This is a genomic window from Luteibacter sp. KNZ12-1A, assembly GCF_056755675.1.
Genome location: NZ_JBPGXU010000007.1, coordinates 1 through 86,464, shown reverse-complemented (window position 1 = coordinate 86,464; position 86,464 = coordinate 1). Strand labels below are relative to the sequence as shown.

The 86,464-nt window shown below is 66.5% G+C and carries 85 protein-coding genes and 1 tRNA gene; 63 read left to right on the top strand and 23 right to left on the bottom strand.

Annotation, left to right across the window (positions count from 1 at the left end; genetic code table 11):
- Positions 1-22: 22 nt before the first annotated feature.
- The 6 genes from ACR9ZJ_RS03405 to rpsB form a co-directional block, all read right to left on the bottom strand.
- On the bottom strand, positions 23-841 hold the full coding sequence (locus ACR9ZJ_RS03405; protein ID WP_481281211.1) for a phosphatidate cytidylyltransferase: 819 nt from the start codon (positions 839-841) through the stop codon (positions 23-25).
- Positions 842-853: 12 nt separating this feature from the next.
- A complete protein-coding gene (gene uppS / locus ACR9ZJ_RS03400) occupies positions 854-1,591 on the bottom strand; it encodes a polyprenyl diphosphate synthase (RefSeq protein WP_481286877.1) in 738 nt (245 codons plus the stop codon).
- Positions 1,592-1,611: 20 nt separating this feature from the next.
- The gene (gene frr / locus ACR9ZJ_RS03395) at positions 1,612-2,169 is read right to left on the bottom strand and encodes a ribosome recycling factor (RefSeq protein WP_426287010.1); all 558 of its coding nucleotides are present in this window, start codon (positions 2,167-2,169) and stop codon (positions 1,612-1,614) included.
- A gap of 100 nt (positions 2,170-2,269) precedes the next feature.
- Complete coding sequence (gene pyrH / locus ACR9ZJ_RS03390) at positions 2,270-2,992, bottom strand: UMP kinase (RefSeq protein ID WP_426287011.1); 723 nt, start codon at positions 2,990-2,992, stop codon at positions 2,270-2,272.
- Between the two features lie 340 nt (positions 2,993-3,332).
- A complete protein-coding gene (gene tsf, locus ACR9ZJ_RS03385; RefSeq protein ID WP_481281209.1) occupies positions 3,333-4,211 on the bottom strand; it encodes a translation elongation factor Ts in 879 nt (292 codons plus the stop codon).
- 87 nt (positions 4,212-4,298) lie between these two features.
- On the bottom strand, positions 4,299-5,147 hold the full coding sequence (gene rpsB, locus ACR9ZJ_RS03380) for a 30S ribosomal protein S2 (protein ID WP_426287013.1): 849 nt from the start codon (positions 5,145-5,147) through the stop codon (positions 4,299-4,301).
- A 375-nt stretch (positions 5,148-5,522) separates the two neighbouring features.
- Between rpsB and map the strand changes: the two genes are divergently transcribed.
- The 6 genes from map (at position 5,523) to ACR9ZJ_RS03350 (ending at position 12,945) form a co-directional block, all read left to right on the top strand.
- On the top strand, positions 5,523-6,290 hold the full coding sequence (gene map / locus ACR9ZJ_RS03375; protein ID WP_481281207.1) for a type I methionyl aminopeptidase: 768 nt from the start codon (positions 5,523-5,525) through the stop codon (positions 6,288-6,290).
- 69 nt (positions 6,291-6,359) lie between these two features.
- Complete coding sequence (glnD, locus tag ACR9ZJ_RS03370) at positions 6,360-9,017, top strand: [protein-PII] uridylyltransferase (protein ID WP_481286876.1); 2,658 nt, start codon at positions 6,360-6,362, stop codon at positions 9,015-9,017.
- Complete coding sequence (dapD, locus tag ACR9ZJ_RS03365) at positions 8,911-9,831, top strand: 2,3,4,5-tetrahydropyridine-2,6-dicarboxylate N-succinyltransferase (protein WP_481281205.1); 921 nt, start codon at positions 8,911-8,913, stop codon at positions 9,829-9,831. Before glnD ends, dapD begins: the two co-directional genes overlap by 107 nt.
- Positions 9,832-9,833: 2 nt before the next feature.
- Entirely contained in the window at positions 9,834-10,187 is a 354-nt protein-coding gene (locus tag ACR9ZJ_RS03360; protein ID WP_481286875.1) for an arsenate reductase, read from the top strand.
- Between the two features lie 5 nt (positions 10,188-10,192).
- The gene (gene dapE, locus ACR9ZJ_RS03355; RefSeq protein ID WP_481286874.1) at positions 10,193-11,323 is read left to right on the top strand and encodes a succinyl-diaminopimelate desuccinylase; all 1,131 of its coding nucleotides are present in this window, start codon (positions 10,193-10,195) and stop codon (positions 11,321-11,323) included.
- 95 nt (positions 11,324-11,418) lie between these two features.
- Entirely contained in the window at positions 11,419-12,945 is a 1,527-nt protein-coding gene (locus ACR9ZJ_RS03350; RefSeq protein WP_481286873.1) for a hypothetical protein, read from the top strand.
- A 6-nt stretch (positions 12,946-12,951) separates the two neighbouring features.
- Here ACR9ZJ_RS03350 and ACR9ZJ_RS03345 read toward each other — a convergent pair whose 3' ends face one another.
- Entirely contained in the window at positions 12,952-13,764 is an 813-nt protein-coding gene (locus ACR9ZJ_RS03345; RefSeq protein WP_481281202.1) for a phosphodiester glycosidase family protein, read from the bottom strand.
- A gap of 103 nt (positions 13,765-13,867) precedes the next feature.
- On the opposite strand from ACR9ZJ_RS03345, the gene ACR9ZJ_RS03340 reads away from it, so the two are divergent.
- On the top strand, positions 13,868-14,356 hold the full coding sequence (locus tag ACR9ZJ_RS03340; protein ID WP_481281201.1) for an NUDIX hydrolase: 489 nt from the start codon (positions 13,868-13,870) through the stop codon (positions 14,354-14,356).
- A gap of 105 nt (positions 14,357-14,461) precedes the next feature.
- Here ACR9ZJ_RS03340 and parC read toward each other — a convergent pair whose 3' ends face one another.
- Together parC and ACR9ZJ_RS03330 are read right to left on the bottom strand one after the other, a co-directional pair.
- Positions 14,462-16,702 carry a DNA topoisomerase IV subunit A gene (gene parC / locus ACR9ZJ_RS03335; RefSeq protein ID WP_481281200.1) on the bottom strand — a complete coding sequence of 747 codons (2,241 nt, stop codon included), beginning with the start codon at positions 16,700-16,702 and terminating at the stop codon, positions 14,462-14,464.
- A gap of 97 nt (positions 16,703-16,799) precedes the next feature.
- Positions 16,800-17,837, bottom strand: a complete 1,038-nt coding sequence (locus ACR9ZJ_RS03330) for a proline iminopeptidase-family hydrolase (RefSeq protein ID WP_481281199.1) — start codon at positions 17,835-17,837, stop codon at positions 16,800-16,802.
- A gap of 165 nt (positions 17,838-18,002) precedes the next feature.
- Between ACR9ZJ_RS03330 and ACR9ZJ_RS03325 the strand changes: the two genes are divergently transcribed.
- Both ACR9ZJ_RS03325 and ACR9ZJ_RS03320 read left to right on the top strand, forming a co-directional pair.
- The gene (locus tag ACR9ZJ_RS03325; RefSeq protein WP_481286872.1) at positions 18,003-19,250 is read left to right on the top strand and encodes an acyltransferase family protein; all 1,248 of its coding nucleotides are present in this window, start codon (positions 18,003-18,005) and stop codon (positions 19,248-19,250) included.
- Positions 19,251-19,319: 69 nt separating this feature from the next.
- Positions 19,320-19,811 (top strand): nuclear transport factor 2 family protein, encoded by a 492-nt coding sequence (locus ACR9ZJ_RS03320; protein WP_481286871.1) that lies wholly within the window; start codon positions 19,320-19,322, stop codon positions 19,809-19,811.
- Between the two features lie 9 nt (positions 19,812-19,820).
- On the opposite strand, the gene ACR9ZJ_RS03315 is transcribed toward ACR9ZJ_RS03320, so the two are convergent.
- On the bottom strand, positions 19,821-20,651 hold the full coding sequence (locus ACR9ZJ_RS03315) for an endonuclease/exonuclease/phosphatase family protein (protein WP_481286870.1): 831 nt from the start codon (positions 20,649-20,651) through the stop codon (positions 19,821-19,823).
- A gap of 125 nt (positions 20,652-20,776) precedes the next feature.
- Here ACR9ZJ_RS03315 and ACR9ZJ_RS03310 point away from each other — a divergent pair, with 125 nt between their 5' ends.
- Complete coding sequence (locus ACR9ZJ_RS03310; RefSeq protein WP_481286869.1) at positions 20,777-21,259, top strand: hypothetical protein; 483 nt, start codon at positions 20,777-20,779, stop codon at positions 21,257-21,259.
- A 17-nt stretch (positions 21,260-21,276) separates the two neighbouring features.
- Here ACR9ZJ_RS03310 and ACR9ZJ_RS03305 read toward each other — a convergent pair.
- The 5 genes from ACR9ZJ_RS03305 to ftsY all read right to left on the bottom strand — a co-directional run bounded on the left by ACR9ZJ_RS03305 (position 21,277) and on the right by ftsY (position 24,970).
- A tRNA-Phe gene (locus tag ACR9ZJ_RS03305) sits at positions 21,277-21,352 on the bottom strand.
- Positions 21,353-21,418: 66 nt separating this feature from the next.
- Positions 21,419-21,697: an oxidative damage protection protein gene (locus ACR9ZJ_RS03300; RefSeq protein ID WP_481286868.1), complete on the bottom strand. Its 279-nt coding sequence runs from the start codon at positions 21,695-21,697 to the stop codon at positions 21,419-21,421.
- Positions 21,694-22,740: an A/G-specific adenine glycosylase gene (gene mutY, locus ACR9ZJ_RS03295; protein WP_481286867.1), complete on the bottom strand. Its 1,047-nt coding sequence runs from the start codon at positions 22,738-22,740 to the stop codon at positions 21,694-21,696. Before mutY ends, ACR9ZJ_RS03300 begins: the two co-directional genes overlap by 4 nt.
- Complete coding sequence (locus ACR9ZJ_RS03290) at positions 22,737-23,789, bottom strand: AsmA family protein (RefSeq protein WP_481286866.1); 1,053 nt, start codon at positions 23,787-23,789, stop codon at positions 22,737-22,739. The genes mutY and ACR9ZJ_RS03290 overlap by 4 nt, the downstream gene beginning before the upstream one ends.
- 29 nt (positions 23,790-23,818) lie before the next feature.
- On the bottom strand, positions 23,819-24,970 hold the full coding sequence (gene ftsY, locus ACR9ZJ_RS03285; RefSeq protein WP_481286865.1) for a signal recognition particle-docking protein FtsY: 1,152 nt from the start codon (positions 24,968-24,970) through the stop codon (positions 23,819-23,821).
- Positions 24,971-25,034: 64 nt separating this feature from the next.
- Here ftsY and rsmD point away from each other — a divergent pair, with 64 nt between their 5' ends.
- The 7 genes from rsmD to ACR9ZJ_RS03250 all read left to right on the top strand — a co-directional run bounded on the left by rsmD (position 25,035) and on the right by ACR9ZJ_RS03250 (position 31,009).
- Positions 25,035-25,604, top strand: a complete 570-nt coding sequence (gene rsmD, locus ACR9ZJ_RS03280; RefSeq protein ID WP_481286864.1) for a 16S rRNA (guanine(966)-N(2))-methyltransferase RsmD — start codon at positions 25,035-25,037, stop codon at positions 25,602-25,604.
- A gap of 27 nt (positions 25,605-25,631) precedes the next feature.
- Entirely contained in the window at positions 25,632-26,135 is a 504-nt protein-coding gene (gene coaD / locus ACR9ZJ_RS03275; protein WP_306851747.1) for a pantetheine-phosphate adenylyltransferase, read from the top strand.
- A gap of 17 nt (positions 26,136-26,152) precedes the next feature.
- Positions 26,153-26,656, top strand: a complete 504-nt coding sequence (locus ACR9ZJ_RS03270) for a hypothetical protein (protein WP_429197731.1) — start codon at positions 26,153-26,155, stop codon at positions 26,654-26,656.
- A 374-nt stretch (positions 26,657-27,030) separates the two neighbouring features.
- Positions 27,031-27,288, top strand: coding sequence for a YfhL family 4Fe-4S dicluster ferredoxin (locus tag ACR9ZJ_RS03265; RefSeq protein ID WP_448096789.1), 258 nt, complete (start codon positions 27,031-27,033; stop codon positions 27,286-27,288).
- A 64-nt stretch (positions 27,289-27,352) separates the two neighbouring features.
- Positions 27,353-29,068: a gamma-glutamyltransferase gene (gene ggt, locus ACR9ZJ_RS03260; protein ID WP_481281189.1), complete on the top strand. Its 1,716-nt coding sequence runs from the start codon at positions 27,353-27,355 to the stop codon at positions 29,066-29,068.
- On the top strand, positions 29,065-29,916 hold the full coding sequence (locus ACR9ZJ_RS03255) for an MBL fold metallo-hydrolase (RefSeq protein ID WP_481281188.1): 852 nt from the start codon (positions 29,065-29,067) through the stop codon (positions 29,914-29,916). The genes ggt and ACR9ZJ_RS03255 overlap by 4 nt, the downstream gene beginning before the upstream one ends.
- Positions 29,917-29,938: 22 nt before the next feature.
- The gene (locus ACR9ZJ_RS03250; RefSeq protein ID WP_481281187.1) at positions 29,939-31,009 is read left to right on the top strand and encodes a TMEM43 family protein; all 1,071 of its coding nucleotides are present in this window, start codon (positions 29,939-29,941) and stop codon (positions 31,007-31,009) included.
- On the opposite strand, the gene ACR9ZJ_RS03245 is transcribed toward ACR9ZJ_RS03250, so the two are convergent.
- The 5 genes from ACR9ZJ_RS03245 to ACR9ZJ_RS03225 form a co-directional block, all read right to left on the bottom strand.
- Positions 30,964-32,244, bottom strand: a complete 1,281-nt coding sequence (locus ACR9ZJ_RS03245) for an EAL and HDOD domain-containing protein (protein ID WP_481281186.1) — start codon at positions 32,242-32,244, stop codon at positions 30,964-30,966. The genes ACR9ZJ_RS03250 and ACR9ZJ_RS03245 overlap by 46 nt on opposite strands.
- Positions 32,245-32,298: 54 nt before the next feature.
- Positions 32,299-32,742 carry a flagella synthesis protein FlgN gene (locus tag ACR9ZJ_RS03240; RefSeq protein ID WP_371022175.1) on the bottom strand — a complete coding sequence of 148 codons (444 nt, stop codon included), beginning with the start codon at positions 32,740-32,742 and terminating at the stop codon, positions 32,299-32,301.
- Positions 32,739-33,047 (bottom strand): flagellar biosynthesis anti-sigma factor FlgM, encoded by a 309-nt coding sequence (gene flgM / locus ACR9ZJ_RS03235; RefSeq protein ID WP_481286863.1) that lies wholly within the window; start codon positions 33,045-33,047, stop codon positions 32,739-32,741. Before flgM ends, ACR9ZJ_RS03240 begins: the two co-directional genes overlap by 4 nt.
- Before the next feature lie 105 nt (positions 33,048-33,152).
- Positions 33,153-33,854, bottom strand: coding sequence for a flagellar basal body P-ring formation chaperone FlgA (gene flgA, locus ACR9ZJ_RS03230; protein ID WP_481281183.1), 702 nt, complete (start codon positions 33,852-33,854; stop codon positions 33,153-33,155).
- The gene (locus tag ACR9ZJ_RS03225) at positions 33,851-35,158 is read right to left on the bottom strand and encodes a methyl-accepting chemotaxis protein (RefSeq protein ID WP_481286862.1); all 1,308 of its coding nucleotides are present in this window, start codon (positions 35,156-35,158) and stop codon (positions 33,851-33,853) included. The genes flgA and ACR9ZJ_RS03225 overlap by 4 nt, the downstream gene beginning before the upstream one ends.
- A 156-nt stretch (positions 35,159-35,314) precedes the next feature.
- Between ACR9ZJ_RS03225 and ACR9ZJ_RS03220 the strand changes: the two genes are divergently transcribed.
- The 46 genes from ACR9ZJ_RS03220 (at position 35,315) to ACR9ZJ_RS02995 (ending at position 77,839) form a co-directional block, all read left to right on the top strand.
- The gene (locus ACR9ZJ_RS03220) at positions 35,315-36,232 is read left to right on the top strand and encodes a chemotaxis protein (protein ID WP_481281181.1); all 918 of its coding nucleotides are present in this window, start codon (positions 35,315-35,317) and stop codon (positions 36,230-36,232) included.
- A 182-nt stretch (positions 36,233-36,414) separates the two neighbouring features.
- A complete protein-coding gene (gene flgB / locus ACR9ZJ_RS03215; RefSeq protein WP_481281180.1) occupies positions 36,415-36,834 on the top strand; it encodes a flagellar basal body rod protein FlgB in 420 nt (139 codons plus the stop codon).
- On the top strand, positions 36,831-37,244 hold the full coding sequence (gene flgC / locus ACR9ZJ_RS03210) for a flagellar basal body rod protein FlgC (protein ID WP_306851719.1): 414 nt from the start codon (positions 36,831-36,833) through the stop codon (positions 37,242-37,244). Before flgB ends, flgC begins: the two co-directional genes overlap by 4 nt.
- Before the next feature lie 8 nt (positions 37,245-37,252).
- Complete coding sequence (locus ACR9ZJ_RS03205; RefSeq protein ID WP_481281179.1) at positions 37,253-37,903, top strand: flagellar hook assembly protein FlgD; 651 nt, start codon at positions 37,253-37,255, stop codon at positions 37,901-37,903.
- A gap of 20 nt (positions 37,904-37,923) precedes the next feature.
- Entirely contained in the window at positions 37,924-39,150 is a 1,227-nt protein-coding gene (flgE, locus tag ACR9ZJ_RS03200) for a flagellar hook protein FlgE (protein ID WP_481281178.1), read from the top strand.
- Positions 39,151-39,184: 34 nt separating this feature from the next.
- Positions 39,185-39,925: a flagellar basal-body rod protein FlgF gene (gene flgF, locus ACR9ZJ_RS03195; RefSeq protein WP_481286861.1), complete on the top strand. Its 741-nt coding sequence runs from the start codon at positions 39,185-39,187 to the stop codon at positions 39,923-39,925.
- A 62-nt stretch (positions 39,926-39,987) separates the two neighbouring features.
- The gene (gene flgG / locus ACR9ZJ_RS03190; protein ID WP_481281176.1) at positions 39,988-40,773 is read left to right on the top strand and encodes a flagellar basal-body rod protein FlgG; all 786 of its coding nucleotides are present in this window, start codon (positions 39,988-39,990) and stop codon (positions 40,771-40,773) included.
- An 8-nt stretch (positions 40,774-40,781) separates the two neighbouring features.
- Positions 40,782-41,462: a flagellar basal body L-ring protein FlgH gene (flgH, locus tag ACR9ZJ_RS03185; protein WP_481281175.1), complete on the top strand. Its 681-nt coding sequence runs from the start codon at positions 40,782-40,784 to the stop codon at positions 41,460-41,462.
- A 23-nt stretch (positions 41,463-41,485) separates the two neighbouring features.
- Positions 41,486-42,586, top strand: a complete 1,101-nt coding sequence (locus tag ACR9ZJ_RS03180) for a flagellar basal body P-ring protein FlgI (protein ID WP_481286878.1) — start codon at positions 41,486-41,488, stop codon at positions 42,584-42,586.
- Positions 42,586-43,587: a flagellar assembly peptidoglycan hydrolase FlgJ gene (flgJ, locus tag ACR9ZJ_RS03175; protein WP_481286860.1), complete on the top strand. Its 1,002-nt coding sequence runs from the start codon at positions 42,586-42,588 to the stop codon at positions 43,585-43,587. The genes ACR9ZJ_RS03180 and flgJ overlap by 1 nt, the downstream gene beginning before the upstream one ends.
- A gap of 37 nt (positions 43,588-43,624) precedes the next feature.
- The gene (flgK, locus tag ACR9ZJ_RS03170) at positions 43,625-45,499 is read left to right on the top strand and encodes a flagellar hook-associated protein FlgK (protein ID WP_481286859.1); all 1,875 of its coding nucleotides are present in this window, start codon (positions 43,625-43,627) and stop codon (positions 45,497-45,499) included.
- A gap of 5 nt (positions 45,500-45,504) precedes the next feature.
- Positions 45,505-46,701 (top strand): flagellar hook-associated protein FlgL, encoded by a 1,197-nt coding sequence (flgL, locus tag ACR9ZJ_RS03165; protein WP_481281172.1) that lies wholly within the window; start codon positions 45,505-45,507, stop codon positions 46,699-46,701.
- A 295-nt stretch (positions 46,702-46,996) separates the two neighbouring features.
- Positions 46,997-48,439: a flagellin N-terminal helical domain-containing protein gene (locus ACR9ZJ_RS03160; RefSeq protein ID WP_481286858.1), complete on the top strand. Its 1,443-nt coding sequence runs from the start codon at positions 46,997-46,999 to the stop codon at positions 48,437-48,439.
- A gap of 139 nt (positions 48,440-48,578) precedes the next feature.
- Positions 48,579-49,937, top strand: coding sequence for a flagellar filament capping protein FliD (fliD, locus tag ACR9ZJ_RS03155; RefSeq protein ID WP_481286857.1), 1,359 nt, complete (start codon positions 48,579-48,581; stop codon positions 49,935-49,937).
- 22 nt (positions 49,938-49,959) lie between these two features.
- Complete coding sequence (gene fliS, locus ACR9ZJ_RS03150; RefSeq protein WP_481281169.1) at positions 49,960-50,376, top strand: flagellar export chaperone FliS; 417 nt, start codon at positions 49,960-49,962, stop codon at positions 50,374-50,376.
- Positions 50,373-50,669, top strand: a complete 297-nt coding sequence (gene fliT / locus ACR9ZJ_RS03145; RefSeq protein WP_481281168.1) for a flagellar protein FliT — start codon at positions 50,373-50,375, stop codon at positions 50,667-50,669. Before fliS ends, fliT begins: the two co-directional genes overlap by 4 nt.
- A gap of 29 nt (positions 50,670-50,698) precedes the next feature.
- A complete protein-coding gene (locus ACR9ZJ_RS03140) occupies positions 50,699-51,280 on the top strand; it encodes a PilZ domain-containing protein (RefSeq protein ID WP_481286856.1) in 582 nt (193 codons plus the stop codon).
- A gap of 285 nt (positions 51,281-51,565) precedes the next feature.
- A complete protein-coding gene (locus tag ACR9ZJ_RS03135; RefSeq protein ID WP_481281166.1) occupies positions 51,566-52,984 on the top strand; it encodes a sigma-54 dependent transcriptional regulator in 1,419 nt (472 codons plus the stop codon).
- A gap of 67 nt (positions 52,985-53,051) precedes the next feature.
- A complete protein-coding gene (gene fliE, locus ACR9ZJ_RS03130) occupies positions 53,052-53,381 on the top strand; it encodes a flagellar hook-basal body complex protein FliE (protein WP_371022155.1) in 330 nt (109 codons plus the stop codon).
- Positions 53,382-53,418: 37 nt separating this feature from the next.
- The gene (gene fliF, locus ACR9ZJ_RS03125) at positions 53,419-55,128 is read left to right on the top strand and encodes a flagellar basal-body MS-ring/collar protein FliF (RefSeq protein WP_481286855.1); all 1,710 of its coding nucleotides are present in this window, start codon (positions 53,419-53,421) and stop codon (positions 55,126-55,128) included.
- Between the two features lie 13 nt (positions 55,129-55,141).
- On the top strand, positions 55,142-56,131 hold the full coding sequence (fliG, locus tag ACR9ZJ_RS03120; protein WP_306852171.1) for a flagellar motor switch protein FliG: 990 nt from the start codon (positions 55,142-55,144) through the stop codon (positions 56,129-56,131).
- Complete coding sequence (locus ACR9ZJ_RS03115) at positions 56,131-56,796, top strand: flagellar assembly protein FliH (protein ID WP_481286854.1); 666 nt, start codon at positions 56,131-56,133, stop codon at positions 56,794-56,796. Before fliG ends, ACR9ZJ_RS03115 begins: the two co-directional genes overlap by 1 nt.
- Positions 56,793-58,154, top strand: a complete 1,362-nt coding sequence (fliI, locus tag ACR9ZJ_RS03110) for a flagellar protein export ATPase FliI (protein WP_481286853.1) — start codon at positions 56,793-56,795, stop codon at positions 58,152-58,154. Before ACR9ZJ_RS03115 ends, fliI begins: the two co-directional genes overlap by 4 nt.
- Positions 58,154-58,606, top strand: coding sequence for a flagellar export protein FliJ (fliJ, locus tag ACR9ZJ_RS03105; RefSeq protein WP_481286852.1), 453 nt, complete (start codon positions 58,154-58,156; stop codon positions 58,604-58,606). The genes fliI and fliJ overlap by 1 nt, the downstream gene beginning before the upstream one ends.
- A 5-nt stretch (positions 58,607-58,611) precedes the next feature.
- Complete coding sequence (locus ACR9ZJ_RS03100; protein WP_481286851.1) at positions 58,612-59,709, top strand: flagellar hook-length control protein FliK; 1,098 nt, start codon at positions 58,612-58,614, stop codon at positions 59,707-59,709.
- A gap of 203 nt (positions 59,710-59,912) precedes the next feature.
- Positions 59,913-60,404, top strand: a complete 492-nt coding sequence (locus tag ACR9ZJ_RS03095; protein WP_481281160.1) for a flagellar basal body-associated FliL family protein — start codon at positions 59,913-59,915, stop codon at positions 60,402-60,404.
- Positions 60,405-60,420: 16 nt separating this feature from the next.
- Positions 60,421-61,437 (top strand): flagellar motor switch protein FliM, encoded by a 1,017-nt coding sequence (gene fliM, locus ACR9ZJ_RS03090; RefSeq protein WP_481281159.1) that lies wholly within the window; start codon positions 60,421-60,423, stop codon positions 61,435-61,437.
- Between the two features lie 268 nt (positions 61,438-61,705).
- The gene (gene fliN, locus ACR9ZJ_RS03085; protein WP_306851677.1) at positions 61,706-62,038 is read left to right on the top strand and encodes a flagellar motor switch protein FliN; all 333 of its coding nucleotides are present in this window, start codon (positions 61,706-61,708) and stop codon (positions 62,036-62,038) included.
- 5 nt (positions 62,039-62,043) lie between these two features.
- Positions 62,044-62,457 (top strand): flagellar biosynthetic protein FliO, encoded by a 414-nt coding sequence (fliO, locus tag ACR9ZJ_RS03080; protein WP_481286850.1) that lies wholly within the window; start codon positions 62,044-62,046, stop codon positions 62,455-62,457.
- A complete protein-coding gene (fliP, locus tag ACR9ZJ_RS03075; RefSeq protein ID WP_481281157.1) occupies positions 62,454-63,290 on the top strand; it encodes a flagellar type III secretion system pore protein FliP in 837 nt (278 codons plus the stop codon). Before fliO ends, fliP begins: the two co-directional genes overlap by 4 nt.
- Positions 63,287-63,556, top strand: a complete 270-nt coding sequence (gene fliQ / locus ACR9ZJ_RS03070) for a flagellar biosynthesis protein FliQ (protein ID WP_306851675.1) — start codon at positions 63,287-63,289, stop codon at positions 63,554-63,556. The genes fliP and fliQ overlap by 4 nt, the downstream gene beginning before the upstream one ends.
- A complete protein-coding gene (gene fliR / locus ACR9ZJ_RS03065) occupies positions 63,556-64,323 on the top strand; it encodes a flagellar biosynthetic protein FliR (protein WP_481281156.1) in 768 nt (255 codons plus the stop codon). Before fliQ ends, fliR begins: the two co-directional genes overlap by 1 nt.
- Before the next feature lie 7 nt (positions 64,324-64,330).
- Positions 64,331-65,473 (top strand): flagellar biosynthesis protein FlhB, encoded by a 1,143-nt coding sequence (gene flhB / locus ACR9ZJ_RS03060; RefSeq protein ID WP_481281155.1) that lies wholly within the window; start codon positions 64,331-64,333, stop codon positions 65,471-65,473.
- Positions 65,474-65,475: 2 nt separating this feature from the next.
- Positions 65,476-67,581, top strand: coding sequence for a flagellar biosynthesis protein FlhA (gene flhA, locus ACR9ZJ_RS03055; protein ID WP_481286849.1), 2,106 nt, complete (start codon positions 65,476-65,478; stop codon positions 67,579-67,581).
- A gap of 62 nt (positions 67,582-67,643) precedes the next feature.
- Positions 67,644-68,975 (top strand): flagellar biosynthesis GTPase FlhF, encoded by a 1,332-nt coding sequence (gene flhF, locus ACR9ZJ_RS03050; protein ID WP_481286848.1) that lies wholly within the window; start codon positions 67,644-67,646, stop codon positions 68,973-68,975.
- 54 nt (positions 68,976-69,029) lie between these two features.
- A complete protein-coding gene (locus tag ACR9ZJ_RS03045; RefSeq protein ID WP_481286847.1) occupies positions 69,030-69,905 on the top strand; it encodes a MinD/ParA family ATP-binding protein in 876 nt (291 codons plus the stop codon).
- Positions 69,902-70,633 carry an RNA polymerase sigma factor FliA gene (locus ACR9ZJ_RS03040; protein ID WP_371022139.1) on the top strand — a complete coding sequence of 244 codons (732 nt, stop codon included), beginning with the start codon at positions 69,902-69,904 and terminating at the stop codon, positions 70,631-70,633. Before ACR9ZJ_RS03045 ends, ACR9ZJ_RS03040 begins: the two co-directional genes overlap by 4 nt.
- A 31-nt stretch (positions 70,634-70,664) precedes the next feature.
- Complete coding sequence (gene cheY, locus ACR9ZJ_RS03035) at positions 70,665-71,066, top strand: chemotaxis response regulator CheY (RefSeq protein ID WP_306851668.1); 402 nt, start codon at positions 70,665-70,667, stop codon at positions 71,064-71,066.
- Between the two features lie 9 nt (positions 71,067-71,075).
- Complete coding sequence (locus ACR9ZJ_RS03030; RefSeq protein WP_481281152.1) at positions 71,076-71,717, top strand: protein phosphatase CheZ; 642 nt, start codon at positions 71,076-71,078, stop codon at positions 71,715-71,717.
- A gap of 7 nt (positions 71,718-71,724) precedes the next feature.
- On the top strand, positions 71,725-73,821 hold the full coding sequence (locus ACR9ZJ_RS03025; RefSeq protein WP_481286846.1) for a chemotaxis protein CheA: 2,097 nt from the start codon (positions 71,725-71,727) through the stop codon (positions 73,819-73,821).
- 1 nt (position 73,822) lies between these two features.
- Positions 73,823-74,563 carry a flagellar motor protein gene (locus ACR9ZJ_RS03020; RefSeq protein WP_306851662.1) on the top strand — a complete coding sequence of 247 codons (741 nt, stop codon included), beginning with the start codon at positions 73,823-73,825 and terminating at the stop codon, positions 74,561-74,563.
- Positions 74,560-75,471 (top strand): flagellar motor protein MotD, encoded by a 912-nt coding sequence (motD, locus tag ACR9ZJ_RS03015; RefSeq protein WP_481281150.1) that lies wholly within the window; start codon positions 74,560-74,562, stop codon positions 75,469-75,471. The genes ACR9ZJ_RS03020 and motD overlap by 4 nt, the downstream gene beginning before the upstream one ends.
- Positions 75,468-76,259 (top strand): ParA family protein, encoded by a 792-nt coding sequence (locus tag ACR9ZJ_RS03010; protein ID WP_481286845.1) that lies wholly within the window; start codon positions 75,468-75,470, stop codon positions 76,257-76,259. The genes motD and ACR9ZJ_RS03010 overlap by 4 nt, the downstream gene beginning before the upstream one ends.
- Positions 76,256-76,834: a hypothetical protein gene (locus tag ACR9ZJ_RS03005; protein WP_481286844.1), complete on the top strand. Its 579-nt coding sequence runs from the start codon at positions 76,256-76,258 to the stop codon at positions 76,832-76,834. Before ACR9ZJ_RS03010 ends, ACR9ZJ_RS03005 begins: the two co-directional genes overlap by 4 nt.
- Positions 76,831-77,280 (top strand): chemotaxis protein CheW, encoded by a 450-nt coding sequence (locus ACR9ZJ_RS03000; protein WP_481286843.1) that lies wholly within the window; start codon positions 76,831-76,833, stop codon positions 77,278-77,280. The genes ACR9ZJ_RS03005 and ACR9ZJ_RS03000 overlap by 4 nt, the downstream gene beginning before the upstream one ends.
- A 142-nt stretch (positions 77,281-77,422) precedes the next feature.
- Positions 77,423-77,839, top strand: a complete 417-nt coding sequence (locus ACR9ZJ_RS02995; protein WP_481286842.1) for a DUF2802 domain-containing protein — start codon at positions 77,423-77,425, stop codon at positions 77,837-77,839.
- Between the two features lie 77 nt (positions 77,840-77,916).
- Here the strand turns inward: ACR9ZJ_RS02995 and ACR9ZJ_RS02990 are convergent, their stop codons facing one another.
- The 3 genes from ACR9ZJ_RS02990 to ACR9ZJ_RS02980 all read right to left on the bottom strand — a co-directional run bounded on the left by ACR9ZJ_RS02990 (position 77,917) and on the right by ACR9ZJ_RS02980 (position 86,189).
- On the bottom strand, positions 77,917-81,666 hold the full coding sequence (locus tag ACR9ZJ_RS02990; RefSeq protein ID WP_481286841.1) for a translocation/assembly module TamB domain-containing protein: 3,750 nt from the start codon (positions 81,664-81,666) through the stop codon (positions 77,917-77,919).
- An 11-nt stretch (positions 81,667-81,677) separates the two neighbouring features.
- Complete coding sequence (locus tag ACR9ZJ_RS02985; RefSeq protein ID WP_481281144.1) at positions 81,678-83,444, bottom strand: autotransporter assembly complex protein TamA; 1,767 nt, start codon at positions 83,442-83,444, stop codon at positions 81,678-81,680.
- A 144-nt stretch (positions 83,445-83,588) separates the two neighbouring features.
- Positions 83,589-86,189, bottom strand: coding sequence for a glycosyltransferase (locus tag ACR9ZJ_RS02980; RefSeq protein WP_481281143.1), 2,601 nt, complete (start codon positions 86,187-86,189; stop codon positions 83,589-83,591).
- Between the last annotated feature and the right edge of the window lie 275 nt (positions 86,190-86,464).

Sequence of the window (86,464 nt, the reverse complement as noted above, 5' to 3'; positions counted from 1 at the left end):
AGATGTGTATAAGAGACAGGGCTCAGAGCCCCAGCAACAGCTTGCCGGCGGCGAACACCGGCAGCGCGGCGAAGACGCTGTCGAGGCGATCCAGGAGTCCGCCGTGGCCCGGGAACAGGTCGCCTGAATCCTTCACCTCGGCGTGGCGCTTCATGAGGCTTTCGAAGAGGTCGCCGACCACCGCGATCGCCACGGTGACCACGCCCAATACCGCGAGGCCGGCCAGTTGCCAGCCTTCGCGCACCCCCAGCAGGAATCCGCCAAGCAACGTGACGAGGCCGCCGGCCACGATGGCGCCGTAGACGCCGGCCCAGGTCTTTCCCGGGCTGATCCGCGGGGCGAGCTTGCGCCGGCCGAAATGGCGGCCGCTGAAATAGGCGCCGGTATCGGCGAACCAGACGATCACGAGGGAAAGCAGGGTCCACCAGTTGCCGCGTTCGCCGCTGTGCATGAGGATCGCGGCGGCCAGGGTCGGCACGATCACGAAGGCGCCCACGCCCAGCTTGAGCATGCGGTTCTCGGCGTTAGGCGCGGCGGCGAAGCTGAAGTGGCGCAGCCAGAAGCAACAGCCGATCCACCAGGCCACGCCTGCCAGCGTCACCACGGTGAGCAGGCCCGGCGTGCGCACGACCAGCAAGGCGACGAACATCGCGGCGGCGACGCCGGCGACGATGCCGCGGCCGACCGGGGTGCGGCAGCCGGCCAGCAGGCTCCATTCCCACGCGGCGCCGACGAAGACGATGGCGACCAGCGCGGCGAAGAAGCCGGTGGGCGGCAGCAGGATCAGGGCCAGGACCAACGGGATGAGGATCGCGGCGGTGGTGATGCGTTGTTTCAGCATGGGGTTCCGGCGTCAGCCTTTGGCGACCTGTTCGCCGGTGCGCCCGTAACGGCGCTCGCGGCGGGCATAGTCGTCGAGGGCCTCGTCGAGGCAGGCCTGGTCGACGTCGGGCCACAGGGTGTCGGTGAAATAAAGCTCGGCATAGGCGATCTGCCAGAGCAGGAAGTTGCTTACCCGGCGCTCGCCGCCGGTACGGATGAAGAGATCGAGCGGCGGTTGGTCGGCGAGGCAGGTGTAGCCGTGCAGGCGTGTTTCGTCGATGTCTTCGGCGTTGAACTCGCCACGGGCGACGGCTTCCGCCGCGAGCCGGGCCGCTCGCGCGATGTCCCAGCGCCCGCCGTAGTTCACCGCCACGTTCATGTTGAGCGCGGTGTTGGCGGCGGTCCGCTCCATCGCGGCGCGCATGCGTGCGCTCAGCTCGGGCGCGAAGGCGTCGAGGTCACCCACGAAGCGGATGCGCACGCCATTGCCGTGGAGCTCGTCCACTTCCTTGTCGAGCGCCTTCAGGAAGAGCTCCATCAAGGCCGAGACCTCGGTGGGCGGGCGCCGCCAGTTCTCGCTGGAGAAGGCGAACAGGGTCAGCGAGGCGATGCCGCGACGGAGGCAGAACTCCACCGCTTCCCTCACCGCCTTCTGCCCGGCGTGGTGGCCGAACGTGCGGGGGCGCAGGCGCTGCCTGGCCCAGCGGCCGTTGCCATCCATCACGATGGCGAGGTGGCGTGGCACCCCGGCTTCGGGCCTCGCTGCCATGGGTAGGGTCCGATGGCGCGTCAGAGCGCCATCAGCTCCTTTTCCTTTTCCTTCACCACGTCGTCCACTTCCTTGACGAACTTGTCGGTGAGCTTCTGGATATCGTCGTCCGCGCGCTTCTGGTCGTCCTCGGTGATTTCCTTGTCCTTGAAGAGCTTGGCCACGTGTTGCACGGCGTCGCGGCGCACGTTGCGGATGGCCACCTTGGCGGCCTCGCCTTCCTTCGCCACGCTCTTGGCGAGCTCCTTGCGGCGCTCCTCGGTCGGCGGCGGGAAGTTCAGGCGGATGTCCATGCCCATGGTGGTCGGGGTGATGCCGAGGTCGGAAGCCATGATGGCCTTCTCGATCGGGCCGACCATGCTCTTGTCGAAGGGCTTGACCGACAGCGAGCGCGCGTCCGGCGTGGTCACGTTGGCGACCTGGGACAGCGGGGTGGGCGTGCCGTAGTAGGGCACGACGATGTTGTCGAGGATCGAAGGGTTGGCGCGGCCCGTGCGGATGGTCTTCAGGTCGTGCTTGAGCGATTCGATACTCTTGCCCATGCGGGTCTGGGCATCGTTCTTGATGTCGTTGATCATGGACGTAATTCCGGTCGAACAGGTCAGCAAGCGAGTATAGCAGCGCGGGCGGCGCGGCCGTGCCGCACCGCGCCAAGGAGATGCCGGTGACGGCCGGGCGTCAGCCCGCGTCGACGAGGGTGCCGACCGGCTCGCCCCGCATGATCCTCATGAGATTGCCCGGCTGGGTCATGTCGTAGATGCGCAGCGGCAGCTTGTTCTCGCGGCACAGGGCGATGGCGGCGGTGTCCATCACTTCCAGGCGGCGCTCGATCACCTGGTTGTAGGTGAGGTGGTCGTAACGCTGGGCCGTGGGATCGCGCTTGGGATCGGCTGAATAGATGCCGTCGACCTTGGTCGCCTTCAGCAGCAGGTCGGCGCCGACTTCCACGGCGCGCAGGGCGGCGGCGGAGTCGGTGGTGAAGAAGGGGTTGCCGATGCCGGCGGCGAACAGGGCCACGCGGCCTTTCTCGAGGTGGCGGATCGCGCGGCGGCGGATGAAGTCCTCGCACACCTCGTTGATCTTGATCGCGCTCATGGTGCGGGCTTCGCCGCCGAGCTTCTCGATGGCGTCCTGCATGGCCAGCGCATTCATGACGGTGGCGAGCATGCCCATGTGGTCGCCGGTGACACGGTCCATGCCCGAGGCGGCCAGGCCGGCCCCGCGGAAGATGTTGCCGCCGCCGATGACGACGCCGACCTGTACCCCGGCGTCCCGAACTTCGAGGATTTCCTTCGCGAGCCGGCCGATCACCTTGGGATCGATCCCGTAATCCTCGCTACCCATGAGGGCTTCACCGGAGAGCTTGAGCAGGATACGGCGGTGGTTCAGCGGATTGCTCATGGGGATCTCCAGATTGTGTGGGGCAAAACGCTGGCAGTTTAGCGCGCCGGGAGTCATGACAGGAATGTGAAAAACTGTCGCGCATCGCGTTTTTGGGAAGCGGCGGGAAGGTAGGGGTGCGGTGAGGGCGCGGTTGAGTGCCCTGGTGGGAGCCGACCCTGTCGGCGATGGGTGCTTGCCTCGACCTGGCCCGCTGCCGCGGGATCGCCGACAGGGTCGGCTCCCACCAAAGCCGGCTCCTACCGGCTGGCTTCCATCCGGGTCACCAAGTCTTCCAACGGGCCCAAAAAAAAGGCCGCGATCGCTCGCGGCCTTTTTCTTCCATCAGGCGGGGGAGGGCTTACGCCAGGCCGGCCTGCTTCATCACTTCGGCCGCGAAGTCGTCTACGACCTTCTCGATGCCTTCGCCTACGGCGAGGCGCTGCACCGTGATGATCTCGGCGCCGGCCTTCTTCAGGGCCTCGGCGACGGTGATATCACCGTCCAGCACGTACGGCTGGCCGACCAGCGTGGCTTCGGCGAGGATCTTGTTGATCTTGCCGGTCACGATCTTGTCGAGGATGTCGGCCGGCTTGGCCTTTTCCTTCTCCGACATCTGGCTCAGCGCGATTTCCTTTTCCTTCTCGACGTAGTCGGCCGGGACGTCTTCCACCTTGATGAACTTGGGGTTCATCGCGGCGACGTGCATGGCGATGCCCTTGGCCAGCTCTTCCGAGCCGCCCTTGAGGGTCACCAGCACGCCGATGCGGCCGCTGTGCGAGTACGCGCCGATCGGGCCGTCGTTTTCGACCTTCGCCATGCGGCGCACGTCGAACTTCTCGCCGATCACGAGGGTGAGCGCCTTGGCGCCGTCCTCGACCGTGTTGTCACCGAGCTTGGTGGCCTTCAACGCATCGATATCGGCAGCGCCGGACTCGAGGGCGACGTTGGCGACGTCCTTGGTGAACTGGATGAACTGTTCGTTGCGCGAGGAGAAGTCGGTTTCGCTGTTGACTTCGACCAGGACGGCCTTGCCGGCCTTCTGGGCGACGGCGATCAGGCCTTCGGCGGCGACGCGGTCGGCCTTCTTGTCCGCCTTGGCGAGGCCGTTCTTGCGCAGCCATTCCATCGCCGCTTCGATGTCGCCGTTGTTTTCGACGAGTGCCTTCTTGCACTCCATCATGCCTACGCCGGAACGCTCACGCAGTTCCTTGACGAGGCCCGCGGTGATCTCAGCCATGGTAATTCCTCAATGATTTGATGGGCGCCGCGGCGGTGGTGCCGCGGCGCCGGATGAAACGGAAGAGCGTGCTACGGGGTGGGGCGCTTACGCGCGGCCACGACCACCGTCACGGCCGCCTTCGCGACGCGGCGCACCCTTCTTGGCCGGGGCGCCACGACGCTCGCCACGCGGGGCTTCGTCCTTGGCGACCGGGTTGCCTTCCTCGTCCAGCTCGACGAACTCGTTCGCGTCGCCACGGGCGGCGTTCGGCGAAGCGGCCTTGCCTTCCAGGATGGAGTCGGCGGCGGCGCGGGCGTACAGCTGGATGGCGCGGATGGCGTCGTCGTTACCCGGGATGGCGTAGTCGACGAGGGCCGGGTCGTAGTTGGTATCGACGACGGCGACGACCGGGATGCCGAGCTTGCGGGCTTCCTGGACGGCGATGTCTTCGTGGCCGATGTCCACGATGAAGAGGGCGTCCGGCAGGCGATTCATGTCCTTGATGCCGCCCAGCGAGTTCTGCAGCTTGTCGCGCTCGCGACGGCGGGCCAGCACTTCGTGCTTGACCAGGCGCTCGAACGAACCGTCGGTTTCAGCGGCCTCGAGTTCCTTCAGGCGGGCGACCGACTGCTTGACCGTGCGGAAGTTGGTCAGCATGCCGCCGAGCCAGCGGGCGGTGACGAACGGCTGGCCGGCGCGTGCGGCTTCCTCGGCGAGGGCCTCGCGGGCCGAACGCTTGGTGCCGACGAACAGGATGGTGCCGCCCTTCTGGGCCAGGCCCGAGAGGAAGTTCATCGCGTCGGTGAAGAGCGGGAGCGTCTTCTCGAGGTTGATGATGTGGATCTTGCCGCGGGCGCCGAAGATGTACGGAGCCATCTTGGGGTTCCAGTAGCGGGTCTGGTGACCGAAATGGACGCCGGCTTCCAGCATCTCGCGCATGGTGACTTGTGCCATGGAATTACTCCTGGGCGAACCGCTCGGGCGGTTCTATGGGGGTTGGGACCTCCACGCATCCCCGGCTTCGACCCGATCCTGCCGCGGCGCCTTTCGCGACGACGGAGGAGCAGGCACCCCGAAGGCGGTGCCGATGCGTGTGTGGCGTTAAAAGCGACTGCCTTGCGCCGGGCCAAGAATGGCGCCGTGCGGTTACAATCGCGCTTCGATTCGCCGCCGCGGTCACCTGAGAGTGACTTCGCCGGACAGCAAAACTCGCTAATTGTAGCCCCTGGACCCACCCGGCCGCAAGCCAAGGTGGATTTCCGACAGGGTCGCCGCCACCTCGGGTGGCAGGCCCAATACCCTGAGGGCAAAGGAAAAAGAGAACCCATCATGGCAGTCGTACCGAAGACCCCCGAAGAGATCCAGGCCATGCGCGAGGCCGGCCGCCTGGCCGCCGAAGTGCTGGCCATGCTCGTGCCGCACGTGAAGCCCGGTGTCACCACCGAGGAACTGGACCAGATCGCCCACGACCATATCGTGAACGTACAGAAGGCCATCCCGGCCAACGTCGGTTACCGGGGCTATCCGAAGACCACCTGCACGTCGGTCAACCACGTGATCTGCCACGGGATTCCCAGCCCGACCAAGGTCCTGAAGGACGGGGACATCGTCAATATCGACGTCACCGTCATCAAGGACGGCTGGCACGGCGACACCAGCCGCATGTACTTCGTGGGCACGCCCAGCGTCCTGGCGAAGCGCCTGGTCGATACCACCTTCGAGGCGATGATGAAGGGTATCGAGGCGGTCAAGCCGGGCGCGACGCTGGGCGACGTCGGCGCCGCGATCCAGAAGCACGCCGAGGCGGCTGGCTTCTCGGTGGTCCGCGAGTACTGCGGCCACGGCATCGGCAAGGTCTACCACGACGAGCCCCAGGTGCTGCACTACGGGCGCGCCGGCACGGGGCTGGAGCTGAAGCCGGGCATGACCTTCACCATCGAGCCGATGGTCAACGCGGGCAAGCCGCAGACGAAGTCGCTGCCGGACGGCTGGACCGTGGTCACCAAGGATCATTCGCTCTCGGCGCAATGGGAGCACACCATCGCGGTCACCGAGGACGGTTTCGAAATCCTCACGCCCTGGCCGGACGTCGCCTGATGCGCTTTCGACGAAGGGGCGCCTGACCTTCGTCCGGTTCCATTCCCACCACCATCGAGGGCTCCCGACGTGACGCTGCCATCGCTTCCACGCCTGCCCGCCGTGGTGCCCCGCTCGGGCGTGTCGCCCGAAGCGCGGCGTTCGCTCAGGCAGTTGCTGGGCGACGTCGATCGTGCGCTCACCGTCGCCTTCCACGACGGTGAGGATGCATCCGCGCTGGCCCGGCGCCGGGCCGAGATCGTCGAGCGCATCGTCGTCCACACCTGGGGCGCCTGCCTGGGCGACATCGCTGCCGCGGCGTTGTTCGCCGTGGGTGGCTTCGGTCGCGGCATGCTTTTCCCCCGGTCGGACGTGGACCTCCTCGCACTGGTGGGCGAAAGCTCGCCGGCGCTCTACCGCGCGCTGGAAAACTTCTTCGCCTGCCTGTGGGACATCGGCCTGAAGCCGGGGCATGCCGTGCGCACCACGGAGCAATGCCGTGAGCTGGCGGCACGGGACCTGAGCGTCTTCACCAGCCTGCTCGATGCCCGGCGACTGGTCGGCTGGCCCATCCTGGGCAATGAACTCCGAGGCATCCTCGACGATCCCGAGGTGTGGCCGCCACGGGCCTACCTTGCCGCGCGCCTCGCCGAACGCGATGCGCGGCATGCGCGTTACGACGACACCGCGCAGAACTTGGAGCCCAACCTCAAGGACGGCCCGGGTGGACTACGCACGCTCGATGCCATCCGCTGGCTGGGACGGCGCCTGGCCAATGCGCCGGATTTCGACGCGATGGTGGCCGAGGGACTCCTGGAGCCGGTGGAGGCGTCCCGGCTGACCCACGCGGAAGAGACCCTGCGTCGTTACCGTTATGCCTTGCACCTGGAGGCGGGACGCGCCGAGGAGCGCCTGCTGTTCGATTACCAGCGGGCGCTGGCCGCGCGGCTCGGTTTCGAGGACGAGCACGCGAAGAACCTGGGCGTCGAGCAGTTCATGCAGGGCTACTACCGCGCCGCCACCCAGATCGAGCGTTCGGGCACGCAACTGGTCGAGCGTTTCGAGGAGATGCTCGACCCCGTGACGGAGCCATCGCCGGTCGGCAGCGATTACGTACGTTTTGGCGCGCGTATCGCGTTGCGCAATCCGCACCTGTTCATACGCCGTCCTTCGGCGCTCGTCGAAATCTTCATCGCCCGCCTCGACGAACCGGGCATCGCCGGCTTCACCGCCGAGACGATGCGGCGCATCCAGCATGCGGTGTCGGCACACGGCGAGTCGCTCGCCGACGATCCGCAGGTGTTGAGCGCCTTCCTCACGCTGCTTCGCCGCGGGGCACCCGCCGTGGAAGCCTTGTGGCGGATGAACCGGCATGGCCTGCTCGCGGCGGTGCTGCCCGCGTTCGGCAAGGTCGTGGGGCGCATGCAGTACGACCTGTTCCACGTCTACACCGTCGACGAGCACACGTTGCGGGTGCTGCGCAACGTCGCCCGTTTCGCCGAGCCCGCCGCCCGGCGCGATTTCCCCATCGCATGCGAGATCTGGCCGCATGTCGAAAGGCCCGAGCTGTTGCTGTTGGCCGCGCTGTTCCACGACATCGCCAAGGGTCGCGGCGGCGATCATTCCATGTTGGGCGAGGAGGACGCCCGCGCCTTCTGCACGCGGCTGGGACTTCCGGACGAACAAGTGGAGCTGGTCGCCTGGCTGGTCCGCCATCACCTGCTGATGAGCACCACGGCGCAGCGCCAGGACATCACCGATCCCGACGTCGTGCATCGCTTCGCCGCCGTGGTGGAGGACTGGGAGCACCTGGATCATCTCTACCTGCTGACCATCGCCGACATCATCGGCACGAGCCCCAAGCTGTGGAACGCATGGAAGGATCGCCTCCTGGCCGACCTCTATACCGCCACGCGCTTCGCCCTGCGCAGCGACCTCACGCCGCCCGATCATTCGGGCATGCGCGTGCGCGAGTGCCGCGACCGGGCCCTCGGCATGCTGGTGGCCGAGCACATCGCCGCCGACGACATCGCGAAGGTGTGGGCCGAATTTCCCGATACGAGCTTCCTGCGCCACCGGCCTGAGCAGATCGCCTGGCAGACCGCCGCCATCCTGCGCGCGCACGGCGCCACGCCGCTGGTCGAGGTGCATCCCTTCTCGGTGAGGGGAAGCACGGAACTCTTCATCTATACCCCCGACCGCGACGGCTTGTTCGCCACGGTGACGGCGGTGCTCGACCGCTTGCGTTTCTCGGTGGTGGAAGCGCGAATCCTCGTTTCCAGCACGGGCAAGGCGCTCGACACGTTCCTCTTGCTGGAATCGGATTCGCAGGCCCCCGCGTCGCTGCAGCGGTCCGAGGAATTGCGCACGCGCATGCTGCGCGCGCTCGATCAGCCGGCGGGGCAGGGGCCGCCTAAACGCAGCCTGTCGCGCCACCTGCGTCACTTCCAGATGGCGCCGCGCATCGAGTTCGTCGACGCGGGCGAACGCACGCAGCTCGCGCTGGTGTGCACCGACCGCCCCGGCCTGCTCGCGGCCGTGGCCCAGGCGCTGGCCGAAGCCGAAGTGCGCGTGCATGATGCGCGCATCGCCACGTTCGGCGAGCGTGTCGAAGATTTCTTCCAACTCACCGATCGCAGCAATGCGCCGTTGTCGCCCGAACGCCGGGAGATCCTGCGGGCATGCCTGCTGCGCCATATCGGTTCCGAAAATCCCAGGACTCCGCACCATGCAGATGCAAACGCTTGAATCCCTGATCGACAGCGCCTTCGAGCGCCGCGCCGAACTGACCCAGAACGAGATCGAGGGCGACCTGCGCGAGGCCGTCGAGCAAGTGCTCAACCTGCTCGAGTCCGGCGAGCGCCGCGTGGCCGAGCCCGATGGCAACGGCGGGTGGAAGGTCAACCAATGGCTGAAGAAGGCCGTCCTCCTTTATTTCCGCATGAACGGCAACCAGGTCGTCGACGGCGGCCCGTCGAGCGCGTTCGACAAGGTGCCGCTGCGCTTTACCGACGGCGATGCCGCCGAATACGCGGCGCTCGGCGCGCGTGTCGTGCCGGGCGCGCTGGTGCGACGTGGCGCGCATATCGCCAGGGACGTGGTGTTGATGCCGAGCTACACGAACATCGGTGCCCATGTCGGCGCGGGGACGATGGTCGACACCTGGGCCACGGTCGGCTCCTGCGCACAGATCGGCGCGAACGTGCACCTGTCCGGTGGCGTCGGCATCGGCGGCGTGCTCGAACCGTTGCAGGCCAATCCGACCATCATCGAGGACAACTGTTTCATCGGCGCCCGTTCCGAGGTGGTCGAGGGCGTGGTGGTGGAAAAGGGTTCGGTGATCGGCATGGGCGTGTTCCTGGGCCAGTCCACCCGTATCTACAACCGGGCCACGGGCGAGATCAGCTACGGGCGCGTGCCCGCGGGCAGCGTCGTCGTCTCCGGCAGCCTTCCGGCGAAGGACGGAAGCCACAGCCTCTATGCGGCGGTCATCGTGAAACAGGTGGACGAGAAGACCCGCTCGAAGACCGGCATCAACGAACTCCTGCGCAGCGGCGACTGACCATGTCCATCACCCTATACGGCCTGCCCAACTGCGATACCTGCAAGAAAGCGCGCAACTGGCTCACCCGCTTCGACGTGGCGCACGACTTCGTCGACTATCGCGCGAACCCCGTGCCCGCCGCCACGCTGAAGGCGTGGGCCGGGAAGCTCGGCGGTTGGGAGAAACTGGTCAACAAGGCATCGACGACCTGGCGCGCCCTGTTGCCACAGCGCAAGGACCCGCGCACCGATCCGGAATGGACCCTCTTGTTGAAGGAGTACCCGGCGCTGATCAAGCGCCCGGTGGTGGTCGAGGGCGACGAGGTGACGGTCGGCTTCAGCGACAACGCGTTCAAGAAGCGCTTCGGGAAATAACGCCCATGTCCGCCGTACTCGAACTCACCCGCGACCTGATTCGCCGCCGATCCGTGACGCCCGAGGACGCAGGCTGCCTGCCGCTGATCGCGGAGCGGCTGGCCGCGCTGGGCTTCCACATCGAGCATTTGCGCTTCGGCGACGTCGACAACCTTTGGGCCACCCATGGGAGCGACGGTCCCGTGCTGGCCTTCCTCGGACATACGGATGTCGTTCCGACCGGGCCGGAAAGCGCATGGGCCTCGCCGCCGTTCGAGCCGGACGAGCGCGGGGGGCTTCTTTATGGCCGCGGTGCCGCCGACATGAAGGGTTCGGTGGCGGCCATGGTCGTCGCGCTGGAACGCTTCGTCACGGCACATCCGGATCATCCCGGCACCGTCGGCCTGTTGCTTACCAGCGATGAAGAGGGAGTGGCCTTGCACGGCGTGCGCGAGGTCGTCGAGCATTTCGCGAAGACGGGACAGCGTATCGATGCCTGTGTCGTCGGCGAACCCTCCGCGAAGGCGAAGCTTGGCGACCTCATACGCGTGGGTCGTCGTGGTTCGCTCTCGGGCACCTTGACCGTGCACGGCATCCAGGGTCACGTGGCATACCCGGAGAAGGCGCGAAATCCGATCCATGCTTTCGCTCCCGCGCTGGCAGCGTTGGCTGTGGAACGCTGGGACGAGGGCAATGCGGACTTTCCGCCCACATCGTTCCAGGTGTCGAATATCAATGCGGGGACGGGTGCGAACAATGTCATCCCCGGCGAACTCGTGGCACTGATCAATTTCCGCTACTCCACGGCGAGCGCGGCCGATGTCTTGCGCGAACGCACCGAAGCGATTCTCCGCGGGCACGGCGTGGATTTTTCGATCGACTGGCAGCTCTCCGGACATCCGTTCCTGGCTACGCCGGATGGGCGCCTTCGAGAGGTCGTCGTCGACGTCTGCCGCGACCTGTGTGGCATCGATCCGGAACAAAGCACGGGCGGAGGCACGTCCGACGGTCGTTTCATCGCCGCGATGGGTGCCGAAGTGATAGAGCTGGGGCCGGTGAACGCGACGATCCACAAGCTGGACGAGTGCGTATCGATCGCCGACCTGGAAAAACTCCCCGACGTGTACGAGGCCATCTGCGAGCGCATGCTGCGCTGATCGCCGACGTCCGGACGGCGCATTTCCCGATAGGCTCTTAATGGGGTAGACGCGAACATCTCGCGGCTCGCTAGGAGCGGACGCAGGGATATGCCATGGGAGCATTCGCACGCAACGCCATCGCGACGCTGATCGCCGTTGGCGCATGCCAGGAGGCGCCGGCCCTGATCCGGGACGACGTCAGCGTGAATGGTGTCGTGTTGATCACGCTGGGCGACGAGGAAGACGTCGCCGAGGTCCGGCGGCAGATCGGGGAGTGGTTGAACGAGGGAGTACGGCTCGCCCTGACCGGACCCGGCCCGATACTCGAACAAGTCAAGCCCGATAGTGTCTACGCGTGGCCGTCGACGAATACGGTCATGCTCGATCCTGGCGACGGCCTTGGCATCTTCGGTATCGACGCCAGCGATGCCACGCAGCGCCTTGCCATCCTGGGGGGATGGCCATGGTCGGGTACGGAGGCCACCGCACCACCGGTGCGCAGGAGCCGCGCTACCGGCGATCAGGGTCGAAAAGTCGGCGTGACCTTCGACTTCCTGGCGACATCGCCCTCCTCGGCGTGCCGGGAGGTTCGGCGGAAGATGGCCTCCGCGCTTTTCAACGAACGGCGTCCTTCCCGGGACGAGCAAAGGGCCTTCGTGAGCGAAATGAGGCGCTGGTGCCAATATGGCAATCTTTCCGTGCATCTGGCTGCGCCATCCCGGTTCACCATCGAGCCCTTCCGCACCACGGACGAGCCCCGGCTCAGTCTTGTGACCGAGTGGGCGATGCTGCGCAACGAGGATCCGGCTCAGCCGGCGGCGACAAGCTATCTTTTCTGGGTCAAGACGGTGAGCGAAGGTGCCGGTAGCGGATTCGCGCGGCGAGAAGGCACCGAGGCTTACTTCGACGTTCGGGGCGGCGGTTTGCACCGTTTGCTCGATGCGTCCATCCACAGTGGGTGGGGACCCGTCGCCCACGACGAACTGCTGACAGCATGGCCACTGAATTCGACGTTTCCCGATACGGGCAATACCCATGTCTTCGTCTGTGACGGCCCCGGTGACGCGGAACTTCCCAGCTGCCCCCGGCAGGTACGATTGCGCACGTTGTATCCCGCCGATTCCACCGACGGCGTGGTGACGGTATCGCTGGCCGAGCGGTTCATCGTCGGGGGCAATGCGCAGGCGGGCGCATCCATCGATACGACGGGCAAGATCACACCGAGTATCAACTTCAACCTCAATGTCGTACGAGCGAAGACGGACACGGCCCAATCGCAGATGCGACTGGTGCAGACTCGCACCAATGCCGATACGGTGTTCTATCGGACCACCCGTTGGACACCCGATGTGCCCGCGATCTACCGTTGGATCAATGCGCGTGGTCACGAGGGTAGCCTTGCCCAGGCCACGCCGCTGGCTTCCACATTGAATCCAAGCTACGAGATCATCTGGGAGTTGCCTCTAAGCGAAAACGCGGGGCGCAAACTTCCCTATCACGTGATTTACGAAGCCGGATGGAACACGTGCTTCAATGGGCCCAACTGCGCGAATCACCTGCGACCGCCGGACCGTTCCTTGTCGGCGAAGGCCCGGGTCGGCTGGAAAGACCGTCTGGCATTGATGATTCCCTACAATTGACGCCACCTAACGTCGTTTCGGAAACACCGCGATCATGCCCGCGTAGGGCTTGGTCATGAACGCAGGCGCGCCCACGTAGCCGTCGTCGGGCGTGTACGCCTGGGAAATCGTCCCGTCCAGAAAGAGCGCATCGCGGCACCCGATCTCGTCGCGGAACAGGCGGGCGAAGCTGTGGAAATTCACGGGCGCCCGGCTGACCACGAAGACGACGTCATGCGAGGTCTTGGCACAGACGCCGCTGCGCCATTTCATGCTGTCCGAACCATTGTCGAACTGCGTGTTGATCTCGCCGTCGATCACCAGCATCGGCCCCGACTGGGTCGCCCAGCGAGGTTTCCGGCCGGCGCCACGGAAGGCCTCGCTCGTGCGCACTTCCGCGCTGCCATCCTCGTACACGGCGAAGACGCCATTGGGCAGCAGCGAGAAATTTCCCGAGCGCGGATTTCCGTGGACGAGGTTGAGCGGGACGATAGTCTTCCCATCCTCGACGTAGAGGCCGAGCGGCTTGAACTCGCGATCGTAGATGCCGGCGTTGGTGGCGAACGCCAGGCGGCGCCCCTTGGCTTCGGTCCAGGTCTTCAGCGTCTCCAGGGTGTTGAAGGGCTGGCCGTTGTCCGGGTTGCGCCAATGGAGCTCGATATCCTCGTCGCGCGTGTCCACGGTGACCACGAAATAGGACTGGCTGTCGAACACGACGTCGCGGCCATCGACGGCATCGGCCGGGTCCGCACAGCCCATGGCCAGCCCCGTGAGGGCGGCTAGGGCGAGGATGCGAAGGCCGACATGGTGGAGCATTCGGGGGAAGGAAGGATGAAGCATTCGTCGATGTTCGCCGGGGCGGAGGGGCAGTGCAAGGGCCGAAGGCGCCACTCGCGCGTGGACGGCGTAAACTTCGGCGTTTTACCCCGATTCCACCACCGCCATGCCTTATACGCCTATCGTTGCCACCCTCGGCTATGTGTTGTCGCCGGACGGCAAGCGCGTCCTCATGATCCACCGCAACGCCCGCAAGGACGACCACCACCTGGGCAAGTACAACGGCCTTGGCGGAAAGATGGAGCCGGGCGAGGACATCGCCGCGTGCATGCGCCGGGAGATCAGGGAAGAGGCGGGCATCGAATGCCTGGAGATGCGCCTGCGCGGCACCCTGAACTGGCCCGGCTTCGGCAAGCATGGCGAAGACTGGCTGGGTTTCATCTTCGTCGTGACCCGCTTCGAGGGGACGCCGCTGGAATCGAACCACGAGGGCGCGCTGGAATGGGTGGCGCTGGAAAGCCTGCACGATCTTCCCATGTGGGAAGGCGACCGGCATTTCCTGCCACTGGTGTTCGATGCCGACCCACGGCCGTTCCATGGCGTGATGCCGTACAAGGACGGGCGGATGGTGTCGTGGGATTTCACCCGGTTGTAGAAGCGTCGCCGCTGAAGCGGCTCCCACACAAGGCGCACGCATGCCTGGGTCGCCAGTGTGGGAGCCGCTTCAGCGGCGATGGCCCCCGGGCAGGGGCCCACGGCCTCAGCCCGTCGTCTCGATCCGCTCCACGCGCCGCAGGCCGCGCGGCAGGACGCCGCCACGGGTGGCGCGGTTGCCGCCGTACTCGACGAGATCGGCCCAGCGAAGGGTGAGCTTGCGCTGGCCCGCGTAGAGGGTGACCTCGCCCTTGCCTTCGGCGACCACGGCGACGCCGACCACGCGCTCTTCGCCCGAGGCCAGCTTGGCCTTGGGCACCTCGATGAGCTTGTTGCCCTTGCCCTTGTCCAGTTCCGGTAGCTCGGCCACCGAGAACATCAGCAGGTGGCCTTCGCTGGTGACGACGACGATACGGTCGCGCGAAGGATCGGCGGTGATCGCCGGCGCCAGCACGCGGGCGCCATCGCTGAGCGAGATGATCTGCTTGCCTGCCTTCTGGCGGCCCGTGAGCGCCTCGAAACGGGTGACGAAGCCATAGCCGAAATCGGTGGACAGGATGACGCGGGTATCGTTGTCCGCGGCGACCACAGCATCGAAGCGCGCGCCCGCCGGCGGGCTGAACCGGCCGGTGAGCGGTTCGCCGTTACCGCGTGCGGAAGGCAGCGTATGCGCGGGCGTGGCGTAGGCGCGGCCGGTGGAGTCGATGAAGGCCACCTGTTGAGTGGTGCGCGCGCGCGCCACCGCCAGCAGGCTGTCGCCATCGCGGTAGGAGAGCGCCTCGCCGTCGATGTCGTGACCCTTGCCGGCGCGCACCCACCCCTTCTGCGAGAGCACCACGGTGACCGGCTCGGACACGACCAGGGCGCTTTCGTCCAGTGCCTGCGCGGCGCTGCGCTCGATCAGCGGGGAGCGGCGCTCGTCGCCGTACTTCTCGGCGTCGCTGCGCAATTCGTCCTTGATGAGGCCCTTGAGCTTGGCCGGCGATTTCAGGAACACGTTGATGCGGGCGCGCTCTTCCTCGAGCTTGTCGCGTTCCTCGTTGATCTTGAACTCCTCGAGGCGCGCCAGCTGGCGCAGCTTCGTCTCGAGGATGTAGTCGGCCTGTTCGTCGTCCAGCTTGAAGCGCGCCATCAGGATCGGCTTCGGCTCGTCCTCGGTACGGACGATGCGGATCACCTCGTCGATGTTGAGGTAGGCGATGCGCAGCGCTTCCAGCAGGTGGAGGCGCCGTTCCACGCGGCCCAGGCGATGGTTCAGGCGGCGGGTGACCGTGTCGGTGCGGAAACGCAGCCATTCGCTGAGGATGACCTTCAGGTCCTTCACCTGCGGGCGGCCATCCAGGCCGATCATGTTCAGGTTGACGCGGAAGCTCTTCTCCAGGTCGGTCGTGGCGAAGAGGTGTTGCATCATCTCCTCCACGTCCACGCGGTTCGAACGCGGCACGAGCACGAGGCGGATCGGGTTCTCGTGGTCGGACTCGTCGCGGAGGTCCTCGATCATCGGCAGTTTCTTCGCGCGCATCTGCGCGGCGATCTGCTCGAGGATCTTCGAGGGGGAGACCTGGTGCGGAAGGGCGGTGATGACGATATTGCCGTCATCGCGCTCGTACACGGCGCGGGCGCGGATCGAGCCGGTGCCGTTCTGGTACATCGCGAGGATCTCGCGGCGCGGCGTGATGATCTCGGCCGTGGTCGGGTAGTCCGGCCCGTGCACGTGCTCGCAGAGGTCGGTGATCGTCGCGTCCGGGTCGTCGAGCAGGCGGATGCAGGCGCTGGCGACCTCGCGCAGGTTATGAGGCGGAATATCGGTGGCCATGCCCACCGCGATGCCCATGGAGCCGTTCAGCAGCACGTGCGGTACGCGCGCCGGCAGCCAGGAGGGTTCCTCGAGCGTGCCGTCGAAGTTCGGCACCCAGTCGGTCGTGCCATGGCCGAGCTCGGACAGGAGCACTTCCGCGATCGGCGTGAGGCGCGACTCGGTGTAGCGCATGGCCGCGAAGCTCTTCGGATCGTCCGGCGAGCCGAAGTTGCCGTGGCCATCCACCAACGGGTAGCGGTAGGAGAAGGGCTGGGCCATGAGGACCATGGCCTCGTAGCAGGCCGAATCGCCATGCGGATGGAACTTGCCGATGACGTCGCCGATGGTGCGCGCCGACTTCTTCGGTTTGGCCGTGGCGGCGAGGCTGAGCTCGCTCATGGCATAGATGATGCGGCGCTGCACCGGCTTCAGCCCGTCGCCCACGAAGGGCAGGGCGCGGTCCAGCACCACGTACATGGAGTAATCGAGATAGGCCCGCTCGGCGTAGTCCTTGAGCGGGATCTGTTCGTAATTGGCTTGCAAATTCATGGGCTTGAGCATCCGGCTGGCGCGCCACGGCGCGTCGTTAACCGGACGATGGTGCCAGAAAGGCGTCTCAGGAGCGAAGACCGGGTGCGAGCGTCCATCAGTTCAACGGCTTGCCGGCGTCCACGTCCTTCAGGAACTTGACCAGGCCCGCGAAGTACGTCTTCTGGTCGTCGTACATCGCCATGTGCGAGCCCTGCGGGCAAAGCAGGAAGCGGGCGTCGGGCATCTTCTTCGCCATGGCTTCCATGTAGGCGGGGTCCATGGTGTCGTAGCGGGCGCCGATCACCAGGGTGGGCACCTTGATGGTCTTCAAGGCCTGGCTGCGGTCCCAGTGCAGCAGCTTGCCGCTGGCGCCCAGCTCGCTGGGGCCCTGCATGGCCACGTAGATCTGCTGGTTGAGGCGCGAGAACGCCCGCTCCACCGGGTCGGGCCACTGCGCGGCCGGCATGCGCAGGACATGCTGCTCGTAGTGCATGGGCATGAGCAGGGCCATGTACGCCGGGTCGTCGGTCTTGTGCTCCGCTTCCAGGCGCTTCACCTCGGCGAGCTTCTTCTGGTCCATCGCCGGCATCAGCACCTTGCTGGCGTAGGCGTTGTACGCAGGGATGCTGTCCATCATGTTGGAGATGATCAGCCCCTTGAGGTGCTGCGGGTACTTCAACGCGTACTCGATGGCCAGCACGCCGCCCCAGGAATGACCGAGGAGGTAGAAGTTGTCCTTGTCCAGGTGCAAGGCCGTGCGCACCTGCTCCACTTCCTCGACGAAGCGGGGGATCTCCCACAGCGATTCGTCCTTGGGATTGTCGCTGAAGGCCGAGCCGAGCTGGTCGTAGTAGTAATACTCGATGCCTTCACCGGGGAAATAGCTGTCGAAGGCCTCGAAATATTCATGCGTGGCGCCCGGGCCGCCGTGCAGCAGGAGCACCTTGATGCGGGGATTGTTGCCGACGCGCTTGGTCCACACCCTGAACTTGCCCTTGGGCGTGTCGATGACGATCGTCTTGACGCCGCCGGAGAGGACGTCGTCGCGACCGGTATTGTCGAAATACGAAGACGCCGTGGCGGGAGGCGCCGTGCCCGCGTGCGCGCACAGCGCGACAAGGCAGACCATGAGGGCGGCAAGTAGTCGTCGCATTGAAATACCCCTTCAAGAGTGATGATCGTCGTCGGCACATGGCGATGGCCTCCCCGGCCCTCACGCCACGCTCACCTTCCCGAAGCGTACCCGAACGAAATATCCTGCGTTCACCCGTGAGCCAAGGCCGGCTTGTTCCCATGGTCGTTTTCGACGGGAAGGGCGATGGTCAAGGACCTCTCGGCGGACGGCCTGCGTGGGCTCGCCGCGGCGAACGTATTGTTGTGCCACCTGTTCCTGGCCTTCCTGCCGGGTGGCTTCGCCTATATCTACCCGGATACGACGACGCCCGGGGCCATGCATGGCGTGGTCGACCATGTCATCGCGTTCCCACCCCTGGCCGTGCTGTGGAACGGCCAGTTCGCGGTATGCATCTTCTTCGTGCTCAGTGGCTACGTGCTCACCAAGTCGTTCCTCGAAACCGGCGACCTGGGGATATTCCGCCTGCGCGCGTCACGCCGTTACCTGCGTCTTGGCGTGCCGATCTTCGGCTCCGTGATGTTCGCGTGGCTCGTCATGCGGATGGACTGGAGCCACGCCGCGGAGGCGGGCTGGCTGTCGGGTTCCACCTGGATCGCCGACTTCTGGAAAGAGCCACCCGATCTTGTCGAGGCGCTGCGGGACGGCACGTACCGGACCATCCTGGGCGGCTGGTCGCATTTCAATCCCACGCTGTGGACGATGAAGATCGAGTTGCTGGGCTCGATGTTCGTCTTCGCCTACCGTTCGCTGAACCTGCCCGGGCGGCGGGGCGGACTTGGCTTTGTGCTCGCCGTCGCCGGCCTCGCCTGGTTTTTTCCGCACGACTGGCCGTATTACGCCGCCTTCCTGGCGGGCAGCCACGTGGGCGAAGCGCGCCTGACGATGTCGAAACCGCTGCTCGCGGCAGCGGTGGTGGTGGCGGTGGTTTGTGGAGGATTCGATGTCTCGCCGTGGTACGACTGGACACGCGTCCTGCCGTTGGCCGACAACGAGCGAAAAGCCTTCTTCAACGTGCTGGGCGGCGTGCTCCTGCTCTACGTGGTGAGGTGCGGCGTGCTCGACCGGGTGCTGCAAAGCCGCCCGGCGCAGTTCATGGGGCGTATTTCCTATGCGTTCTATCTGGTGCACCTGCCGATCCTGCTCAGTTTCTCGGCGTGGTTCTTCGTGGTCATGAACGAGCGGTTCGCAGCCGATCCCACCGTCGCCGCGATGCTTACCGTGCCGGCCACCTTCGCGGTGGTGATCGCCGTGGCGGTGGCTTTCGACCGCAGCTTCGATCGCTGGGGCATCCTCCTGGCCCAGCGGGTCTTCCCGGCGCCGCGCATACGGGTGAAAACCGTCGCGGTGCTCGGGTCCGCCGGAGTCCGCAGGCGCGTGCGCTACCTTCGCCGCCGCCCGGCCGAGCGGCAGGCACGCCGGAACGGAGGGTGACGAACGGGCCATGCGCGCGGATCGGTCACGCCGGATGATCCGGCAACATCCCGATGACGAGAGACGCTCATGTCGCCATACAGAACGGCCCTGCTGTCCCTCGCGTTCCTTCCGCTTGCCGGAACGGCCGCCGCCGCCGAGGGCACGCCCGAGGCCGCGGTCGCCCGCTACATGAAAGCGGAACACGACTTCGATCTTGCCGCTCTGCGCGCGATCCTGCTGCCCGATTTCGTCGAGGTATCGCCGCGCGGGGAAGTGGACGAGCACGACGCCGTGCTTGGTTTCTATGCCCCGGAAAAGAAGGGCGAAATGCCACCTATGTCATTCGACGACGTGAAAGCACGCGTCCACGGCAACAGCGCCTTCGTCACGGGTACCGTCGTCTTCACGGTGAAAGGCATGCAGCGGCACCTGACCCTCGGCGCCAGCGTCGTCAAGGGTGCCGACGGTTGGCGCATGGCATCGGCGCAATACACGCCCGTGCCGCCGAAGACGCCGCCGTTGCCTCCCGTGGCGCCGCAGCCGCCGGCGGCACCGCAAGCGCCGGTTCCCGGCGGCTGAGCCTTCGCCTTAAAGCGTGAAGTCGGCCTGCACCGGAAAATGATCCGACGGATAGCGCCCATCCTTCGATGAGGTGACGGTCTTGACCGACGTCGCCTCGACACCTCGGTAGAGGATCCAGTCGATCCGTTTCGTCGCCTTGCCGGTGAAGTCGTGGAACGTCTCCGCAGGGCCGTCCTGCTTCGGCGCGGTGTTCCAAGCATCCTTCAGCGAAGCGGTGAGCGACTTGTGCGTTTCGCTGTCCGGGCCGGTGTTGAAGTCGCCGGTGAGGATCACCGGCACGTTGGCTGGCAGCTTCGCGATCCACGCGGCGATTTCGCGCGCGCTGCGCGAGCGGGCGTCTTCGTCCTGGTCGCGATAGGGGAAATGCGTGTCCAGCAGGTAGAAGCGCTTGTGGTCGCTGGTTCGTTCGAACAACGCCCAATTCACCATGCGCGGAAAGACGTTACCCCAGGTGATGCTCGCCACCTTGTCCGGCGTATCCGAGAGCCAGAAGTCGCCGGATTCGATCACTTTCAGGCTGTCCTTCCGGTAGAAGATGCCCATGTGCTCGTCGCCGTGGGCGCCGAAGCGGTCGCGGCCGAACCATGTGTATTCCGGCAGGCGCTCCACCGTGTCGTCGCCCTGTTGCTTGTACAGCTCCTGCGTACCGATGACGTCGGGATGCAACAGGCGGATGGTGTCGGCGAACAGGTCGCGGCGCTTGTCCCAGCCATTGGCGCCGTCCTTGCCGGTCATCGTGCGGACGTTGAACGTCATCACTTTCAGGTCGGCCGCCGCGGCGGGGAGGACGGTCGCCGCAATGGAAAGGGCGAGGGCGATGCGAGGGAGAAGGGTCATGGCTACCTGCTTCTGCGGGACGATCGCCCGACTATAGCGGTGCGCCCAAGTCGGTGTCGTGACCTGTGTCGATATCGGGCGGGTGAGGCACAATGAGCGGTCCCGGACGATTGGCGGAGGCTTGCATGGCGACACATGGCGACAAGGCATCCGAGAGCGGGCGCAATGGCCGCAAGATCGCATTGATCGTGATCGCGATCGCGTTCATCGCCTCGGCGACGACGGCGATGCTCGCCTTCACGGCGTCGCACCGTGCGCGCGAGGCCGATGCCAAGGCATTGGAGGCCGACGGTAGCGACCTGCGTGAAATGATCGCCGATGGGCGATCGATCCGGATCGATGCGGAGAAGGCGGCCCCCGAGGATCGTCAGCCGCATGTGGATCGCCTCATCATTCGTATCAACGCGCTTTCCGACTGGAAACCGCGCACCCCCTGCGGACAGGAGACACGTGATCGCTTGCGCGGTGTCATGGAAGAGCGTGCGCGGCGATTGATGCGTGACGAGAGCGGGCAAGGTGCGGGCACGCCGCCCGCCGATGAAGCGGACCTGTTCGCGTCGGTATGGCGACAATGCGCGACCGAGCCGGGCAAGGACGTAAAGATCTGACGGGATGAAGAAAGAGATGGTGGCCGAGGACGGAATCGAACCGCCGACACGGGGATTTTCAATCCCCTGCTCTACCAACTGAGCTACTCGGCCACGGGTGCCTGCAACGAGCGTTGCGGCGAGTGGAGCCGCGTATTAAATCCGCTGGGAGCGTCTGCGTCAAGCGTCCCGTTCGGGCGGAACGTAGCCGGCCGGCTGGACCACGTCGCCGCCGAAGAAGTATTTCTCCATCTCGCCGCTGAGGAAGCCGCGCGTCTTCGGATCGAGCGGGGAGAGCCGCATCTCGTTGATCAGCATGGTCTGGTGGGCGAGCCACTGGGCCCATGCTTCCTTCGAGACGTTCTCGTAGATGCGCTTGCCGAGTTCGCCGGGCCAGGGGGCGAAATCGAGGCCTTCGGCGTCGCGGCCGAGTTTCACGCAGTGGACCTGGCGCGTCATGGGGATATCTCCGGAAGATTGTCGAGCAGCGTGCGTACCGGGGCCGGCAGGCCGAGCGCCGCGATCTCGTCGCGGCCGCACCAGCGGCGGTCGGCCCGGTCCGCCACGGCGGCGAGTGGGGCCGCATGGTCGAACAGGATGGGCGATACGTCCAGCTTGTAATGGCTGAACACATGGGTGAACGCCGGCAACGGGTCCGCATCGCCGACGCGGGCGAAGGCGGATGCCACGCTGCCGGCCGCATCGGGGTCCGCCGCCTCGGGCAGGCTCCACAAGCCCGACCACACGCCTTGCGGGCCGCGCTTCTCTAGCAGGATGCGGCCGCCCGCGTCGCGCAGGAGCAACATGGCGAGCGAGCGCGTCGGCACCTTCTTGCCGGGCCTGGCGGTGGGCAGCGTGGCGGTGAGACCGTCGCGATGGGCAACGCACGAGGCGGCTTGTGGGCACAGCAGGCACAGCGGCTTGCTACGTGCGCAGACCGTGGCGCCCAGGTCCATGATGGCCTGGGTGTAGTCGGCCGTCCGTTCTTCCGGCGTGTGCTCGTCGGCATGCCGCCAGAGCTGTTTCTCGACCGCGCTTTCACCGGGAAAACCGGCGACGCCGTGATATCGCGAGAGCACGCGCTTCACGTTGCCGTCGAGGATGGGAAAGCGTAACCCGTGCGCCTGGGCGAGGATCGCGCCCGCCGTGGAACGGCCGATGCCGGGTAGGGCGATCAACGCGTCGAGGTCGCGTGGCAGTTCGCCACCATGTCGTTCGACGCACAGCTGCGCCGCCCGATGCAGGAACCGCGCACGACGGTAATAACCGAGGCCGGACCACAGGGCGAGCACCGTGTCTTCGTCGGCCTCGGCCAGGGCCGCAAGGCTCGGCAGGCGTTCCACGAAGCGCTGGAAATAACCGATGACCGTGATCACCTGGGTCTGCTGCAGCATGATCTCCGACAACCACACGCGATACGCATCGCGTGGGTGCTGCCAGGGCAGGTCCTTGCGTCCGTGGTGGTCGTACCAGCGGAGCAGTTCGCGCGCGAAGGTATTCATGGAGACACGCTGGGCCTGGCGTTCGCACTCGACGACGCCGTGGCGGGAACGCTGGGCGTGGCGCGGATGCGCAATCCTTTCACGTGCACCGGGCCGGCATCGACGGCCTTCGCGTCGACGGTCCCGAGCAAGGGCGGCAGCGTGGGCGAGCCACCGGCGTTGATTCCGCTCCACCATTCGGCGAACGCGATCGGTGGAATGCGCAGGTCGGCGTGGTCGTTGTCACCGTCGAGCTTGATCGCGATATAAAGCGGATCCTGCTGGTTGGCCGGCGTGACATCGAGCACGATGTCGTACGGCGTGCTCGATGCGCGCGTCATGCGGCCAGCCAGCGAAGCGCCGACGTCCGCGCCGCCACGCCACGTGGCGTCCCCGCGCAACATGGTCGAGAAGGTGGGTTTGCTCGCCACCTCGAGTACGAGGTCGTTGAGCGTGAGGACGCCACGTGCCAGGCTCGGCGTGGTCTCCAGGTCCAGCGTGTACGGCGAATCGCCCGCCGTGCTGGCGGCGAGCGAAAGGTTGAATGGACGTCCATTCGCCAGCCGGCCAGCATCGATGTCCACGTTGGAGAGGAAGAGCTGGTTGCCGCGGGTGAGCGTGCCGCGGCTGACGCGGAAGCCCGCGTCGATGGTCGGCAGGATCGCTCCCGCCGTGGACGGGCGCGAGGGCAGGGTGTCGAGGTAGGCGGATACCGCATTCAGGTCGATGCGCGCGCCCTCGACCTCCAGCCGGGAGATCCGCGTGCCTCCGCCGGTCAAGGTGCGCCAGGGAAGAACGAGCTTTCCGCGCGAGGCGACGATCATCGGCGTGCCGGCACCTTCGGCGCGCAATGTGAGTCCTTCCAGTTCCAGCGCTGGTTTCGGCCAGAGGGTGGGGCTGGCGGGACTGGCCAGGGTGAGATCGAGGCCGGCGGCGCTGGCGCGGGATTGCAGCAAGGCGGTGAAACGCTCGGGTTGGAGCACCACGTACGTGGCGATGAACGCGGCCAGCACGAGCACGACGATCGTGCCGCCGGCCGCGTAGAGCCCGATCCGCAGTCGACGGTTCATCGCCGCGTATCCTGCGCCATCGCCTTCACTCAGCCGCCGAGGCTCGCCGGGAGCAGGCCATCCACGAACGCCTCAGCATCGAATACGCGCAGGTCGGTAGCCGTTTCGCCGAGGCCCACGTAGCGGATCGGCAGGCCGAATTCTCGGGCGAGCGCGAACATCACGCCGCCCTTGGCGGTGCCGTCGAGCTTGGTGACGACAAGGCCGGTGACACCGGCGGTGTCGCGGAACTGGCGCAACTGGCTGATGGCGTTTTGCCCGGTGGTGCCATCGATCACCATCAACACTTCGTGTGGTGCCGCCGTGTCCAGCTTCTTCATGACGCGGGCGATCTTGCCCAGTTCATCCATCAGCCCGCCCTGGGTGTGCAGGCGGCCGGCGGTGTCCGCGATCAACACCTGCGTTCCGCGCGACCGCGCCGCTTGCAAGGCGTCGAAGATCACGCTGGCCGAATCGGCATCCTGGCCTTGCGAGACCACGGGCACCTTGTTGCGCTCGCCCCAGGTCTTCAGTTGCTCGACCGCGGCGGCGCGGAAGGTATCGCCGGCGGCGAGCATCACGCCGCGGCCTTCGTCGGTGTAGCGCCGCGCGAGCTTGCCGATGGTGGTGGTCTTGCCCACGCCGTTGATGCCGACGGTGAGGATCACGAAGGGCGAGGCCGTGGAGACGTCGAGCGGTTTCTCGACGGGCTTCAGCAGGGAGACCAGTTCGTTGCGCAGCGCCTTGAGCAGCTCGCCGGAATCGGCGAACTCGCGTTTGTGCATGCGCTTGCGCAGATCCTCCACCAGGCGGGAGCTGGCTTCGACGCCGACGTCCGCGGTGATCAGCGAGGTTTCCAGCTCGTCGAGGAGGTCGTCGTCGAGCTTGGGATGACGCACGAAGAGCGAGGTCAGGCTCTTGGCGAAACCGCTTCCGGAGAGGCGCTCGCGCCAGCTGCGCCGGGCCGGCTGCGCATTGTGCTGTTCGGCTTCGCGCGCGGCCTCGACGACGGCGGTTTCCTCCGCCTCCGGTTCGATCTCGGGAGCCTGGGGTTCCGGCGCGGCGGTCTCGGCCAGCGTCTCGGCGATGGCGGAGCCGACCTCGGCCGACGCGGGGTCGGCGGTCCGGTCGACGCGCTCCTCTGCGGCCGGAGACTCGGCGGTCTCGGGTTCGGCGGGCTTCTTCTTCCAGAACTTGAGCATTGCGCGAAGGATTCAAAGACAATAGGCGAATGCTATCACCCCCGCCCTCACTGGCCGCTGAGCGATGAGCGCTCCCGGCCGCATCCGCGTCATCGGCGGAACCCTGCGCAATTCACGGATCGAAGTCCCCGACCTGCCGGGCCTGAGGCCCACGCCGGAGCGCGTTCGCGAGACCTTGTTCAACTGGCTCCAACCCGTGGTGGGTGGAGCGCGCTGCCTCGATCTGTTCGCCGGCACCGGTGCGCTGGGCATCGAGGCGCTGTCGCGCGGTGCCGCGGCGGTCACCTTCGTGGAGCGCGAGCCACGCCTGGCGACCGCGTTGAAGGCTAACCTGGCGCGCTTCAAGGTATCCGGGGAAGTGGTGGGCGACGATGCCAGCCGGTGGCTGGGCGGAGCGGCGCGGCTGTTCGACCTCGTCTTGCTCGATCCACCGTTCGCCCTGGACACGTGGGCGGATACGGCACGTGCGCTGGAACGAGGCGGCTGGCTGGCGGCGCACGCGTGGATCTACGTGGAGTCGCCCCGTGGCGCCGTCTTCGCCTTGCCGGACAACTGGCTGCCGCACCGCCAGGGGCAGGCAGGGGAGGTGACCTACGCCCTCTATCGCCGCACACCTGCCGATCCGTTAAGCTAGCCCGCGTTTTCTCCCGACCCGCCATCCATGACCCCTCTGCCGGCCAATCCGCGTCTCGCCGTTTATCCCGGCACGTTCGATCCCATCACGAACGGCCATGCCGACCTCGTGTCGCGGGCGGCGCCGCTGTTCGATCGCATCGTGGTCGCCGTCGCGGAAAGCCGGAACAAGGGCCCGGGCTTCAGCCTGGGCGAGCGCATAGCGCTGGCCCGCCTGGCCCTGGCCGACCTGCCGAACGTGGAAGTGCGTGGCTTCGACTGCCTGCTCGCCCACTTCGTCACGGAGATCGGCGCGGGCGTGATCCTGCGCGGCCTGCGCGCCGTGTCGGATTTCGAATACGAGTTCCAGCTCGCCAGCATGAACCGTCACCTGATTCCCCAGGCCGAGACGCTGTTCCTGACCCCGGCGGAGCAATACAGCTTCATCTCCTCCTCGCTCGTGCGTGAAATCGGTCGCCTGGGTGGCGATATTTCCGGCTTCGTGCATCCGGCGGTGCAGCAGGCCATGCGCCAGCGCTGGCGCAACTCTTGAAACCAAAGGTGATCATCATGCGTAAGTTCGTCCTCGCCGCGTCCGTGGCCCTGACCGCCGCCCTGGCCCTCTCGGCCTGCAACAAGTCCGAAGACACCGACCAGGCTGCCACGCAGCAGGAAGCCGCTGTCGCGAAGCCGACCAATCCGACCGATACCAAGGCCTGGAGCCAGTATTTCGGCCAGATCGTGCGGAAGAACATGCAGGGCATGACGGCCGATCGTCCGTTCCCGTACTTCGTGCCGGCCGGCGACGACCAGGCCGGCCAGGACGGCCGTGCCCGCCAGCTCGAGAACGTGCAGGGCACCGTCGCCCGTGGCGTCACCCCGGGCAACATGCTCGTGTTCGGCGGCCCGGAGTCGGCCAAGACGGCCGACCTGATGGTCGAGGCCTTCAAGGGCGCGAACCCGGGCTCGTTCAAGAACGTGATCGTGCTGTTCATCGGTGACCAGGCCGACCAGCAGCGCGTCGCCGACGCCGTGGGCCCGAGCGGCGCGACGTTCCGCTTCGTCGCGATGTAATCGAGCCGGGTTGCCGGTTCGCATGAAGGGCGCCGCTCGCGGCGCCCTTTTTTTGCGCGCCCGCCGGGCGAGTGGCGCTCCGTGGCGCCGCGTCCCTGGTGGCAGCCGAGCCTGGTGGCAAGCCGAGCCTGGTGGCCGCCGAGCCTGTGAGAGCCGAGCCTGTGGGAGCCGACTTTGTCGGCGATCCCGCGGCAGCGGGCCAGTTCGAGGCAAGCACCCATCGCCGACAAGGTCGGCTCCCACAGGGGGCGGGGCAAGCACCCAATCGCCGACAGGGTCGGCTCCCACCAGGGCGCGGCTCCTGCCAGGTGGGCTTTCTAGCCAGGTCGGCTTCCATCGCGGCCGGGCGGACGCAGGTAGGGTAAAATGCGGAAATGTCCCTGCTTATCCTCGATACCTGCGTCAACTGCGACGTCTGCGAGCCCGTGTGCCCGAACAAGGCCATCTCGCTGGGCGAGCAGTACTACGTGATCGATCCGAACCTGTGCACCGAGTGCGTCGGCCACTTCGACAATCCGCAATGCGTCGAGGTGTGCCCGGTGGAGTGCATCCCGCACGATCCCGACCATGTGGAAACGCGCGAACAACTCATGCTCAAGTACGAACACCTGATGGCGAAGGCCGCTTCGTAAACGCTTCACGGGCGTCATGGGTTAATCTCAGGGATAGCGATATCCCTCCCGGAGAGAATTCCCCATGGTCCATGCTCCGTCGTGGCGCGTACTTGCCACGAGCCTGTTCCTCGTCGTCGGTGCCGGCCACGCTGCCGCCAAGGATGCTCCCGCTTCACGGGGTCCCGGGCAGGCCGCGATCGCCAGCGCCAATTTCCTGGCCACGAATGCCGGATTCGAAGTACTCGCCAAGGGCGGCAACGCGTTCGACGCGGCCGTCGCGGTGTCGTCGACACTGGCCGTGGTGGAGCAGCAGAGTTCCGGCATCGGCGGTGGTTTCATGGCCCTGCTGCACAAGGCGTCCGATGGGCGCGACGTTTTCATCGATGCCCGCGAAACGGCGCCGAAGGCCGTGGACATGAAGGCCTACGTCGGCACGGACGGCAAACCGAACCGCGACGTGTCGACCAACGGTCCGCTGTCGGCGGGCATTCCGGGTGAGCCCGCGGGCCTGGCCTGGATGGCCGGGCATTACGGCAAGCTGCCCTTGTCCGCCTCGCTGGCCCCGGCGATCCGGATCGCGAAGGAGGGCTTCCAGCCCGACGCGCGTTTCATCGGAACCATCGAAGACCGCAAGGACGTCCTGGCGCGCTACCCCGCATCGGCGGCGATCTACCTGCCTGATGGCAAGGTGCCCGCGCAGGGCTGGACCTTGCGCCAGCCCGACCTCGCGAAGACGCTGGAACGCCTTGCCGCCAAGGGCGCCGACGGTTTCTACAAAGGCGAGACCGCGAAGCTGCTGGTCTCCGCCTCGCGCGGTGCCGGTGGCAACTGGACGGCCGCCGACCTGGAGGCCTACCGCGTTAAGGAGCGCGAGCCGCTGAGCGTCGACTACAAGGGCTATCGCATCGTCACCGCGCCGCCGCCATCGTCGGGTGGCGTGGCGATTGCCGAAGTGCTCAACATCCTCGCCGGTTTCGACCTCGGCAAGCTCGACGTGGCCCACGCCACGCACCTGACCATCGAGGCGATGCGACGGGCCTTCCGCGATCACAACGAATACCTCGGCGACCCGGACTTCGTGAAGATGCCGCTCGACATGCTGCTGTCGAAGTACTACGCGGACGGCCTGCGCGCGACCATCTCGCCGGACAAGGCGACGCCGTCCGATTTGCTGCCCACGGCCATGTCGGCCGACCCGGGCATGCACACCACGCATTTTTCCGTGATCGACGCCGACGGCAACATGGTGGCGTCCACGCTCACGGTGAACCTGGAATTCGGCTCGGGCTTCGTCGCCGAGGGCACGGGCGTCGTGCTCAACGACGAAATGGACGACTTCGCCCTGGTCCCGGGCCAGCCCAATGCCTTCGGCCTGCGCGGCGCCCTGGCCAACGCTCCGGAGCCGGGCAAGCGCATGCTTTCGTCGATGTCGCCCAGCTTCGTCTTCGGTGCCGATCGCACCGCGGTGATCGGCTCACCGGGTGGCTCGACCATCATCACGCAGGTGCTCGAAGGTATCCTTGCCTTCATCGACGGCAAGAGCGCTTCCCAGATCACGGCGCAGAAGCGCTACCACCATCAATACCTGCCCGATCGCGTGGACGTGGAAGCGGGGGCGTTCGACGAGGCCACGGCCAAGGCGCTCACGGACATGGGCCACGTATTGAGGAACCGGTCGCCGTGGGGTTTCATGAACGTGGTCACCTGGGATCACCGGACCAACACGCTGGATGCCGCCACCGATCCGCGCCGTCCATCGGGCCTGGGCAAGGTCGGTGCGGTAAAATCCGTCCCATGAAGCTCTGGTCACTGATCGGCAATTCGCAAAAGCTCGACGGCGGCGCCATGTTCGGCAATGCGCCGCGCGCCATGTGGGCGCGCTGGATCGAGCCGGACGAACAGAACCGGATTCCGCTGGCCTGCCGTTGCCTGCTCGTCACCGGGCTGGACGGTCGCAACGTGCTCTTCGAGACGGGTATCGGCGCGTTCTTCGAGCCTGCGATGCGCGAGCGCTACGGCGTGGTGGAGGAGAGGCACGTGCTGCTCGACTCGCTCGCCGAGGCGGGCCTGGGCCATGAAGACATCGACGCGGTGGTGCTTTCGCACCTGCATTTCGACCACGCCGGCGGTTTGCTCGCCCCATGGGCGGAAGGCGAACCGGCACGGCTGCTGTTCCCGAACGCGCGCTTCCTCGTCGGGGCGGCGCATTGGGAACGCGCCAGGGACCCGCATCCGCGCGATCGCGCCTCTTTCGTTCCGGACATCGTCCGGTTGCTGGAAGAGAGCGGCCGGCTGGAACGGGTGGAAGAGGGCAAGCCATCTTCGCTGGGCGAGTCCGTGCGCTTCGAATTCTCCGAAGGACACACGCCGGGGCTGATGCTTGCCGAAGTGGGTGGCGTGGCGTTCTGCGCCGACCTCATTCCCGGGCGCGCCTGGGTGCACCTACCGGTGACGATGGGATACGACCGCTGGCCAGAGAAGCTCATCGACGAGAAAAAGGCCTTCCTCGACGACAAGATCGCGCGTGGCGTGAAGCTGTTCTTCACGCACGATCACGACTGCGCGCTGGCGAAGGTGGAGAAAGACGATAAGGGCCGCTATAGGGCGGCCGATACGCTTGGGCGACTGGCCGGGCTCGATGTCTAGGCGAGCAGGGGATGGGGGCAGGATGTCATCGAATTACGGGATGAACCAGACGGGGATGGCCTTGGGGACCCGGCTGGCCGGCGCCGTGTTGCTGCTGGCCGGCCTGGGCCTCGTCGCGTGGAACGAACGCCGCGTGATGGATTACACCGCCGCGCTGGCCCGGCACGGCTCGCCGGTGCTCGACCTCGGCGCGGAGGGGCGTCCGGCGTCCGGGCAATACGGTGCGCTCACCCGTGTCAGCGGCATGCCATTGATCGTCGAAGCACCACGCGACCCGGAATTCGACATCCGCGCGGAATCGCCGATCCTCATCCGCCACGTGGAGATGTTCCAGTGGCGCGAGATCACCGTGGGTGGCGCCTCCCACTACGAACTCGACTGGGTGGACCGCCCGGTCGACGCCACGAATTTCGCCAAGCCAGCCGGGCACGTGAATCCGGGCGCCTTTCCGATACAGGGCAGGCAATTCGAAGCGGGCGAGGTGAAGCTGGGTAACTTCAAGCTGTCCGAAACGATCCTGCGTGCGTTCCCGGGACGCGTGACCGTTCCGCCGGACGAGAAGAAGCTGCCGCCGAACCTCGCCGCCACCTTCCAGCGCGCCGGCGATGCGTTGGTCACGAGCGCCAAGCCGGCCAATCCCCGCCTGGGCGATCTGCGCGTCAGCTGGGAAGCGGTGCCTTTGCAACCCATGACCGTGCTGGCCCGCATCGACGGCGATAAGTTGGTGCCGGCCGCCAGCCGCGATGGCGACGATGGCTTCGACGTACAGGTGGGCGAGCGCAGCCTGCTCGACGTACTGCCCGCGCTGCCCGAACCGCCGGGCGCCGTCATGCTCGCGCGCGGGGGTTCTTTCGTGCTGGCGATACTCGGCTCGCTGCTGCTCGCTTGCACCAGTCGTCTACGTAACGACGTGCTGTTCGCCATCGGCATCGGTGCGGTGGTGGTATCCGCCGTCGCCGGCGTCATGTGGCTGGCTGGCGACGCGATGACGGCCAGCGTCTGGTTGCTGGTGGCCGTGCTGGGCGCGGGGCTCGCGATCTGGCGGGTTCAGGCCTCGGCTTCGACGGCCGCCGTGCCGTCGGCGAAGGAGTAGACGTGGTCGGCCCAGTTCGCAGCCTCCACGTACATCGCCGCCATCGTATGCACGTGTTGCTCGCGTAGCGCCGTGTCGCTTTCCAGTTCGCCCTGTTCCCAATGGCGAATCTGGTCGAGGATCGGGGCGAACGGGCCGGTTCCTTCGAGCAGGGCCTCGCGGATCTCGATCGCCAGCGGCAGGTGTTCGAGCACGTAGGCCATGGACACGTTCATGAGCGTGTCCAGCAATGAGAACAAGCCGGCCGTGAAGGCCATTTCCTGCAGTTCGGGCTTGATGGCTCGCGCGAGCTTCTCGCACATGTGCGCGCGGATCAGGGCAAGGCGGAGCAATTCCGGCGGACGCTCGTCCATGCCCGATACGGCCATGGTGAAGATCCAGTTGCGCATGCGGTTGACGCCGAAGAACACCGCCGCCTGTTCCACCGACTTCAGCTGGCGGGGCAGGGCGAAGTACGCGGAGTTCACGCAACCCAGCAGCTTGTAGCTGAGGATGGCGTCGTCGCGGATGATCTTGCCGAGTTCGACGGGGCCGTTCTCGGGATCTTGCAACGCACCCATGAGGCGAAGCACGCCGAGCTTGCTCGGGCTGAGCCGTGGCATGTCGACGCGTTCCGGGCGGAGCAGGTACTTGCCCTGGAAACCGTCGACGTCCTGGTCGGCGTAGTCGACGAAGGTTTCGTGCGTATCGACGCCGGTGACGATCACCTTCACGCCGAACGCGTGCACGTAGTCCATGTGCGCGCGGGCGGCCACGGGGTGACGATGGTCCACCGCCACCTTCGCGAATTGTACGATGCGCAGCAAGGCATCGACGCCGGCCCGGTGTTCCGGATCGGCGGGCAGGTTGAAATCCTCGAGCATGAAGAGGCAGCCATGGCCTTTCAGTTCGCGGAGTTTCACCAGGAGTTGTTCGTCGGTGCCGACATCGGCGCTGATGCTGGCACCGAGCCGCGCGTTGTGGCGCAGGATGTCGGCGTGCTGCAACAGCAGGTCGCGCGACATGTGCAGGAACGCGCGGTTGTCGCGGACGAGGCGCTTCAGGCTGCCGTCGGCGATCGCGCTGAGCGTCGCTTGTGTATGGGCGAGCGAAGCGGCGTCGATATCGCTGCCGATCGGCCGGGGAAAGAGCAGTTCATAAGCGAACAGGGACTGCTTCTTGTCCAGGATGGGCACACGGACGATGGGGAGGATACCGTCGTCGTTCACCGCTGCCGGCTGGGGATGTGCTGCCATTGCTTCCTTCTTGCGCCGTCTGGGTGAGCCTTGAGTGTCGCTGCTTCGTTCCGGTCAAACCTGTGCAAGGGTCGCGGAACGAAGATTCACTTTCGCCACGCCGTTGCGGCCGTAGGTCGAGCCGCCCGGCGATTCGCCGGAGATCAGGGCGAGTGCCTGGCGGACGTGGCCCATTCGCTGGGCGACGATACGGCCGTTCACTTCATTGAGCTGCCTGCATTCGCCCAGGCGCTCGAGGGTGTGCAGCCAACGCGGGTCGAGGAGGCTGTCGATGCCGGCCGCGTCGCCCAACTGGCGACGCTCCACGTCGAGTTTCTCGATCCGGTCGAGCAGCTTGCCTTTCGCCCGGCCGGCGGCTTCCAGCGCCTGCGGATCCGCCTGGCCTAGGGCCATGCGCTCTTCGACCAGGCTGGCATGCAGGGCGTCGACCTCACGGGCGAGGTCGCCCATGACCGCGACGAGCGCGGCATCGAAGTCGGGGCCGAGCGGGCCGGTCATGCCTTGCCACCGCCCATCTGGCCTTCCAGCGCGAGGAACTTGCTGGCGATGGCCTGGGCGTCGGGCTTGTAGGTGCCATCGGCGAGGCGGGAGCGGATCTCGTCCACGCGCTTCGTGTCGATGTCGTCCCCGCGGCTCGCGGCGTCGAGCGCCTTGGCCGAATCCGTGATCTTGACGCTGTCGTCGCTCGGGCGCACCGAACCGGTGCCCTGGGTCGAACCGGCGGAACCGGCGGCCGGGTTCTGGGTGCGGAGCTGCACCTGCGGCTGCGGGGCCTGGAGGCCGGGTTTGATGGTCGTCGTCATGGGTGTATCCCTCGGATCATTTTTTCCGTCAGACCTTTATCGGCGGTCGGCGGGCGAACTTTAGCCGGCCCCGGGCCGTGAAGTGTGACCTGGTTCGGATTTCGTTCACGGCAGGACCGCGACGGTGCCGGGGCCGCTCACGATCGCATCGAGCACCTTGCCCGACGAGGCGTTGCGGACCTTGAGCCGCGCGCCGGTATCGCCGGCACCCATGGCCACGCCCTCGGCGTGGATCGTCACGCCATCGACGCTGGCTTCCATGCTGACGGCGTCTCCGATGCGCACGGCCTGGCGGCCGGCGAGCATGCCGGGGGTCAGCACGGTGCCCGCGCCGAGCGGCCGGGCCAGCGAACGGCCACCGATCTGCTCGAGGTCGGCCACGTAACCGTAGGCGAGCGTGGCGACGTCGCGTTCTTCGGCATGGACGTCGCCGGCACCGATGCCGTCACCGCGGGCGAGCGGCCTGCTGGTGACCAGCACGTTGGTGAGCATTTTCACCCGCACGGGCACGCGCACCGTCCAGCCGCCAGGAACGGGGCAACGGACCGTCACGCTGACCCGGGCGCCGAGGGGGCGATTGCCGGGCAGCGACGCGTCCAGCGGTGCGGTGCATTCGGCCAGGCGCAGCCGGCTGTCCAGGGTGCCGGCCTCGGCGATCATGCGGGCGCCGGGCAGGTTGCGATGCTGTTGCAGCCAATCGACGGCGGTGCCGCGTATCGCGTCCAGCGATTGGCCCGCTTCCGCGGACGGGGGAAGGACGACGAGCGCGGCGAAGGCGAGGCCGGTGGCGAGGACGCGATGGATCACGCGGCGCGTTCCGCCAGCGACGTGGAAAGGCCCTGGGCGATGGCGTCCAGCTCCTTCACGAGGCCCGGCAGCATGTGTCCGGCATCGGCGTGGCGGCCTTCGCCCAGGGTGATGGCGTACTGCGAAGCGAGGACGGAGAAACGCTCGCCGGCGGCGCGGATGGCATCGGCGGCATCGTCGGGCCGGCGCGCGCGGAACTGGTCGATGCAACGCATCATCGGCGTGGTGTCGAGCCAGCGGCGGTCGAGGCTGGACGGGTCGCGCGACGCGAGTTCGAGGGCATAGCGCAAGCCCTGGCTGGCTTCGCGGATCATCTGGCTGAGGCTGGCGGCATCGAGGTTGCCCTCGGTTTCCAGCTTCGCGAGGCTCAGGCGATGGGCGAGGACGGCGGCGCGTGCGGCCGCGTCGGCCTGGCGCCGCGCGTCGTTGCCGATACGGCCGAGCGAGCCTTGCGTGGCCTGGATCGCGGCGATGCGGCCTTGCAGCGCACCCATGCCTTCGCGTGCGGCCTCGAGGCTGCCGCGCGCCCCGCGCACGGCGTCGTCGACGCGTCCGAGCGAGGCCTGCATGCCGGCGATGCCGGACTGGGACTGGTCGAGGCGGCGCAGGCTGGTCTGCACGGCCTCGTCGAGATGCCCGGAGAATTCGCCCACCGCCTGGGTGACCTGGTCGATCTCGGCGGTCGCCTGCGTGGTTTTTTCCGCCAGTTGCTTCACTTCGTCGGCCACCACCGCGAAGCCACGACCGGCTTCACCGGCACGAGCCGCCTCGATCGCGGCGTTCAACGCGACGAGATTGGTCTGGTGGGCGATGTCCTGCACCGCGGCCGTGAGCTTGCGGATGGCGGTGAAATAATCGGCGAACTGGGCATGGTTGCGGCTCATCCCCGACAAGGCGCTACGCAGCAGGCGCAGTTGGCCGTCGAGTTCGGCCGACGTGGTTTGTCCCTGGTTGCCGGCATCGGCCATCCCGGCGACGCCGGCATGGGCCTGGTCGATCGCCGTCGAAATCCTGGCGCTGGCCTCCGTCAATCGACCGGCGGTATCGCGCGCGCCTTCGACGGCGGTGCCGAGTTCCTGAAGGGTCGTGCCCAGCGCCTGGGCGTTGGTCAACACCATGCCCTGTTGCTCGATCGCCTGGATGGTCGTCGCCGCCGCGGTACGTGGCTCGGCGGGCTTGAGCAGGGCACCCAGCGCGCTCGCGGCCGCCGGATACTGGGCGGCGAGCGCCCGCACGCGCGCGGCGTCACCGCTGGCGGCGGCGTGGGCTAGGAGGCGGACGTGCTGGCTCCAGAGGAGGGTCATGATTTCGCTTTCGCTTTGTCGGGTAGTCGCCTCACTACATCGGTAGGAAGGCCGGCTTCTTGAGCCAAGCAATCGTCGTGCCATGAGGCGCGCCTCAAGCTCGCCCGCCCCCGGCCGATACGTTCCGCGACATCTTCCGTAGACGCACGCGCACCCATGGCCCGACCGCTCCTCGATACCGTGGAAACCTTCACCCGCCTCGCGGGCCATAACCGCGTGGCGATGCTGCTGTTCCGGCTGGGCGACGGCCAGGCCTTCGGCATCAACGTGTTCAAGGTGCGCGAGGTGCTGCGCCGGCCACGGCTGGAGCGGATGCCCAGCATGCACGAGCTCGTCGCGGGCAGCTTCGACTACCGCGGCAGCACCATCCCGGTGGTCGATCTCGCCGCGGCCATGGGCTACCCATCGCTCGCCGCGGAGGACGGAGCGCATCTGATCGTGACCGAGTTCAACCGGTCGGTGCAGGGTTTCCTTGTCTCCGACGTGGACCGCATCGTCCACGTGGACGGCGGCAACCTGGCGGCGCCGCCCGCCGCGTTGGGCTACGGCCCACGTGTGAACGCGGTGACCCGGTTGGACGGCAACCTGATGGCGGTGGTCGACGTCGAGCAGGTGTTGGCCAGCGTCGATCCACGCGTGGCGGAATTGTCCGAACGCGTGCAGCAGGCCGCCCATGTGCAGCAGGCGTCGAATCGCCGCGTGCTGGTGGTGGACGACTCCCTCGTCGCCCGGACACAACTGGTCGAACTCTTCCGCAAGATGGACCTGGAGTGCGTGGTGGCCAAGGATGGCAGCGAAGGGCTCGACATGCTGCGCAGCCTGGCGATGGGGCCGGCCGCCGAGCGGATCGCCCTGGTGGTGTCCGACATCGAGATGCCGGCGATGGACGGGTACGCACTCACCCGCGCCATCCGCGAGGACACCCAGCTGCGTCACCTCAAGATCCTGCTGCACAGTTCCCTGAGCGGCGTGTTCAACGAGGCGATGGTGGAACGGGTCGGCGCCGATCGCTTCATCGCGAAGTTCCAGCCTGACGTGCTGGCTACCGCCGTGCTCGAGTTGTTGCCGGCCTGATGGCGGCCGGCGCCCTGTCAGCGATGTGACGCAGGCGGGCGCCGGAATTCCGACACGGCACCGCGCGGACCCGGCCACCCATCGTTGAAAACGGCGCCACGACGCCGTTTCACCCGCACCTTCCTCGCGTGGCACGCGAATTGCTCAACCCCTCGGGCCAAGGTCACGAGAGGGCAGAGCCCATGATCGACAAACCCGATGCGCTGTTCGGCGTTCACGCCCAGGCCCTTGGCCTGTGGCAGAGCCGTGCCGAGGTGATTTCCTCGAACCTCGCCAACGCCGATACCCCGGGCTTTCTCGCCCGCGATCTCGATTTTCGCAAGGTGATGGCCGCCGCCACCGGCGCCGTCGACGGCAACACCCTGCAGATGACCGCCACGGAGGCAGGACACATCGGCGGCAATCCCGCCATGGCCCTCGCCGATGCGCAGAAGCTCGCTTACCGCGTCGAGACCCAGCCGACGATGGACGGCAACACCGTCGATACCCAGGTGGAGCAGGCGCAGTTCGCCGCCAACGCCATCCACTACCAGGCGTCGCTCGGCTTCATCAACGGGCAGATCCACACCATGCGCCTCGCCATCACAGGGTCCAGTTCATGAGCCTGCTCAAGATCTTCGACGTCGCCGGTTCCGGCATGGCCGCGCAATCGGCGCGTCTCAACACCACGGCCAGCAACATGGCCAACGCGGACAGCCTCGCCAGCAGCGAAGCCGGAGCCTACCGGGCGAAGCAGCCGTTGTTCTCGGCGGTGCAGCGCCAGGTGAACGGGCAAATGGAAAACGAAGGCGTGCGCACGCTCGGCGTCACCGAAAGCCAGGCGCCGGTGCAGTCGCGCTTCGAGCCGTCCAACCCGCTCGCCGATGCCAATGGCTATGTGTATTCGAGCAACGTCAATCCGGTCGACGAGCTGGTCAACATGATCTCCGCGTCGCGCTCCTACCAGAACAACGTCGAAGTCATGAACAGCGCCAAGCAGCTCATGCAGAAGACGCTGGACCTCGGCAAGTAAGGATTCCCATGGCAGTCGATACCGTCAACGGCAGCTCAACGCCCACCACCCAGTCTTCCTCGGGCCAGCTTCAGCAGCAGACGCTGAGCCAGTCGGATTTCCTCAAGCTGATGGTCACCCAGATGACCAACCAGGACCCGACCAAGCCCATGGACTCCACCCAGATGGTGGCCCAGATGGCGCAGTTCTCCCAGGTGGCCGCCACGCAGGAACTTCAGCAGTCGTTCGACTCGCTGGCCACGAACCTCAGCGGCGACCAGTTCGTGCGTGCCGCGGCCCTGGTGGGCCAGGAGGTGCTGGTGCCGTCCACGGCCGGCAAGCTCACCGACGGCACGTTCGGCGGTGCCGTCAATGTCGGTACGTCGGGTACCTACGTGAACGTGCAGGTCAAGGATTCGGCCGGGAACGTCGTCCGCACGATATCGCTGGGCCAGCCCGACGCCGGCCTCGTCCCGTTCACCTGGGACGGCAAGTCCGACGACGGCACGCAGCTCGCCGATGGCGTCTACAAGATATCCGCTACTTCCGGCGGGACCGCGATCGATACCTTCGTTCGCGGCAAGGTGGAAGGCGTCGGCGCCTCGGGTACCGACGGAACCTACGTGCAGGTGGCCGGCTACGGCGGTGCCCTGCTCAGCCAGATCGCACAAATCCTGTAATTCCAGCGAGGAAACCCACCATGCCTTTCGACATCGCCCTCAGCGGCATCAACGCGGCGTCTTCCGACCTGGAAGTCACCGCCAACAACATCGCCAACGTGAACACGGTCGGCTTCAAGGGCTCGCGCGCCGAGTTTTCGCAGGTCTATTCCGTCGCTGGCGAGAACCTCTCGGCCACGGCCGCCGGCAGCGGCGTGCGCCTGACCAACATCGCCCAGCAGTTCGGCGACGGCAACGTCACCCAGACCGGCAACTCCTACGATTTCGCCCTCAGCGGCGCGGGTTTCTTCACGCTCCGTGACGGCGCGGGTTATTCGTACTCGCGCGCAGGCAACTTCCATCCCGACGAGAACGGCAACATCGTCAACGCCACGGGCCAGTTCGTGCAGGCCTACCCGCCGACCGCCGCGGGCGGCTTCGACATCAGCAGCCTCACCGACCTCAAGATCACCAACGGCTCCAGCCCGGCCAAGGCCAGCTCCGCCATCGGCCTCACGGCGAACCTGCCGTCCAACGCCACGGCGCCGACCGGCGGCGCGTTCGATCCGACGAACGACCAGACCTACAACAACCTGTCGACCTTTCAGGCCTACGACTCGCTCGGTGCTTCGCACACGGTCAACCTGTACTACGTGAAGGACGCGACCGCGGCGAACACGTGGAACGTGAGCATGACGGTGGACGGCACGCAGGTCGGCACCCCGCAGCAGATGGCCTTCAATTCGGGCGGCGCGCTGGTGCCGACCAACGGCGGCAAGCTGAATTTCGGCGCGGTATCGCCGAACCCGGGCGCCGCGCCGATGGACCTGACCATCGACATGAACAAGGTCACGCAGTTCGGCAATACCTTCGCCACCACGGCCGTGCTCAACGACGGTTACGCGGCCGGCACGTTCTCCAAGATCGACGTGGCGAAGGACGGTACCGTCTCGGCCATCTATTCCAATGGCGTGTCCACGCCGCTGGGCCAGCTGGCGATCGCCACCTTCGCGAACAACCAGGGCCTTCGCCAGCTCAACGACACCAACTGGGTGCCGTCGTCGGAATCGGGCCAGCCTATCCGTGGCGTCGCCAACTCCGGCGATGTCGGCACGATCCAGGCCGGTTCGCTCGAATCGTCGAACACCGCCGACCTGACCGCCCAGCTGGTCAACATGATCAAGGCGCAGCGCAACTACCAGGCGAACGCGCAGGTGATCTCGACCGACGACAAGCTGACCCAGACCATCATCAACATCCGCAACTAAGCGCGCCCGCGCCCGACGGCTTCCGAGGACCACCATGGACCGCTCCGTATATGTCGCGATGACCGGCGCCACGCAGATCATGCGTGCGCAGGCCGAGGTGGCACACAACCTCGCGAACGCCAACACCGCTGGATTCAAGGCGGAACTGTCGGCCTTCCAGAGCCTGCCCGTGCAGGGCGACGGCCTGCAGACCCGCGTCAACGGCGTGGCCCAGGGCACCGGTTGGGACATGACCGCGGGCAACCAGATGCAGACGGGCAACGACCTCGACATCGCGGTGCGGGGCGACGGCTGGATCGCGGTGCAGACGCCGGACGGTACGGAAGGCTATACCCGTGCGGGAAACCTGCGCATCGATGCCGACGGTTTGTTGACGGACATGCGTGGCAACGCCGTGCTTGGCGGTGGTGGCCCGATCACGATCCCGCAGGCTTCCAGTGTGAAGATCGGCTCCGACGGCACGATTTCGGTCGTGCCCCTCGGCGAAACCCCGGCCACCGTCGCCACCACCGACCGGATCAAGCTGGTCAACCCGGGCAACGACCAGTTGGCGTACGCCAGCGATGGCCTCATGCACATGAAGGACGGTACCCAGGCGCCTGCCGATGCCAACGTGCGTGTCGATGCCGGCGCGCTGGAATCCAGCAACGTCAATCCTTCCGACGTGCTGGTGAAGATGATCTCGCTGTCCCGCGAGTTCGAAATGCAGGTCCGCTCGATCAAGACCGCCGACGACAACGCCCAGTCGGCATCGAAATTGCTACAGGTGGGGTAACCACCGCCGGGCGACGCAAAACCGTCGCCGGCATGTAAAGCGCCCGCGCGCAGGAGTCAACGATGTTCACGTCCCTCTGGATCGCCAAGACCGGCCTCGATGCGCAGCAGACGCGCATGGATGTCGTATCGAACAACCTGGCCAACACCAACACGACCGCGTTCAAGCGTTCGCGTGCCGAGTTCGAGGACCTGTCCTACCAGAACCGCGGCCAGGCCGGTGCGCAGACGACCGAACAGACCCAGTCCCCCACCGGCTTCATGCTCGGCACGGGCGTGCGCGTGGTCGGCACGCAGAAGATGTTCGAGCAGGGCGGCGTGCAGCAGTCGGACAATCCACTGGACATGCGCATCGAAGGCCGTGGCTTCCTGCAGGTGACCCTGCCCGACGGCACCGTCGGCTATACGCGGGACGGTGCGCTCAAGCAGGACCAGGACGGCCAGATCGTCACCAACGACGGCTACCCGCTGGAGCCTGCGATCACCATTCCCGCGAATGCGAAGACCATCAGCATCGGCACGGACGGCACGGTCAGCGTGACCACGGCCGCCAACGCCACGTCGCAGCAGATCGGCACGATCCAGCTCGCCGATTTCGTCAATCCGGCGGGCCTCGAACCGCGTGGCGACAACCTCTACCTGGAGACGGCCGCCAGCGGCGCGCCGCAGACGGGTACGGCAGGCCTCAACGGCCTCGGCACCATCGAACAGAACTCCCTGGAAACCTCGAACGTCAACGTGGTCGAGGAAATGGTGAACATGATCGAGACGCAGCGCGCCTACGAGATGAACTCGAAGGCGATCTCCGCGGCGGACCAGATGCTCCAGTTCATCTCCAACAAGACCTGAGAAACGTCATGAACCGTTCCCTCGTCCGCCTTCTCGTCGCCACCGTGCCGCTCGCAATGCTCGGCGGCTGCGCCATCGTCCCGCCCACGCCCAAGCCGATGTACACGGCGACGCTTCCCGTCGAGCCGGCGGCGCAGCCGCAGGCCACGGGTTCCATCTACGCCGACCAGCAGTCGATGGAACTGTTCGCCGACCCGCGTGCGCATCGCATCGGCGACATCCTGACCATCACCCTGGTCGAGTCCACGCAGGCCAGCAAGAAGGCCGCGACCAGCACGAACAAGAAGAACGGCAACACCATCTCGTCGCCGACCCTGCTCGGCCAGGGCCTGCGGATCGGTGGCAAGGCCGCCGACAGCTCCCTCTCCAGCAGCAACGCGTTCGCCGGCGACGGCTCCAGCGAGCAGAGCAACCAGCTAACCGGCGAGATCACCGTCACCGTGGCGCAGCGTCTTTCCAACGGCGCGCTGGTGGTTCGTGGCGAGAAGTGGCTGACGATCAACCAGGGCGAGGAACTGGTGCGTATCTCCGGCATCGTGCGTCCGCAGGACATCGGCAACGACAACATCGTCGCCTCCAGCCGCGTGGCCGACGCACGCATCGAGTACGTGGGCAAGGGCACGCTGGCCGATGCGAACACGCGTGGGTGGCTGTCGCGCTTCTTCGATTCGAAGTGGATGCCGTTCTGATGAAGACCGCGCATCGCCTCCGCATGCTCCTTCGCAGCGCCGCCGCCGTGCTGGCCCTGGGCGTCGTGCTGCCCGTGCAGGCCGATCGCATCCGCGACCTCGTGCAGGTGGGCGGCGTGCGCAGCAACCAGTTGATCGGTTATGGGCTCGTCGTCGGCCTCGACGGCAGTGGCGACCAGACCAGCCAGGCACCGTTCACGACGCAGAGCCTGGAGAACATGCTGCAGCAGTTCGGCGTCAACGTGCCTTCCAACGTCCGTCCGCAGCTGAAGAACGCCGCGGCCGTGACGATCACGGCCGAACTGCCGCCGTTCGCCAAGCCCGGCCAACGCATCGACGTGACGGTGGCCTCGATCGGCAACGCCAAGAGCATCCGCGGCGGCGAACTGCTGATGTCACCGCTGAAGGGCGCGGACGGCCAGGTGTATGCCATCGCCCAGGGTAGCGTCGTCGTGGGCGGTGTCAGTGCCCAAGGCAAGAGTGGCTCCAGCGTGCAGGTGAACATCTCCGCCAGCGGCCGTATTCCCGGTGGCGCGAGTATCGAGCGCAGCGTCGCCTCGTCCTTCGACAAGGGCGGCGACCTCATGCTCAACCTCAACACGGCCGACTTCACGACCGCCTCCCGCATCGCCCAGGCGGTGAACCAGAGCTTCGGCGCGGGTACGGCCAACGCCATCGATTCGGCTTCGGTCGCCGTGCGCGCGCCGCTGGACCCCTCGCAGCGCGTGTCGTGGCTGTCCACCATCCAGGCCCTGGAAGTGACCCCGGGCGACGCTCCGGCGCGGATCATCGTCAACTCGCGTACCGGCACGGTCGTGATCGGTTCCGACGTGAAGGTGGGCGCCGCCGCGGTCGCGCACGGTTCCATCCAGGTCACCATCAGCGAGCAACCGCAGGTCAGCCAGCCCGGCGCTTTCAGCCGTGGCCAGACCGCCGTGGTACCCAGCAGCCAGGTGGCGGTGAGCGAGGAAGGCGGTCACATGTTCAAGTTCGGCCCGGGCACCAGCCTGGATGCCATCGTGCGTGCCGTGAACCAGGTGGGTGCGTCGCCGAGTGACCTCATTTCGATCCTGCAGGCGCTGAAACAGTCCGGCGCGTTGCACGCGGAACTGGTGGTGATCTGATGGCCGCCGCCGTCGACACCCAGAGGCTCGGCACTTACACGGACATGTCCGCGTTCGCCGGACTGCGGTCGGCCGCGCAAAAGGATTCCAAGGCGGCCCTGCCGACCGTCGCCAGGCAGTTCGAGTCCATCTTCACCCAGATGATGCTGAAGTCCATGCGTGACGCCAGTGCCGCGATGGGTGACGACATCATGGGCTCGCAAGCGGTCGACGCCTATCGGGACATGTTCGATCACCAGTTGTCGCTCACGCTGTCGCAGGGCAGGGGCATCGGTATCGCCGACATGCTCATCCGCCAGCTGGGCGGCAGCCAGGCGAAGGACGCGTCCTCGAACGACCTGTTTGCCGGCGTCACCGGCGACGCCAGCACCGCCGCCGCCGTCTCGTCGCCTTCCGACCAGGACAGCGGCCTCATGGATTCGCTGGAGCGCATGCTCGGCCGTGCGGGGACGGCCGTGGGCGATGGAGCGAACGCCGTGGCGGGCGCGGTCGGCAAGCTGTCCATCTCCGGTCCGGAGGACTTCGTGCAGAAGCTCGCGCCGCACGCCATCGAGGCGGCGAAGAAGCTCGGTGTCTCCGTGCGCGCGCTGCTGGCGCAAGCCGCCCTGGAAACGGGCTGGGGCAAGCATCTCCCGGCCCAAGGTGGCACCACCAGTTTCAACATGTTCGGCATCAAGGCGGGCAGCAGCTGGGATGGCAAGCGGGTGAACGTGCCGACGCTCGAATACGAGGACGGCGTGGCCGTGCGCCGGAAAGACAGCTTCCGCGCCTACGACTCGCCGGCAGACTCGTTCGAGGACTATGCCGACCTGGTCGCCAACAGTCCGCGCTATGCGGCGGCCGTGGGGCGTGGCGACGACGTGGCCGGCTTCGCGCATGCCCTCGTCAAGGGCGGCTACGCCACCGACCCGAGCTATGCGCAGAAGCTCACCGATATCGCCAACGGCCCGGTGATGAAGCAGGCGCTCGACGCGCTGAAGCACATTGCCGCGGACCTGTAAGACACGGGCCCATGAAAGATCACAAGGAATAACAGCGATGGCCGACCTGCTCTCCACCGGCGTCTCCGGGCTGCTTGCATCGCAAGTCGGCCTGTCCACCGTCGGCCACAACATCAGCAACGTCAACACGGCGGGCTATACCCGGCAGACGACCACGTTCAATGCGCGTGCGCCGCAGTACAACGGCGGCTACTACGTGGGGCAGGGCGCCGATGCGGTAAGCGTCCAGCGCGCCTATAGCCAGTTCCTCACCCAGTCGGTGTGGTCGGCGAATTCCGGCCAGAGCCGAGCCACGCAATATGCCAGCCTCACTGCTTCGGTGAACAACGCGGTCAGCGGCTCGGCCAACCTGCAGAGCGCGCTCGACGGCTTCTTCGGCGCGGTGAGCGACCTGGCCAACGCTCCGGTCGACACCGCGAGTCGCCAGGCCTTGATCGGCAAGGCGAGCACCCTGGTTTCCACGTTCCGCTCGCTGTCGTCGCAGTTCCAGCAGATCGACCAGCAGACCAACCAGGAAATCAGCAACTCGGTCGACAGCATCAACAGCCTGGCGCGAAGCATCGCCGACCTCAATGGACAGATCCAGAAAGCCTACGCGGGCGGCGCCGCGCCCAACGACCTGCTCGACGCGCGTGACCAGGCGATCTCGCAGCTGTCGCAGGTGGTGGGGGTGAACGTCACCCAGGGCAGCGACCACATGGTCACGGTGTCGGTCGGCAACGGCCAGCCCCTGGTCAACGGCACCGATGCGACCAAGTTGAGCACTGCCGCCAACCCTTACGATTCATCGCGCATGGAAGTGGTCGGGCCGGGCGGTTCCATCATCAGTGGTCAGCTCGGTTCGGGATCGCTCGGCGCGACATTCGATTTCCGCACGAACGTGCTCGATCCGGCGCGCAACCAGCTCGGCCGTGCGGCCATCGCCCTCACCGACGCGTTCAACAAGCAGCATGCGCAGGGCATCGACCTCAACGGCGACGCGGGCGGGGACTTCTTCACCATCGGCGATCCGGCGGTGTTCAACAGCACGGGCAATACGGGCAACGCCCAGGTCACGGCGACCGTGACCGACGTGGGCAAGCTCGGCGGCGCCGACTACATCATGCGTTACAACGGAACCGGCTGGTCGGTGACGACGACGGCCGGTGTCACCGTGCCTTCGACGGGCACGGGTGCCGCGGGAGATCCCATCCTCATCGACGGGCTCGCGATCTCGGTGCCGAGCGGCACGCCACAGGCCGGTGACAGCTTCCAGATCCAGCCGACGCGCAACGCCGCGTCCACCATGAGCGTGGCGATCAGCGATACCAGCAAGATCGCCGCATCGGGTCCGTTGGCCGCGACCAAGGCTTCCGGCAATACCGGCAAGGCCACCCTGGGCGCACTCACGGTGACCAATGTCGCCGATCCGGCGTTCAACACCCCGGTCGACATCGTCTTCACCTCGCCGACCACGTACACCGTCAATGGCGGGGCTCCGCAAACCTATGCGGATGGAGACACCATCACAGGCAACGGGTGGACGCTCAAGCTTTCCGGTGTCCCTGCCGCTAACGATACGTTCACCGTGAAGCCGGCGGGTTCCGCCAGCGGTGACAACGGCAATGCGCTTGCGCTCGCGAACGTCGCCAACAAGGGCGTCCTCGACAACGGCGTCACCACGGTGGGCAAGTCCTATAGCCAGCTGATCGCCCAGGTGGGCACGGCGGGCGCGCAGGCGAACACCGCGCTCGACGCCCAGCAGAGCATCCTCGACCAGGCCATGGCATCGCAGCAGAGCCTTTCCGGAGTGAACATGGACGAAGAAGCGGCCAACCTCCTGCGGTTTCAGCAGGCCTATGCGGCATCCGCCCAGGTGATCAACGCGGCGAACACCATCTTCGACTCCCTTATGACCGCCGTGCGGGGCTGACGACCATGCGTATTTCCACTTCCTGGGGCCAGCAGCAAGCCGTCGATTCGATGCTCGACAGGCAGTACCAGATGTCGCAGACCCAGCTCGCGCTGGGCAACGGCAAGGCGATCCAGACACCCGCGGACAACCCCGCGGCCGCCGCGCGCGCCGTCGACACCAATTCCGCCAGTGCGCAGAACGACCAATACACACGCAATATCCAATCGGCCACCACCCGCCTGTCCGTCGAAGAGCAGGCGCTTTCGTCGGCGGGCGATATCCTCGATCGCATTCGTTCGCTCACGCTGGAAGGCATGAATGGCACGCAGACGGACGAATCGAGGCAATCGATCGCGACGGAGTTGCGACAGACGCTGCAACAGCTGGTCGCGCTGGGCAATACGAAGGACGGGCAGGGCGAATACATCTTCGCGGGCAACCGTACCACCACCCAGCCCTTCACCATCGACGGCCTCGACGTGAGCTATGGCGGTGACCAGGGCCAGCGCATGGTCGCCGCGGCGGCGGGCCTGCAGGTCGCCACCGGCGACAACGGCGCCGATGTCTTCATGTCGATCCGCGGCGGCAACGGGACCTTCGTCACCAGCGCGGGTGCCACCAATACCGGCACGGCCGTGGTGGGCGCCACTTCGGTCACCGATGCGAGCGCCTGGGACGGCGGCAGCTACAGCATCACCTTCACCTCGCCCACCGACTACGAGATCCGCGACGTCAACGACCCCACCAATACGGTCATCTCCACGGGAACGTACACGGGCGATACCGGCACCATCGCTTTCAAGGGTGCGCAACTCAATGTCACGGGCAATCCCGCCACGGGCGACACCTTCGCCGTGGGCCCCTCGTCCTCGCAAGACGTCTTCTCCTCGGTGGCCGGCATCATCAACGCCTTCGAAGCACCGGGTGGCGGCGCGGCGATGAACAACCAGATCAACGCGCAGTTGCAGAACCTGGACCAGGCCGCCACCAGCTTCCTCGATACGCGCACGAAGATCGGTGCGCGCATGAACACGCTCGACCAGCAGACGCAGATCGGCGCGGACGTGAAGTTACAGTACGCCAGCACGCTCTCCGACCTGCAGGACCTCGATTACGCCAGCGCCATCAGCAAGTTCACCCAGCAGCAATCCGCGTTGGACGCCGCGCAGCAGTCGTACGTGAAGATGCAGAACCTGAGCTTGTTCAACTACCTCAAATAAGAAACGCGTCAATCCCGTTGCAATGCATGGGAGGCGGCCGCAAGGCCGCCTTTTTTTCTTGCAACGAGGCCTAAACCCGGGGCCGGACGTGCCGATAAGGAACCCTGACAGCGGCCGGCGAGGCGTCATTGGCGGGTGCTGATCAAGAAAGTGGTTGACAGGTAGAAAAAGTTCTCAAGTTTCTTCCCGGCGTGCCGTAAACCTCTCTGAGGCGGAAGGCTTCCCTAACGGAACCCCGCCGGACTACGCCGCACAACCTCCGGCATTTCGGTTCCGCTTACAAAGGATCAATCCCATGGCTCTGACCATCAACACCAACATCATGTCGCTGAATGCTCAGCGTAACCTGAGCACCTCGCAGACGAAGCTGTCGTCGGCCATCGAGCGCCTGTCTTCCGGTATGCGCATCAACAGCGCGAAGGACGACGCCGCCGGCCTCGCCATCTCCACCCGCTTCACCACGCAGATCAACGGCCTGAACCGCGCCGTGCAGAACGCCAACGACGGCATCTCGCTGTCGCAGACGACCGAATCGGCGCTGGATGAAGTCACGAACAACCTGCAGCGCATCCGCGAACTGGCCGTCCAGTCGACCAACGCCTCCAACTCGGACAGCGACCGCGCCGCGCTCGACGCCGAAGTCCAGCAGCGCCTGGCGGAAGTCACGCGTATCGCCACGCAGACCAACTTCAACGGCATGAAGGTCCTCGACGGTTCGGCCAACTCGCTCAGCTTCCAGGTCGGTGCCAACGTCGGTGAAGTGATCACCGTCGGCCTGAACCAGGGCATGAAGGCCAACCAGGTCGGCCAGCTGGCCTCCGGTTCCGCCGCGCTGGCGTTCACGGCCACCGCCGCCTCGGGCGCCGTCACCACGGCCGGCCAGGCCCTGGCCACCGCCGACTTCTCGACCGTGCCTGCCAACTTCACCGTCAACGGCACCGCGGTCAGCCTGACCACGAACCTGACGGATGCCGCTGGCGTCGCCGCCGAAATCAACACGCAGCTGGGCGCTGGCGCCACGGCCACGGCTTCGGTCAACGCCACGACCGGCCGCATCGAGTTCACCAGCACGGCCACGGGCAACACCGCGACGGCTCCGGTCATCGGCGGCGCCAATGCGTCGATCTTCGGCACCACTTCTTCGACCGCTGGCGTCAGCGTCGGCGACAAGGTTCCGGTCACGCTCGCCGCCGGCGCCGTCACCCTGCAGGTCGGTGACAACGCCTCGTTCGACCTCGCCGGCACGTACAACTCGGCGCAGGACCTGGCCGACGCCATCAACGCCAAGTCGGGCCAGGGCATCAATGCCTACGTCGGTTCCGACGGCGCGGTGAAGTTCGCTTCGGCGAAGGCGATCACGGTGGGTGGCACGGCTCCGGCCGACGCTGGCCTGACCGCCGGTACGCTGGCGGTCTCCACGACCGACACCCTGGCCAACTCCTCGGTCAAGACGGTCGACGGCGCCAACCAGACGATCAACCGCATCGATGCGGCCCTGCAGTCGGTCTCTGACCTCCGTTCGGACCTCGGTGCGGTGCAGAACCGCTTCGAGTCGACGATCTCCAACCTGCAGAACATCTCGCAGAACCTGACCTCGTCGAAGTCCGCCATCACGGACGCCGACTTCGCCCAGGAAACGGCGAACATGTCCTCGGCCCAGATCCTGCAGCAGGCCGGCGTCTCGGTCCTCGCCCAGGCGAACCAGGCCCAGCAGATCGTCTCCAAGCTGCTCCAGTAACAGGCGTCACACCGCCAGCCCCGGCCAAGGCCGGGATTGGCAGGGTAATTGCTTAGTTGTCGGCGGTTGGCGCTCGAAAGGGAGCCAGCCGCCGACAAATTGGCGCCCAGGGCAGTGAGGCGTCCTCCAGGAGAGCTTCATGGCCACCAATCCCATCACCCTCGGTTCCAGTTCCATCGACGTCGCCAGCATCGTCACCAACCTGACGAACAACAAGCGCGCGGCGACGGACAGCTCCCTGGCTGCCCAGGTAAGCGCGAACACCACCCAGATTTCCGCGATCGGCAACTTCACCTCGTCGCTGACGAGCTTGCAGAACGCGATGAAGGCACTGACGGACGGTAGCGCGTTCACGACGCAGAAGACCTCCGTCGGTGACTCGACGATCCTTTCCGCCACCGCGGACGCGGATGCCCAGCCGAACACGTACAACATCGTCGTCGGCAAGCTGGCCACCTCGCAGAAAACCACCTCGACGGCCTTTGCCACCAGCAAGACCCAGGTGGGCACCGGCACGCTCACGATCGCCATCGGCGGAAAGTCGATGAGCCTGAACGTCGCATCCGGCGCGAATTCGCTTGAGAACATCCGCGATGCCATCAACAAGGCTTCGGACAATCCCGGCGTTACCGCCAGCATCGTCACGGGTACCGATGGCGCGCACCTCGTACTGACGTCCACCTCCACCGGCGCGGCCAACGCCTTCACGGTGAGTTCCAGCGGTGGTGACGGTAACCTGTCGCAGTTGAACTTCGATCCGTCGACGGATTCCGCGACGGTCAAGGCGCAGGACGCGGAGTTCACGATCGATGGTCTTCCTGCCACGAGCCCGTCGAACACCGTGGCCACCGCCATCGATGGCGTCACCCTCGCCTTGTCCAAGACGGGTACCAGCACTGTCACCATCGCCAACGACCCCACCGCGGTGTCCACGGCCATCACCTCCTTCGTCGCGGCCTACAACGCCTTCGTTTCCACCTACCAGACGCTGACCAAGTACGACGCGACCAATCAGCAGGTCGGCGCCCTCATCGGCGACGCCACGCTGAGTTCGATCAAGAGCCAGATCACCTCCCTGGTCGGCTCGCAGTCCACCGGCACCGGCGCCGGCCCGAAATCGCTCAGCGACCTCGGCGTGGCTTTCCAGATCGACGGCACGTTGAAGTTCGATTCGACCAAGCTGATCAAGGCGCTCGCGACCAATCCCAAGGAAACCCAGGGCCTGATCAGCGGCAGCGATGGCATCGCGCCCAGGCTGGACAAGCTGATCACCAGCTGGACCTCGTCCAGCGGCATCCTGACCCAGCGCACGGCCAACCTGAACAAGAAGGCCAAGGATCTCACCCAGCAGCAAACGGACTTCAACGTCACGATGAAGGCCTATTCCGACCGCCTGACCAAGCAGTACACGGCGCTCGACACGATGATGACCAAGCTCAGCAACACCAGCAGCTTCCTCCAGCAGCAGTTCGACGCGTTGACCACCAGCAAGAGCTGACGGCTTCTCCAGGAAAAGACTCATGGCACTCGGATATTCCCAGGGCGCAGGCGCCTACAAGCAGGTCCGTACGCAAGGCGGCATCGAAACCGCCGACCCGCACGGCCTTATCACCATGCTGATGGACGGTGCGCTGGAGAAGATCCGCTTCGCCCTCGGACACATGGTGACCGGGAATGTGGCCGGCAAAGGCGAGGCCATCTCGAAGGCCATCGAAATCGTCGGCGCGTTGCAGTCGGCCCTGAACCACGAGGTGAAGTCGCCGCTGGTGGGGCAACTGGATAGCCTGTACGACTACATGAGCCGCCGCCTCTTGCACGCCAACCTGCACGACGATGCGGACGCCCTGGACGAGGTGACTCGCCTGCTCGGGCAGATCCGCGAGAGCTGGATCGCGATTCCCGTCGAGGCCCGTCAACCCGCCGGAGTGGGCGCGTGACCGGCGTCGTCTGGTGCGACCTCGACCGCGCCCTTGGCCTGACCGAGGCCATGCATGCCGCGGCCAGCGAAGGACGTTGGGACGAGCTGGCGGAACTGGAGGCCGAGCGCGAGCCCGTCCTCAGGGGCGGCAGCATGCGTCCCGCGCCGGAAACCCTGGAGTCGTTGAAGTCCATCATGTTGCTCGACGGCCTCATCAAGGATCTCGTCTCCGTGGCCCGCGACGAGGTTTCCGTCGCGTGGGACGCTTCCCGCCGGGTACGCCGGGCCGTGGCCGCGTATAGTTCCTTCTGAGCGTTGATCTTCGGCAGGGGGTGGGGCGGATGAGCGGCGAAGACTGGCAGGCATTCTCCGATCGCGTCGCCTGGGACGCGGCGTTCCACGCCACTTGCGATGCCGTCGAGCGGCCGGACGCCGCCGCGCTGTCCCTCATCAACGACCGCAACGCCAGCGTCCTGGTCGCGGTGTCGGCGCTCATGGATCGCCGCAGCGATCCCGTCGAGGACGACAGCCCGCTTTCCCAGGAAGTGGCCCGGCTCGACGCCAAGCTCAATGTCCTGATGGAGATCGTGAACCGGCTCCTGCTTCCCCAGTCGGGCTTGCCGCCACGCATGCCGCTGCGTTTCAACGCGGCCGGTGCCGTACTGCCCTTGCACGGTTTGCCACCCGTAGGCCAGCCTGTCCTGCTCAAGATCCATTTCGACGTATGTCGCGCGCTGCCTCTGGAACTACCCGGCGTACGCTTGGCCGGCCCGCAGGACGGCAAGGGATTCATCGGTTTCGAGGGCTTGTCCGAAGCCGTGCGGGATGGCCTGGAGCGGCTGGTTTTCCGCCAGCACCGGCGGCAGATCGCCGAAGCACGGGCCCAGGCCCGCCCTGCGGAAGGCGCCGCGGACGCGATGTGACCTTTTACGTCACGTGACGTCCAAACGTCGCGTGGCGTCCCGCGTCACATTCGTGACGCCTGTCGTCACGATTGACACCAGGCGCCCTCCCGCTCGTCCGGCAGTGATCGAAAGGGATTCCGCGTACATCCGGAAGGGTCGCGGTAGCACATGCATTTCAGCCGTCGTGCGCCGGATTTCCGACGTTGGCACGCTCTTTGATTGATACCTTGCAACGAGGTCGACGGAATTCCATCGCGGAACCGTTTCCAGACCTTCGACCACACGTCATGCGAGGTACTCCAGGTGAAGTCTTCCAATTTTCTCGTTGTCGAATCCGACACCGCCCGCGCCGACAGCATCGTTTCCGCGCTGGCCTTCCTCGGCTACCGTCCGGTGCTGGCCAAGCAGATGCAGTTGGCCGAAGCATCGGAAAACTGGCGCGGTGCCTATGTGGGCATGGTGGACGACGAGAACGAACTGGAAGGCTACCTTTCCTTGCTCGGGCGTGGCGGCCGCCAACTGCCGCTGCTGGTCGCGGCGGATTCCCCGCTGGCCACTTCGCTGATCGCCGATGACGTGCGCAGCCAGCATGTGGAACTGGTGGACATGCCGCTGCGTTACGAGCGCCTGTCCGAAGCCTTGCGCGCCCTGCAGTCGCGCATGGAACCGATGCCGTCCAGCCGCCGCTTCGTCGGCCAGTCCGGTCCGATGCAGCGCGTGAACGCGCTGATTCGCCAGGTCGCTCCATTCGATTCCAGCGTGCTGGTGCTGGGTGAGTCCGGCAGCGGCAAGGAGCTGGTCGCCCGCACCATCCACGATTGTTCGCCGCGCCGCGACAAGCCCTTCGTCGCCATCAACTGCGGTGCGATCCCCGCCGAGCTGCTCGAAAGCGAATTGTTCGGCCACGAGAAGGGCGCCTTCACCGGCGCGATCAGCACCCGCAAGGGCCGTTTCGAAATGGCCGAGGGCGGCACGCTCTTCCTGGACGAGATCGGCGACATGAGCCTGCCGATGCAGGTGAAGCTGCTGCGCGTGTTGCAGGAGCGCGTGTTCGAGCGGGTGGGCGGGAATCGTCCGCAGCGTTGCGACGTGCGCATCATCGCCGCCACCCACCGCGACCTCGAGGACGCCATCGAGCGCGGCGGCTTCCGCGAAGACCTCTTCTATCGCCTGAGCGTGTTCCCGCTGGAGATGCCGCCGTTGCGCCAGCGCCTCGAAGACCTGCCGGCACTGATCTCCGAATTCAACCAGCGCCTGGTCCATCGCGGGCTATCGTCGATCCGCTTCTCGCCGAGCGCCATGGGCGCCCTGTGCCGCTACGGCTGGCCGGGCAACGTGCGCGAATTGTCGAACCTGGTCGAGCGGATGGCCATTCTCATGCCGCACGGCGAGGTACGCGCGGCCGACCTTCCGGAGAAGTACCGGGGTGTCCTGCCGGTCGAGGAAGTATCGGGCGCGGCGCTCATCGCGATGATGGAAGCCGGGCCGGAAATCGCCGAGACCTTCGGCTATGCCGGCGAAGGCGACCCTTCGGTCCTGCCCCAGGGTGGCCTGGACCTCAAGGATCACCTTGCCGGCATCGAGATCGGCCTGATCCGCCAGGCGTTGAACTCCGCCAACGGCGTCGTCGCCCACGCGGCCAAGCTGCTCCGTGTCCAGCGCACCACGCTGGTCGAGAAATTGCGTAAGTACGGCTTGTCCGAGACGGTCCAGGCCGGCTGATCCCTCGACGCTTGGCACAGGTCGTGCATCGGGTGACGCAAAGCCGATAACGCGTTGGAAAACCGTCATGACCACGATCGACGTCAACAGCCTCCTGCTCCAGATGCGCCGTATCAGTGCGCAGACCGAGATGCCCGCCCTGCGCGGCGTAGGCGAAGCCGCCCCAGCGGCGAAGGGTTCGTTCGGCGACCTGCTCAAGCAATCGATCGACGGCGTGGCGCAGAGCCAGGACAAAGCCAGAAAAATGGCGACGGCATTCGAGCGCGGCGATCCGGGCGTCGATCTCGCCCAGGTGATGATCCAGGGGCAGAAAGCCGATCTCTCGTTCCGCGCGATGACCGAAGTGCGCAACAAGATGGTCGATGCCTACAAAGAAATCATGAACATGTCGATCTGATTCGGCATGAGCGCAATGACAGGATTCGAGTCGAACCATGGCAGATAACGGCGTAGCCACCACGGACAGCCATAACGCGTCACGCATGGACTCGCTGAAGTCGCTGGCGCAGACGCCCGCGGCGCGGCAGATCTTCATGCTGGCCGGTATCGCCGGTGCCGTCGCCATCGGCATCGCCGCGGTGATGTGGTCGCGTGCGCCGAACTACGGGCTGCTCTACGGCGGCCTGGAGCAGAAGGATGCCGCCGCCGTCACCCAGGCGCTGCAGGCAGGCAACACGCCTTATACGCTGAGTTCGGACGGCAGCTCGATCTTCGTGCCTGCCGCCGATGTCGCCGGCGTCCGCCTCAAGCTCGCTGGCCAGGGACTGCCGCAGGGCAGCGCCGCCAGCGCCGTTCCGCAGGCCGATTCGCCGTTCGGCATGAGTGACATGGCAGAACGTTCGCGCTACCAGTCGCTGCTCGAGAACGACCTGTCCAATACGATCGCCGGCCTGCAATCCGTGCGCGCGGCGCGCGTCCACCTGGCCTTGCCCAAGCCGTCCGCCTTCATTCGCGACAACAAGCCGGCCAGCGCCTCGGTGGTCGTCACCTTGTATCCGGGCCGGCAACTCGACCAGGGCCAGGTGGCCGCCATCGTCCACCTCATCGCCGCCAGCGTGCCCGACCTCGATACCCGCCAGGTTTCGGTGATCGACCAGGGTGGCAACCTTCTCACCGTGAGCGATCCGGACAGCGCCTCGGCCATCGGCGACAGCCGGCTTCGCCTGTCCAATCGCATCGAAGCCACGTACACGCAGCGCGTCGAAGACCTGCTCACCCCGCTCGTGGGCGCGGGCAAGGTGCGCGCCCAGGTCTTCGCCGACCTCGACTTCTCGCAGACCGAGAAAGCCAGCGAGACCTTCAACCACGACAATCCGGCGCTGCGCAGCGAGCAGACCAACAGCGACACGCGCACCGAGCCGGCGAACAACGGCGGCGTACCGGGCGCGTTGAGCAACCAGCCGCCGAACACCGGCGCCAACGCGACGGCGGCCAATCCCGCCGCGGGTGGCGCCAAGCCCGGGACGCAGGCGTCAGCCACGCAGACCGCGCAGACGCCGACGCAGCAGACACAGAGCGCCACGCGCAATTACGAACTCGACCGCACGGTAAGCCATGTCACCGATCCGGCGGGCAAGGTCGCGCGCCTCTCGGTCGCCGTGGTGGTCGACAACAAGCAGATGCCCGACAAGGACGGCAAGACCAAGAGCGTGCCGTTCACGCCGGAGGAACTGTCGCGCCTGACCGAACTCACCAAGAACGCCGTGGGCTTCAGCACCGAGCGCGGCGACAGTGTCAGCGTGATCAACGAACCGTTCCATGGCGCCACCGCGGAAGAAGCGCCGGTCAGCGCGCCTTTCTGGGAGCGCCCGGGCATGCTCGACCTGATCAAGCAGGGCCTGGGCGTGATGATCGCGCTGCTGGTGGGGTTCTTCGTCCTGCGTCCGATCCTCAAGGGACTGTTGAAGCCCACCCCGCTGGCCATGAACAACGTCGCGCTGGCGGGACCGATGCCGAGTGTCTCGGTGATGGTCGATGACGACGACATGACGCCCGACCGTGTCAGTACGTCCCACGCCCAACTCGGCTCGCCCGCGTTGCTGGCCTACGAACAGAAGGTGGGCCTTGCCAAGCGCATGGCCGCCGAAAATCCGAAACAGGTGGCGCAAGTCGTGAAGAGCTGGGTGTCCGACGATGGCGGCTGAACAGAAAGAGGCCCTGACGGGCGCGCAAAAAGCGGCGATCCTGCTTCTCACCCTGGGTGAGGAAGACGCGGCGTCCATCCTGAAACACCTCGGCGCGCGCGACGTGCAAGCCGTGGGCACGGCGATGGCCGCGTTGAAGAACGTGACCAAGGAACAGGTGGACCTGGTCCTCACGAAACTCCAGGAAGACGTCGGCCAGCACACGTCGATCGGGGTCGGTACCGAGGAATACATCCGCCGCATCCTGGTCAACGCATTGGGCGAAAACAAGGCCGGTGGCCTCATCGACCGTATCCTCCTGGGCCGAAGCAGCAAGGGCCTGGAATCGTTGAAATGGATGGAAAGCCGGGCCATCGCCGAGATGATCGGCCAGGAGCACCCGCAGATCATCGCGCTGGTGCTGGCCCACCTCGAGTCCGACCAGGCGGCGGAAGTGATCGGTTACCTTCCCGTGCGCACGCGCAGCGACGTGGTGATGCGCATCGCCACGCTCGACGGCGTGCAGCCGCACGCCCTGAACGAACTGGACGAGATCATGGAGCGCCAGTTCTCGGGTAATTCGAACAAGCTGAAGTCGGCGAGCGTGGGCGGCCTCAAGGCGGCGGCCGATATCCTCAACGCGATGGAAACCTCGCGCGAAGCCGAGCTGATGGCCTCCATCCGCGGCATCGACTCGGGTCTGGGTGAACGCATCGAGGAACTGATGTTCGTGTTCGACGACCTCGCCGAACTGGACGACCGCAGCATGCAGACGCTGTTGCGCGAGGTTCCGTCGGCGCGCCTCATCACCGCGCTCAAGGGCGCGGAATCGGCGATCCGAGAAAAGATCTTTTCCAACATGTCCAAGCGTGCCGCCGACATGCTGCGCGACGACCTCGAGGTCAAGGGTCCCGTGCGTCTTTCCGAGGTCGACGCGGCACAGAAGGAAGTGCTGGCCACGGCGCGGCGTCTCGCTGACGCGGGCCAGATCAACCTTGCCGGCGGCGGCGAAGAATTCGTCTGATGAGCCTGACCTCCATCCTCGCACGCGAGCGCGTGGGCCAGTTCGAACGCTGGGAACTTCCCGTCGTCGGCGCGCCCGATGTGTCGAATGCGCGCGACGAGACGGCGGACGAAGGCCCGCAGCGGCCGACCGTCGCGGAGATAGAGGCGATAGAACGGCAGGCGCGCGAGGAAGGCTTCAATGCGGGCCTGAACGAAGGCCGCGCGATGGCGAAGCGCGAACTCGCCGCACAGGTGGCGCGACTCGACGCCTTGTTCGCGGCGGTGGAGAGGCCGTTCGCCGAACTGGATAGCGACGTGGCAGGCGACCTGGCCATGTTGGCCACGGTGATCGCCGAGCGCGTGCTGGGCTACGAGATAGCGACGCGGCCGGAAAAGATCCTCGATGTGGTGCGCCAGGCGGTCGATGCACTCCCGGCGGCCACGCGTCACCTGAAGATCCACCTGAACCCGGCCGACGCCGCCATCGTGCGCGAGCACCGCTCGTCACTGGACCACGAAGGCACGGTGGTCGACGACCCGGCGCTGGAACGCGGCGACGTACGCCTCGAAAGCGAGCACTCGCGACTCGATGCCCGCGTGCGCACCCGTCTCGCGGCCGTGGTCGACAGCGTGCTGCAGGGGCAGGGCGATACCTCCATCGATGACGGGGCGGCCTCGTCATGAGCACGGCCGACCACGTCGCCGCGCGCAACGCGCATTGGCGCGAATCGCTGGCGGCCCAGCGTGCCAGCGCCGAGCACGTGCGTCCGTTGCAGGCCGAAGGCAAGCTGCGCCGTGTCGTCGGGCTGACGCTCGAGGCGGTGGGTTGCGAGGCGCCGGTCGGTGCCCGTTGCATGGTCGCGGGCGCCGACGGCAAGCAGCTGGAAACCGAGGTGGTCGGGTTTTCGGACGGACGCCTGTTATTGATGCCCACGGGCGAAATGCACGGCGTGTTGCCGAACGCGCGGGTCATCCCGGTGGCCTCGGTCTCGGGTATTCCGGTGGGCGATTCGCTGCTTGGCCGGGTGATCGGGCCGGATGGCGTTCCGCTGGACGGGCAGGGTCCCTTGCTCGCGCGCGAACGCGCGCCGTTGCGTCGCGATCCGATCAATCCCATGCTCCGCCAGCCGATCGACACCCCCCTGGATACCGGCGTGCGGGCGATCAACGCCCTGCTCACGGTGGGCCGCGGTCAACGTATCGGCCTGTTCGCCGGCTCGGGCGTCGGCAAGTCGACCTTGATGGGAATGATGACCCGCTTCACCAACGCCGATGTCGTCGTGGTGGGCCTGATCGGCGAACGCGGCCGCGAGGTGAAGGAGTTCGTCGACCATACGCTGGGCGAGGAAGGCCGCCGTCGCGCCGTCGTCGTCGCCGCACCGGCGGATGCCCCGCCGCTGTCGCGCCTGCGTGGCGCGCAGGTGGCCACCGCCGTCGCGGAGCACTTCCGCGACCAGGGCAAGCGCGTGCTGTTGCTCATGGATTCGCTCACCCGTTACGCCCAGGCGCAGCGTGAGATCGCGTTGGCCATCGGTGAGCCCCCGGCCACGAAAGGTTACCCGCCGTCGGTGTTCGCGATGTTGCCCGCACTGGTCGAGCGGGCAGGCAACGACGCGGAAGGGCGCGGCTCGATCACCGCGTTCTATACCGTGCTCACGGAGGGCGACGATTACCGCCACGATCCGATCGCCGATTCCGCGCGGGCCATCCTGGATGGCCACATCGTCTTGTCGCGCGACCTGGCCGAGGCCGGACACTATCCCGCGATCGATATCGAGGCATCGATCAGCCGCGTCATGCCCGCCGTGGTCGGCAAGGAACACATGCGGTCGGCACAGCGCTTTCGCCAGGTGTATTCGGCGTATCGCCAGCAGCGTGACCTGATTGCCGTGGGCGCCTACCAGAAAGGTAGCGATCCGCGTACCGACGAAGCCATCGCGCTCTATCCGCGGCTTTCGGCCTTCCTGCAACAGGAGACCGAGGTGCCGGTGAACCTCCAGGAGGCCGAAGCAGGCCTCGCCGAAACCACGGAGGCCGGTTGATGGCCTCGCGCGCCGATCGCCTCCAGCCCGTCGTCGACCTGGCTACCGAGCGGGCAGAGGGCGCCACGCGCGCGCTGGCCGTGCAGCAGCACGCGCTCGCCGATGCGGAGCGTCAGTTGACGGAACTGCGTCGCTACAGGAACGAGTACGCCGAGATGCCCGATGGCATCGGCGTGAGCGCCTTGCTCAACCGGCAACAATTCCTGCAGAAGATCGACATGGCCATCGTGCAGCAACTGGGTGAGGTGCAGCGCCGTGAACGCGCGCTCGAACGGGCGCGCCTGGATTGGACCGAGGCGCGTGGCCGTGCCAAGGCACTGGATTCGGTCACCACGAAATATCGCGAGCAGGAACGCAAGACGCAGGACCGCCGCGAGCAGGAACAGGCCGACGAACGCTCGCAATATCGACGCCAGCCACGTCCATCCACGCCGACCGATGTGAACGAGTAATCCGTATGAACAACGCCACGCTCACCGTCAACGTTTCCCGTCCCGCCGCCCCGGCCGTTCCACCGGCAGCCGGCCGTGACGCGGACGGTACGCCCCCGTCGAAGCGCTTCGATGCCGCGCTGGACGCCGCGCACGCCGGCGCGCGCGATTCGCACAAGCAGGCGAAGGAACCCGCGGCAAGTGACGATGCCGCACCGGTGGCGAAGGCCGCCACCGCGAAGGACGCCATGCGCGACACGGATGAACCGCCGGCGAAGAAGGACGACAAGCCCGCGGACGACGCGTCGATCGCCGCCACCATGCTGTCGCTGATCGGCGTGCCGCCGAAGGTGACCGACGTGGCGACGAAGGCGCTCGGTACGCTGAAGGATGGAGCGGCCGTCGCTGGCGAGGCGCTCGGTTCGGCCGCCGCATTGGCCGGTGCCTTGCCGGGAACGGAAGCGGCGATGGATGAAGCGGCCGCGCTGAAGGACGGCGCCCAGGCTCCGCTCGGTGCCGCCGCTCCGGCGGGCTCCTTCGGTGGCGGCGTGGCCGCCGCCATCGCCTCGCCGTTCGCTTCGCTGCTGGCGGCATCGGGCGATGCTCCGGCGGTGAAGGACGATGCTTCGCCGGCCGCCGATGCCGTCAGTCCCATGCCCCTCGCACATGCGCAAGGACTCGACCAGGGCGGCGTGCCCGCCGTGCAGGTGCAGGCCACGCAGCCGGCCACCTCGCCGCAGTTCGCCCAGGAACTCGGCGAGCAGGTCGCATGGATGGGCTCCGGGCAGGTCAAGGAGGCCCGGATCAAGCTTCACCCGGAAGAACTCGGCAGCATGGATGTACGTGTCAGCCTGGAGGGCGGCAAGGTCAACGTCGCGATCCTGGCGCAGCACCCGGCGGCGGTACACGCTGTCCAGCAGACGCTGTCGCAGTTGGACAGCATGCTCGCCCATCACGGTCTTTCGCTGGGACAGGCCGATGTCGGCCAGCGCCAGGCGGAACACGGTGGCGAGAACGGGGGGCAGGGCACGGCGGGTCAGGCCAACGACACCGAGGCGACCGGTGTCGCCGCCACGGCGGTCACCTCGCGCGTTTCCCGCGGACTGGTCGATGAAGTCGCCTGACGCGCTGTCGACGTAAAGCCGACGAGCGTCAAATTGTCGACCTGATTATGAGGGGCGCCGCCCGGCGAATCGCACCACGGCGCCCTGTATCGGTTTGAAAGACGGCTCGTCCGGATGGCACGCCGTTTGCAACACCCGCATCATTGACGGTACGTCCCAGGGCGTCATCGTCACAGCATTCCGTATCGAGAGGTTTTTCACGCATGGCCGCAGCACCGAAAGAAGCCGAAGGGACTCCCAGCAAAAAGAAGAAGGGCAGCCTGCTCCTCATCGGCGCGCTCGTCGTCCTGGCCGCCGGTGGCGCCGGTGGCTGGTTCATGCTGAAAGGCGGCCATGGCAAGCCGGGTGAAGATGCCGCCGAGGCGGCCAGGTCGAAGCCGGCGGTCTATCTCCAGCTCGATCCCGCCTTCGTGGTCAACTTCCAGGACGAGGCGGCGCTGCGTTTCCTCCAGGTGGGCGTGAATGTGATGTCGCACGATCCGGAAGCGATCGCCGCCGCCAGGCAGGCCGACCCGGAGATCCGCAACGCGTTGCTGATGCTGTTCTCGGCCCAGGACATGAAGTCGCTGTCCGACGTGAAGGGCAAGCAGAAGCTCCAGGCCGCCGCACTGGCCGAGATCCAGCGCGTGCTGAAGGAAAAGATCGGGCGCCCGGGCGTGGACGCGGTCTATTTCACCAGCTTCATCATGCAGTGATGGGAACCTCGCGGCCATGACGGACATCCTTACCCAGGACGAAATCGATGCCCTCCTGGCGGGCGTGGAAGGTGGCGCGGTCGAGACCGAGGTCGATCTTCCGCCGCCCGGTGGCATCCTCGACTACGATTTCACCCAGCAGGATCGCATCGTCCGCGGTCGCCTGCCCACGCTGGAAATGGTCAACGACCGTTTCGCCCGCTACTTCCGCGCCAACCTGTTCAACGTGCTGCGCAAGTCGTGCGAAGTGTCGGTCCTTGGCGTGAGGATGACCAAGTTCAACGAGTACGTGCATTCGCTGGCGGTACCGAGCAACCTCAACCTCATTCGCATCAAGCCCCTGCGTGGCACCGCCCTGATGGTGTTCGAGCCGCGCCTGGTCTTCACCGTCATCGACAATTTCTTCGGCGGTGACGGCCGCTACCACGCCCGCATCGAGGGTCGCGACTTCACGCCGACCGAGAACCGGGTGATCCAGATCGTGCTCCAGGAGGCATTCGGCGCCATGGCCGAGGCCTGGGCACCGGTATTGAAGATGCACTTCGAGTTCCTGAATTCGGAGATCAACCCGCAGTTCGCCAATATCGTGAGCCCCACCGAGACGGTGGTGGTGTCGCGGTTTCATATCGAACTCGACGGCGGTGGCGGCGAAGTGCACCTGACCCTGCCGTATTCGATGGTCGAGCCGATTCGCGAGCTGCTCGACGCGGGCGTGCAGAGCGACCGCGCCGAACGCGACGACCGCTGGATCCAGAACCTGCACGAGGAACTCCTCGATGCGGAAGTGGAAGTCACCGCCATGCTGGCCGAGGCGCGCCTGACCATCGGCGACTTCCTGCACCTGCGCAAGGGCGACATCATCCCGATCAACCTGCCCGAGACGGCCACGGTGTTCGCCGAGGATGTACCCATCTTCCGTGGCCGCATGGCCAATTCCAGCGGCAACAAGGCGATCCAGTTCGAATCGCTGCTCCGCCGCACGGCCCCCCGTTCGACCACGGTCCCCACCCCGCCGACCACCGAACCGGCCTGACACCGTTGTGGGAGCCGCTTCAGCGGCGATCCGCCGGCAGGCGGCATACCCCCTCATGCCGCCAATGGTCCGTCACGGTGACTAACTGCCGTCGAGCGTCAGCTTTCCGTCTGCCGCTACAGGTCACTCGCTCACCGCGGTCCCGACTTCACCACTAAGTACCTGATCCGTCTAGCCGACATCACCGTTCCACCGTCATCCACCGCATGGCACGCGGCTTGCTTCACAGGGCTTCGAACCCCTCTGCAACGCAAAACACTGGAACGACATGAACGCCACGCTCGACGAAATCGAAAACGCCAACGATGCCACGCTGGCCTCGTCCATCGGCCTCGGCAACGAAGTGAACCTCGACGTCATCCTCGACGTCCCGGTCACCATGGCCATGGAAGTGGGCCGGACCAAGATCAGCATCCGCAACCTGCTCCAGCTCAACCAGGGTTCCGTCGTGGAACTCGACCGCGCCGCCGGTGAACCGCTCGACGTGTTCGTCAACGGCACCCTCGTCGCCCATGGCGAAGTCGTCGTCATCAACGAGAAGTTCGGTATCCGGCTGACCGACGTCATCAGCCCGGCCGAGCGCGTCCGCAAGCTTCGGTGATTCCCATGCGCCGTACCGTCGCCGCCTTCGCCGGTGGCTTCCTTCCCTGCGCCCTGATGGCGGCCCCGGCCGCCGCCCCGGCGGTCGATTCGGGCGCGGAATGGCTCCGCGTGCTGGTCAGCCTGATCGGCGTCGTGGCGCTCATCTTCTTCGTCGGCTGGTTCGGCCGCCGCGCCCAGGCGCGCGTGCGCCCCGGTGGCCGGAAGATCCGTGTCGTCGAATCGATGCCGGTCGGGATCAAGGAAAAGGTCATGCTGCTCGAAGTCGGCGGTACGCAACTCCTGGTCGGGGCTTCCCCCACGGGCGGCCTGCGTACGTTGCACGTCCTGGCCACGCCGGTGCAGGACGATGCGCCTTCTTCGGCGACGCCGGTGGCGCGTGGTTTCCGTGACGCTCTTGCACAGTGGAAGCGCCCATGAAGACCGTGGCTATCGCGGACGGGGTCCGCGCCCACCGGGCAGGACGAGGGGCTGACGGGCGGTATTCCCACCGTGCCGGGCGGGCGCGACGTTGGTCGTGGCTGGCGGTGCTCTTCGTGTTGTTCGTGCCCGCCGTGGCGTTCGCCGCCGAGCCGCCGGGTATCCAGCTGCTGAACGTGCAGCCGGGCGCCAATGGCTCGCAGACCTGGTCGCTGTCGATCCAGATGCTGGCGCTGATGACGGCCTTGACCGCCTTGCCGGCCATCCTGCTGATGATGACCTCGTTCACCCGCATCATCATCGTGCTTGGGTTCCTTCGCCAGGCGCTGGGCACGAACAGCACGCCGCCCAACCAGGTGATCCTCGGCCTGTCGCTGTTCCTCACCCTGTTCGTGATGACGCCCGTCATCAACAAGGCCTACGACGCCGGGATCAAGCCGTACATGGACGGCCAGATGAACGTGCAGGAGGCACTGCCGCTCGCCGCCGCGCCGTTCCGCCATTTCATGCTCGAACAGACCCGCGACCCGGACCTGCAACTGTTCACCAGGCTCGCCGGTGAGCAGCCATACGCCGACAAGGATGCCGTCCCCTATCGCGTGGCGCTGCCGGCGTTCGTGACGAGCGAACTGAAGACGGCTTTCCAGATGGGTTTCCTGCTGTTCATCCCGTTCCTCATCATCGATCTCGTCGTCGCCTCCGTGCTGATGTCGATGGGCATGATGATGGTCTCGCCGATGATCATCTCGCTGCCCTTCAAGATCATGCTGTTCGTGCTGGTCGATGGTTGGACACTGCTGCTGGGGACGCTTGCGGGGAGCTTCTTCCCATGACGCCGGAAACGGTCATCGGCTTCGGCCAGCAGGCCCTGCACATCGCGATGCTGATCGGCGCGCCACTGTTGCTCACCGCGCTGGCGGTAGGCCTCCTCATCGGCATGATCCAGGCCGCCACGCAGATCAACGAACAGACGCTTAGCTTCATCCCGAAGCTCATCTCCATGGCGCTGGTGATGATCATCGCCGGGCCCTGGATGTTGCGCACCCTCGTGCAGTTCACGCGCACGCTGATCGAGAACCTTCCCCAGGCGGTGCGTTGATGCCGATCGACTTCGGCCAGCTCGAAGCATGGGTCGGAGGGGCGTCGTGGGCACTTGCCCGCGTCTCGGGCCTCCTGCTCGTGGCGCCCGTGCTGAGCGCGACGATGATCCCGGTGCGCATCCGTCTCGGCCTGGCGCTTCTGCTGACCATGGTCCTGGCCCCCTTGGCACCGCTGGACATCCGGCCGATTTCCGCACAGGGCGTGGCCACGCTGGCGCAGCAGATCCTGGTGGGTGCTTCATTGGGCTTCGTCCTCAAGCTCGTGTTCGAGGCGGTGTCGTTCGGCGGCCAGCTCGTGTCGCAGGCGATGAGCCTGGGTTTCGCCGAGACGGTGAACCCGGGCGTCGGCGGCACCACGCCGGTGCTCAGCCAGTTCTACACGATGCTCGTGACCTTGCTGTTCCTGGTGATGAACGGCCACCTGCAGCTCGTTTCACTGCTGGCCGACAGCTTCCGCACGCTGCCGGTGGGCGAACAGGGCATCGGCGCGAACGGTATCTGGGGCGTGCTCACTTTCGCCAGCCATCTGTTCGGCGGCGCCGTGCGCGTGGCGCTGCCCGCGCTCACCGCGACGCTCGTGGTGAACCTCGGCTTCGGTGCGATCAGCCGTTCGGCACCCTCGATGAACCTCTTCGCGGTGGGCTTCCCCATCACGATCTGCCTCGGCCTCCTGGCCGTATGGCTTGCGCTGCGCGCCCTGCCGGGCGCGTTCGATTCGCTGCAAACGGCCGCATGGGACACCATGCGCCAGCTCATGGGGAGGTGACACGCCCATGAGCGAGACCGACAAGGAAGACCGCACCGAAGCGCCTAGTGAAAAGCGCCTTCGCGAAGCGCGCGAGAAGGGCGACCTGCCGCGTTCGCGCGATCTTTCCACCGCCGTGGTGGTGCTCGCGGGCGTGACGACGCTGATCGCCGCACGCGACCAGATGTCCGTGCACGCGGCCAATATCATGCACGTGGGCCTGCGCTACAGCCGCGACGACCTGTTCGCCAGCAATGGCGTATATCGCGCACTGGCCACGGCCGCCCTGGAAGGGTTCAAGCTGCTCGGTCCCGTGTTCGCCGTGACCGCGGTCGCCGCGGTCGCCGCGCCGGCCCTGATGGGCGGATTGAATTTTTCCGCCCAGGCGCTCGCCCCGAAATTCGACCGGCTCGACCCGATCAAGGGATTTTCGCGTCTGGTCTCGGTGAACGGCCTGGTGGAGCTGGGCAAGTCGTTGCTCAAGCTCGTGCTGATCGGCGGCGCGCTGGTCTGGTTCCTGCTTCGCTCGACGAGGGACATGTACACGGTGGGCACCGGTCCCGTCAGCGTCGGCATCGCCCAGGCCTTCGCCATCTTCGGCCAGGCCTCGCTCGTCTTCGCCTGTGCGCTCGGTGCCATCGCGCTGGTCGATGCGCCGTGGCAGAAATTCAGCTTCACCAAGAAGATGAAGATGAGCAAGCAGGAAGTGAAGGACGAGCACAAGGAAAGCGAGGGCAGTCCCGAGCTGAAGTCGAAAATCCGTCAGATGCAGCACCAGATGGCGCGCCGGCGGATGATGGAAGACGTTCCCACGGCGGACGTCATCGTGACCAACCCGACCCACTTCGCCGTGGCCCTGAAATACGACGAGAACCGCATGGGAGCGCCCCGCGTGGTGGCCAAGGGCGTGGACGTGATCGCCCAGCAGATTCGCGATGTCGCGGGTGGGGCGAAGGTTCCGGTGGTGGAAGCACCACCGTTGGCACGCGCCTTGTATCACACGACGGAAATCGGACGCGAGATCCCCGCGGCGCTGTACATCGCCGTGGCCCAGATCCTGGCCTACGTGTTCCGGCTGAAGCAGGCGATCGCCGTGGGCGATCTCCCGCCCGATCTACCCGAGCAGGACATCGATCCGGATTTGCTCGGCCCTTACCGCATGGATAACTGACGATGGCAGCTTCCTCCAACTTCATGGGCACGTTCCGGCAGATCGGCCGCCGTGGCGTCGCCGCGCCGGTGGCGATGCTGATCATGCTCGGCATGATGATGCTGCCCTTGCCGCCGTTCATGCTGGACCTGCTGTTCACCTTCAACATCGCGTTGTCGCTGGTGATCCTGCTGGCCACGATGTACGTCATGCGCCCGCTGGAACTGGCGTCGTTTCCCACCGTGGTGCTGTTCGCCACCTTGCTCCGCCTGGCCCTGAACATCGCGTCCACGCGCGTGGTGCTGCTGCATGGGCACAACGGGCCGGGCGCCGCCGGCAAGGTGATCGAGGCCTTTGGCGAGTTCGTCATCGGGGGCAACTTCGCGGTCGGCTTCGTTGTGTTCGCCATCCTCACCATCATCAACTTCGTGGTGGTGACCAAGGGTGCGACGCGCGTGTCCGAGGTGACCGCCCGTTTCACCCTCGATGCCATGCCCGGCAAGCAGATGGCGATCGATGCCGACCTCAACGCCGGCCTGTTGACGCAGGAGCAGGCCCGCGAGCGGCGCCAGGAAGTGCGCGAGGAAGCGGACTTCTACGGTTCGATGGACGGTGCCTCGAAATTCGTCCGTGGCGACGCTACCGCCGGCATGCTGATCCTCGCGATCAACATCATCGGCGGCTTCTTCATCGGCATGTTGCAGCATGGCCTTTCCGCCGCCGAAGCCGCACGCACCTATACGCTGCTGACCATCGGCGATGGCCTGGTCGCCCAGGTGCCGGGACTGATGCTCTCGATCGCCACCGCGGTGATCGTCACGCGCGTGTCGAAGTCCCAGGAAATGGGCAAGCACGTGATGGGGCAGCTGTTCGGCCAGCCGAAGGCGCTCGGCGTCGCGGCGGCCGTGCTGGGCACGATGGGCCTGATCCCGGGCATGCCGAACATCCCGTTCCTCATCCTGGCGGCGCTCGCGGGCTTCGCCGCGTGGAAGTTGAGCCAGGCCAAGCAGGAGCGCACCGCCGCCGCGGCCGGCACGGGGGCGCCCGGCACCGAACTCGCGCTGGACTCGGCGCCGCCGGCGGAACGCCTTGAGCTTTCGTGGGAAGACGTGGCCCAGGTGGACACGATCGGCCTCGAGGTCGGCTACAGGCTCATCCCGCTCGTGGACAAGGCCCAGGGCGGCGAACTGATGGCGCGGATCAAGTCCGTGCGCCGCAAGCTGTCGCAGGAACTCGGTTTCCTGGTTCCCTCGGTACATATCCGCGACAACCTGGACCTGGCCCCGCATGGCTATCGCATTTCCCTGATGGGCGTGCCGATGGGCGAGGCGGAGATCCACACCGAGCGCATGCTGGCGATCGATCCGGGCCGCGTGCACGGCACGATCAACGGCATCGCCACGCGCGATCCCGCCTTTGGCCTGGATGCCGTGTGGATCGAGCCGGGCATGCGCGAGCACGCGCAGACCCTGGGCTACACCGTGGTCGATCCGGCCACCGTGATCGCCACCCATCTTTCGCACATCCTGCAGAACCACGCCCACGAGCTCATCGGCCACCAGGACGTGCAGCAGTTGCTCGATCGTCTCGCCCAGCAGACACCCAAGCTCGTCGAAGACCTGGTGCCCAAGCGCCTGTCCCTGGGTGTCGTGGTCAAGGTCCTGCAGAACCTGCTCGCCGAGCGCGTGCCCATCCGCAACTTCCGGGGCATCGTCGAATCGCTGGCGGAGCATGCGGGCCAGAGCCAGGACCCCGGCGTCCTCGCCGCCGCGGTACGCGTCACCCTCGGTCGCCAGATCGTGCAGGAGATCGCCGGCCTGGGTACGGAAGTGCCTGTCATTACTTTGGCGCCGGAGCTCGAACAGATCCTGCTGCAGTCCCTGCAAGGCGTCGGTCCCGCCGGCGCGGCGGTCGAGCCGGGTCTCGCGGATCGTCTCCAGCAGAGCGTCGCCGATGCGGCGCGCCGCCAGGAAGCGGCGGGTGAGCCGGCCGTGCTGCTGGTGTCGCCGGCACTTCGTCCGTGGCTTTCGCGCTTCACCCGGCATGTGGCCCAAAACCTGCATGTACTTGCGTACAACGAGGTTCCGGACAACCGACGCGTCAAGCTGGTGACGGCCCTCGGGCGATAGGAACGAGACACCGCGCGGTGCATCGCCGCGTGGGCCGAACGAACGAAGACAGGATCGAACGCATGAAAATCAAACGATTCGTTGCTCCCGATATGCGCCAGGCCATGCGCCAGGTTCGCGACGAACAGGGTCCGGACGCCGTGATCCTGTCCACGCGCCGGCTGGACGACGGTATCGAGATCATCGCCGCGCTCGATTACGACGAAGCGCTGGTGCGCGAGGCCGGTTTCGGTTTCGACGCCCCGGCCCGCGAGGAAGCGCCGATCCGCGCCACGCGCGATGAAGCCGAGCGCGCCGCCCGCATCGACCAGGCCCGCGCCGCCACCGCCGCCGCGGTGGAGCGCGCGACGAAATCGGGCATGCCGCCGGCCACGAACGCGCCGCAGCGCCAGTCGAGCGCCGCGCTCGCCGCCAGCGTCGCCGACGTGGTCCGCGCCGCCACCGCGACGCCGGCCAACGATGCCGCCGTGAATGGCGTGCGCGCCGAGATCAACAACCTGCGCGAGATGCTCGAAGTGCAGCTCTCGACCCTTGCATGGAACCAGATGGACCGCGAGCAGCCGCTGCGTGCCCGCATGCTGCGCGAGATGACCCGCCTGGGCATCGACGGCGACGTGGCACGCGCGCTGTGCGCGGAATTGCCCGCCGACATGAACGCCGAGCAGGCGCGCTACCTGCCGCTGGGCATGCTCTCGCGCAACATCCGCACCAGCGGACGGAATTTCGACACGGTCGGCGGCGGCACCACCGCCCTGGTCGGCACCACGGGCGTGGGCAAGACCACCACCATCGCCAAGCTCGCCGCCCGCGCCGTGCTGCGCCATGGGGCATCGAACGTCGCCTTGATCAGCGCCGACCAGTACCGCATCGGTGCCGGCGCGCAGCTGGAACATTACGGCCGCCTGCTCGGCGTGCGCGTGTTCAACGCACACGACGCGACCAGCCTGCGCAACGTGCTGCTCCAGTTGCGCGGCAAGCACACCGTGCTGGTCGACACGGCCGGCCTCGCCGGCAACGACCCGAAGCTGCAGCAGCAGTTCGAGACACTGCGCGCCACGTCGGACGTGCGCGTGTGCCTGGTGCTCGCCGCCAATGCGCAGGCCCAGGCCATCGACAGCGCGATCCGCGCCTACGCGCCGCTGGCGCCGCAGAGCGCGATCCTCACCAAGCTCGACGAGGCACCGCTGATCGGCGGCGCGCTCTCGGCCCTCATCCGCCACCGGATGCCGCTGGACTACACCACGGATGGGCAGCGCGTGCCCGAGGACATCGCCTCGGCCGATGCGCGCAAGCTGGTCTGCCTCGCGGCCCAGTTGCTCAAGCAGCGTAACGACGAACCGGACGACGCCCTGCTCGCCGAGCGCTTCGGCATCGCCGCGCCGGCCCTGGCCTGACCGCGCCCACCCTTTTCCCGGCAACCGCAAACACTTACGGCAGTGACTTCCTTCATGAGCACACACGTCGATTCCACCCAGGCCGCCGGACTCCACTGGCTGGCCGACCGCCGTCCCACCCGAAGCATCGCCGTCGCAGGCGGGAAGGGTGGCGTGGGCAAGACCACGGTGGCGGTCAATCTCGGCATGGCGCTCGCGATGGGCGGCCGTGACGTCGTCCTCCTCGACGCCGATCTCGCCATGGCGAACATCGACGTCCTTCTCGGCCTCCAGCCCACCCGTCACCTCGGCCACATGCTGGAGGGCGAGTGCGGCATCGAGGACCTGATCCTCCAGGCCGCCCACGGCCTGAAGGTCATTCCCGCCACGTCCGGCACGCGCCGGATGGCGCAGCTGCCGAACATCGAGCACGCGGCCGTGATCCGCGCCTTCGACGAATATCCGCTGCCACCGGAATACCTGATCGTCGACACCGCCGCCGGGATTTCCGACAGCGTGTCGATGTTCGCCGCCGCCTCGGACGAGGTGGTGGTCGTGGTCTGCGACGAGCCCGCCTCCCTGACCGACGCCTATGCGCTGATCAAGGTCATGAGCCGCGAGTTCGACGTGAATCGTTTCCGCATCGTCGCCAACATGGTCCGGCACGCCCAGGAAGGCCGCCAGCTGTTCGAGAAGCTGTCCCGGGTGACAAACCGCTTCCTCGACGTGTCCCTGGATTTCATGGGCATGGTTCCGCACGACGAGTACCTGCGCCAGGCCATCCGCCGCCAGTCGGCGGTGGTCGACGCCTGGCCGAGCAGCCGATCGGCGGTCGGATTCAAGAATCTGGCCAGGTCGGTCGATACATGGGGTGAACCCGAACCCCGGGCACAGGGCCGCATCGGCTTTTTCGCCGAACGGTCCCATCTGGGGGGAGGGCTGCCACTGTGAGCGTCGCGACCGAATATCTCGAGATCACGCGTATCCCGGCGGATCAACTAGTCAAGAACCACGCGCCGCTGGTGCGCCGGATCGCCTATCACCTGATGGGCCGGCTGCCGCCAAGCGTGGATGCGAACGACCTCATGCAGGCCGGGATGATCGGACTGCTCGAGGCGGCAAGGAATTATTCGCCGACTCGCGCGGCCAGCTTCGAAACCTATGCGGGCATCCGCATACGTGGCGCCATGCTGGACGAACTGCGCAAGACGGACTGGACCCCGCGCTCCGTCCACCGGAAGTTGCGCGAGGTCGCGGAGGTGACGAGGCAGATCGAGAACGAGACGGGTGGCGACGCCGAAGACGCGGAAGTGATGAAGCGGCTGGGCATCGACGCCATGGAGTACAACCAGATCCTGGCCGACGCGGCGAGCGCGCGGTTGCTGAGCCTCACGGCGCCGGAAGGCGACGAAGGCGCCGCGATCGACGTGGTCGACCCGGATGCCGCGGGCCCGGATGGATTGTTCGAGCAGCAAGGCCTGCGTGACGCGCTGGCGCAGTCCATCGACGGGCTGCCGGAGCGCGAGAAGCTGGTCATGTCGCTGTACTACGATGAAGAGCTCAACCTGAAGGAAATCGGTGCGGTGCTGGGGGTGAGCGAATCGCGGGTGTGCCAGATCCATGGCCAGGCCCTCATTCGACTCCGCGCACGCATGTCGGGTTGGAAAGACAAGCATTGACGAACGCGCGGTAGCAAGGCGGAGACGAGTTTTGGACAAGAACATGAAGATCCTCGTGGTGGACGATTTCTCCACCATGCGACGCATCGTGAGGAACCTCCTGGTGGAGTTGGGATTCACCAACACCCTCATCCAGGAGGCCGAGGACGGCAACGCGGCGCTCGCGCTCTTGCGCGCGCAGCCGTTCGACCTCGTCGTGACGGACTGGAACATGCCGAACATGACCGGCATCGACCTGCTCCGGGCGATCCGTGCCGACGCGGCGCTGAAGGCCATGCCTGTACTGATGGTCACGGCGGAGAACAACCGTGACCAGATCATCGCGGCGGCGCAGAGCGGCGTGAACGGCTATGTCGTCAAGCCATTCACGGCGGTCACGCTGAAGGAAAAACTCGACAAGATCTTCGAACGACTCGCCGCGGCCGCGGGCTAAGGAATGACGATGAACACCATGCTTTCCAGCGGCCACGATGTGGCTCCCGAACTGCGTGCACTGCTCGACGCCGACGACAGCGTCTCCTTCGAGCAGGCGCTCGACCAGCTGCTGCGTACCCGTGAGCAACACCTGTTCATGGCGCTCGGCCATCTCGCGCGCGACCTGCACGAGTCCGCCCGCCGCCTCGCCGCCGATATTTCGCACGACGGCGTGCCAGGCAACATGAGCGATGCGCGCAAGCACCTGCGCGACGTGCTCGAGATGAGTTCGCAGGCCGCGCACCGCACGCTCGATTTCAGCGAGAAGCTGCGCCCACAGGCACAGGCCCTCGCGCGCCAGGCGGACGAGGTGCTGGTGCTCGACCACGCCGACCCGGCCTTCGCCACCCACGCCACCGCGCTGGCCGTGCGCGTGGGCGATTTCGCGCAGAGCTGCGACATCGGCTTCGGCGAGATGGTGGAGGCACAGTCCTGGCAGGATCTCTCCGGCCAGCGCGTGGCCCAGGTCGAGGCTTTCATGGCCAAGGTCGAATCCTCCCTGGTGGAACTGGTTCGACTGACCGGTTCGCTGGCGGGCGGTGCCGCGCCGGCCGCCGACAAGGTCAGCCAGGACGAAGTGGATCGCCTCCTCAGCGAGTTCGGGTTCTGAGCGCCGTATGAGCGTGGAGCTGGACAACGAGCTGCTCAACGTCTTCCTGATCGAGGCGCGGGAGTTGCTTGAGAGCCTGGGCGAACAGCTCGTGGATCTCGAGGCGTCGCCGAACGACATGGAACTGTTGAACGCGGTCTTCCGCGCGTTCCACACCGTGAAGGGCGGTGCGGGCTTCCTCGGCCTCAATCCGATGGTCGAGCTCTGCCACCGGGGCGAGGATCTCCTCAACGAGGCCCGCAACGGCTCGATCGTGCTCAACGCCGGCTTCATGGACGCGTTGCTGGAGTCGCTGGATCTCCTCAACGACATGATGCGCGCCGCCGACGGCGGCTTGCCGATCGAGGCGGCGCCCCGTTCGCTGCTCGACCGCCTGCTGATTCCGGGCCGCGCGGCCTCCGCGCCGCCGATGGCCCTGGCCACGCCCGCCAGCGCGCCAGCCGCCGCTCCCGCGCAGGCGCGGCCGTACGACCCGATCGAAGACGAATTCGAAGCGATGCTCGACGCCGCGCGCAGCGACCGCGAGCCCGCTTCCGTGCCGTCGGGCACGATATCCGACGACGAGTTCGAGGCCCTGCTCGATTCGCTCTATGGCACGGGTGCCCCCGGTGCCGACGCGACGGCCGACACTCCACCCGTTTCCGACGTGGCCGCGCCTGCCGTCGCGGGTCCTGCACCGGTCGTGGCCCAGGCAGTCGCTTCGCCCGCCGATGGAAACGCGATCAGCGACGACGAATTCGAAGCCTTGCTCGACAGCCTCCATGGCACGGCGGCCCCGGGCGCCGCGGGTAGCCCCGCCATGGCGGGCTCGACGTCCTCCGCATTGGTCGCGCCGCCCGCCGCCTCGTCCAAGCCTGTCCCGGCAGCACCCGCGGCGCAGGTCGCGGCGAAGCCGGCCCCGGCGGCTGCCGAGAAACGCGGCGCCTCTACCGCCGACACCACGGTCCGCGTCGATACCCATCGCCTCGATGGCCTGGTCGATGCCGCGGGTGAGCTGGTACTCGTGCGCAATCGCCTCACCAGCCTCGCCCCGCGTGGCACGAACGACCCGATGGAACGTGCCATCGGCGAACTCGAGCGTGTGGCGGAAGAACTGCAGAACGCCGTGCTGCGCATGCGCATGCAGCCGGTAGGCAAGTTGTTCTCGCGTTTTCCGCGTATCGTCCGCGACCTCGCCCGGCAACTCGGCAAGGAAATCGAACTGGTCACCGAGGGCGAGGAAACCGATATCGACCGCACGGTGGTGGAGGCGCTTGCCGATCCGTTGGTGCACCTGCTGCGCAACGCCGTGGACCATGGCATCGAGATGCCCGATGTCCGCGTCGGCGAAGGCAAGTCCCGCGCGGGCACCGTGCGCCTCGCGGCCGGCCAGTACGGCGACCGCATCGTCATCACCGTCACCGACGACGGCAAGGGCATGGACCCTGAGGTCCTGCGCCGCAAGGCGGTGGAGAAAGGCCTGATGGACGAGGACCAGGCCGCGCGCCTCGACGAGCGCGAGTGCTACGAGATCGTGTTCCGCCCGGGTTTCTCCACCGCCAGCCAGGTCTCGGATATTTCCGGCCGCGGCGTCGGCATGGACGTGGTCAAGACCAAGATCGTCGAACTCGGTGGCACGCTGTCGATCGATTCACGCGTGGGCCATGGCAGCACCGTGCGCCTGTCGGTGCCATTGACGCTGGCCATCCTGCGCGTGTTGATGGTGCGCGTGGGTAATCGGCCGCTGTCACTGCCGCTATCCAACGTGGCCGAGGTATTCGAACTCGTTCCCGGCCAGGTCCAGGAGCTCGACGGCCGCATCGTCGCGGCGCATCGCCAGCGCGCGCTGCCGCTGGTCGATCTCGGCCGCTGGGCCGGTTCGGCGGGGAAGGGCGGCCACGTGGTCGTGGTGCAAATCGGCCACCAGACGCTCGGTTGCCTCGTCGACGAAGTGCTGGGCCGTGAAGACGTCATGGCCAAGCCGCTCGGGCCTTTCCTGAAGGATGTCCCGGGCGTGGCCGGCGCGACGATCACCGGCGACGGGCGGATCTCGCTCGTGCTCGACCTCGCCGGCCTTGCCGACGACAACGGGCAGGTGTTGCCTACACTGAGGATGGCGGTCTGACATGGATATCGTGAGCGTCGTCGGAACGATCCTGGCCTTCGTGGTCATCATCGTGGGTACCATCCTGAAGGGTTCTAGCCTCGATGCCCTGTGGAACCCGGCCGCGTTCGTCATCGTCTTCCTCGGCACGTTCGCCGCCCTGCTGGTGCAGACGCCCGGCGCCGTGCTGAAGCGCGCCTTGAGCATGTTGCCCTGGGTCTACCGTCCACCGGACATCGAATCGGAAAACCTCGTCAGCCGCATCGTCGGCTGGAGTGAAATCTCCCGCCGCACCGGCCTGCTCGGCCTGGAACCCGCGATCGAACGCGAGTCCGACCCCTTCATCCGCAAGGGGCTGCAGCTGTTGGTGGACGGCACCGAGCCGGACGCGATGCGTTCGGTGCTCGAAGTGGAAGTGCTCGCGCGCGAGCACACCGACATCGAGGCCGCCAAGGTATTCGAGAACGCCGGCGCGTATTCGCCGACCATGGGCATCATCGGCGCGGTGATGGGCCTGATGTCCGTGATGCAGAACCTCGCCGAGCCGAGCAAGCTGGGCCATGGCATCGCCGCGGCCTTCGTCGCGACGATCTACGGCATCGGCCTGGCCAACCTGCTGGCGTTGCCGATGGCGTCGCGTCTGAAGGGCCTGGCCCGCCGCCGTTCGCAGATGCGCGAGATCCTGGTGGAAGGCCTCGTCTCGATCGCCCAGGGCGACAACCCCCGGCACATCGAGAGCAAGCTGCAGGGGTTCCTCTCGTGAAGCGGCGGCATCACGAAGAACACATCAATCACGAACGCTGGGCGATACCCTACGGCGACCTGATCACCTTGCTGCTCGCGCTGTTCGTGGTGATGTACGCCGTTTCCGCTGTGAACGAGACCAAGTTCCGAGTGATGGCGCAGTCGATCAACGAGGCGTTCAACGGTACCGGCAAGGTCATCGAACCGATTCGCGAAGCCACGCCAGCCGCCCAGGTGCCGTTGCCGAACCAGTCGCGCGCGCCCACGGCGGCGCCGATCGCCAAGATCGAGGTACCCATCCCGCCGCGCAACCTGCCACTTCCCGGCCACGAGGGCGCGGCGCCGGATCGCCAGGAAGCGGCGAGCATCAACACGGCCACGGCGGCCAACACGGCCATCGGCAAGACCGAGGCCGCAAGCCTCAGCCAGATCGCCGATGAAGTGCAGCGTGCGATGAAACCGCTGATCGACAAGAACATGGTCAGCGTGCGCAAGACCCCGGACTGGCTCGAGATCGAAGTGCGCACGGACATCCTGTTCCCCGTCGGCGTGGCGAAGTTGCAGGCGCCCGCGGAGGATGTGCTGCGCAAGCTCGCAGGCATCCTTTCGCCCTTTCCGAACGCCATGCGCGTGGAAGGCTATACGGACAACACCCCGATCGCGACGGCGACGTTTCCCTCCAACTGGGAGTTGTCGGCCGCCCGCGCGGCCACCGTGGCACGCCTGCTCACCACGACCGGCGTCGACCCGCATCGTGTCGGCATCATCGGCTGGGGCGAATTCCGGCCCACGGCCGACAACGCGACGGACGAGGGGCGCAATCGCAATCGCCGCGTACTGATCGTGGTCATGAGCGACAAGGCCGCGCCGGCGCGCTTCTACAGCGACGCCGACCGTGTCGATCTCTCCGCCGTGGAAGCCCGATGATGCGGGTCTGGGCCATATCCAACCAGAAAGGCGGCGTGGGCAAGACGACCACCACCGTCGCGCTGGGCAGCCTGATGGCGGAATCCGGCAGGCGTACGCTGCTGGTCGACATGGACCCGCATGCATCGCTGTCGGGATACATCGGTGTCGAGGGCGCGGCACATGGCAGTGTGTACGACCTCTTCGGCGTCGGTGGCAACCCCCTCCCCGTACGCACGCTGGTGCACGCGACACCATGGGATCGCCTCAGCGTGTTGCCCGCGTCGGCCGCGATGATCACCCTCGACCGGCAGATCGGCACGCGTCCCGGCATGGGTCTTGTCCTCACCCACGCGCTGGCCGAACTCGCCCCGGATTTCGACCACGTGCTGCTCGATTGCCCGCCGACGCTCGGCGTGCTGATGGTCAACGCGTTGGCGGCCAGCGACCGGCTGCTCGTGCCGACGCAGACCGAGGCGCTGGCACTCGCCGGCCTGGAGCGCATGCTGCGCAGCCTGTCGATGATCGAGCGCTCGCGTGGGAAGCCCATGCCGCGCACGATCGTGCCGACGCTCTACGATGCACGCACGCATGCCTCGCGGGCCTGCCTTGCACAGCTGCGCGAGCTGTACGGCGATGCAGTGAGCGAGGCCGTGATTCCGACCGACACGCAGATTCGTGAAGCCAGTGCCGCCGGCGTCCCCCTGGCGTCGTGGCCGGCGGCGCGGCGTGGCGGACTGGCCTACCGCCGGTTGCTCGACGAGTTGCTGGCGCTGCCGGTGTCGTCGATGACGGGAGCCGCCGCATGATGCGCGCCATACATGAAGCGGAGCAGATCGTCGCCGACTACCTGGCGGAGTTGCTGACACCGGCGCCCGCCAGCGCGGTGGCACCGGCGGGCGCGATCCAGGTCATGTCTTTCGAACCCTGGCGCGCCATGCCCGTTCCCGAGGCCGCGCGCGCGGGCGATCTTCGCTACCTGCTGTGCCTGGCCGCCGGCGTGAGGTTGGCCGTGCCCATGGTCGATGTCACCCATTTGCTGCCGATGCCGCCGCTTACCTCGCCGCATACCACGAGCAACCCCATCTGCCTTGGCCGCTGGCGCCACCCTAGCGGCGAGGCACGCGTGGCCGATCTTGCCGCGATCCTCTCGCCCGACATGGCCGGTGCGGCGGCGACCACCCTGGTCATCCTGCGTGACCGTACCTGGGCACTCGCTTGCGTGGTCGACGAGGAGCCGGTCGAGCTTCACGCGGATGCGATCCAATGGCGCACGGGTGCCGCGACACGTCCGTGGCTGGCAGGCATGTCGCTCGAACCCAAATGTGGCGTGATAGGCACCACGGCACTGATCGAATGGCTGGAAAAGGAACTGGGCACATGACCGATACCCCCCGCGACGGGCGAGGCGCCTGGCTCGGCTTTTCATTGAAGGGCCAGCGCTATGCGCTATCGCTCACCAGCGTGCGCGAAGTGATCCGCCCCGGCGACATCACGCCGGTGCCCGGTGCTCCGGACGATGTCCTGGGAATCGTCAACCTGCGCGGGCAGATCGTTCCCGTACTGGATGGCCGCCGCCGCTTCGGCCTCGATGGCGTCGCCGGCGCCGACGAGGAAGACGCGCAGCGTGTCATCGTCTTCGACGACGGCGGCACGGTGGTCGGCATGCGCATCGACGTCATCGGCGACATGCTCACCTTCAATCCCGACGAGATCGCTCCCCCGCCACCGGGCCGTGCCGAGCGCCGCGACGATCCCGTCAGCGGCGTGATCACCCGCGAGGACGGATTCATCGCCCTGGTCGACGTACAGAAGCTCTGCCGCGCCTGAACTCCTGACGTCGGACGGGCAGCCGGCGGAAACCGAAGACATGTGGGAGCCGCTTCAGCGGCGATCCCGCGCCAGCGGGCACGCTTGCCGCGACCATCCATCGCCGCTACCGTGTAGCGCGAATCCACGGAGTCCTTCCCGCATGAACGCCGCCATCGGATACGTGCTGATCGCCTTGGCCATCCTCAACCTGGCTGGCCTGCTGTTCCTGTTTCGCCGTTTCGGCGCGGCACCGAAGGCGCCGAATCAGCAGGCCACCGCTTCCATCGCAGAGGCAACGCAGCCCTCACCGGCAGCATCGTCCGAGCCGGCCATCCCCAGTGAAGCGCTCGCCAGCATGCTCCGCCGCCTCGAAAACCGGCTGGGCGACATCGAGGACCAGGTTCGCCGCGGCCCGACGGTGACGATGCCGAACGAGCCGGGCGGCAACACGGATCGCGCGCTTGCGCTGGCGCAGCGACTCGCCCGCCAAGGGGCATCCGCCAAGGACATCGCGGAGACCTGTGGTATTTCGCTTACCGAAGCGGAGCTCCTGCATCGCCTTCATTCGGCGCGTTGACTGCCGATGACTTCACGACATGATTCCAGTCATGCCATGAAGTCGGTCATCCGGTAGAGAATGGGGTCGTAGCGGCACTACCGCTCCAACCGGTAATTGAAGCTCGCCCGGCTGAAATCCGTGGCGTTCTGCGCCTCGAAATTCCACTTGCGGCTGAACAGATAGCGCAGCGTGATGACCTGGCCGGGATCGAACAGTCCGACGCCGTAACTCAGGTACAGGCGCGGCGACAGGTACTTGCCGACGGTGAAGGCGGAGGTGCCACCAAGCGCGTCGTTGTTGCTGACGCCGATATCGTCGATACCGATCTTCGAGCCCACGCTCTTCGCCAACAGGTCACCCGCCGCGGAGCCGAGCGCCTGGGCCGCGGCGCCCACCATGTTGCCTTCGCCGCCCTTCACCTGTGACAGCGGTTTGCCGGTGACGAGATAGGAGAGGGCGTCGGACTGTTCCATCACCGGATTCGAGAAGACGGTGAGGATGGGGCGACGCGCCGTACCGGAAACATAGAGGCCTACTTTCTGGCCGTCGTCGATGGTGGCGTTGGGATTCAACGTGCGCGCGGCGCGGATGTTGAGTCCGGGATTGTCGATCGGCGTGCTGGCGAACAGCAGCTGGCCCTGTTCGATACGCAGGTCCTGCCCGTAGGCCTTGTAGGTGCCGTCCACGCCGATCTGGCCCTGGCCTGTCGTGGCGCGGCCGGGGCGTTCGCGAACATCGAGTTGACCGGTGATACGGCCGTCGATGCCAAAGCCGACGAGGTGCACCTTGTTGCCGAGGTCGACGCGGATATCGGCGGTGATCGGCGCGGATTCCTCCGCGGCCTCGCGTTGCTTGTCGTCGATCACGACGACGTCGGGCGAGGCCTTGGTCGCGCCGGCGCCGGGCAGGCGCTCGACATCGACGTCCGCCATGTCGACGTTGAGCTTGCCGCTGACATTCATGCCCTTGGCATCCTGCACGACGGTCAGGTCGGGCGAGATGACGGCCTTCGCGGCGGGAATGTCCACGGCCGTGAACTTCGACCCCTCGATGCCCAGGCGCATCTGCGCACCGGTGCCGAGGGCCGCGTTGCCCTTGATCGACAAGGTGCCGTCGCCGGAACGGATCGTGCCGTTGACGAGGTAGTTCTTCGCATCGGTGGTGTCGATGCCGATCCGGCCGTCCTTGAGCTTGAGCCCCGCACTGGGCACTTCCGCGGCGAAACCGCCGACGATGGCCTGGCCGGTGATCGCGGGCGCCGCCACGGTGCCGCCGAGGTTGAAGTTGGCGTCCAGCGCGCCTTTCACCTCGGCGAGTTCGGCGGTGAACAGCTCGATGACGGAGAGATCCTTCAGGTGCAAGGCGACGGAACCGCCGAGCGCCTGCTGTGCCCCGCTGAGCGATACGTTGCCGTCGAGCGATCCACCGCCGTTCAACGAGGCACGCAAGGTCACGCGCTGGTTGTCGGGCGCGAGCTGGGCATTGGCGGAAAGGTTGTCGTAGACGAGCAGCGGACGGTCGTTTCGGTCGACATAGGCCACCGAGCCGTGCCCGGACGTGACATTCGCCTGTCCCGACAACGCTCCGGCCGCCGTGCGCCGGATGTTGCCGTCGCCTTCGATGATGCCCTCGGCCCGCATGGGGCTGTCCGAGGCCTCGGCCGCCGTCATCAACAACGCGAGGGGTACGCGGCGCAGGCGATAACTCGCATCGAGGTTGCCGGCCTTGTCCTGCCTGGCGGCGACGCAGAGGAGGGGATCGCCGGCGGTGAGGCAGAGGTCGCTCATGCTCGCCGCGCCGTCCCTCCAGGCCATCGCGCTGGGGTTTTGCAGGTGCCAGGGCGGCAACCCCTGGTAGTTGATGTTCAACGTGGACAGCGTGCCGTTCCAGGCGCCGTTCTTGAGCGATCCGGTGAGCAGCAGGTTGGCGGCGAGCGGCCGGCCCTTCGCGTCGACGCTGAGCTGGTGGCGTTCCTGGCTCCCCTGGGCGGCGACATCGACGCGGCTGAAGACCAGCCCTCCGCTGACCAGGCCCGTGCCGACGATGTCGAGCTTGCCGCCCGGCGTGCTGATATCCGGGATATCCGCGTCGACGGAAATCGCCTCGACCTTCTGGTCGGCGTAGACGATGGTGCTGCCGCGCAGCTTCGCCTTCACCGCCAGCTTCGGCAGGTTGCCCTTGGCCGAGACGTCGCCGGTGACCCTGCCACCCGCGTCGGGCAACCAGTCGCCTAGCGAGGCGATGGCGAGCTTCAACGTGGCGTCGTTGGCGGTGTCGCCCTTGGCGTCCAGGCGGATGGTGCTGCCGCCGGATGCGAGATCGAGGTTGCCGTTGATCACGTCGCCGGGCTTCAGCGTCAGCTTGCCGCCGCCACGCAGTGGACGCTTCCGGAGCGTGCCGTCGAGCTTGCGCAGTTCGAGCGAGCCCAGCGGCTTGTCGTGCTCCAGTCGCCCCTCGGTCGAGAGATCGAGATCCAGGGCGCCCGGCCACTCGGCGAGGACCTGGCCCGGATCGAAGCGATCGCCCTTGATGTCGAGCTTCCACGCCAGCGCCGGGCGCAGCGTGAGCGCGCCACTCGCGACGAGGCTGCCGGTACGCTGTTTCAGCTGCACGGCGTGGAGGGTCACCCGATCCGGCGTGCCGTCGACATCGAGGGTGAACTTGCCGATATGGGCGGGTGGCCCGATGTCGACATCGCCTTCCGCGCGATAAGACTCGGCGCTGCCCTTGAAGGTGAGCCGGCCGGTGCTGGCGAGGTCCTGGCCGGCGACGGTGGCGGGGACGAGCACGTCCTTCCAATCGAGGGCTAGGTCCGCCGACAGCGGTTGCGCGGCGAGCTCGACCGTCCCCCTCGCGGTGAGCGATCCCTTGACCTGGGGCGATGCGATCGTCAGTTCGTCGAGTGTCAGGCGCGTGTACTCGTGGTCGAACGCCGCCTTGACCGGCGCAAGTCGCACCCGGTAATCGCCGAGGTCGACGTCGCCCACAAGCCGGGCACTGTATCGATCGCCCGTTCCTTGCAGCGCCAGGCCGAGCGATGCCAGGCTGTCATCGCCGAGCAGTGGCTTGGGATCGAAGCGTGGCGCGTCGATCTTCGCCGTCCAGGCGTAATCGCCGCCTTGCACCAGGTCGGCATCGACCTGGGCCACGAAAGGCAGCCGCAGTTTCACGATCGCGTGGGCTTTTGCGCCATCGCTATGCGCCTCGATCCCTCCCGCATAGTCCACGTCGCCGACCTTCCATGCGAAGGAGGCCGTTCCATCGCCTTTGTAGCCATCGCCGACGGCGAGCGTGCCACCCAGGTCGGCCTGGCCATCGGGCGCGCGCAAGGCGAGGGACTTCAGCGCGATGCCGCTGGCGGTCCACGAGCCGGCGAGATCGAGCGAATTGGACTCGAACAGGGGCTTGCCTTCCTGCGTGACACGCACATGGCCGACCGTCACCTTGTCCAGCACGATGTCCAGTGGTGGTTTCAGGGAGAACGGCTCCGGCGGCGTATCCGGTTCCGGTTCCGCGGGACCGAGCGCGACATCGATGCCATCGGCGCGCAACTCGTGGACATGGGCACGCTTGCGCAGCAAGGCGCCGATGGAAAAATCCAGATGTGCCGTGGCGACGCGAACGTCCATGCCCTTGCCATCGCGATAGCGAAGGCCGGAGATATCCAGCGGACCGGCGAGCCGGCCTTCGGCCTTCTCCACCGTGAGTGCGTTATCGGTGAATGCCTGGGCTCGGGCGAGGGCGAAACGAAGGCCGGATGCGCTGCCGACCAGCCACCACACGCCGAGCATGGTGGCCACGAGCAGGACACCCAGCGCGGCACCGATGCGGATCAACCATTTCATGCCGGTGCTCCTCACAGGTCGGGCCCGATGACGACATGCAGGTGAATGCCGTGTTCGTTCTTGTCGCCGACGGGGACGGCGATATCGGCGCGGATCATCCCGACGGGTGACAACCAGCGTACGCCGAGGCCTGCGCCGACGCGCGGGCTGTAATCGGTTCCCGTGAACGCGTTGCCCGCGTCGACGAAGGCGGCCATGCCCCAGTTGCGCGTGAAGTAATGCTCGACCTCGGTGCTGCCGACCAGCAGGCCCTCGCCACCGATCACGCGGTCGTAGGCGTTGCGCGGGCCGATGCTCTGGTAGTCGTAGCCGCGCACGGAGCGGTCGCCACCGGCGAAGAAACGCAGCTGCGGGGGCAGGTCGCTGAAGTTGCTCGTCCACAGCTTGCCGGCGCTGCCGCGCAGGATCAGGCGGTTGCGGCCCCAGAACGTCTGGATCCATTTCACGTCGCCGATCACCTGCGAGAAGCTGGCATCCGACAGGAGCGGCCCCGCGGTGCTGCGCGCGGTGAGCGTGAGGGACCAGCCGCTGCGGACAAAGGTGGGGTTGTCGCCCTTCTTCCGGCTGAGCGTGATCTCGGGATACAGCAGGGTACTGCGGCCGCGTTCGAGCCCCTCGGCGTTGTCGCCTTCACCACCGCGCTTGCCGACGGTGAACGTGCCCGACAATGCGTTGATGCCGATCGTGCGCTGCCAGCCATGCCACAGGCGGGTTTCGTTCGCGACCAGTTGCAGCGTGCGCGACTGCGAGGTGACGGTGTCGGCATCGCGGAAGTTGGCGCCGAAGTTGAAGCTGCGCTGGTTGGGGCCGGGCATCGGGATCTGGTACAGCGTGGAAAGGGTCTTCAGGCGTTGCGCGAGCACCAGCTCGTTCTTCCACTTGTGTCCGCGATCGTTGATCCAACGCTTCTCGATGCCGCCGCGCAGGCCCGCGCCCGTGTCGGTACCGAAGAAGGGGCCTCCGGTGTAGATCGTCCGCTTGGCCGGCGCCAGTTCCACCGCGATGTCGATCGTGCCGTCCTTCGCGTTGTCGGTATCGGGTATGACGTTGACCACGGCGAAGTAGTCGGCGCCGTTCAGCGCTTGCTGCAGTTCGAGCAGCTGGTTCTGCGAGAAGTAGTCGCCGCTCTTGAAGGGCACGTAACGGTCGAGGAAGCCGTCGCGGAACTGCGAGTTCTTGAACACGATGTGGCCGTAGCGATAACGCCGGCCCGCGTCCCACTTGAGGTTCACCACGGCCGAATGTTCGGCGCGGTTCACTTCCACCTTGCGGGTGACGAGGCGTGCGTCGAGGAAGCCGGTGGCGGTGAGCGCGCCACTGACCGCATCGCGCGCACCGTCATAGGTACCGTCGTTGAGCGGCTTGTCCTTGAGGTTTTCCACCCCGCGCACGGCGCGGCGGATGGCCGGTATCTTCGCCGCGTCCTGATCGACCTCGACGTTTACCGCGGTCACCTGCACCGGCGTGCCGGTCACCACGTGCAAGGTCACCTGCCAGTCGTTGCCGACCTGCTTCAGGTCGCCGGTGGCCGTGGCCTCGTAGTAGCCATAGGGCCGCAGGGCCGCCTGGACTTCGTCAGGTGCTTTTTCGTAAAGCCGGCGCACCTGCGCCGCGGTGACGTCGCGCTTGGCGTACTGGCTCAGTTCGACACCGGCGACGACGGCGTTCCTGAGGTTCTCGTCGACTCCGTCGACGTTGAGCACGATCCCGGCATGGGCGATCGAGGGCATGAGGAACCACGGCAGAAGCAGCAGTCCATGGCGTCTGGTAAGGCGCATGAGCGTCCCGTCCGGTCGTGATCCAAGGCCGTGTGACACGGCCGCTAGCGGAGATGCATCCAGCACCCCCTGACGTCAGGTCTTGGCGTAACTTACCTCGCGAGACATGCAACGTCGATATGCAAACGTGAACGGCTGCCCGGCTTAACCCGCTTCATCGCCCGCGCGATGCGCGATCCAGGCACCCACCAGCGCCGATACATAAGGGATCGACTGTGCGCCGAGGATGAACATCCACAGGACGCTCTCGACGTAGCTGGTGCCGTAGTGCAAGCCCATGCCGATCACCGCCAGGAGCAGGGCGATGGCCATGAGGCCTTCCTCGCGTACCGGTGCGAAGGCCGCGAAGCTGCTGCCGCCCATGCGGCGGCTCTTCGCGGTGACGACGAAGGCCGTCTTTTCGCGCGTGAGGCCGTGCAGGATGCCGCGGGCGATGGCATGCGACAGGCCCATGCTGGCGACCGAGGCCATCAAGGTGTCGTACCAGCCGCATGGCACGCGCGCGCGATAGAGCACGATGCCGAAGATGGCCTTGGCGAAGAAGAAGCCGATCACGGGGATCAGGAACAGCTGCATCGGCAGGTTGAAGTATTCGGGCGCGTAGATCATGCCCGCGGTCCAGAGCAGGCCCATCATCGTGAAGACGAAGTGCAGGGCATCGGCGAACCAGCTGAACCAGCCGGTGAGGAAATGGAAGCGCTGACCGGCCGAGAGCGGGCCCTTCCGGGTCATCCAGCTCCAGCGGCCCTTGAGGATCTGCATGGCGCCGAAGGCCCAGCGATAGCGCTGGCTCTTGTATGCCTTGAAGTCGGCCGGCGTGAGGCCCTTGCCCATCAGTTCGTCGACGTAGACCAGTTCGTAGCCCGCATGCATCAAGCGCAGGCCGAGCTCGGCGTCCTCGCAGATGGTCCACTCGGACCATCCACCGGTGCCTTCCAGCGCGGAGCGGCGGACCATCGTCATGGTGCCATGCTGGATGATCGCGTTGCGCTCGTTGCGATGGTGCATGCCGATGCGGAAGAAGCCGTCGTATTCCCAGGCCGTCATCCGGCGGAAACGATTCTTCTCGAAGTCGCGGTGCGCCTGCGGGCACTGCACCACGGCCACCTTCGAATCGTGGAAGTAGCCGGTGAGGGAGGCCAGCCAGTCCTCGCGCACGACGTAGTCGGCGTCGATCACGGCCACCACTTCGGCGCGCTCGTCCGTGGCGGTGAGGCCGAAGTTCAGCGCGCCCGCCTTGTAGCCCGGCCACGGCTCCAGGTGGAAGAAGCGGAACCTGGGCCCCAGCTTCTTGCAGTATTCCTCGACCGGCTGCCACACGGCAGGGTCCTTGGTGTTGTTGTCGAGGACGAGGACTTCGAAGTTCTCGTAGTTCAGCGCGGCCAGCGAATCGAGCGTGATCTGGACCATCTCCGGCGGCTCGTTGTGGCAGGCCAGGTGGATGGAGACGAACGGCTGCTTCTCCACCGGGTCGTGCGGCAGCATGCCGGCGTGACGTACCCAGCTGCGCCGCCACAGCACTTCGGTGAACTCGAAGCCGTTGATCAGCAGGATGCCCAGGATCGCGATCTGCGCGGGGAACAGCAGGATCAGCATCGCCCAGTCGAACGGGCTGAGGTAGAAATTGAAGGGCAGGGTGGCCGACCAGACGATCAGGCCGCAGGCGAGCTGGATCAGCGCCATGAAGAAGAGGCGGCCCATCAGCTTGAAGCGGTTGAAGCGGATGCCGAACCAGAGCATCGGGAAGAAGGCCAGGACGGATGCGGCCAGCGCCTTCCACGGCCAGCCCACGTCCTCGGTGACGGGACCGGTGAAGGGGAACTTCAGCTGGCGGTCGGCGTTGAACATGCCCCAGTACGCGCCGGTGCGCCCTTCGCCGAGGTTTTCCTTCCAGGGCTGGTCGATGGCCTCGAGAACGTAATAGTCGTCGATGCCGTCGGCTTTCGCGGCGTTGAAGAAGGTACGCAGGAAGATCGCCTCGTTGGAGACGCTCGGGTACGCGTACTTGTAGCGATCGCCGTTGGAAGGCCAGCCGATCTCGCCGATGACGATGTGCTTGCCCGGGAACTGCGCGCGCAGGGCTTTGTAGCTTTCAATGGAGTCGGTGACGCCGGCGCGTGCCTCGATACCGTTCCAATAGGGGAACAGGTGGACGGTGATGAAGTCGACGTGGTCGACCAGCTCCGGGTTCTGCAGCCAGATGTGGAATGGCTCGGCCACGGAGACCGGCTGGCGCACCGCGGCGCGCACGCGGTCGAGGTAGGACATGACCTGCTCGGGCTTGAGGTCGCCGCGGAAGAGCACCTCGTTGCCGACGATCACCCGGCTCACGGTCTTCGGAAAGCGGTGGGCCTGCGCGATCAGGGCTTCGATCTCGCGCTCGTTGTTCTCGAGGCGGGCATCGATCAGCGCGCCGGCCATCACGTCGAGGCCTTCCTTGTCCGCCAGCCGTATGACCTGGGGGTTTTCCAGCATCGAGTAGGTACGGATGCGTGGCGAGTAGCGCTTGATCAGGCGCAGGTCCGCATCGATTTCCGGATCCGTGGAGACATCGCCCTTGATCGGGTTCTGGTAACGCTGGTACGCGGTGAACGCGAAGCCGGGAATGGGACCATGCCAGTCACTGGGACCGTTGGGCAGGTTGGCGACGAGCCACAGCCCGAAATTCAGGGCCGCCACGAGGATCGCGAGGATCAGCGCGGCAAGGATCGGGTGGCTTCGTTCGGTCGTGGTGGCAGCGCTCAAAACAATCCCCGGACCGGCTGGCCCCCGAGTGGTATCAGTGAGGTAACCCGGGGAGCTTAACGAACGGTGCGTGGCGGCTCAACGCATGGCGGGCCGACCGGTCAGGCTGAACTCAGAGTAGGGGGCCGCGGCGGAAGCGTGACCAACGGAGTGGAGCGGTCTGAAACGGGGCAAAACCTCAAGATGGAAGCGGCCCGGGAAGCGGCCTTGGTGGGAAGCAGGGTCCTGGTGGGAAGCGGCCTCGGCCGCGATAGGCCTTGCCGGGAAGCCTATCG

What these genes read in the sequence shown, in the direction of transcription:
- ACR9ZJ_RS03405 (WP_481281211.1), bottom strand. Translation starts at nt 841, where the DNA reads ATGCTGAAACAACGCATCACCACCGCCGCGATCCTCATCCCGTTGGTC.
- uppS (WP_481286877.1), bottom strand. Translation starts at nt 1,591, where the DNA reads ATGGCAGCGAGGCCCGAAGCCGGGGTGCCACGCCACCTCGCCATCGTG.
- frr (WP_426287010.1), bottom strand. Translation starts at nt 2,169, where the DNA reads ATGATCAACGACATCAAGAACGATGCCCAGACCCGCATGGGCAAGAGT.
- pyrH (WP_426287011.1), bottom strand. Translation starts at nt 2,992, where the DNA reads ATGAGCAATCCGCTGAACCACCGCCGTATCCTGCTCAAGCTCTCCGGT.
- tsf (WP_481281209.1), bottom strand. Translation starts at nt 4,211, where the DNA reads ATGGCTGAGATCACCGCGGGCCTCGTCAAGGAACTGCGTGAGCGTTCC.
- rpsB (WP_426287013.1), bottom strand. Translation starts at nt 5,147, where the DNA reads ATGGCACAAGTCACCATGCGCGAGATGCTGGAAGCCGGCGTCCATTTC.
- map (WP_481281207.1), top strand. Translation starts at nt 5,523, where the DNA reads ATGGCAGTCGTACCGAAGACCCCCGAAGAGATCCAGGCCATGCGCGAG.
- dapD (WP_481281205.1), top strand. Translation starts at nt 8,911, where the DNA reads ATGCGCCGTTGTCGCCCGAACGCCGGGAGATCCTGCGGGCATGCCTGC.
- ACR9ZJ_RS03360 (WP_481286875.1), top strand. Translation starts at nt 9,834, where the DNA reads ATGTCCATCACCCTATACGGCCTGCCCAACTGCGATACCTGCAAGAAA.
- dapE (WP_481286874.1), top strand. Translation starts at nt 10,193, where the DNA reads ATGTCCGCCGTACTCGAACTCACCCGCGACCTGATTCGCCGCCGATCC.
- ACR9ZJ_RS03350 (WP_481286873.1), top strand. Translation starts at nt 11,419, where the DNA reads ATGGGAGCATTCGCACGCAACGCCATCGCGACGCTGATCGCCGTTGGC.
- ACR9ZJ_RS03345 (WP_481281202.1), bottom strand. Translation starts at nt 13,764, where the DNA reads ATGCTTCATCCTTCCTTCCCCCGAATGCTCCACCATGTCGGCCTTCGC.
- ACR9ZJ_RS03340 (WP_481281201.1), top strand. Translation starts at nt 13,868, where the DNA reads ATGCCTTATACGCCTATCGTTGCCACCCTCGGCTATGTGTTGTCGCCG.
- parC (WP_481281200.1), bottom strand. Translation starts at nt 16,702, where the DNA reads ATGAATTTGCAAGCCAATTACGAACAGATCCCGCTCAAGGACTACGCC.
- ACR9ZJ_RS03330 (WP_481281199.1), bottom strand. Translation starts at nt 17,837, where the DNA reads ATGCGACGACTACTTGCCGCCCTCATGGTCTGCCTTGTCGCGCTGTGC.
- ACR9ZJ_RS03325 (WP_481286872.1), top strand. Translation starts at nt 18,003, where the DNA reads ATGGTCAAGGACCTCTCGGCGGACGGCCTGCGTGGGCTCGCCGCGGCG.
- ACR9ZJ_RS03320 (WP_481286871.1), top strand. Translation starts at nt 19,320, where the DNA reads ATGTCGCCATACAGAACGGCCCTGCTGTCCCTCGCGTTCCTTCCGCTT.
- ACR9ZJ_RS03315 (WP_481286870.1), bottom strand. Translation starts at nt 20,651, where the DNA reads ATGACCCTTCTCCCTCGCATCGCCCTCGCCCTTTCCATTGCGGCGACC.
- ACR9ZJ_RS03310 (WP_481286869.1), top strand. Translation starts at nt 20,777, where the DNA reads ATGGCGACACATGGCGACAAGGCATCCGAGAGCGGGCGCAATGGCCGC.
- ACR9ZJ_RS03300 (WP_481286868.1), bottom strand. Translation starts at nt 21,697, where the DNA reads ATGACGCGCCAGGTCCACTGCGTGAAACTCGGCCGCGACGCCGAAGGC.
- mutY (WP_481286867.1), bottom strand. Translation starts at nt 22,740, where the DNA reads ATGAATACCTTCGCGCGCGAACTGCTCCGCTGGTACGACCACCACGGA.
- ACR9ZJ_RS03290 (WP_481286866.1), bottom strand. Translation starts at nt 23,789, where the DNA reads ATGAACCGTCGACTGCGGATCGGGCTCTACGCGGCCGGCGGCACGATC.
- ftsY (WP_481286865.1), bottom strand. Translation starts at nt 24,970, where the DNA reads ATGCTCAAGTTCTGGAAGAAGAAGCCCGCCGAACCCGAGACCGCCGAG.
- rsmD (WP_481286864.1), top strand. Translation starts at nt 25,035, where the DNA reads ATGAGCGCTCCCGGCCGCATCCGCGTCATCGGCGGAACCCTGCGCAAT.
- coaD (WP_306851747.1), top strand. Translation starts at nt 25,632, where the DNA reads ATGACCCCTCTGCCGGCCAATCCGCGTCTCGCCGTTTATCCCGGCACG.
- ACR9ZJ_RS03270 (WP_429197731.1), top strand. Translation starts at nt 26,153, where the DNA reads ATGCGTAAGTTCGTCCTCGCCGCGTCCGTGGCCCTGACCGCCGCCCTG.
- ACR9ZJ_RS03265 (WP_448096789.1), top strand. Translation starts at nt 27,031, where the DNA reads ATGTCCCTGCTTATCCTCGATACCTGCGTCAACTGCGACGTCTGCGAG.
- ggt (WP_481281189.1), top strand. Translation starts at nt 27,353, where the DNA reads ATGGTCCATGCTCCGTCGTGGCGCGTACTTGCCACGAGCCTGTTCCTC.
- ACR9ZJ_RS03255 (WP_481281188.1), top strand. Translation starts at nt 29,065, where the DNA reads ATGAAGCTCTGGTCACTGATCGGCAATTCGCAAAAGCTCGACGGCGGC.
- ACR9ZJ_RS03250 (WP_481281187.1), top strand. Translation starts at nt 29,939, where the DNA reads ATGTCATCGAATTACGGGATGAACCAGACGGGGATGGCCTTGGGGACC.
- ACR9ZJ_RS03245 (WP_481281186.1), bottom strand. Translation starts at nt 32,244, where the DNA reads ATGGCAGCACATCCCCAGCCGGCAGCGGTGAACGACGACGGTATCCTC.
- ACR9ZJ_RS03240 (WP_371022175.1), bottom strand. Translation starts at nt 32,742, where the DNA reads ATGACCGGCCCGCTCGGCCCCGACTTCGATGCCGCGCTCGTCGCGGTC.
- flgM (WP_481286863.1), bottom strand. Translation starts at nt 33,047, where the DNA reads ATGACGACGACCATCAAACCCGGCCTCCAGGCCCCGCAGCCGCAGGTG.
- ACR9ZJ_RS03225 (WP_481286862.1), bottom strand. Translation starts at nt 35,158, where the DNA reads ATGACCCTCCTCTGGAGCCAGCACGTCCGCCTCCTAGCCCACGCCGCC.
- ACR9ZJ_RS03220 (WP_481281181.1), top strand. Translation starts at nt 35,315, where the DNA reads ATGGCCCGACCGCTCCTCGATACCGTGGAAACCTTCACCCGCCTCGCG.
- flgB (WP_481281180.1), top strand. Translation starts at nt 36,415, where the DNA reads ATGATCGACAAACCCGATGCGCTGTTCGGCGTTCACGCCCAGGCCCTT.
- flgC (WP_306851719.1), top strand. Translation starts at nt 36,831, where the DNA reads ATGAGCCTGCTCAAGATCTTCGACGTCGCCGGTTCCGGCATGGCCGCG.
- ACR9ZJ_RS03205 (WP_481281179.1), top strand. Translation starts at nt 37,253, where the DNA reads ATGGCAGTCGATACCGTCAACGGCAGCTCAACGCCCACCACCCAGTCT.
- flgE (WP_481281178.1), top strand. Translation starts at nt 37,924, where the DNA reads ATGCCTTTCGACATCGCCCTCAGCGGCATCAACGCGGCGTCTTCCGAC.
- flgF (WP_481286861.1), top strand. Translation starts at nt 39,185, where the DNA reads ATGGACCGCTCCGTATATGTCGCGATGACCGGCGCCACGCAGATCATG.
- flgG (WP_481281176.1), top strand. Translation starts at nt 39,988, where the DNA reads ATGTTCACGTCCCTCTGGATCGCCAAGACCGGCCTCGATGCGCAGCAG.
- flgH (WP_481281175.1), top strand. Translation starts at nt 40,782, where the DNA reads ATGAACCGTTCCCTCGTCCGCCTTCTCGTCGCCACCGTGCCGCTCGCA.
- ACR9ZJ_RS03180 (WP_481286878.1), top strand. Translation starts at nt 41,486, where the DNA reads ATGCTCCTTCGCAGCGCCGCCGCCGTGCTGGCCCTGGGCGTCGTGCTG.
- flgJ (WP_481286860.1), top strand. Translation starts at nt 42,586, where the DNA reads ATGGCCGCCGCCGTCGACACCCAGAGGCTCGGCACTTACACGGACATG.
- flgK (WP_481286859.1), top strand. Translation starts at nt 43,625, where the DNA reads ATGGCCGACCTGCTCTCCACCGGCGTCTCCGGGCTGCTTGCATCGCAA.
- flgL (WP_481281172.1), top strand. Translation starts at nt 45,505, where the DNA reads ATGCGTATTTCCACTTCCTGGGGCCAGCAGCAAGCCGTCGATTCGATG.
- ACR9ZJ_RS03160 (WP_481286858.1), top strand. Translation starts at nt 46,997, where the DNA reads ATGGCTCTGACCATCAACACCAACATCATGTCGCTGAATGCTCAGCGT.
- fliD (WP_481286857.1), top strand. Translation starts at nt 48,579, where the DNA reads ATGGCCACCAATCCCATCACCCTCGGTTCCAGTTCCATCGACGTCGCC.
- fliS (WP_481281169.1), top strand. Translation starts at nt 49,960, where the DNA reads ATGGCACTCGGATATTCCCAGGGCGCAGGCGCCTACAAGCAGGTCCGT.
- ACR9ZJ_RS03140 (WP_481286856.1), top strand. Translation starts at nt 50,699, where the DNA reads ATGAGCGGCGAAGACTGGCAGGCATTCTCCGATCGCGTCGCCTGGGAC.
- fliE (WP_371022155.1), top strand. Translation starts at nt 53,052, where the DNA reads ATGACCACGATCGACGTCAACAGCCTCCTGCTCCAGATGCGCCGTATC.
- fliF (WP_481286855.1), top strand. Translation starts at nt 53,419, where the DNA reads ATGGCAGATAACGGCGTAGCCACCACGGACAGCCATAACGCGTCACGC.
- ACR9ZJ_RS03115 (WP_481286854.1), top strand. Translation starts at nt 56,131, where the DNA reads ATGAGCCTGACCTCCATCCTCGCACGCGAGCGCGTGGGCCAGTTCGAA.
- fliI (WP_481286853.1), top strand. Translation starts at nt 56,793, where the DNA reads ATGAGCACGGCCGACCACGTCGCCGCGCGCAACGCGCATTGGCGCGAA.
- fliJ (WP_481286852.1), top strand. Translation starts at nt 58,154, where the DNA reads ATGGCCTCGCGCGCCGATCGCCTCCAGCCCGTCGTCGACCTGGCTACC.
- ACR9ZJ_RS03100 (WP_481286851.1), top strand. Translation starts at nt 58,612, where the DNA reads ATGAACAACGCCACGCTCACCGTCAACGTTTCCCGTCCCGCCGCCCCG.
- ACR9ZJ_RS03095 (WP_481281160.1), top strand. Translation starts at nt 59,913, where the DNA reads ATGGCCGCAGCACCGAAAGAAGCCGAAGGGACTCCCAGCAAAAAGAAG.
- fliM (WP_481281159.1), top strand. Translation starts at nt 60,421, where the DNA reads ATGACGGACATCCTTACCCAGGACGAAATCGATGCCCTCCTGGCGGGC.
- fliN (WP_306851677.1), top strand. Translation starts at nt 61,706, where the DNA reads ATGAACGCCACGCTCGACGAAATCGAAAACGCCAACGATGCCACGCTG.
- fliO (WP_481286850.1), top strand. Translation starts at nt 62,044, where the DNA reads ATGCGCCGTACCGTCGCCGCCTTCGCCGGTGGCTTCCTTCCCTGCGCC.
- fliP (WP_481281157.1), top strand. Translation starts at nt 62,454, where the DNA reads ATGAAGACCGTGGCTATCGCGGACGGGGTCCGCGCCCACCGGGCAGGA.
- fliQ (WP_306851675.1), top strand. Translation starts at nt 63,287, where the DNA reads ATGACGCCGGAAACGGTCATCGGCTTCGGCCAGCAGGCCCTGCACATC.
- fliR (WP_481281156.1), top strand. Translation starts at nt 63,556, where the DNA reads ATGCCGATCGACTTCGGCCAGCTCGAAGCATGGGTCGGAGGGGCGTCG.
- flhB (WP_481281155.1), top strand. Translation starts at nt 64,331, where the DNA reads ATGAGCGAGACCGACAAGGAAGACCGCACCGAAGCGCCTAGTGAAAAG.
- flhA (WP_481286849.1), top strand. Translation starts at nt 65,476, where the DNA reads ATGGCAGCTTCCTCCAACTTCATGGGCACGTTCCGGCAGATCGGCCGC.
- flhF (WP_481286848.1), top strand. Translation starts at nt 67,644, where the DNA reads ATGAAAATCAAACGATTCGTTGCTCCCGATATGCGCCAGGCCATGCGC.
- ACR9ZJ_RS03045 (WP_481286847.1), top strand. Translation starts at nt 69,030, where the DNA reads ATGAGCACACACGTCGATTCCACCCAGGCCGCCGGACTCCACTGGCTG.
- ACR9ZJ_RS03030 (WP_481281152.1), top strand. Translation starts at nt 71,076, where the DNA reads ATGAACACCATGCTTTCCAGCGGCCACGATGTGGCTCCCGAACTGCGT.
- ACR9ZJ_RS03025 (WP_481286846.1), top strand. Translation starts at nt 71,725, where the DNA reads ATGAGCGTGGAGCTGGACAACGAGCTGCTCAACGTCTTCCTGATCGAG.
- ACR9ZJ_RS03020 (WP_306851662.1), top strand. Translation starts at nt 73,823, where the DNA reads ATGGATATCGTGAGCGTCGTCGGAACGATCCTGGCCTTCGTGGTCATC.
- ACR9ZJ_RS03010 (WP_481286845.1), top strand. Translation starts at nt 75,468, where the DNA reads ATGATGCGGGTCTGGGCCATATCCAACCAGAAAGGCGGCGTGGGCAAG.
- ACR9ZJ_RS03005 (WP_481286844.1), top strand. Translation starts at nt 76,256, where the DNA reads ATGATGCGCGCCATACATGAAGCGGAGCAGATCGTCGCCGACTACCTG.
- ACR9ZJ_RS03000 (WP_481286843.1), top strand. Translation starts at nt 76,831, where the DNA reads ATGACCGATACCCCCCGCGACGGGCGAGGCGCCTGGCTCGGCTTTTCA.
- ACR9ZJ_RS02995 (WP_481286842.1), top strand. Translation starts at nt 77,423, where the DNA reads ATGAACGCCGCCATCGGATACGTGCTGATCGCCTTGGCCATCCTCAAC.
- ACR9ZJ_RS02990 (WP_481286841.1), bottom strand. Translation starts at nt 81,666, where the DNA reads ATGAAATGGTTGATCCGCATCGGTGCCGCGCTGGGTGTCCTGCTCGTG.
- ACR9ZJ_RS02985 (WP_481281144.1), bottom strand. Translation starts at nt 83,444, where the DNA reads ATGCGCCTTACCAGACGCCATGGACTGCTGCTTCTGCCGTGGTTCCTC.